The organism is Parendozoicomonas sp. 2304DJ65-17 (genome assembly GCF_058148445.1).
Genome location: NZ_JBYVJV010000010.1, coordinates 57,672 through 170,313, shown reverse-complemented (window position 1 = coordinate 170,313; position 112,642 = coordinate 57,672). Strand labels below are relative to the sequence as shown.

The following is a 112,642-nucleotide window of genomic DNA, read 5'->3' as shown; positions in this document are numbered from 1 at the left end:
GTGATGGGGAATCAGGGCTTTTTCAGTTGCCTGTTTTTAAACATTGCACAGTAATCCGGGCGGGGAACACCTTCTGTTTCCCAGACAAGATCATATTCTTTTTCCAGAGCCGGATAATCATCAACAGGGCGTTCAATCATGCCCAGAGACTGGATGCGGGCATCAGGCTTGGAGGCGCGAAGATATTTGGGCACTCCAATGTCTTTACGGGCATGCCAGCTACCAGCCAACAGCACAGAGCCACTTCTTACAGAAAGCATACTGGCAGCCATACGAGCATCTCTTGCGACTTGTACCCGCAACATGGATTCCTGTCGTGTTCTGTCTATATGGCCGCAGTGGGATTCTTTGAACTGATCTTTGTGGATTTTCAGGCCTTCTTTCCCAAGAATCTCCGTGCCCACACGCTGTGGTTGTTCACGAATAATTGCCAGCTCGCTCTTGTTGAGGTTCGCCGCTTTGATGGGAATACCTTCTGAGATAGCCCAGATTACAATGGGACCGTATAGGTTCCAGTCCCAGCCTTTCTCCCACTGCAATACCTGCTCAAGGCCGTAGTAATCGGTAATCTTTCGGCTAATGGCCATGTCCACATCAGCCTGCTGGGATGTGGTGAGCATTTCCATTGAGATTTGCTTTAGCCAACCGCGAGCATGGAGTTCTTTCAGAATATCAAGCTGAAGGTTGTGATGTTCTGGATTGTCGTGTTTTTCCCCAAGAATGATGTAATCACTTTGGGCGAGCTTTCCAGTCAGGTCTTCAAAAAAATCTTCATAAGCACCTGGCTGGTTAACGGTATTGTAAAAAGGCATTGGTGGCGGTGGTGGCTGAAGTGGTTCCAGCATCTGCTTTGAACAACCGGCTAACGTAAACAAAAAAAGTGCGCCAGCAATTGCACCGGACTTTCGAGTGATCATTAAATGGCTCCTGCCATGAAATTTTTCCCACTACATTAGTAGTCAGTGTAGGCAGCTCTCAGGCTGCCACCACAAGGGGATATCCGTTTACCGGGTGGGGAATAATGCAGACATCAATATCAAGGAGTTGCTTCAGCAACTCCGGTGTCAGAACTTCATGGGAAGTTCCTTCCGCACGAACCTTGCCCTCGCACAGCATTACCAGTCTGTCGGCGTATTGGCTGGCAAGATTCAGGTCATGAAGAATCACAACAACAGCAACATTATTACGGGCAAACTCTTTAGCGATACGAAGAGTCTGATGCTGGTGGGCAGGGTCGAGAGCGGATGTTGGCTCATCAAGTAACAGCAATCGTGGACCTGACTCAGGTTCATCCCAGATCTGGGTCAGAACACGTGCCAGATGAACCCTCTGTTTTTCACCACCAGATAAAGTGGTGTAATCACGCTCTTTTAAATGTGTGGCATCGACCAACTCAAGAGCTTTTTCTACAACTTGGGCGTTTTCTTCCCGGCTGGAACTGCAGGGAGATCGCCCCAGCAAAACAACTTCATTTACGGAAAAAGGAAAGTTAAGGGAAGACGACTGGGGAAGAATACCCAGCATCAAAGCCCGCTCGCCTAAATCCCAATTATTTACTGGCTTATCATTAAAGACTACCTGCCCGCTATCGGCTGGCATTTCATCGGTAACCACTTTGAACAGAGTCGATTTTCCAGCACCGTTCGGGCCAAGCAGAGCGACAACTTCACCGGGCTTTGCGGTAAAGGAAACATTATCCAGCAGCAGGCGTTCACCACGACGAACGGATACACCCTGCACATCAAGACTGATACTCACATTATGCTCCATGCTTAACCAATCCTGTTTCTTTGTTGCCAAAGCAGTGACATAAAGAACGGTGCTCCAAGAAGAGCTGTCACAATACCAATGGGCAGTTCTGCCGGGCTGATAACAACACGGGCAATTACATCGGCAAACAGAAGCAGGGAAGCTCCCAGTAGAGCAGATGCAGGCAGCAGGTAACGGTGGTCAGGACCGATGGTCATACGAACCAGGTGAGGAACAACCAGACCAACAAAACCAATCATGCCGGATACTGAAACAGAAACACCAACACCCAAAGCGGTAAGAATAATCAGCCGGATTTTCAGGTTCTGAATATTGTGACCAAGATGGCGAGCTTCGGATTCACCCAGCAGCAGGGCGTTCAGTCCTTTGGCCTGACTTACCAGAATAATCTGGATGCCCAGCAATACAGGAACGATAAACGTTAACTGTTCCCAGGTGGCTCCACCCAGACTGCCCATTTGCCAGAAGGTCAGGTTGCGGAGCATAGTGTCGTCGGCAACATAGTTCAGTATGCCCATGCCCGCGCCACTCAGTGCTCCAATCGCTATACCTGCGAGTAGCATGGTAGCAACAGAAGAACCGTGGGACGTGGTACCGATCTTATAAACCAGCAGAGTGGCACCAAAACCACCGAGGAAAGCCAGGAAAGGAACAGTGTAAACCTGTAACACAGAAGTCAGGGCAGCAGGCAGAAAGCCAATAAGAACAATGCCCACACCAGCACCAAGAGCTGCGCCACTGGAAACACCAATAATACTTGGGTCAGCCAGAGGGTTTCGGAACAAGCCCTGCATCGCGCCACCGCAAATAGCCAGGGTGCTACCTACAATGGCGCCAAGGATTGTTCGGGGCATACGAATGATTTCAACAACCATCCATGCCTGACTTTGTTCAGCTGTGTTGGGAACGTCCAATCCCAGCCAGCTTTTCAATAGCCCGATAAAGTTCTCAAGGGAAACTGGTACGGCACCAGTAATGATTGATAGTCCGATTATCAAAGGCAACAATACCGCTAACCCTGCGGTAAACAACCTTGCCCTGCTTTCTCTGTCCATTAGTTCTTCACTACTGCCTTAAGGTTTTCTGGTTTGTATAGCTGAGTGGCAAGTTTCAATGCAGCTTCGCCTACTCGAGGCCCAAGGCCGCCCATGAGGATACTATCATCAACAGTCAGAATCCTTGCGTTCTGACCTGCAGGAGTACCCTGAATGCCCGGAAGAAGTTTCAGTGCCGCTTCTGGCGAACCTTCTTTACGCAGAGTGCTCTGGCCAATCAAAATGACATCAGGAGCCATAATCAGCAGGGATTCAGCAGACACGGGTTTGTATCCGGAGAATTTCTCTTTAACCGGATTCACGCCACCGGAAAGCTCAATCAGTGTATTCACCGTAGAGTTGTTACCTGCAAGAACAGCAGTACCGGTGTGCGCCATCATGAAAATAACTTTCTTGGGCTTTTGATCCTGGGAAAGCTCTTTGGCAGAAGCGAGTTGCTGTTGGGTTTTATTCCAGAGATCTTTGCCTGCTTCTGGTGTACCGAGAATTTCTGCGAGTTCCTGGATACGGATCTGCAGAGTTTTAACTTTTGGCCCACCGGGAAGAACAGTAACACGCACACCTGCCTGTTTCATCTGATCAAGAACAATGGGGGGCCCCATTTCTTCTGTACCAATAATATGATTCAAGTTCAGGGAGAGCAGGCCTTCGGAAGAAAGGCTTCTGTGATAACCAAGCTTTGGCAGTGCATTGACCGGTGCAGGAACACGGCTGGCAGCATCTGTTGCGATAACCACATTGCCCTGTCCCAGTGCGTACACAATTTCTGTTACTCCAGGGCCAATGGTTACCAGACGATTCGCATCTGCTGTGGTTTCGGCAAAGCTGGCAGCAGGCGCCAGCAAAGAAGCAGCGAAGAATAGTTTAATTAGGTTTTTAATACGCATTTATTAATTCGTTCCATTCTCTTCCATCATGATGCTGGCCGCAGGCCACTGCTGCTTTTGTAAAAAGCTGAGCAGTTGCACCAGTTTTTCCATGGGTACATCTTTATCTCCGGCGATCACAACCTTCAGAGAAGGATCAGCCTCGTGGGCTGACAGTAGCGCGCCGGACAGTTGTTCCCAGTTACTAAACTCTTTGCCATCCAGAGCCCAGCCTCTGCCATCGCTGAACAGATTGATCCCCAGTGTTTTGGGCTCTTCCAGAATCTCTGCTTCTTCCGCGCCAAGGCTAGGCAGATCTACCGGTAATGCCAGTGGAGCTACGTTTACGCTTAGCATCAGAAACACCATCACAATGAATATGACATCAAGGAGAGGTGTAAGATCCGGAAGCAGGGATGGAGCGGCTTCAGTGTTACCTGTAACTCTGATCATGCTGCAACCCGGTCACGCATTGGGGTTACAATCTTCGAAGTCTTTTTCTGATTTGGCTCTGTTACGTCAATACCATCGATCATCAGATTGACATGGTTCAGCACAAACTCCAGACGCCCCAGATAATGGTTAGCCCAAAGAGTAAAGCCGTGGCTGGCTGCAAGGGCAGGAATGGCAATAACCAGACCATAAGCTGTTGTGTACATGGCAGCCCAGAGTCCATCAGCCAGTACAGCAGGAGTCACAGGGCCAGAACTTGCGGCCATGCCTTTAAACATGAAAATCATGCCGAGCACGGTTCCCAGCAAACCAACCATAGGACTGAGCATGCCAATAAGGCCTAAAAAGCGCAGGCCCGCATGCATTCTCTGGCGGTGTTTCAGCAGCCACAGGGAAGCAATTTCTTCCCGGGTGTCTTTGGGGCTGGAGGCGTGATTGAGGAGAACTCCCACACCCTGGTGCAGACAATGTTTTTGATTGCAGAATCGAGCAGCCTGTTCAGGGCACTGGCAGTTGCCGCAGCCCTGATCTTGAAGCTCTTTCATTAGCTTTCTGACTCGAGCTTTGCCCATACCAGGCTGAAGAGCATAAGTCACTAGACGTTCAATAATCAGCGCCAGTGCAACAACGGACAGCCCCAGCAACGGCATACCCATTACTCCTAGCTGATTGAATACCTGTGACAGCATCTGTCTCTCCTGATCTGTTTAGCTGTTAACTATTTCTTAGGGCGAAAAGCACAGGCACCTGCACTTTGGATATAACTGTTGAACTGCCTACGGTTTTGGGCTGGAACGCCCAACGGGAGACAGCTTTTATTGCAGCTCTGTCGAGCAGCGGATAACCGGAAGATTCGATGACATCAACTTCCAGTGTTTCTCCGTTTTCATCTACCAGAACCTCTACCAGTACAGTGCCTTCCTGATTTCTTCGGCGAGACTGTCTTGGGTAGTCCGGTGGAGAAGGAGGGCGACGGAAGGCTGGCTCGGTAACAACCGGTATTTCGCTCAGTCCCTGGTCGGTGCTTTCTACAATTGCTGAAGCGGTTTGGGCAGGCACTGGTTCGTTGGTCTGCTCAACAACTTTTTCGGGTTCTGGTTCAGGTTCTGTTTTTTCCTGAACTATTTTTTCTGGCTTGGGTTTAACCGGTTCGGGTTTAGGCTCTGGCTTGGGTTGCTTAGTAACCTTTGCAACCTTCACTTCGGATTTTTCGACAATAACCGGTTTGATCTCCGGTTCCTGTTTAACAATAGGCTTTGGCTCCGGTTCTTTGGGAGTAACCTTGGGTACTTCAGGAATTGCCTCGCGGGCTACAGAAAAACTCAGGCTGACCGGAGCGGAATATGAGCCGGAATTCATGGTGTGTTCGGGGGCAGGTTCATTATCCCAAAGCGTGAGAGCACCTGCGTGTGCGGCAATTGAAAGAAGCACAACCGTAAGCCCACGGTTCCACCCATGGTCAAAAAATCTTTTGAAAAGTCCCACTTGTATCACGGCAATTGTGCTCTTTAATTTCTGCAGCACTGAATAGAGTCAGTGTGATTTTTATGCACAGTAACACAAATGAGAATGATTTGCATTTGACCTTAATCAAATTTATATTGCGTCACCATCAGGTTCTCCGGTCAGGATGATCGGTAGTGCATGGAGCGGAACCTGCGTTGAGGTAAGAGCAGTAATCAATCAATAAATCCAACACGCGGGAATAACAATGAAATTCCGGGGATCCCCTTTGTCTGTCGCAATTGCGGCGGCGCTAAGCAGCACAGTTTTTGCGGCTGAACAGCAAGCGGTAAGCAATGAAGCGACTCTTTTAAATCAGGTGACTGTCACGGCTACTCGTACTGAGAAGCAGCTGAGAGATGTTGCAGGCAGTGTGACAGTGATTAACAGTGAACAGCTTGAAAATCAGCTGAGTCAGAGCATTAGAGATCTGGTTCGTTATGAGCCGGGGGTTTCTGTCAGCAACAATACCCGTACCGGGCTGGGAAACTTTAATATCCGCGGAATGGATGGCAACAGGGTAAAGCTGCTTGTTGATGGCGTTGACCAGGCCAGCGACTTTGCGATTTCTGCCACCTATTACCTGCAGGGCGGTAGAAACTTTATCGATGTAGAAACTCTGAAAAGCGTTGAAATTGTAAAAGGACCAGCTTCCAGTCTGTTTGGCAGTGATGCTATTGGTGGCCTTATTGCCTTCCAGACCAAAGATCCGGCCGATCTGCTGGAGTCTGAAGGTGATGAAAGCTCCTTCTCCCTGAAAGGTGCATACAGCAGCGCAAATAAAGGTTTTACAGAAACACTGTCTGCTGCGAATCGCAGTGGTGATCTGGAAAGCATGATTATCTATACCCGCCGGGATTCGGAAGAAACCCAAAGCCATGGTGGTGACAATATCGATGGCCGCCAGCGTGGTGAGGCTAACCCTTCTACCGATCGACTCGATAATGTTCTTGCTAAAGTGCAGTACCAGCTGAATGAGCAACATCGTATTGGGTTGACAGGCGAGTACCAGGACTCCAGAACTAACATTGATGTGCGCGACAGTCAGCTGACAACCGGAGTAACCGGTAAAGATGGCAAGAAACGTACACGTGTAGGTGTGTTCCATGAGTGGGAGGCTAACCTTGCTGCATTCGACAGCGTGAGATGGCAGCTGGATGGGCAGGACACTGAAACATCCATGGAAACCTTTGTTCCGCAGTATAGTGCTTTTATTCCTTACGACAGAAGGCAGGAATATTCCTACAAAGAAGAAGCCGTGCAGCTTGATACCCAGTTTGATAAAGCTTTTAAAACCGGAGCCATCAGTCATGGCCTGGTGTATGGCTTCAACTATGAGCAGGGTGAAGCTTCTAACAAAAGTACCGAATACAATCTGAACAGCTCCACTTCAAAAGCAAAAGATTACATCCCAGAGGTTGATACCAAAGTTTGGGGTGTGTTTGTTCAGGATGATATTGCGGTTACCGACCGCCTTACGATTACGCCGGGGCTGCGTTACGACAGTTATGAATACGAGCCGGGAGAAAACCGCGCAACCAATATTCAGGACAGGGACTCAAAAGACAGCAAGGCTACCGGGCGTTTGTCAGCTGTTTACGAGCTGACTCCCAACCTTTCTGCCTTTGCCCAGTTCAGTCAGGGCTTTAAGTCTCCTGACTTGATTGACCTTTACTGGAACTACGACAGTGGTCGAGGATACGAAGTTCGTGCAAATCCGAACCTAAAACCAGAAGAGAGTAATTCCTTTGAGGTGGGTCTGCGTGGTGGCTCTAACATCGGTAGCTTCGAAGTGACGACCTTCTATAACAAGTACAAAAACTTTATAGAAACAGCTACCACTCGTGAAGGCAGTGTGACAGTTTCTCAGGAGCAGAATATTGCTAAAGCCAAGATTCACGGTCTGGAACTGAAAGGTCAGCTCTGGCTGGATGAAGTTGCGTCTGCACCGCAGGGAACATCTCTGAAAGCTTCTCTGGCTTATGCCAAAGGTGAAGATACGGAAAACGATAACCCGCTGAACAGTATTGCTCCGTTGTCTGCTGTTGTAGGTCTGGCTTATGATGCGCCATCAAACCTGTGGGGTGGTGAACTGCTTTGGACTGTGACTGATGAGAAGAAGCGCTCAGATATCAATGATCCCGACAGTGTTTATGCAACGCCTGGTTTTGGAATTGTTGACCTGACAACTTATTACAAGCCAGTTGATAAGCTGACTCTTCGAGCAGGTCTGTTCAACATCACTGATAAGAAGTACTGGAGCTGGAATGACACCCGCAAGGTTGATCCGTCCACCAACAATATGGATCGTTACTCTCAGCCTGGACGTAACTTCTCAGTAAGTGCGCAATACACTTTCTAGCCAGCCCTGGTTAGTAAATCGCAAAGCTCTAACTGTTGTCGGCCCGGGCCGGCAACAGTTATCTCTCCGTCGTTTAACTCGTTATACTGCCCCCACAATAAGAGCGGGGACACTTACGTGCATAAACTCTGTGCTGTAGAAGATATAGCCGAACCGGGAAGTAAGGGTTTTAACAGTACTCCAAAGGGATCTGTTTTTGCTGTTCGTTTTGACGGACAGGTATTTGTGTATGCCAACTCCTGCCCTCATTTAGGTGTGAATCTTGAGTGGCAGCCGGACCAGTTCCTTGATCAGGAAGACCGCCTGATCCAGTGCTGTATGCATGGGGCGCTATTTAAAATAGAAGACGGTGAATGTTTGGCTGGCCCTTGCGTTGGCGATTCTTTAACCGCTATTCCTCATGTTGTGGAAAACGGTGAACTGTTTCTTGCTGACTAGTTTTAGAAGTCTCTGGAAGCTTTAAAGGCTGTACGACTGAAGTCAGGCCATTAATGTGAAGCTCTAATGTTATTTGCAATAAGCGGCCAAGATCACTTTTTGGCATGCCTTTTTTTGAAAACCACAACAGATACTCTTCTGGCAGATCAATTAAAACCCGCCCTTTGTATTTACCAAAGGGCATAGGCATGCGAGCCAGTTTTAACAAGTCTTCCTTCTCAAACATCGCTTACCTTTAATGTCAGTGGTCGATCCAGAACAATTTCTTCAGGGGTAATAGAACTTCCCCAGACCAGAACTTCTACTCCCGCAGCCATGGCTTTACGCAGCGCTTTGCCATATTCAGGGTCAATACTGTCTGCCGGGCTGACCACGTCTATCCCCGTATGCTGCACACAAAAGAGCAGTACTGCGCGGTGCCCTTCTGAAACCATTGCTTCCAGTTCCCGAAGGTGTTTTTGCCCACGTGTAGTAACAGCATCAGGGAATTCACCAAAGCCATTATTTGTAGCAAGAGTGACGCTTTTGACTTCTATATAGCAGTCTGGCTTTCCATTGCCCGTTAGCAAGAGATCAATACGACTGTTTTCGGCTCCGTATTTCACTTCTCTTTTGAGGGTTTCGTATCCCTGCAACTCAGGGATGACATTATTTTCAATCGCTTCCTGTACCAGTGCATTGGCTCGCCCTGTATTCACACAGGCCAGAGTCATAGATTTTTTTTCACCATAAAGAACGGGTATTTCTACCAGTTCCCATGTGCAGGGAAGTTTTCTTTTGGGATTTTTCGAATCAGAGAACCAGACTCGTGTATGTTCCGGCTGACAGTTTTTCATAGAACCGGTATTCGGGCAGTGAATGGTTGTTTTGGTACCGTCAGAAAGAGTGATATCGGTCAGGAAACGCTTGTACCGTCGTAGTAACTTACCCTGTTGTAGGGGAGGATCGAAGTGCATATATCTCTCTTACAGTATAAAAATATAATTTTTAATGCGAATTTACACTAAGCGTATTAAAGACTCTGCCAGAGGTGTAGCTAGATTCTATAGATGTGGTGGCTTTTTGAACCCATGGAATTTCAGGTGGCATCCTGAGTCGGGTTCTGGTAGCTTCTCGGCTCCTTGGCAGTTTGTATTATTGGGGGCGTACGGAATGTATTCGCCCCACAGCCAATCCCGGGAGCCATTAAGGCGATATTATCCCGTAGGACGAGACTTGGATAGCAACGGGGCTGTAAGCATGTCAGCACAAAACAAGCCAGAGAACGGCAACCTCCTCAAAACCTTCGAACCGTATAAGGAGAAGAAGGGTGAGGAATATATGAGCGATCGTCAGGTCGAGCACTTCGCTCAAATCCTGAACGACTGGAAAAGCCAGTTGATGGTAGAAGTGGATCGCACTGTAAACCATATGCAGGACGAAGCTGCAAACTTCCCTGACCCAGCGGATCGCGCCAGTCAGGAAGAAGAGTTCAGCCTGGAACTGCGCACCCGTGATCGTGAGCGCAAGCTGATCAAGAAAATTGAAAAAACCTTGGCTCGCCTGGAAGAAGGCGATTATGGTTTCTGTGATGGTTGTGGCGTAGAGATTGGCATTCGCCGTCTTGAAGCACGTCCAACAGCAACCCTGTGCATCGACTGCAAAACTCTTGCAGAGATCAAGGAAAAGCAGCTGGGTCACTAATACCCACACATGCCTGCAAATTCCAAGGATTGCTTGAAACCAGCCTCTGACCGCTATACGGGGCGCTTTGCCCCGTCTCCAACCGGTCCACTCCATTTCGGTTCTCTGACAGCAGCTCTGGCCAGTTATCTGGATGCCAGAGCCGCTTCAGGTGACTGGCTGGTACGCATCGAAGATATAGACCCTCCCCGAGAACAACCCGGTTCTTCAGAGCTTATTCTCAAAGCTTTGGAAGCTTATGGTTTGCACTGGGATGGTGAAGTGCTTTTTCAGCATTCCCGGCTTGATGCTTATCGGGAGGCACTGGAGCACCTGAAACAAAAGCAGCTTGCTTACCCCTGCACCTGCACCCGCAAAGAATTGGCGGAATTCCTGCCCTCTTATCCTGGCTTTTGCCGTGAAAAAACGGATACGCCTGAAGCGCCCCAAGCTATACGGTTTAATGGTGAAGATAAGACTATTACCTTTACTGACCGTATTCAGAGTACCCAAACTTTCAGTCTGAAAGATTTGGGGGATTTTGTTGTCTTCCGCAAAGATGGGCTATTTGCTTATCAGCTTGCAGTAACTGTGGATGATGAGCATCAGGGAATTACAGATATTGTTCGGGGCATAGACCTTATTGATTCCACCCCAAGGCAAATCGCTCTCCAGCAGGCTTTAGGTTTTCATCAACCGCGTTACGCTCACTTGCCAGTGATTACCAATGAACTTGGTGACAAGCTCAGTAAGCAAAACAAGGCAGAACCCTTACCACTGGAAAACCCTCAGCCAGTTCTTCTGAAAGCTATGAGAGCGATTGGTTTGCCGGTCGATGGTCACGTTGAAGATGCCACGCTTTCCGATATGTTGCTCTGGGCAACGGAACACTGGGATATCAGAACCCTTCACGATCAAAAAATAATTCCCGAGGCTTCGCTGGCATAACCTGCACCTGCTGACTAATCTCTCTCGGCGCCACCAAAAAGCCGGGAAATAAAAATTGAAAGGCAACGGATGGTCCCGGTTTTTCAGACTGAAAAGCACTGCAGCTTTTTGTCTGGTTGTAGTGCTCAGTAATCCTGCTTTTTCCGGAGGAAGGAGCGAACGCGCTCTGAAGATTCCTGTTACTCCTTCAATAGATAACTTTTTACCGAACCTTGAACAAGGCTACTACCTGCGTTCGTCTACAAAAGAAAAGAAGAGTGAACTGTGCATTTCGGCTACAGAAGTTCTTTTCGGCAAAACATTGATGCCTGACTATGCCGTAGCTATAAGGGATGGTGCTATCCAAAGTGTTTTTCCAAGGTCTTATTGGCTTTGGGAGCAATGTGAGAGAAAAGAAGAATATACGGGAATACTTGTCCCCGGATTTATTGATATTCATATCCATGGAGCCAATGGCCGGGATGTGATGGATCAGCTGAAACAGCCGGACTCTCTTTCCATCATCTCAACATATCTGCCTGAGGAAGGGGTGACCAGCTGGCTTCCTACAACGGCAAGTGCCCGCTCGAGAGAACTTTCTCATTTGCTCAGTTCTATCTCTTCATACGCCCGCAGTCAGCCTGATACAGAAGCGGCTATTATAGGAATTCACATGGAAGGGCCTTTTATCAGCAAGGAGAAGAAGGGCTGTCACCATGCGGAAAGTCTGCGTCCAATTTCGATCGGTGACCTGAATATCTGGAAGCAAAGCGCAAATAATCTTTTGAGGATTGTGACTTTTGCTCCAGAGCTTGAGCAAAGTGATGAACTGATTCGATGGTGTAAACAAAACCGGGTTATTGCTTCCATTGGTCATACAGCCGCAAAGCAAGAACAAATTCAGAAAGCCATAGAGCAGGGAGCTGAAATGGGAACCCACCTGTTCAACGCTATGTCTATGCCAACGAGTCGCAATGCTGCGGCAGCATTCGGCATTCTCAACCATAAGGAAACGGCATTTGAAATTATTGTGGATGGACATCACCTCAGTGACGTTATGGTGCAGATAGCCTGGAAACTTAGCCAGGAAAATCCGGAACGTTTTGTTCTTATTACCGATGCCATGAGTGCGAAAGGCATAAAAAGCACCAATGGAATTTATACATTGGGAAAAGATATTCAGGTTGTTATCCGGGATGGCAAAGCGCTACGTGCTGATACTGACCAAGAGGTTCTGGCTGGCAGTATTGCAACTATCCCAGGAGCTGTTCGAACGATGCGAAGAATTACAAAATGTTCGCTGGAGCAGGCACTGCTGGCAGGAAGTCATCATCCAGCAAAAGCACTTGGGCTCAGGGATCGAGGGTTACTTGCTCACAGTTATAGGGCCGACATGGTTCTTTTGTCTGATAGGGAGACATTGTCTGTTATGGTAACGTGGCGAGCCGGTCAAAAAATTTATACTTCACCATCACTCATGTCTCCCTGAATGTATTTCAATACCTAATGGATTGCGTTGCACACCTATAAGTCGGTAATATCCTCTGTGCCTGTTATTACTCGCAGGCATGTCGTGGAGAGCGTGCATGTACCTTCACCGGCTTGTCCTTCTACTGGTCATCGGTATTTATCTTTTTTCTCCTGCCATTCTTGAGTGGTGGATCGATTCTCCGGAAGGCTGGTATCGCCCCTGGTTACTCTGGCTGATTCTTATAATGGCTGGCTATCTGCTGCAGCCCGGAGGGAACCGTAATGACACTTGAGCTGAGCCAGCTGGCGACGTTTAGTGTCGTTTACCTTTCATTGCTTTTCGGTGCAGCCTGGTTAACGGATCAGGGCTGGATACCACGACGTATAACATCTCATCCACTGGTGTACACCTTGGCTCTTGGCGTATACACCAGTGCCTGGGCATTTTATGGCGCGGTGGGAATGGCTCACCAATATGGTTTTGTTTTTCTTGCCTACTACCTGGGGATTTGCGGTGCTTTCCTGCTTGCCCCTGTACTGCTTGCCCCCCTTCTGCGAATCACCAGAGATTATCAGCTGAGCTCACTGGCAGACTTGTTTGCCTTCCGTTTTCGCAGTTCGTTTGCAGGTACATTAACAACCACCATTATGCTGTTGGCCATGCTGCCTTTGGTCGCCATGCAGATTCAGGCGGTTGCAGATTCTGTTCATATCGTTGCTAGGGAAGGCTCCCAGGAGGAGCTGGCTTTTGCCTTCTGCATAATCATTATTCTTTTCACAATGGCGTTTGGCACACGCCGTATATCAAGCCGTGAAAAACATCACGGTTTGGTTTTTGCAATAGCGATAGAATCTGTGGTGAAGGTTGTCGCCATGCTGGCGATTGGTGGCTTCATCGTATTTCAGGTTTTCGATGGCCCACAGAATCTTCAGGATTGGTTAACTACCAATAAAGAAGCTTTGGCGACTCTGCGTATTTCTCTCGATGATGGCCCCTGGCGAACAATGTTGCTGATATTTTTTGCTGCAGCGGTTGTGATGCCGGATATGTTCCATATGACCTTTGCCGAGAATCAGGACCCCAAAAATCTGAACAGTGCCAGCTGGGGATTACCTTTGTATCTTCTGCTGATGAGTTTGCCTATTCCGTTGATTCTCTGGGGCGGGCTTGCATTGCAGGTGGGAACAACTCCTGAGTATTTTGCTCTCGGTATTGGGATGGAGCTTGATCAGTCCTGGCTATCTTTGCTGATTTATATTGGTGCCATGTCTGCGGCCAGCGGATTGATCATTGTGACCACCCTCGCTCTGTCTGCCATGGTTGTAAATCACCTGATTTTGCCGTTCTATCAGCCACCATCCAGCGTAAATATTTATCGGTGGTTGAGTTGGACCAAACGTGCGCTGATCGCCACCATGATTCTGGCGGCTTATGGCTTCTATCGCATGCTGGAAGCCGAACAGGATTTAGCCACTCTCGCCATTGTTTCGTTTGTTGCCAGTCTTCAGTTTCTTCCAGGTGTGTTGTCCACTATCTATTGGCCGCTTGCAAATCGGCGCGGGTTTAATGCCGGTCTGGTCTGCGGTTCTGTGGTGTGGTTCTTTACCATGCTGATGCCTTTGCTCGTCACTGCGGAATATGTAGAAGTCTGGGGTTGGGCAATCCCTATTCAGGAAAGTAACTGGCACGCATCTGCACTGGTTTCACTCTCTGTAAATATTCTGGTGTTGGTTATTGTCAGCCTTTTCTCTGAACGGGCTCCGGAAGAGCGACATGCTGCAGAGATATGCTCTATTCAGGCATTGGGTCGTCCGTCCCGCCGAAGCCTGAAAGCAACGTCACCAAAAGAGTTTCAGGAACGTTTGACCCGCCCATTGGGTTCTTACACTGCACAGCGAGAGGTCTTTCAGGCACTGAAAGATCTGGATATGCCTCTGGATGAAAAGCGGCCATACGCACTGCGCCGTTTACGGGACCGGATTGAAGCCAACCTCTCTGGCCTGATGGGGCCAAGTGTGGCGAGGGATATTATTAACCGCTATCTGCCTTATGAACACGACAGTGCAGGCGTAGCCGATATCAATTTTGTAGAAAATCAGGTCGAGGAGTATCAGCACAGATTAACAGGTCTGGCTGCTGAGCTAGACAGGTTGCGCCGCTATCATCGCCAAACGCTGCAGAATCTCCCCATGGCTATCTGCTCTTTGGGAGAAGATGGTGAGATTTTGATGTGGAACCAGTCCATGACCACTATAACCGGGATTGCAGGCAGTGCTATGGTTGGTTCCCGGTTGGCCAGCTTGCCTCATCCATGGCGTCAGTTATTGAGTGACTTTTCTGCCGACCCTGATAGCTCCAAAGAGCGTAAACAGTTAGTTGTTGGTGGTCTTAATCGCACACTTAACTTGCACAAGGCTCGCATTGAGTCTGACAGTGGTACTGTGATTATGCTCGAAGACCAGACAGAAGCACACTTGCTGGAACAGAAGCTGATTCATAGCGAACGTCTGGCATCGATTGGTCAGTTGGCGGCAGGTGTCGCACATAAAATCGGCAACCCTGTCACTGGCGTAGACTGCCTTGCTCAGGAACTAAGAAGCTTTTCGAAAGAAGAAGATACACAGGAAATCGCAGACCAGATTCTTGAGCAAACGAAACGCATTGCCAAAATACTGCACTCGCTTATAAATTTTGCTCATACAGGACAGTCCACTGAGCAGGTGGCAGCGGAACCTGTGAGCCTATATCGGTGCACCAATGAGGCGGCAAGTTTGCTAGCACTGAGCAAAAACGACCGTGGCATTCGCTTTATTAATAACTGCGAGCAAGATTATAACGTGATCGGCGACAGTCAGAAGCTCACCCAGGTTCTGATTAATCTGCTCAGTAACTCCAGAGATGCTTCACCTGATAATGCCGTTGTCACTATAAATACCACCCATTGGGAACACTCCATTACTTTGGAAGTCACCGATCAGGGAAGTGGTATTTCAGAAGAACATCAGAAACGTTTATTCGAGCCATTTTTTACCACCAAAGAAGCCGGTAAAGGTACCGGGCTTGGCATGGCTCTTGTTTACAGTATTGTTGAAGAACATTTTGGTACAATCACTGTGCGTTCTCCGGTTGATGAGGAGTACAACACAGGAACTTGCATCAGTATCAGCCTGCCACGGCATCTGGCTGAGATAGATTCACAAAAGGTACAGGTGGCTGAGGCTGAAGAAGTCGTCTAGTCACTGTCTAATTACGGGACACAGGGGGAGTTCCATGGGACTCGGGAAGATTCTTGTTGTAGAAGACGAACCGGTTATACGTTCATCTTTGCGTCGTCTGCTAACCCGTAACGATTACGAGGTCACGGAGGCGGAGTCTGTGGACGATGCCTGCCAGAACGATCTGGCATCGTTTGATTTGATCATTTCAGACCTACGCCTTCCAGGAGAGCCGGGAACGGCTTTGATTGAGAAGTCCGAGCATACGCCGGTTCTGATTATGACCAGCTACGCCAGTCTGCGGTCTGCCGTTGACTCCATGAAGATGGGAGCCGTGGACTATATTGCCAAGCCTTTTGATCATGACGATATGCTTAAGGCTGTGGCAGAAACCATAAGTCGTAAGGATGAGATTCTGGCCGAACCAGCGCCTTCTGCTGACATGCCTCCAGTTTCCAAAGATGGAAATCCTGCTGGCATTATTGGTCAATGTGCGCCAATGATGACGCTGTTCAGCCGTATTAATCGTGTAGCTCCTACAGAAGCGACTGTTCTGGTGCTTGGCGAATCTGGTACAGGTAAAGAGCTGGTTGCCAAGGCTTTGCATGAAGCTAGCCGTCGAAATACCAAGCCACTGGTTTCTGTTAACTGCGCAGCAATTCCTGAAACATTGATCGAGTCAGAACTGTTCGGTCATGAGAAAGGGGCTTTCACCGGCGCAACCACAACTCGCAATGGTCTGGTTGAAGCCGCAGATGGCGGTACCTTGTTCCTTGATGAAATTGGTGAACTGCCTTTGGAAGCACAGGCACGATTGCTTCGTGTTCTGCAGGAAGGCGAAATTCGCCGGGTTGGCTCTGTAGAGTCCCGAAAGGTTAACGTACGTCTGATTGCAGCAACCCACCGAAACCTGAAGCAGATGGCCAGCGAAGGAGCCTTTCGGGAAGATTTGTATTACCGCCTGAATGTTGTGGAGCTTAATCTCCCTCCACTGAGAGAACGTGGGCAGGATATTACTTTGCTTGCTGAAGCTTTACTGGAGAAAACAACGGAGAAAATGGGAACAGGCTCCATGCTGATTTCTCCTGAAGCTCTGGTTGCTATCAGCCGCCACCCCTGGCCGGGCAATGTTCGTGAGCTGGAAAATGCTATCGAACGAGCCGTGATTCTGAGCGAAGACGATATGATCACCCCAGATCTTCTCGGTCTTGAAAGCTCTTCTATTCCTGCTGCCAACGTACAAGCTCCTGCTAAGGCTGCTGAGCCACTGGATGAAAATGACAGTGAACTCTCCATGGAGGATTACTTCCTACGCTTCGTTCTGGAGCACCAGAACCAGATGAATGAAACCCAGCTGGCGCGAAAGTTGGGTATTAGCAGGAAGTGTTTATGGGAGCGTCGTAAGCGACTGGGAATACCTCGAAAGGAAGCAGTCTAAATACCTTTACGCTATATCCGGTCAGCTCTTCTACAATTAATTGAATTAGAAAGCATGACCGGAGATTTTGCCGTGTTGTTTCATAAGGATTTGAAACAAATCAGAGCGACAAGCCTGCTCAACATTTACTTGGCATTGTTATTTGTGCCTTCGTTACTCCATGCCGAAATGGAACAGATGGCGCAACCTTCTCAAATGCCGGCATCATCAGAAATGCAGATGTCGCAGACGCCTGCCCAGCAGCCTATGCAAGAGTCGCACATGCAAAGCAGTGGTGAGACGATCTGCCAGCGAATGCGCATGAATCGTCAGCAGGAAATTAACCGCAATCCTAACCTGAAACTTCTTGTTCCTCTGCGCAAGAGTAGTGATGCCAACTGCTTCAGCCCGGCAGAGAACCTCTATCTCACAAGTCTTGTGGTTGCTCAGATGGAATTGGGGCCAAATGCTCCCTGGTATCAAACCATGGGGGATCAAAACAAAGAGAAGGCACGCTTGGCCTGTGAGGTTATGGGTTATGGTTCATCCCCACAATCTCTCTCCATGGAAGAGTGCATTGCTGCTCGCTACGGGGAGATGATGCGCCCTTATAACGATGAGTACCGAACAGAGTCCACCACCTATATCGGCAAAAGAAACAGTCGTGGAGAAGAACTGGTGCAGCAGTGTGTAACAGCGTTCTATCAGAATCTTCCTCAGTTGCCCAAGCAGATACAGTTTCCTCTGGCCTATTATGATCGCAAGCTTCACTCCTATCCGGATTGGTATCTGGAAAGTCGCCTTGAAGATACCGAATGGTTGAGCAATATGCAGAAGACCATGGCCAGTCAGGTGATAAGTGAAGCGCTGGTTAAACAGTGTCCAGGAGATATGATCTGGTGGCTTTACCTATCAACCTGACAGAGGCATCTGTATAGCCAAACTGTCTCTATTCCGAGCCTGATGTTAATATGTCCGTTTCCTATGCATCGAACAGATGTCTTGTTCATGGCAGTAACCAGAGATCACAGCATATTATGACTGGCGGGCGCAAAGGACTCATCGGATTCCTGTCCAGGCTTTTCAGCACGGATGCATCATCCACACCGGAGCCGGTTCGACGGACGATTTCCCGGGATGAACACTCAATTTCCCGTAAAAACATCAGTGATAATGCCCTGAAGGTACTTTATCGTCTTCGCAGCCAGGGGCACGAAGCCTGGCTGGTGGGTGGTTGTATTCGGGATTTGTTGCTGGGTTTATCGCCAAAAGACTTCGATGTGGCGACCAGTGCCCCTCCGGAAGTTGTTCGCTCTCTGTTTCGAAACTCCCGCATTATCGGGCGCCGCTTCAAACTGATTCATGTTGTTTTTGGGCGGGAAGTTATTGAAGTTGCCACCTTCCGGGCGAACCATGACTCCGTGCCTGCAAAACAGCAGCATAAGGATGATTCCCATCACTCAGACTCCGGGCGGATTCTGAGGGATAACGTGTATGGCACTATTGAAGATGATGCCATTCGTCGTGACTTCACCATTAATGCCCTCTACTACACCACAGATGATTTCACTGTTCACGATTTCTGTGGTGGTATGAATGATATTGAGAACAGGCTGATTCGGCTGATTGGCGACCCGGTACGCCGTTACCATGAAGACCCTGTTCGTATGCTCAGAGCGGTTCGCTTTGCTGCCAAACTGGATTTTCAGATTGAAGAATCCACAGCGACCCCGATTCGTGAGCTTGGTAATCTTCTGCGGGATATTCCTTCTGCGAGACTCTTTGATGAAACGCTGAAGCTGTTTCTCTCTGGCTATGGACAGGAAGTTTTGGGACTTATGCGGGAATATGATCTGTTCGAGCCACTATTTCCGGCAACAGAATCTGCATTGTTCGACAACCCGCAAGGCGAACGACTGCTGGATGAAGCCCTGAAAAGTACTGACAGACGCATTCAGCAGGAAAAGCCTGTTACCCCGGCATTCTTCTATGCTGCGGCTCTCTGGCCTCCTGTGGTGGCTATGGCAGCTGATCTGGAAGCTCAGGGTTTGCCTCCTGTACCAGCGTTGCATCAGGCTGCTATGCAGGTTGTTTCCAATCAGTGTACTCACACAGCTATTCCCAAGCGGTTCTCAATTCCTATGCGGGAAATCTGGGATTTGCAGAGACGCTTGGAACGTCGTCAGCCTCGCCGGGTGAATGAGCTGCTAACTCATCCACGTTTCCGTGCTGCTTATGACTTCCTGTTGCTGCGTGAAGCTTCCGGTGAAGATTTAGGTGGTGCGGGTCAGTGGTGGACAGACTACCAGGCCGCACATCCTGAGTTGCGGGCAGATACTCGTCAATCTCACAGCCATCAGCACCGTGAGCAAACCCAAAGTCGTGGTGATGATAAGGCTCCGAACCGCAATCGTCGTCGCAGAACCCGCAGGCGCAAACCTACCAGCAATAATGCTTCTCGCAGCCGGCAAACCAACGAATAGTTTTTGAAGAAGGTAGAACCATGTCCTGCGTTACCGCTTACATCGGTTTGGGCAGCAACCTTGAAGCGCCAGATCAGCAAGTGTTATCTGCCATTGCGCAGATAGCTGAGATTGATCAAACTGAATTGATTGCAACCTCCCGCCTTTATCGCAGTGATCCTGTTGGGCCGGGAGATCAGCCGGATTACATCAATGCGGTAGTTGCAGTGAAAACCAGCCTTAAGCCTTTGCCATTGCTGGATGCTATGCAGGCGATTGAGCAGAATCATGGGCGGGTGCGCCATATCCGCTGGGGTGCTCGCACCCTTGATCTTGATATGTTGCTTTACGGGGAAGAGATTATTGAGAGCGTACGCTTAATCGTTCCTCATAAAGAAATGCACTGGCGTAATTTTGTTTTACGACCACTGGCAGATATTGCTCCTGAGCTTGTGCTCCCTACTGGACAAAGCCTGAAAAAGCTTTTACAAACTAGTGGAGAGGAAGGACTTTCTGCGATTGCGGAGATTCCACTGCCACAGCCTGCCTGATGGCACAATTCATAAGAATAAAAATAATAAACATATGACAGGGGAAAGTCGTACATGGAAGCAAGGTTGGCTTCGTATCCATTAAGGGAAGACTTTCCCCGGTTTATTGCTGTAGAAGGGCCTGTTGGTGTTGGTAAAACAACGCTGGCTCGGCGTTTGGCCAGCACGTTCAATTATGATGTTCTTCTTGAAGAGCCTCCCAGAGAAAATCCTTTTCTCGAACGTTTCTACCGTCATCCTCGTCAGGTCGCTCTAGCGACCCAACTGCACTTTCTGTTTCAGCGAGCAACACAGCTCCAGACTCTTCGTCAGAATGATATGTTTGAAGAAGTGCGGGTTTCTGATTTCTGCATGGAGAAAGATCGCCTGTTTGCGGAAATGTATCTGGATGCCCATGAGCTGGAACTCTATGACCGGGCCTGGAGTATGCAGACCCGAGACCTGCCAAAGCCAGAACTGGTCATTTATCTGCAGGCACCGGTAGATGTTCTGAAAGAAAGAATTCGTGAACGAGGGATTGAAGCGGAGCGACTGATAGGAAATGGTTACCTGAAACGTTTGAATGAAGCTTACGCTCGCTTCTTTCACTACTATCAGGATTCGCCATTACTGATAGTCAACGCCGCAGAAATCGATCTTGTGCACAATGAGCAGGATTACCACCAACTGGTAGAAGAGATTCTTACCTGTCGAAAAGGGCGACATTATTTCAACCCCAAACCATCGGACTTATAGATAAGAAGCTTATAACCTGCTGTTTTCCCAATGGTTCACCCACGCATCCCTCCTGTCTTGCAGCAGTTACGCAACGCAATACCAGAAAACAGGTAAATTCTGCACTGGAAAAGAGCCCGCATTTCCACCAATATAGCGCGTCATTGCATCATCGGATAAGCCTGACTCGAGAGAGGATGGCACCAAATACAAATCCAGGGTTCTATGGCCAAAACCACTCTCCATTCTCTACTGGAAATGAAGCAGACCGGTGAAAAATTCACCTGTCTCACATCCTATGACGCTACTCAGGCGCATATGGTCAGCAGTCAGGGAACAGATATTATTCTTGTGGGTGACTCTCTGGGCATGGTTGCCCAAGGCAGAGATTCCACCGTACCAGTTACTATGGAAGACATGATTTATCACACCCGCTGTGTGAGCCGTGGCAATACCGACGCCATGATCATGTCTGATATTCCTTTTATGGCCTGCTCTACCCCGGAACAGACTTATCAGAACTCCGCTGCGCTTATGCAGGTGGGCGCTGAAGTCGTCAAGCTCGAAGGTGGGCGCTGGTTATGCGATACCGTTCGCGGCTTGTCTGAACGTGGTGTGCCAACCTGCTTGCACTTGGGGCTGACTCCTCAGTCCGTAAGCATGCTGGGCGGTTACAAAGTTCAGGGGCGTGACGAAGAATCCGCCAACCGAATGATTGAGGATGCCCGCCTGCTGGCAGAAGCCGGTGCGAACATCCTGCTGCTGGAGTGCGTTCCTACACCTCTGGCCCGTGAAATTGCTCGTTCTGTAGACGTACCAGTTATCGGTATTGGTGCTGGCCCTGATACAGATGGTCAGGTTTTGGTGGTTTACGACATGCTGGGTATGACCCACGGCCGCAAGCCTCGTTTCGTAAAAGATTTCATGGCAGAAGCTAATACGCCAGCGGATGCCGTTGCCAGTTTTGTGGCAGACGTTAAGAGTGGTGCCTTCCCCGCTCCAGAGCATGGATTCGACGCATGAACACCATTTACAGCATTGAAGAGATTCGTGACTACGTTCAGACCGTAAAAGCTGCTGGCAAAACAGTTGCACTGGTTCCGACCATGGGTAACCTCCATGGCGGTCACCTGACTCTGGTAACCAAAGCACAGCAACTGGCGGATGTTGTGATTGTCAGCATCTATGTCAACCAGATGCAGTTTGGCCCTAACGAGGACTATCACAGCTATCCTCGCACCATGGCTCAGGACGAAGCCCTGCTGGAAGAACACAATGTGGATATGGTTTTCGCGCCAACTTCCCACATTATTTACCCGGAAGGCCTGGATCATCACACCGAAATCAAGGTTGAAGCTCTGGATGGTATGCATTGTGGCAAGAGCCGCCCGGACTTTTTTACTGGCATCGCTACGGTTGTGACCAAGCTGTTCAACATCGTTCAGCCAGATATGGCTGTTTTTGGTGAGAAGGACTTCCAACAACTTTGCATCATCAAGAAGATGGTGAAAGATCTGTGCCTACCTGTTGAAATTATTGGTGCCCCAATCGCTCGCTCTGAAACAGGGCTGGCCCTCAGTTCTCGCAATGGTTACCTCTCACCTGAAGAGCTGGAGCAAGCCTGCCTGCTGAGTAAAGAGCTGAACAAAGCCAAAGAAGCCATTGTTGCTGGCAATGTGAATTACGACATTCTTCAGCGTGATGCGATAGCTCATCTGGCAGAATCCGGCTTCCAGCCAGACTATTTCAATATTATCCGCCGCTCAGACCTGCGGCCTGCAGGACCAGATGATAAAGCGCTGATTATTCTTGCAGCTGCTGGTCTTGGCAAAGCCAGATTGATCGACAATCTGCAGATTGACTTGTAAAACAAGTCCCGAACAAGTATTTTGCGCTGCACTGCGGTAGATACTTACCACAACGCAGACCATAGAAGAAGGAATATCCCGATGCAGAATGTAATGCTGAAGGCGAAGCTGCATATGGCCAGCGTGACACATGCAGTACTGAACTACGAAGGCTCCTGTGCCATCGATAGTAATCTGCTGGACATGGCTGGTCTCCGCGAATTTGAGCAGATTCAAATCTACAACAAGGATAATGGTGAGCGCTTCACCACTTACATTATCCGTGGTGAAGCCGGTTCTGGAATCATTTCCATGAACGGTGCAGCCGCTCGTCTGGTTGAGCCAGGTGACCGCGTGATCATTTGTGCGTATGGCAATTACTCTGAAGCTGAGTGCGCCAATCACAAGCCTGCTCTGCTTTATATGAATCCAGACAACACTGTCAGCCACAGTGCCAACGCGATCCCTGTTCAGGTAGCGTAAAAAAACCTTCATACAGAAGGTGCTGATTCAAAGGAACTAAGCCGCTAGTCTGTTAATCAGACTGGCGGTTTTTTGATTTATCAGATGTTTGCAGCCCAGGAACAATGCTTGCATTGCATGTTCAGTTAAACTGTTTTCAATCTGGTTTTTCGGAGCATCAAGGAATGACCACACAATCTTCAGCCTTACCCGGTTTTTCTGCGTCTTCCGAGTTGGGAAAGCTATATCAGCAACTCCCTGCCGATTTTCTTCGTACCGCACTTGCAAAAGAAACTGACCGCTTTGATCGTTATTCCATTGATGCCTGTAGCTTGTTGCTGGATTACTCCCGGCATCTGATTGATGACAAAATTCTCGAGAAACTGTTATCCATAGCCACAGAAGCTGATATAGCGGGAGCTATTGAGAGCCAGTTTACTGGTGCTGTTATTAACAGCACGGAGAAGCGGGCTGTACTTCACAGCGCCCTTCGCAGCTTTGATGCTAAAGAAGTGTTGGTAGATGGCAAAGACGTAAAGCCAGACATTCATGCCGCACAGGAGCAGATGAAAACTATCTGCCAGAAAATTCATTCAAATAAGTGGTGCGGTTACACTGGTAAACCTATTCGTCATGTTGTGAATATTGGTATTGGTGGCTCTTATCTCGGGTTGAAGGTTGTTACAGATGCACTGAAACCTTTCTATAACGGGCAGATAACGCCTCACTATGTGGCAAATATTGATCCAGCAGAAATTTCCAATGTCCTGGCGTCACTGAACTCTGAAGAAACTCTTTTCATTATCGCTTCCAAAACATTTACGACACTGGAGACACTTTCTAACGGCAGAATTGCAAGAAAGTGGCTCCTGAATAACGGGCTTAAAGAGAGTGATTTAGAGAAACACCTGATTGCTGTTTCCAGCAATATTCAGGCTGCAAAAGAGTTTGGAGTTGCCAAGGAAAATATTCTTCCTCTGTGGGATTGGGTTGGTGGACGTTATTCTCTCTGGTCTTCTATCGGGCTGATCATTGCTCTCACTGTCGGCTATGAAAACTTTGCCGAATTGCTGGCTGGCGCAGGTGAAATGGATGAACATTTCAGACGCACTCCGTTTAACCAAAACATGCCAGTCATCATGGCGTTGCTTGGGCTTTGGTATCGCCATTGGGGAAATGCTCAAAGCCATGTTGTATTCAGTTATGATCATGGCCTTCGTTATCTACCAAAACATCTCCAGCAAGTTGATATGGAAAGCAACGGTAAACGGGTTCAGCACGATGGGGAGCCTGTTGCCAGTGTAACTGGCCCTATCGTTTGGGGTGGTGCAGGCACTAACGATCAGCATGCTTACATGCAGCTGTTACATCAGGGTACATGTACGATTCCTGCTGACTTTATTATGCCAGCTACCAGCCACACGCCTATTGATAGCCAGCATGCCTGGTTGTTCACCAATGGGTTGGCGCAGGTGAATGCATTGGCAAACGGGAAAACTCTGGAAGAAGTAAAGACAGAGCTGAAGGCTGCTGGTAATTCGGTGGAAGAGATCGAACAGCTTGCACCACACAAAGTCATTCCTGGAAATCGGCCTAGCACTATCCTGTTCTGCGATTCCCTGACGCCAAAAACGTTAGGAGCAATTCTCGCGCTCTATGAACAAAAGGTATTTGTGCAGGGTGTGATCTGGAATATTAATTCTTTTGATCAATGGGGCGTGGAGCTGGGTAAGCTGCTCGGCAAACAGCTTTACCCAATGATGGGAGGCGGAGACACCAGTGAGCTGGACAGCCCTACCCGCAATATTATTGAACGTTTCCGCAAAGCGAATACTTAACCACCAGCACGTTTTGCGTTGTGCCCAAGCTTGATCAATTCGGCGACCATGGTATCCACATGGTCGCCCTGTAATTCAATAGCGCCATCTTTTACTGCACCGCCACCACCGCAGCGTTTCTTTAGTTGTTTAGCAAAGGCTTTCAAATCGTTGCCTGCCATTGGTAAGCCTGTGATAACGGTCACGGTTTTACCGCCACGCCCCTTTTTCTCTGGACGAACACGAACAACACCGTCTGTCTCAGGGACTTCGTTCTTTGGTTTTTTATCTTCTTTTATGCGCCCTTGATCTGTGCTGTATACCAGACGAGTATCGACATTGCGGGAGTTGTATTTCGCCATGGCCTGATTTTCTCAAAAAAGAAACTGCTTAAAGAAAGCGGAAAGGAGAGAAGATTACTTGAAGAAAGGCATTTGATAAATCCATACCGGCGGTTGCCGGTATGGATTCAGAAAAGGATTAGCCTTGGGTCAGCAGAGTACGCAGGTCAATAATCGCAGCGTTCGCACGGGAGATGTAGTTGGCCATTACTAGGGAATGGTTAGCCAGAACACCGAAGCCGCTGCCATTCAGAATCACCGGACTCCACACAGTAGCCTGGGTTTCTTCCAGTTCACGAATGATCTGACGCAGGCTAACCAGTGCATTCTTTTTCTCAAGAACATCCTGGAAATCAACTTCAACAGCCTGCAGGAGTTCGATAAGAGCCCAGGATGTGCCACGAGCTTCGTAGAATACATCGTCAATCTGAGTCCAGGGTGTTTTCACCTGAAGTTCCGCAGCTGCAGGAGTAGATTGTTCAGCAGATGCATCGCCAGCCAGATCTGTATTCAGGCGGGTTTTGCCAACACTGGCACTCAAACGCTGAGACAGTGAACCCAGGCGGGTTTCAACATCGCGCAGCCACTGAGTCAGATTGTCTGCACGGGTGTAGAACTGTGCAGGGTTTTTATTGTCGGAGAGGCGCAGCAAGTAGCTGTCTAGCTTATCAATACCGCGCTGGTATTCACCTTCACTGGAGGGTAGCGCCCAGCTTTTAGAGTCAAAGTTAAACTGAGGCTCGGCAATAGCCAGATCAGGATCTTCTTTGGATTGGGATTGTGAACGACTGAAATCTTTTCGCATTGCACGGGTAAAGTCTCGCAGCTGTACCAGAACACCAAATTCCCAGTTGGGCATGTTGTCCATAAATACGCCGGGAGGTGCTATATCGTTACGGGTATAACCGCCGGGTTTGTTGAGGAGAGTTTCGCCAATGGTGATAGCTGTAGCGGTGGAGGTGAAACCTGCCACGACTGGGCGATTGAGTTTGGTCGCTATGGCGGTAGCATTTTCATTAACATCAAAAGCTTCTGGCTCCTGACTCCAGTACACACCGAGAATGATCATCGCAATCACATACAGTGCGATAATAATGCTGATGACTTTCCCCCAGCGATGACCATTAATGTCTGACATCGAGTCAAACAATCTTTCTTTCCAACTGCCCAGGCCCATAGTGTCCCCTTTTCTTCCAAAGCTGTTCGTTTTGATAACGAAGTGGAAAACTTTGGGGGCTATTATGGGCAATGCAAGCCTGAACTAATAGGCTTTGGTGGCAATAATCATTCGCTGGAAGGCCATATACCCGGATTTTGAGATTTTTCCTGAAGTGAAACCCAATGACTCAGTCGTGAGGCCTGGCCTATACGCTGTTCCTGATATTGCTGGTCCAGTAGCCAGAGGCCGGAACTATTGAAGGAATATACAGGCTCCAGATCACCTCGCCGTTGTGGTGATTGCATAGCACTGGTTAAGTTGTCCAGAACCACCTGTTCACCATTACCGGTATTAACGAGTAGGACCATATGGGCTTGTCTAAGAGTTAATGAGCGCACGTATGCCAGCCTTAATCGGCTGTCATCCATTCCCAAGCGCCGAAGACTGATGTATTTGGCAATGGCGTAATCTTCACAATCACCTGTGCCACGATTGAGGAATTCTGAAGGAGAGGCCCAATAATCTTCCTGCCCCCAGACAGTTTGATCGCTGCGGAAAAGGAGAGAATTGAAGAAGTTGTTCACTTCCTTGAGGCGCTCACTATCTGGTGCTGAGCGCAAACGGGCTACAAGCTGTTCCCAGGCGTCGAGACGCTGGTCTGTAATACCTGCTGATGGCGGGGGGAGATTGGCTGGCAGCGAACTGGCACTTACAGCAGCACTGCTCAGCCCAATGACCCCAGCGGCCAGGACTGCTGCTATAGACTTCACGGATCACACTCCCTGTGTACGACTTAACCACGAGATCCTTAGATAACTATAGACAGGGAGAGTGACTGTATTTCGCCTATGGCGGGGATGTTGCCCTATACATTCGTATTGCACGCGAATAATATTGGCGCCTTGCGCAAAGGTGCCTGAATTGACGCATGAAGAAGTTATTTTTTTCGTGCTGAGTAGGCTCAATAGGGAATCAGGTAGAAAGCCTGAACTGTGCCCGCAACTGTGACAGAGGAGTTTGCCTCCAACCGTGTTGTAAACGGTAAAACCACTGAAGTGATGTCGACTTTGGGAAGGTGGAGTCAGGCGATGATACTGGAGTCAGGAAACCTGCCTTTGTGAAAATGGAAAACTGGGCGGGAATACCCAAGTAGCCAGCGCGACCTGTTGTGGTCCTGTCTTAAGGAATTTTGCGGATGAGTAAAATTCTCGGACGGCTGTTCTCAATACTCCCTCCCTTTTCCGTTTTTATTTCTCAATGAAGGCTTCGGGCCAGAGCCTGAATAAAACTGGAATATAAAAAAGCATGCGCACACAGCTCTCACCCATAGCCTTGGCAGTTTGTTTGCTGCCAATAACTCAAAGCTCCGTGGTTTCAGCAAATGGCAATGATGTCTATCAGCTTGATGACGTTGTTGTAACTGCCACACGAACTGCCCAGACAGTTGATCAGACACTGGCACCTGTTTCAGTTATTACCCGTGAAGATATTGAAACCTCTCAAGCTGCCAGTGTTCCTGATTTACTGAATACACTTCCTGGTGTACAGATCAGAACATCTGGCGGCCCGGGTTCTGCAGCTTCAATCTCAATAAGAGGGACTAATAATAATGAGTCCTTAGTGCTGGTTGACGGACAGAGAATTGGCAGTGCAACTGTTGGCGGTGCCAGCCTGCAGTATTTTTCTCCAGAGCAGATCGAACGCATTGAAGTTGTCCGTGGCCCGGTTTCCAGTCTTTATGGCGCCGACGCTATTGGTGGAGTTGTTAACATTATTACGCGCAAAGGCAGTACAAAGCCCTCTGCGACCATCAAAGCTGGCTATGGCAGCAGAAACACAAGAGAGCTGAGTGTTTTCGCTTCTGGAGGAAACGATGCAACGCGTATAGCTGCCGGAGTGAATGCCTTTGATACTGATGGCTATGATCGTACCAAGCAGGAACACGGTACTGATACGGATAATGACGGCTATAAAAATGTCAGTGGTAACTTGAGCATCAGCCATAAACTTTCTGACAAAGACACGGTGTCAGTCAGCTTTCTGCAGAGTGAAGGTGAGTCAGAGTACGATACAACCTCATCTTCCACACCCTTCTCTACTCCAGTTAACAAACCGTACTATGAATTCAAACAGCAAGCGGTTTCTGGTAAGTACGAGCATATTTTCAACGACAGGTGGACGACATCTTTAACGGCTGGGTATAACCAGGATTATCAGAATGCCAAGGACTCTCCCTATGGTCGCTCCAAGTTTGACACTCGCCGCCATAGTTATAACTGGCAGAATACTATCGCCACATCAGAGAACAGTCTTCTGATTGCAGGAGTTGATTACTATAAGGACAGAGTCATCAGTTCTACCGACTTTGATGTAACCTCACGTGATAATAAAGCCATATTTGCGGAACAGCAGATCAACTTTAACACCTACGATCTGCGAGTTAACCTACGGCGGGATGACAATGAAGTGTATGGCAACGAAACGACCGGTGGCTTTGCTCTCGGCAAGAGCTTTGCGTCCGATATCCGTGTTGTAGCGTCGTGGGGCAAAGCCTTTAAGGCTCCAACATTTCAGGATCTCTACAATGTTTTTGCCCCTAATCCAGATGTGAAACCCGAGAAGTCTTACAATACCGAGTTATCTGTCAGTGGTAAAAGCATTGCGGGCTTACGTGCTGATTGGTCTGTTAATGCTTTTGAAAACCGTATTGATGATAAAATCTCCCTCAATCCTGCTCAAAACTACCGTGCTGAGAATATCAGCAAAGCGAAGATTAAAGGGCTGGAGTTCGCACTGGGAACCAAGCTGGCTGACTGGGATCTGCAGGCTAACCTGACTTTGCTTGACCCTATGAATGAAGATACAGACCAGCAGCTGCGTCGTATAGCCAAGCAACGCCTGATTGTGGACGTTAGCCGTCAGTTCGGTCGTTATACGTTTGGCGGCATCATGCGAGCGCAGAGCCATTCCTGGGACAAAGACGCTCCAAAAAACACAGACCGTGTTGATGGCTTTGCTACATTCGATCTGCGTGCGAGTACCCAACTTACGAAAGAGTGGAAAACTGATTTGAAGCTCGTTAATTTGTTGAATAAAGATTACCAGACCAGTTATGGATACAACGAAGAGCCCCGTGGTGTTTTTGTTTCCGTTTCCTGGTCTCCTGAAATTTAATCGAACTGTTTATATCAAGGGGCAGCAGTGCCCCTTTTTTTGGAGCCAAGTCTATGACCAGTTCTGACGACAAGTACAAACAGCGCATGCAGCGCAAAAAGGAACATATCGACAGCAAGATTGCTGAAGCGAATGAAGAACGCGGCATTATTATCCTGGTTACCGGTAACGGGAAAGGGAAAAGCACTTCTGGCTTTGGAACTGTTCTGCGCTGCGTTGGCCACGGCCTGAAAGCCGGTGTTGCCCAGTACATTAAGGGTAAATGGGATTGTGGTGAGCGAAATGTTCTGGAGAAGTTAGGTGTAGAGTTCCATGTTATGGGAACAGGTTTCACTTGGGATACCCAGAATAAAGAGCTTGATACCAAAGCCGCTCAGGAAGTTTGGGTTGAAACCAAAAAGATGCTGGCAGATCCGGAGATTACCCTGGTGCTTCTGGATGAGCTGACCTACATCGCTCGCTACGGTTATGTGGATACGGATGAAATTATCGAGGCGCTGAAGAATCGCCCGAAAATGCAATCTGTGATCATCACCGGCCGAGGGTGTCCGCAGGCTCTGGCAGATATTGCAGATACAATCAGCGAAGTCAAAGACGAACGTCACGCTTACAGAGCAGGGGTAAAAGCCCAGATTGGTATCGACTGGTAAGCCAGAGGAATTATTTTTCAGAAAAGCCCTAAAAATCATAATCATATAGAGGTTCAGGACTGGCACCAAAGAACCTCTATGCGTATAATCTGACGCCGCTGTGGGCCTATAGCTCAGTTGGTTAGAGCAGGGGACTCATAATCCCTTGGTCGCAGGTTCGAGTCCTGCTGGGCCCACCACGAATACCAAAGCCGAAGCGGTTAACAACTGCTTCGGCTTTTTTGTATCTGTCTTTTAATTGCTGCCCCATATTGAAAACAACCAATCTGCCACCTTCTTAACAGGGCCACTCTGTTCTAAAGGTTCAGCAGGTCGTTTACGTTTCCTTCGCTCATCTTCACTGGTGGGCGGCTTACTTGCTGCACTGACGAAGCTGTCAGCTGACTCGGAAGAGCGCCTGAGGTTGCTCATAACAATAGTTTCTCTCTGAGGTATTACTATCGCTACGGCGGACTCCCCTTCATCGTCACTCTGTCCGTGTTCCGAAGGTTCTTGTGTGACTTGAAAAATTGGGGGAGGGGTTTGGGAGGATTTATCACTTAGATGCTCTTCATCGGACACATGAACAACAGTTGGAGTACTTGAGCATCTGGAAGATGTTTCATCTTCTTCATTGCTACTCCGTTCGTGTTGTGAAGTAGAACGTTCTTCTGGATCAACTAAGGATTCTTGACCAGATGCACCATCGCTTTGATCTGTTTCATCAGGCACCGCAATAATCTCTGGACTATCCGAGTGTCTGGAAGCCGACTCGAAGTCTTTTAAGGAATAGTGTTCCCAGATTGATCCTGTTTCCTCATCAACATCAACATTGCGTGCAGAAGCTGAGTGCACGGAGGCAGATTCATATAGGTTTGAGTCGTAATCCTCCCAGACAGACTCTGTTTCCTCATTAACATCAACATCGCATAGAGAAGTTGAGTGCACAGATACAGGCTCAGCTATGCTCTCTTCATAGTATGTTTCCCACTCTGACTCTTCACCGTCGGAACTATGAACACTAGTAAGGGACGAGTGATGGGAGGATAGAACAGAGCCTTCTAAGCTAGAGCGGTCCCAATCAGACTGATCATCATCATCATCTTCCTCCTCACTGTCGCTCTCAGCTTCTGGAGATTGACCTCTAAAGCGATTGGACAAACTAGTCAATTCATCGAGGTCGAGAAACAAGTCTTTTGATGGTGTTTGTGATTCCCCTTGGCACTTATCATGGGTATCAATATCCAAAAGATTACTTTTATTTCCGCAACCCATACACACAACAGTTATCTCTGCCATTTCCTGCTTGGCATCACTCTGAAAGTCCCTCAATCTGCGAATGCTTGGCTTGTGATGCTTATTATCAAAAGGGCAGGGCTTCCTTTTCTTCAACACCTTTTCAGCGCATGTACTACAAACAGACTTGTCTCGTTGAGCAAGACAAACTCTGTTTACTGAAATGAAATCGTCAAAGCAAATTTGGCAACTCGGCAGAATTGTGTTTGAAGAAACCAAATAGACGGTATGTAAATAACCATGCTTGTTAACATGGGTGCCTTTAATGACTTTCGGCTGAATGTCTTTTGCCTTATCCGCTTGAGGACCTGTTTCACCAGTATTTGATTCTGGAGGAGTCACTCCGCTGGTACCAGAAGATGAGCTTCCAGCAATGGGAACAGATGTTGTATTCATAAGACTCCCTTCTATAGTGACGAAATATCCAATTGAGTATCTATGACATAAATTTTTCCTAGCCATTCATATTAAGTAAGCAAAGCAAACACATATACATAGGCTGGCTAACAAGCGTGACCAGCAAGTATTCATTTATGTATGTTGCCTGATGTTTCCCAGAGGGTTTTCTGGTATCCCTGAGAGACTTTTTCTAAGCACAACTTTTCCTAACCGAGGTGTAAAGGTACTATCAAATCCAGCCTGAATAATAAAAAGAAGACACGGCATGGATGGATTTACGTTTCACGCTCCCCAAAAAATCATTTGCCAATCTGGTGCAATTTCCAATCTGGGAGAAGTTTGCCTGCAAATAATTGGTAAGCGTGTTCTCGTGGTTACCGATCAGGGGATTGTGAAAGCCGGATTGCTGGATCCTGCGTTGTCAGCACTTGAAAATGCTGGAGTGAAAGCAGAGGTTTTCGATGGCGTGGAGGCAGATCCTGCTGAGCATTTGGTTTTAAGTGCCACTAAGCAAGCCATTGCGTCTGATATTGATGGCGTTATAGGTCTTGGCGGTGGTTCGTCTATGGATGTTGCCAAGCTGGTTGCTCTTCTGGCAAGAGGCGAAGAGTCTCTCGCAAGTATTTATGGTGTTAATCAAGTCAAAGGACAACGCCTGCCTTTAATTCAAATTCCTACAACTGCAGGCACTGGTTCTGAGGTAACAGCTGTTTCTATCATCACGGTGGGTGCAACTGAGAAGAGAGGTGTTGTTTCTCCGCGCCTGCTTCCAGACGTAGCTCTTCTTGATGCGGAATTAACACTTGGTTTGCCGCCAGTTGTCACAGCAACAACAGGTGTTGATGCCATGGTGCATGCTATTGAAGCATTTACATCTCGTAATCCAAACCATAACCCTGTTTCAGATACTCTTGCTCAACAGGCACTGACCCTTCTTGGGACAAATATTGAAGAGGCAGTACACAACGGCGCAAACCTAAAAGCCCGGGAAAATATGTTGCTGGGCTCTATGTTGGCAGGGCAGGCGTTTGCGAACTCTCCTGTGGCTGCGGTTCATGCTCTGGCTTATCCACTTGGTGGGATTTTTCACCTTTCCCATGGGTTAACCAATGCGCTGCTTCTTCCCCACGTTATGCGTTTTAACCAGAGTGAATGTGTTGAGCAATATGCTCATCTTGCCCCCTTTGTATTCCCAGAACTTTCAGTGATTCAAAACATTGAGAAACGCAGTCAGGCATTTATCAATTCACTGGAAGAACTGAATGGAACGCTTGGTTTAAAAACCAGATTGAGAAACTACGGCATTCCTGAACCTGCGCTGACAGGCTTGGCTGACAGTGCCATAAAGCAAACAAGGTTACTGGTTAATAATCCTCGCGAAGTTTCTGAGGCAGACGCATTAGCAATTTATCAGGCTGCCTGGTAAGGAAAGGATTCATGTCAGCATACAAAACACCTGAAGTTCGAGCAGATTATAAACATTTCATCACCATACCAACTCGCTGGATGGACAATGACGTTTATGGCCATGTCAACAATGTGCAGTACTACAGTTACTTTGATACTGCCGTAAATCGTTACCTGATTGATCAGGATGTTCTGGATATCCATAACAGTGAAGTGATTGGGCTGGTTGTAGAAACCCAATGTCGTTATTTTCGCAGTGTAGCTTTTCCAGAAGATATTTATGCAGGTATAGGCGTTGCTCATTTAGGGAACAGTTCTGTTCGTTATGAAGTTGGTCTGTTCAAAGCAGGTGAGGATACACCTGCGGCTCAGGGGCATTTTGTGCATGTGTATGTGGATAGAGAAACCCAAAAGCCGGTTTCTCTTCCTTCTGGGTTGAGAAGGGTTCTTGAAGCTATCTCAGTTTAGAACTGTTTAGTCGCAGAGTTTTTGCCGGATGAGAAGTTCCAGGCCATCGAATCTTTGTTCAAGCCTTTCGAATCGTCTATCTATTGCCTGAAACCTCATCCCAACTTCCTGCCGAAATTCTCTCTGCTCTCTCAGAGTCAGTAGGCAGATAGACTCCATCTGACCATAAAGCTTCTCATAGTTGGTGAGTTGCTCTTTCAGATGTTCGATATGCTCTTCAGGCTTCATAAGGCACCTCGTGTTGAGAGGGCTGAAGTATAGGAAGAAATCATATCTTCAACAGAAAAAGAGGCGGGCTGGTTAAGGGTGAAGAGGATTGCTTCTCGGAACGTTTAAACGTTAGTTTGCATGAGTGCTGCCATAGTCATCAAAGATGTTCACGTGTATAACTTATTGCATTGGGTACTTCATGATCCCAGATCATCTGATTATCTTTCCATCGACCAATACGGCTGAATAATCTGTCTGAATCAACTACAACCAGCTTTTGGTCGTTATTATCCAGTGCAGGATGACAGCTCAGTTCTACAGCCAGAGATATAGCCTGTTCAAATTCTTCACGGTCAAACAGCTCACGATTCATAGATGGAGCTGCACGCTGAATAAACAAGGCATATTGATCTGTTAGCAGGTAATAATGCGCTGCCTGAGAGTTTGTTCCATGACCAGCCAACCCAAAAAAGAAAAAAGGTAATGGCCAGCATTTTTGGAGATCATCAAGAAGTGATTCCAGCTGATAGAGGGAGTGCGGGATAAGTTCTGAACCGTAAGACGTGTCTGACAATGGCTGTATACGCGTCATCAACTTTTCAGGTAGTGGAGGTGTTGGAACATTCAGCTCTTCCAGATTATCCAATACCTTAGCCAGAGAGAGAGGTGAGGGTATTCTGATATCCATAGGTGTTCTGTCCCTAATAAGCAGCTGTTGATAGGTAGCTTCTGGTTATCGCATGCTTTTTGTTTGTTTCGTCATTTCGTACTAACTGACAGTGCATGAAATAGTGTTTCACTTGCTGATCTTCGTACGCCGAAAGAGGTTCATACCGTTTATAGCGTTCAAGAATGGGTCGAATTCTTCCTTCCTCTTCTTCCAAGGCAAGTCTTTCCCGAAATTCCACACTATCAAAAGTATTGTCCAGAAACGTTATTGCATCCCGACCTGTTGTAGGGTGGCGCCATGTATCCCAGTTATCCACGATTCGACCTGCACTCTCTAAAGCCTCGCCATGGCGCTTCATTAGATTAATACGCTCTTTAAGACTATCCCTGATTCTTTGGTCAAAGCACTTTGGCAAAGAATTACATAGCTTTTCTGCATCTAATGCCATAAGTCGATCGTAGGAAGAACGATTTATCAATCGTGGATATCCAGCCCGACACCCTTTGCGCCATGCGCCAAACTGTTTCTGGTCAGCAGAAGGGGCAATTATGTCGCTGAAAGGATAAAGCGAAGTATCATTATCAATACCAGTCACTTTGCCTGTCTCATAATCAATAAAGTAATTGGCTGGATGGCGATCTGGTTGAGCACAGATTGCGTCTAAAAGCTCCAGGTCAGCTAGCCCTGCCAATATTTTCGCACGTACTTCGGGTTTGCATTTCCCTTCTACCAGCATCTGATAACCCAGTTTCCGTTTGGAGCCTTGTCCGGTAATTGAATGTTCAGAAGCGCAGGCAGGTTGGCCATCTGCCAGTTCCATCTCCAGTCCGATCATATGGTCATGCTCGCAGAAAGACATGCCCGGCATAATATCCATACCAAGCAGTTGTGCTATCTGCCCTGTGGCAAGATTTCTTGCTGTAAGATTAGGGTGTAGTTGGTCGTGATAGAGCTCTGGCGTAACGATATCGACCCAGGCTGATGTATCTACTGCCGGCTCAGGTTTAAATACCCGTTTTGCGCCGTTTTTAAAGGTTAAGAGAAAGACCTCGTTTTCAGCGCCTTTACCTAACAATTTTGGTGGATGATTCGGATCAAGGTCTTCATCTCTCCAGGGACCGGGCAGAGTCAGCTCATCATCAAGCATGTAGCCCACCCGCTTAAACTCCATTGCGCCCTGCCAGCTCATTTTGCCAGCAATGGATGAAAGGGCCGGAGAATCCAGAACCTGAAAGAGCAGTAATTTGTCGTTACCAAGCTCCTGAAGGCGTTGATTTAAGATTTTCTCTTCATCATCGGTAATTCCATTGTGGGGATTGGCGAGAACCTCCTTGAGCTTTAGCTGGATACGCTCAAGCATTGAAGCTGCTTCTTTCACGGTATCTTCAGCATCTGTCAGATTTTCTGGTATATGTTCCTCCAGCTTCCGCTCATATCTCATGATTGCTCGATCAAGCCCTGCCATTCTTGAGCTGGCAGGGGTGTATTGAGGAGCGCCAATTTTGGCAACTCTTACCGCCATATCTCTCAACTTCTTGCGAGTCTGTTCTGGTGAGAGAAAGCGCTCTGTTACCCGGCTGGAAATAGCTTTTTCCCGGGCAGATCGTTGGGAGGGAGGCAATGGTTCATAGAGGAGCGACTGGTTCTGTTCGGAGAGCTCTTTTCGTGCCTGAGCCAGCTCATATCTGGAGCTTTGAGGTGATATTGACTCCTGATCCTTTCTATCTTTCAGGTTTCTGATTTTGCTGCGTAAAAGAGCAATATGCTTTGGCACACCCTTTTGAATATCCTCACCAGCCTGCCTCCATTCCTTATGTAGCAAGGCCTCCAGACGCTCCGCTTTCTCCCTTGCATCTCTGCCCGGCCTGGCAACAACTGTATATATTCCTCCGCCAAAAGGGTCGGGGAACACTTTGAATCCCAATCCTTCAATTTTATCCAGCTGTTCCAGCTGCGGATCAAAACGTGAAGGAAAATGGATAATGCCAGCAGGCCTGTCGCCGCAGCAAATCGATGCCAGTTGGTAGGCCGGTGTTTTAATCTGGCTCTGATCCAGCACCTTATAGTTGTTCTGGAAATCCATCTTGGGAGCAGGACGTTTAGTGATAATCCCAAACATATTGTTGGGTTTAACGACTACTGCGTTTGGGGTTCTGAACTCCTCCGGTACAGGTTCACCAGGTCGGAATTGGTGAGCCTTTCCCTCTCGCATCAAGATGATTGAAACCCATTGCATATCGTCTTTGGATACAGGGCATTCCGGCCAATCACCAAAGCGCAGGTTTTCCGGGCTGATATTCAGCTCCGTAGGAAAGGGCCGGGTATAAGTACCTGCCAGCTCTCCATGCATGAGAAGTTTTGTTTGGTGAAGCATGGGGGAAGGCAGGCTCTCAGGAGAGCTTGGAATAGGGCTGACAGGCGAGCTGCCACAGCTGCTTCCTATACCTGAATCAGAAAATGTATCGGAACCAGTAGAATCCTGCCTTAAATACAGATTTTTAGGGCCTTGAACGGGCTTTACATCCCACTGATCAAGAGTCTTCCAGTTATCCTTACCACCCAGTGGAATATTGGTGTTTTCAGTAGCAATGCGGGTACTGTGAGTTTTTAGCGGTTCTGGGGGCGCGTTTGCTAAGCACCTACCCAGTGGCAGATGAGTAATTGGCGGTTTAGGATAGATGCCGCGCAGCATAACAATATTCTCAGATAGCTCTCATAGAGATATCGTCAGGCAGGGCTGTTTCAGCAGGGGGAGGCTGGTTGCCTGTAGAGCAACCTAACGGCTTCGATTACCAGAAATAATATCTTTAATCGCTTCCCACACAGTCATTTCATTTCTGGGGTTATGGGCACCGTCACAAATAGGCATTTCTTTCGATTTGGCGCAGCCGCAAACCCATTGCAGGGTTTTTTGCTGATAGCAAAGGACATGCGGCTCGCAGCGGCAGTTGTCCGGGTCGTGATAGGGTGGGTTATGAGTCTGCCCACATCGACAGATCTTGTACTCGGTATTGGCTTCGCAGGTAATGACGTAAGGGTCCTGCTTTTGAAACATCTTCATTATTATTTTTCTCACAGGGTGCTGAAACCAGCACCCTTTATCTGAGGAACCGGTGTCGCTTAAAGCCCCTTCAAAACTTTTTGTACGCTGTCTTTGGCATCACCAAACAACATACGGGTGTTCTCTTTAAAGAACAGTGGGTTTTCAACGCCAGCATAACCGGAAGCCAGTGAACGTTTAAGCACAATCACTTGCTTGGATTCCCACACCTTAAGCACAGGCATACCGGCAATCGGTGAATCCGGGCGTTCCAGTGCATCCGGGTTAACAGTGTCGTTTGCTCCAATCACCAGCACCACGTCTGTTTCCGGGAAATCATCATTGATTTCATCCATCTCCAGAACAATGTCGTAAGGAACATCCGCTTCGGCCAGCAGAACGTTCATATGTCCTGGCAAACGACCGGCTACCGGGTGAATACCAAAACGAACAGTGCAACCTTTCTTCTGCAGAGTTTCGGTCAGCTCCTTAACAACCTGCTGAGCTTTGGCAACGGCCATACCAAAACCGGGAACGATGATAACGCTCTTGGCATTCTGCAAATCGTCGGCAACATCTGCGGCTGAAGCTTCTACTGCATCACCCTGTTCACCAGTGGAGACTGGAGCTGCTGCGCTATCCGTACCAAAGCCGCCCATAATCACAGAGATAAAGGAGCGGTTCATTCCCTGACACATGATGTAGCTGAGAATGGCACCGGAAGAGCCCACTAAAGCACCCACAACAATCAGCAGGTCATTGCCCAACATAAAGCCGGTAGCCGCTGCAGCCCAGCCGGAATAGCTGTTCAGCATGGAAACAACTACAGGCATATCCGCCCCACCAATGGCTGCAACAAGATGCAAGCCAAGGGCAAGAGCGATGATTGTCATCAACATCAGCATAAATGTTGAAAGAGCGGTGTGTGGATTCGATGCGAAGTAGGTCATCATCCAAAGGCAGATGAGGATGGCTATACCATTCAGCCCGTGACGAAAGGGAAGAATGAGAGGATTACCAGAGATCTGCCCGTTCAGTTTTCCCCATGCAACCAGCGAGCCGGTAAACGTCACCGCACCAATAAAGATACCCAGATAGATTTCAACCAGATGTATGGTGAGCTCTGCACCAATTAACTCACTGGCAGCAGGATCAATGTATCCAGACCAGCTGATGAGAATCGCAGCCATACCGACAAAGCTATGAAGCAAGGCAACCAGCTGAGGCATTTCTGTCATTTCAACAGATTTGGCTTTCTGCATCCCGATAAAGCCTCCAACGCCAACAGCAACTATCAGCATGAAGTATCCCGTTACCGCATCACTGGCAATGGTTGCCAGTACAGCAATCGCCATACCGGCGATACCGTAATAGTTACCCTGCTGTGCAGATTCGTGGGCACTTAGGCCTTTAAGACTGAGAACAAAGAAAACTGCGGCCAGCAGATAGGCCATATAAACAATACCGTCCATATCTGCTCTCCCTTAGCGACGGAACATGGCCAACATACGACGGGTGACAAGAAAGCCCCCGACAATATTGATGCTGGCAAGAAGGATGGAAATAAACGCGAGCAAAGAAATCAGCCACGAACCACTGCTGATCTGTAATAGCGCCCCAACAATAATGATACCCGATATGGCATTGGTCACACTCATTAACGGTGTATGCAGGGAGTGGGAAACATTCCAGATAACCTGCCAGCCTACAAAAATGGAAAGTACAAACACCATAAAGTGAGAGAGGAAGGCCGGTGGGGAGTATTTGCCAAGGCCAAACAAAATAATGCCTGCAACAACCCAGAACCCAATAATCGCACCAGCGCTGGTTGGTTTTTTCTCTTCTACAGGTGGAGGGGGAGGAGGTGTAGCTTCTTTCTTCACCTCTTTAGGCGTTTCGCTTAATTTGGGAGGCGGTGGTGGCCAGGTAATATTCCCTTCTTTAACAACAGTGGCTCCGCGAATAGCCTCGTTGTCCATATCAATTTCTGGCTGACCGTTTTTCTCCGGTGTCATTTCTGCCAGAAGGTGCACAAGGTTCTGGGCATACAGAGCTGAAGCCTGACCGGGCAAGCGAGCTGCCAGATTGGTGTAACCAATAATGGTGACACCTTCTTTCACCGCCACTTCACCAGGAACGGTAAGGTCACAGTTACCGCCTTGCTCTGCTGCCATATCTACAACAACAGAACCTTCTTTCATCGCCTGAACAGCATCGGTCTGCCATAGCTTGGGCGCTGGCTTGCCAGGGATCAGTGCGGTGGTGATAACAATATCCACTTCTTTGGCCTGCTCCCGGAACAGTGCCATTTCCGCTTCAATAAATTCTTTGGACATTTCCTTGGCGTAGCCGCCCGTGCCCGCGCCATCTTCTTCGATATCTACGGTGAGGAACTCGCCACCCATAGATTCAACTTGCTCACGCACTTCCATCCGGGTGTCGAAGGCGCGAACAATAGCTCCCATACTTTTGGCTGTACCAATGGCAGCAAGGCCAGCGACACCGGCACCAATAACAAGAACCTTGGCTGGTGGGACTTTACCAGCTGCAGTGATCTGACCTGTAAGAAAACGGCCAAAGTGGTGGGCAGCTTCAACAACGGCTCGATAGCCGCCGATGTTTGCCATGGTGCTGAGAGCATCCATCTTCTGTGCGCGGGAGATTCGGGGCACAGAATCCATAGCCAGAACATTCAGTTTTTTCGCTGCCAGCTTTTCGAGGAGTTCCGGGTTTTGGGCTGGCCACAGAAAGCTTATGAGGGTTGTGCCTTCTTTGAGAAGCTGGACTTCGTCGCCTGCCGGCCCATTCACCTTCAGAACATAATCTGCGCTGGTATAGAGTTCAGTTTTATCTGCTACAACCTCTGCGCCTGCGTCTTGGTAATGCTGATCTGTGAAACTGGCTTTCTGCCCGGCTCCAGCCTGTACGCAGACATCAAACCCCAGCTCTATCAGTTTGCCGACGCTGGCAGGGCTTGCGGCTACCCGTAGTTCCTGAGGTGATTCCTCAGGGATCACTATTTTCATGGTTGTCCTCGCAGCAGTCTGAGCCCGTTGCAGCTAGAACTTACCGAGTCCGTAACGGAAAGCGGGCTGATCATTCAGGTTAGTGTTATAGCCGGAAATAACCGGTTGTGACTGTTATATCTGCAGAGCTGTGCCCGATGAGCACACAGGAGCTGTGTACCCAATGGTTGTTGCACATTCAGCTAGACTTTCGATGGTAAGAGGTCTGCCCAGTGACAGGAAGGTCATTTTCGGAAAGAAATCGGTTAGGGATTATGCAAAGCAGATATCTGGAAAAGGGATTTACTCTGATTGAGCTGATGATTGTGGTAGCAATCATTGGCATTCTCGCCGCTGTAGCTATCCCTGCTTATCAGGAGTACACCGTAAGAGCCAAAGTGATGGAAGCGTTTAGCCTGTTGGCAGGACAGAAAAGTAATATTGTTGAGTACTTCGGCACCCATGGCGTTCTTCCTTCCACTTGGGAACAAATCAATGGAACTGTAACCACTTTAGATGGTGGTGCTCAGATTCTTTACAGCGATTTAGCGGGAGAATCTTCGGACCTGTTCTGGGGAATGGGGATATCAGAACATCCTCGCTGTGCAGGCATTGGTTGCATGGCAAATTCCATGTACATAGGAATGATGGCTATTGAAGACGATAGTCAGCTCAAGCAGCTCAATAATGATGAAAATATTTATATTGGCTTGCAGGCGCGTGTGCATGAGGATGGAAATATCCATTTCCGCTGTGCCGCTGCAGGGCATGGAACTCAAGATTATAAAACCAGCCTTCTCCCCTCAGTTTGCAATAACAGTCTCTACGACTGGGACTTTTAACGGAATTTTTATATTAGAGGCAAAGGATTATGCATAGTAGAAAGGTGAAGGGTTTCACCCTCATTGAGCTGATGATTGTGGTCGCGATCATTGGCATTCTGGCAGCTGTCGCCATTCCTGCTTATCAGGATTACACCGCCCGAGCCAAAGTGATTGAGGACTTTAATCTCTTGGCTGCTCATAAAACCGGTATAACAGAATACTACGGTACGTTTGGTGAGTTGCCTTCAACGCTCGGCCAAGTAAATGGCACCTCCCTTGGTACATTGGCTACATTCCAGGAGTTTTTTGGACACGAATCTGATCTGTTCAGTGGTGTCCATATCAAAACTCACCCTGACTGTGCCGTTATAGGTTGTGGTGCCAACTCGATGTATATCGAGTTGCAGGCCATTGCAGCTGGGGACCAGCTTATGGAAATGAACAACGGGGATAGAATTTATGTGGCTCTGCAGGTGAGAGCTGATGATGCTGGTGAAATCCGTTTCCGTTGTGCGGCAGCAGGCCATGGCATAGCAGAGTATGATGAAAGCCTGATGCCTACTCCCTGCCGCAACAGTATCTGGGATTGGAATTTTTAATCCTTGCGATAGTGCAACACTTTTAAAGCTCTATCCGCATCCACATCCTGAAAAACACTTGGGTTGGGAATTTGCTTTACGTAGCTCAACCCAGGGCATTCTACTTCCACTTGCGCCATCAGAAATTTCCGTGAAAGCTGGGGAGCGTTCAGGCATAGCAGTACATCTCCACCGTCGTTCACCAGCTCAGGAATTTTTCGGAGCAGGCGAGCATAATCCTTTGTCGCAACAAAGCTGCCCTTCTGGTTGCTGGGCGGGTCTGCAATAATCAGGTCGTAAGGTCCAAGCTTTCGCAGCTTGCCCCAGGATTTGAAAATATCATGGCCCAGCAAGCGCACACCATTATGAATATCATTCAGCTGGTGGTTCTCCCGCCCGGTAGCCAGCGCGCCTTTGCTCATATCAATATTCACAACTTCTGTTGCGCCTCCCTTCATAGCGGCAACAGAGAAAGCACAGGTGTAGGAAAACAGGTTTAATACCTTTCGCCCTTCTGAATGTTCTTGAACCCACTGTCGCCCATTGCGCATATCCAGAAACAGCCCATGATTCTGCCCGCGTAAAAGATGCACAACAGTTTTTCGGCCGTCTTCTTCCACAACATGGTGAGAAGGAGTTTCCCCGGAAACCAGCTCTACGGAAGACATTCCCTGCCCCCGCTGCTGGAAAACCAGGTTCATGTTTCCGGCTTGCTGCCAGCACCTGCTCCAAAGCTCTGCAAGAAGAGTTTCTATCTGTTGGCGGAAGTCTGAGTCTATCTCTTTAAACGCAGTAAAAAGTAGAACTGGCGGATACCAGTCAACGGTGATCTGCTCACACCCATCCACCAAGCCCCCACGACCATGAAAGAGACGTTTTACATCACTGCCCAGAGCTGTTTGTTGCAGGTGCTCAGTAAGGTGTTGAATGGGTGAAAGGTTTGCAGACATCAGAGAATTGGCCGGATGGAATAAAGGCGCAGTATTGTATGAAAATACTGCGCCTTTATCTTGGTATTACGAGCAGAAATTAAATGTGCCTGGGGATTCTTGTGGCCTCTTGGTGGGCGTCATGCTGATGCTGGGCAACAATTCCTGCTCCTTCGCTGATTTCATCAACAAGTTTGTTATAGCGATTTTCTTCTCTTGCACTGGTTGCGTAGCCACCATTGGGCATACGGTGCGCTGAGTCGTCGTAATCAGTACGGAATGCATCAATAATCTTTCCGGCAAAGTCCTGAATATCAATCGCGGCATCAACATCCATAGCGCCAAGGAAAATCTCAAGCGCCCCCTCTATAAACTCTCGTTGTTGCCTCTCTGCTTTTCCGCCGCCATCAATGCCGTCGCCGTCTATTTTATTGACCAGCTGATTAAACTGATCCAGTTCTGCCGGACTTAGCTGAAGATCGATTCCGTAAGACTCCAGCAGCTTATTAATATTGTCTCCTTTCCACTCCTTACCCATGTAACCATTGCTGGCATCATCAACCATGTGATTTAAAAGCGGTGCCAGTTTTCTCAGGATCTCAAGCTTTTCATGGACTTCTCTCTGGTAGCTACCTTTTAACTTCAGGCTGCTGCTTGAGAAGTCGGATTCCAGAGCCATCATCACACTGTCCATCTCTGAGATATCTGTGGCCCCGGCAGCCATTTGTTGGAGAGAGCCCATATTGGCTTCAATTCTCTGCAGAGTCTCAGGAGGGATGTCTTCAGCGACAACAAGCTGCATGGCGTAGTTACCCAGCTGCCTCTGAACTTCTGGAGGGAAGTTGCCCTGATCACCGGCCAGAAGTAAGTTGCCCGCCACAACATCCTGTCTGCTGGCGGCCGCTATAGATTCAAACTCTGATACCGGAGTTTTTCCCACTGGTTGAGCATTAGGGCGATCCAGAATTGGAGTGACCTGCCCGGTCGAACCAACCACGTCTCCATCACCGGTGACGTAACCAACAGTATTTTCTCCACCAAAGCCTGCGGTCAGAACATTTCGGTTCTGCAGTTTCTCAGCGGCTTCTGTTGATTGTTCTGATACCTCTTCAGAGCGTCGTTTGGCTTCGGCTCTTAAACGTTCAAGAGCCAGCTGGTTTTGTGAAATTCCTTCCGCCATAACTTTATTTCTCGCAATAGTTTCCCTTCTCTACCTGACAGAGTAGAAAACCGATAACCATTCTTTTCCCTGCAAATTGCACAATCTGAAATATGTACTAATTTTTTAATAAGGATTTCTAATAAAAAGGCGGCATTCAGGATGAACAGCTGTCTAACTCCAAGAAAGGGACTTCCCATGGGTAATGAGCGTCGTCAGGGTTTCAGGGTACTTCTGCTGACTGCCTGCATTCTTTCAGCCAACTTTATTGCCACTCGTCCGGCTCCGGATGCCTTAATCGAAAAGCACGAAAAAAGCCCGCAGATCATTTTGGCTTTGCGTTAATAACCCGACACCAAAGCCTTATCTGATACTCCAAGTCTTTCCGTCAGCCACATTTGTGGCTGACTGTCTGCACTAGACTCTTTCGTAATTACGACCCCAGAACTCACAGGGATGTGATGTTTAGTTTTTCGAAGCTCTCAATTGAGCGCAAACTGCGCTATGCCATGATGATTACCGCTGAGGTGGGTCTTCTGGTGAGCCTGATTGTGTATAGCGTGTCCGACTATACCAAGTCGAAAGACGCGATGATGGAGCGTATCCAGACTCTGGTTGAAGTTTTCGCAACCAACTCACAGGTCGCCGTTCATTTCCAGGATGCGGCTGCGGGCAATGAGCTTTTGTATGGTCTGGAAGTTGTCTCTCATATAGAAGAAGCTTACCTACTTCTTCCAGATGGTCAGAAACTTGCCAGTTATAACCGCTCAGAATCCCATACTTACAACAAAACCCTTCTACCTCCGGAAAAGCGCACTGTTGAAATTTCTGATGACTGGATGGATGTTGCACGGGCCGTAGAGTTTGAAGGCAAGCCTATCGGCACAATTGTTATCCGAGCCAGCCTTGAGCCGCTGTACCAGCAGATAACCCTGAACCTTATGGCTGCCTTAATGATCACCATTTTGGCCATCATTGTGTCTTATCTTGCTGCCTATCGAATGCAGAGGCTGATCTCCAACCCGATCACAACCCTTGCAGAAGCCATGAGGCAGGTTTCGTCCTATCAGATTTTCTCCCACAGATTGGAGAAAACCAGTGATGATGAAATAGGCCAGCTTTACGAACGCTTTAACGAAATGATGGATCTTGTTCACCATCGTGATCAAAAGCTGAATAAGAATAAGCAGGAGCTGGAAAATACCGTTGAGCTTCGTACAGAAGCACTCAATATGGCTAACGAAAACCTCCGTGAGGCCATTGAAGAAGCAACCGTAGCAAAAGAAGCTGCTCTTGACGCTGCAAAAGCCAAAAGCTCATTTTTAGCCAACATGAGCCATGAGATTCGTACGCCCATGAATGGCGTGCTCGGCATGCTCGAACTTCTGCGTGATACCCATCTGGAGAAGAGTCAGAAAGATTATCTCGAAACAGCGTATGGTTCTGCTGATGCTCTTTTACAGATCATTAATGATATTCTCGATTTCTCCAAGATAGAAGCGGGCAAACTGGAGCTTGAGCAGATTGATATGAGCCCTAGCAGCCTAGCGGATGATGTTTCAGCCTTGCTGGCCAGTCGGGCACGGGAAAAGAAAATCGAACTTGGCTGCTATACCGATGTAAATATGCCAGCTGCTGTAAAAGGCGACCCTGTACGTTTACGGCAAGTGCTCACCAATCTGCTTGGTAATGCGGTGAAGTTTACCGAAACAGGCGAAGTGGTTGTTCGTGCTCTCTACAAAGGTACAGAGAACAATCAGCACACCATTCGCTTTGAAGTAGAAGACACTGGTATTGGTATTCCTGAAGAAGTTGTTCCAACGCTGTTCCAGCCATTCACTCAGGCTGATGGTTCTACAACCCGTAAATTTGGTGGTACAGGCCTTGGTCTGACCATATCCCGACAGCTGGTTGAAATCATGGGTGGAGATTTACAGGTTACCAGTACCTTTGGTAAAGGTTCGAGTTTCTTTTTCGAAGTGAAAATGGGTGTGAGTGATGGTGCTGACCTGCCCAAGCATTACGAAAAAATGGATCTGTCCAACACCTATGCGCTTATCGTGGATGACAATCCAACCAACCGGGAAATACTTCACAAGTACCTGGAAGCATGGGGTATTGATCATGCTATGGCTGAAAATGGCCCCATTGCACTTGAGAAAATGCATGATGCTGTCACAGCTGGCAGACCTTTCCAGTTGGCTTATCTCGACATGCAGATGCCTGAAATGGACGGTATTACTCTTTCAAAAGCCATTGCCAATGATAAGGATTTGGGTGACTGTCGAAGAATCATGCTCACCAGTGCCGGGCACCTGTGTGCCAAAGAGCAGAAAGAAGCGTTGCTCCATGGCAGTCTGGCAAAACCATTCAGGCAGTCTCAGCTGCTTGATCTGACCATGGAAGTGATGAATCGTCAGTCAGCGAAAGATATTGCGCCAGACAAGCCCAAAGAAACCAAAACCAAGTTTGAAGATAAATACTCTCTGTTGCTGGTAGAAGACAACCCGGTTAACCAGAAAGTTGCCAAAGCCATGCTGAAAAAACTTGGCATCACCAACGTCGACCTTGCAGTGAATGGCCGTGAAGGTTTGGAGATGACAGGCCAGAAGCAGTACGACTTGGTGTTAATGGATTGCCAGATGCCGGAAATGAGTGGTTATGAATCCACTGAAGCCATCAGAAAGAGGGAAAGTGAGACGGGCGATGAAGCCCATAAAATCATCGCCATGACGGCTAATGCCATGGAAGGTGACAGAGAAAAATGTATTGAAGCCGGTATGGATGATTACATCAGTAAGCCGGTTAAGAGCGATGCCCTAGCAGAAATGCTTTCGCGTTGGCTGAACGATTAAAAGAACACATATTATCCCCCATTAATAACGATCTTGTTACAAGCTTTACCAACGAAAGCCTTTATTCCTTACGGGGAAATCCCTAGACTGGAACTGTGATCCAGTTTGCGTATTACAGACCATGAAAAAAATAATAAAATCGTGGATGGCTGTGGTGGCATTGGCATTGCCTTTCGCTCCTGTCCAGGCAGATAACACAGATGAATTGCTCCTGTCGCTATACCCAGAAGGTGGGCAATCTTTCTTCTGCAAAAGCAAATTCACCAAGATTAACAGCCGTATCCGAAGCACCCCGCTTTATCCCCTGAGCCATGTCCGGAAAGAACTCGGCTGTGGTACTGATTCTCAATGCCAGAGCAACAGCCGTTATCGTTTGATTGCTGCTGACCTTCATAACCTGTATCCCATGCAGTCCAGTGTGAACCTGAAGAGGCGTAATGCTGAATTTGGGAATATTGTTGAACCTGAAGTGCCTGTAGCAATCAAGAGAGGGTGTGAGCTTTATAAATCGTTTCAGGATCTGGAACCGTCAGATGAGCTGAAAGGTGATGTTGCGCGGGTTTATCTCTATATGGCGACAACTTACAAGATGCCTCTGCAGGTGGAGTTTAATACTATGCTTGAGTGGCATCAGCTCGATCCCCCTGACGATGGAGAGCTGAACAGAAATAACCGGATAGAGGCTATTCAGGGAACCCGGAACGTTTTTGTTGATTCTCCAGAGCAGGTGTCTGCCCTGAATCTGTAACTTCTGGGTTTAACGGTTTTCCTGCCGATAGATAAGCTGATCATCTGCTTCAGGATCAGCTTATGCATCTTCTCAAGAGCTTTGCTTTCTTCTCTCTAGCTCTGTTTCTGACTGGTGTCGCTATAGCGGCACCTGCGCAGTATCCACAAATTGTTAAAAGCCCCCACGATACCCGCTCATACCGATACCTTGAGCTTGAGAATGGAATAAAGGTCGCGCTGGTACATTCTCCAGGATCAGAAACAGCGGCTGCTGCGGTAGGCGTGCATGCCGGGCATCAGCAAACTCCCGATGAGTGGCCAGGGCTCGCACACCTTTTGGAGCACATGCTTTTTCTGGGGAGCGAGAAGTATCCTGAAGTTGACAGCTTTGATGGCTTTGTTTCAGAGCAGGGTGGTTTCAGTAATGCCTTCACCTCTGAAACCGATACGGTTTATTACGCTAACCTGCCTGATGCCAAGATTTTTCCTGCGTTGGAGCGGATGTCCTGGTTTTTCATTGCCCCCCTTATGAATCCTGAATATCTGGATAGAGAGCGCCATGCGGTAGATTCTGAATTCCAGATTTACCGGCAGAAAGATACCCGGCGTATTTACCAGATTGAAAAAGCAACACTAAACCCTAAGCACCCTATGCACAGGTTTGCAGTGGGCAACTTGCAGACTCTGCAGGATCACGATGGCTTAATCCTTAGGGACGCTTTGCTGAAGTTTCATAAGGATTGGTATGTGGGAGAAAACATATCCGTATCGATCGTGAGTGGTCACAGTCTCGATGATATGGAGCTGGCGGTTAAAACGCTTTTCTCAAACATTACAAACAGGGCTTCAGCTTCTCGCCCAACGCTCCCACCCAAATATACCGACAACGAATTAGGAATTCGTATTGATGTCCAGTCCCAGCAACAGCATAAGCAGATGGACCTTATCTTCCCGCTTCCTGTTAACAAAGAGTACTTAAAAGAGAAAAACACTCTCTACATTTCCCACCTTCTTGCCCATGAAGCTAGGGGTTCCCTGAATCAGGTATTGAAAGACAAGGGCTGGATACAGGGTATAGATGCGTGGGGTGAAGATGATGGCACTGATGCAGTGCTACGGGTTGCTTTGAAGTTGACGGAGGATGGCTATAAACATATTGAAGCAATTGCCGGACAGGTTTTCTCGTACATCAAACTTATCCAAGAAAAAGGCATTTCTAAAAAATACTTTGATGAACTCCAGCGTATGCAAGAGCTGAGATTCCGGTTTCTGGGGCAGGCTTCACCCGAGAACACGGCTGTTCGTCTGGTAACTGCCATGCCAGAGCTTCCTCCAGACCAACTCATACAGAGCAGGTTTCTTATCCACCGGTTTAACCCGGGAAAAATTAAGGAAATCTTATCCCAACTTACCCCTGAGAGCATGAGGCTTCGGATTATCAGTAACACCGTGCCACCAGTGCCAGATCAGGATGTTCTCTCAGAATCATGGACAGGAACGCTTTATAGCCTCAGAAAGTTAACACCGGAACAGAAAAGGTTAATGTTCTCCGCTGCTCCTGATCCAGGGCTTTCTCTACCACCATTAAATCCTTATATGCCGGAAGATTTGACGGTTCTCAAAGAAGAGAGCACTCCATTACCGGAACCGTTAAACAGCGACAAAGTTGATGTTTGGTTCAAGCATGACAATCAGTTCAACATGCCCCGCAGTGACATATATGTTCAGTTTGTTATGTCTCAGCTTTCGGAAGCTCCCCGGCAGAAAATGTTGTTTGCTCTGTTCAGCAATATTATGAATAGCAATCACAACGACTCGTTTTATCAGGCGGGTTTAGCCGATCTGGATTACGGTATTGATCTGGAAAACCAAGGTTTTGTGCTTTCTGTTTCTGGCTTCAACGACAGACTTCCCGTGTTCTTCCTCGCTCTGTTGGAGCGGTTGAAAAACTTCTCATTTGAAGACGAGGTGTTCGAACAAGAAAAGGCTGAAATCGTTGAAGGGTTGGGTAATACAGGTTTTCAGGATCCACTGTCTCACCTGATCAGGGCTTTTGCCAAAATGCGGTATCAGTATTCATCAACACCAGAAGAGGCACTGGCAGAGCTCAGTACCATAACGGCCAGTGAACTGCGCATCTGGCATGAAACACTCTTCACCAATTTTTCTATGAAAGTTCTTGTTCATGGGAACATAACCAGAAAAGTTGCAGAGAATCTGGCTAAATCTTTGTCAGAATTTGCAGGTAACTCTGTCAGCAAACCAAAAGATATGGTGAGAAAAATTCCTCTAAAACCTGCCAGTAATCTGTGTTATCGCAGTTACAGCAACAGTGACTCGTCATTTATTCAAATCACTTCCGCTAATAAAAAGGATATGAAGACTCGGGCAGCATTCCGTATCATCACCAACCTGCTTCATATGCCTTTCTATACCCAGCTTCGAACAAATGAACAGCTGGGTTACACAGTTACGGCCCAGTTCTGGGAAAACCTCAGTTATCCGTCTTTAGCATTCTTTGTGCAATCTCCTGATCGTGCCCCTGATTATCTGGATCAGCGGACCAACTCTTTTTTGACAACTTATCAGGAGGTTGTTCGCAGTATCGATCAGGAGCAGTTGGATAGCGTGAAGAAAGGAATTACAACCAACTTGCTGAAACCTAATACCAATCTCTCTGCACAATCAGCAGATTATTGGGATGACCTTTCTACTGGGTTTACAGATTTCAATCAGGCAAAACAGTTGGTGGCCGCGATAGAGAGCTTTACCGTGGCGGACCTTCAGCAAGTATATTCAGCCTTACTGGCCGGGCAGAGCCAACTCAAAATTTACGGCTACAGTAAGGGGCATGAACCAGATATGGCTCCACCGTCTTGTGATGATCCAGTGTTCCTAAAGCAGTTCTCAGAAATAATCAGGCATTAAAAAAGCCAGCAGGGTGCTGGCTTTTATGTTTTAAAAACTATTGATCAGAATTGATCCGCAGTCAGTTCAAACAGAGGTTCTGCGCCGGAACGTACAGCCTTGCCTAGGCTGTCGATACGAGGCAGCAGTCGTTTGAAGTAGTAACGTGCTGTAGTCAGCTTGCCCTGATAGTAGCTTTCTTCACCAGAAGCCTGTTGTGCAACAGCCGCCATGCGCGCCCACATGTAAGCGTAAGAAACGTAGCCAAAGGCGTGCAGGTATTCTACGGAAGCTGCGCCAACTTCGTTTGGATTACTCTTTGCACCTTCAATCACAAACTTGGTCAAATCTTCCAATTGCGTCAGAGCTTCAGCCAGAGGCTTGGTGAACTCTTCCAGTTCAGCACCTGCAGAATCTACGAAAGTGCGAATTTCATCAGCGTATAGACCGAACAGCTTGCCACCATTAGCAACTGTCTTACGGCCCATCAGGTCGAGAGCCTGAATGCCGTTAGTACCTTCGTAAATCTGGGCGATACGTACGTCACGAACTAACTGCTCCTGACCCCACTCACGGATATAGCCGTGGCCACCAAACACTTGCTGACCCTGAACACAGTTTTCCAGGCCAACATCAGTGAAGAAGGCTTTTGCTACAGGAGTCAGCAGCGCAACCAGACCCTCAGCCTTAGCTTTGGCAGTTTCATCTTCAGCGTGCTTGGCAAGGTCGAGCTGCATACCAACATAAGTGGAGAAAGCACGACCAGCTTCAGTGGTTGCCTTAATGTTCATCAGCATACGGCGAACATCAGGGTGAACGATAATTGGGTCAGCAGCCTTGTCTGGCTCAGCTGGGCCGGTTGCCGCACGGCTCTGCAGACGATCCTTGGCGTATTCAACAGCGCTCTGATAGCTCATCTCGGAGCAACCCAGACCCTGAATACCAATGGACAGACGCTCGTAGTTCATCATGGTGAACATGGCCGCCAGACCTTTGTTCAGCTCACCAACCAGATAACCTTTGGCACCGTCGAAGTTCATCACACAGGTGGCAGAAGCCTTGATGCCCATCTTGTGTTCGATGGAGCCACAGGAGACAGCATTCTTCTCACCCAGAGATCCATCTTCGTTCACCATCAGTTTAGGAACCAGGAACAGGGAGATACCACGAGGGCCAGCAGGTGCGTCCGGCAGCTTGGCCAATACCAGGTGAATGATGTTTTCGTTCAGATCGTGCTCACCACCGGTGATAAAGATCTTGGTACCGGTGACAGCGTAAGAACCATCAGCCTGAGGCTCGGCCTTGGTGCGGATAATGCCAAGGTCCGTACCGGAGTGAGGCTCGGTCAGACACATGGAGCCGGACCATACGCCAGCGTACATGTTAGGCAGGTATTGTTCTTTCAATTCCTGACTGGCGTGAGCATTAATGGCAAGGCAGGCACCGGCAGTCAGAGTTGGGTACAGGGTGAAAGAGTTGTTTGCACTGTACATCATCTCTTCGAATTGTACAGACAGCATTTTAGGCATGCCCATGCCACCAAATTCAGGGTTGCCACCCAGACCTACCCAGCCGCCTTCAGCATAAGTAGCGAAAGCTTCTTTGAAGCCCTTGGGAGTCGTTACAACACCGTCATTCCAAACTGCGCCTTCTTCATCTCCGGAACGGTTCAGTGGAGCCAGTTCACGGCTGGTCAGCTTGGCACCTTCTTCGAGAATGGCTTCCGCAGTTTCGGAGTCAACCACTTCAGCCAGTCCAGGCAGGGAAGCCCACAGCTCGCCAGCGCCAAAGACTTCATTGAGCACGAACTGCATATCCCGCAACGGAGCCTTGTATTCAGCCATGTTCTACCTCTGTGTGATTTTGTCTTTATTGGTGTTGAAACAGAGCGCACCCTGCCTCTTGTAAGGGTTGGTACGTATCATACTCGCTATTGGCTCACCTTCAAACGAGCGTTTGACTGAATTTTTCAATCTTTCCTACCTGAGAAGCCAATGACTCAATTTACTGACTCTGACTGGTCATTTTCTAAGCGGATGTTTACATTAAAAGTTCTGCTTTATCGTTTATGGCCATTGCCGAAGGAGTGGCGTATGAAGGTTTCATGGCTGATATTGAGGGTCTGGCTGGATCAGCACCTGCTTCCCGGATGGATGCATGATCGTAGCCCTGAGGGAAGCCATCCTTACAGACGTCAGTTCACCCGCCGTTATCAGCTAAAACGTGGCATCGTAAAAGGTGTTTGGATTTGTGCTGGCCTGCTGGTTCTGATTAACCCTGTTCTTCATATACTGCTGGCAATTGCGTTGCCCGCTACACTGCTGAGTTTTGCTATTCTCGACGAAACTCGTTAATTCCTATCGATCCAACATCTCAACCCAAAAAGCTTGTAGCCGATAACGTTCCAGACACTTTTGGAATGGATGCCGGCCGTCATGTTTACTCGCTTAAAACTGCAACTGACTCTTCTTATAGTTTTATTTGGCTGCACTACTGCCAGCCATGCCGAATGGTTTGATGGTGTAATTATCTCAGGTGGTAAGGATTTCAGTAGCAACGCTGACTTAAACAACTACAGAGTGTCAGCCTTTAAAAACTGGGATTCGCGCTGGTTTAATGAAGGGGACTGGTACATTGGTGGTTACTTTGATCTTTCCGTAAACCACTGGAAAAGCAAACTCTCCAGTGGCCCGGGTGTGAGCGCCAAAGGTCGTGACCATATCAATGCGATCGCGTTTTCACCGGTATTTCGAGTTACCAGAAAATCACCCTGGTTTGGATCATTTACACCTTTTGCAGAAGCCGGCATAGGTTTGTCTTACCTGTCTGCCAGCACTCTGAAGGCCAAAAACAATGATCCTGTCGATCTCGGTATTCGTCTTCAGTTTGAAGATCGTATTGGCTTTGGCTTTCAGTTTGGTGATCGTCAGCAATACCAGGTTATTTTCAGAGCTTTCCATTACTCCAATGCCAACCTGCATAACGATAATGATGGTTTTAACCTGAATGAAATTGCCTTTGGCTGGTCGTTCTAACCAGCCTTGTTGTTACGCCTTGGGTTCTTCCTGAACGAGAACCCAGGGTGCTGCGGCAACAGCCCAGACAGATGCATCCTGCTCGTGCCAGGTTCTGGCGTCATCATCTGTAGATTTTCTTATATCCCCACTTTCCAGCCAAACCTTTACCTGTTCAGCGAGATCATCAACAAAAGCTGATGCCACGGTGACAAGGTCGAGCTTTGGAGAAATAACTAAAACAACGCCCTGAGCATATAAACGCTGCAGTTCACTCCATGGGATTCTGGCCGTTTCCAGATTCAGTTTTTCTGCTGTTGTCAGAACAGTATCAACATCAGTCATCTTTATTATCACTTATACAGCAACCACTCTGGGGAGGCAGTCTGGCATAATCAGTGTGTTGAATGAATAGAAATAGCAGAAATCAAAGGCAGAAAGTTATGTCTGAGCCCGGCCGACAGATAAGAAGCATCATTCCAGAAGATATTTCCTCCATCACCCGTATCTACAATCACTATATTCAACACTCCACCAGTACTTTTGAAGAAGATCTGGTGTCTGAACAACAGATAAAAGAACGGGTTCGCAAAGTTACAGAAGGTTCTACACCTTTTCCCTGGCTGGTGGCGACCGAAAACGGGGTAGTGACCGGTTATGCCTATGCCAGTTCCTGGAAAGAACGTTCTGCCTATCGCTTTACCTGTGAGACCAGCATATACACTAACCCTGAATACCAAAGCCGTGGCACTGGCAGCACTCTGTATTCTGCTCTTCTGGAACGGCTCACCGAGCAGGGTATACGCTCAGCCATTGGTATTGTCACCATGCCAAACCCAGCCAGTGTCGGGCTGCATGAACGATTCGGATTTGCCAAAGTCGGGCATTTCAAAGAAGTGGGATTCAAATTTGGCGAATGGCTCGATACCAGCTACTGGCAGAAAGAGCTTAACAAATAGCTATAGAACTACTGAGATAAGCCGAAACTTTCAGCAAAAGGACTTTGTTGAGGTAGGCATCATGAATACCGACTTTTCACCAATTGTACCGTCACCATCAGGTATTCAATTGTTGCCCGGTCATCGTGCCCCTAAGGCAGCTACTCAGCCAATGCTGGCTCAGGCAGATATCGATGCTCAGTCGAAGGCCTCGAAACCATTGCACTCTATGACTGTTAGGGCTCTGGATCTTTCTGATACTGTTGGAAGAGAGCGCATCAAAACCCTTCTGGTTACAGTCTGCGAACGGCTGGAGTTTATGCCTGAAATGGGGGAGCTAAAGAAAGCTTATGGCGCAGCCATCTTTGATGAAGCTCAGGAGCAACGTGTGCTTGCTGGGGCAAGAGTTCAAGCAGAGACACATGGTCTCCCTGTGGAACTTGTCCTTCATTTAACACAGGTACAAATGGATGCCGCCAAAGTGCTTCAGGAAGGTGTGAAAAAACCTGAAAAAGCAATAACAGCAGAAGAATTTAAGGCTGGGCAGGAGGCTCTGAGAGCAAAAATAAGAGAAAAGACTGCAGAGGTCTACACAGCTCTTAAACCTTTAGTGAACTATCTGGAATTCAAAAGCGTTCAGAATGAAATAGCTCGTCAGCTAGAGAACTCCCCCCCTACTGATGCCTGCAAAAACAAGCATGTGGCCGATCTTTTAAAAACTGCTTTCCAGCTACAGCCAACTCTTCATTAAAAAACGGGCTCAATTGAGCCCGTTTTGGTGTTTCAGGAAAATCCCAAATAACTGCTTCTAATTATTAGAAGTTAGCAGCATCCATAGCCATAACGCTGTCAGCGCCGGCTTCGATGCAGGCTTTGTGCATCTGAACACGTGGCAGCAGCTTCTGGAAGTAGAAGTCAGCAGTCTGAACCTTGGCAGTGTAGAAGGCTTCTTCAGTAGTACCTTCGGCCAGCTTGGTCTTCGCCAGACGAGCCATATCTGCCCACATAAAGGCCAGAACTACGTAGCCGGAGTACATCAGGTAATCGACAGATGCGGAACCAACTTCTTCACGGTTCTGCATGGCCTTCATACCAACCTTCATGGTGATATCGCCCCACTCTTTGTTCAGAGCAGCCAGCTGTGGGATGTAAGCCTTCAGGTCTTCGTTGTCAGCGTGTTCCTTGCAGAACTTATGAACAACCTTGGTAAAGCCCTTCAGAGCTTCGCCCTGACTCATCAGAATCTTACGACCCAGCAGATCAAGAGCCTGAATACCGGTGGTGCCTTCATACAGCAGGGAGATACGTGCATCACGTACGTTCTGCTCCATGCCCCACTCACTGATAAAGCCGTGACCACCGTAGCACTGCACACCGTGGTTGGCAGCTTCAAAACCAGTCTCGGTGATGAAGGCTTTGATGATAGGTGTCAGGAAGCCCAGCATCGCGTCAGCAGCTTTACGCTCTTCTTCGTCAGCAGCGTGCTGCATAACGTCTACCTGCTTGGCAGCGTAGTAAACCAGCGCACGGTTACCTTCAGCGAAAGCCTTGATGGTCAGCAGCATACGGCGAACATCAGGGTGAACGATGATTGGATCAGCTGGGCCATCTGGGTTCTTAGGACCAGTCAAAGAACGCATCTGCAGACGGTCACGGGCGTAAGTCAGAGCACCCTGGTAAGCCACTTCTGCGTGAGCCAGACCTTGCAGACCAGTACCCAGACGAGCAGTGTTCATAAAGGTGAACATGCAGTTCAGACCTTTGTTTGGAGGTCCGATCAGGAAGCCTTTGGCGCCATCGAAGTTCATTACGCAGGTCGCGTTGCCGTGGATACCCATCTTGTGCTCGATAGAACCACAGGAAACAGCGTTACGCTCACCGGCAGAACCGTCTTCATTTGGCATCTGCTTTGGAACGATAAACAGGGAGATACCCTTGGTGCCCTGAGGAGCATCTGGCAGACGAGCCAGTACGATATGAACGATGTTATCGGCCATGTCGTGCTCACCAGCGGAGATAAAGATCTTGGTACCGGAGATGCTGTAGGAACCGTCAGCGTTAGGTTCAGCCTTAGTGCGCAGCATACCCAGGTCAGTACCACAGTGAGGCTCGGTCAGACACATTGTGCCAGTCCATTCACCGGTAACCAGCTTGGTCAGGTAAGTCTGCTGCTGCTCAGAAGTACCGTGAGCGTGTAGAGTGTTCATGGCGCCGTGGCTCAGGCCAGGGTACATGCCCCAGGACCAGTTGGCTTCACCAATCAGCTCGCTCATTACCAGATTCAGTGACTCAGGCAGGCCCTGACCACCAAACTCGGTGTCGTGGGAAAGGGAAGGCCAGCCGCCTTCAACAAACTGCTCATAAGCAGCTTTGAAGCCAGTTGGGGTTTTCACACCATCTTCAGACCAGGTACAACCTTCCTGGTCGCCAACCTGGTTCAAAGGAGCCAGAACCTGCTCACAGAATTTGGCACCCTCTTCGATGATGGCGTCCACCATGTCCGGAGTGGCGTCTTCTGCACCAGGCAGGGAAGCATAGTGCTCTGGGTAGTTCAGAAGTTCATCGCGTACAAAGCGAATGTCACGCAAAGGGGCCTTATATTCTGGCATAGCTTGTGACCTCGGTATTTATGATTCTGGTTGGTCGGCTGGAGCCGCTTCTTGTCACCCGTTATTCAAGTATAACAGGTGGATTAAAACAGGTGTTTGAAACTTACGTATGGATACGTACTCTGTCAAGGGCTTTCCGTAATTCTTTGAGTGCCTCTCAACTGCTCTATTTGTGGCGCGGCTCATGGTTTGCGATTTGCCGGTCTATGGTTTGCGACTTTTCTTACGGGGCGCGGAGTGGTGCGGATCAGTGGCGGGTTGTCTTAAACCTTTGGCCTGCTTGTGTCTCAGACCATTGGCCGAGTTTTGGAGGGATTAAAGCCGGGTTTATGCCCGGCTTTTTTGTGTCTTAATGCCTTGTTAAGAGGTGGGTTTTATTGCGTCTAGTTGATCACTCCAGTTGCTGAAATGATCTTTGAACTGCTGCTCCGTGGTTTCTTCTTTCAGTGCCTTTATGGCCTCTTTTCCTTTTAGCCTTGCCCTTCTGATTGCGTGTAATGCGTCGTTCATTTGGGTGGCCATGGTAAGGATCATGTCGGCTGCCTGTTGGGCTGTGCCTCCGTAGGCTTCTACGTGGCTTTGTATGCCGCCTGGGATCTCGCCCTGGTAGCCTGCTGCTTTGTAGGCTTCGGCTTCTTTTTCGGCCAGTTGGTATTCGGCGATTCTGGCTTCACCTCCGTTACTCAGGAAACGATGGCCGACCTGCTCGGCCATGGCGTCTATCTGGTTGCAGTAGTGCTGGATGAGATCCTGCTGACGTTTCCTGGTGTTGGTTTGCCAGTCGTTCTGCTCTTCCTTCCATTCATCCCACTGGGTTGTGGGTTTCTTTAGGGTGAGGTGTTCTGGTAGTTCGCCCAGCTCTTCGTGCTCTACCTTCTGACCATTGTTCTTCTGGTAAACCGTGCCGGCGTAGTCGGCTACGAATTCCCAGTCATCAAAGGTTTTATTGACCAGAATCACTTCTTGATCTTCAGCTTCACGCTCAGGGCCGAATGGCAAGGTATTGCAAGCCACAGCTTTTTTATTCACTGGATCAAGGATCGCAGCACTTAACGGGTAGGGCCCAGTGTAACGACGGGTTTGTCGGTCATAGCCGTGTAATTGCTCCATTACCTTCTCCTTATTTGTAGGTATACACCGGCAGTACGGCGACGTTGTATGGACGGTTATAGCTCCCTGTCGGTACAGAGCGACTGGCATCAAAGCTGGGGTCAAAGGGAGTCTCTCCCGAATCCACCACTAAACTTCCTCGGCCTGCCTGAGCGCTTTTTCCTGCCCAGTAAAGTGCCCCAATACCCCCCGATGAATCCCGGTTACTAGAGAAGTGACTCAGCTGTCCGGTAATATTCCGAATAGCGTCAGCCTGCCAGCTACCTGGTTTATTGCCACCCACCCGGCCATCTCGGTCAGGATCATAAAGGTTTGCCAGGTCAACAAATTTAGGGAAAACGCCCGTTACCAAGTTGCCCGCACGGAAAGTGGTAGAACCATCCCCAGAACTGAAAAACGCTTCCATATTGGGTTGCTGCCACTGGGTATCGGTCACCATACAACCACTGGCGTTTATATAGTTCCAGAACTTGAGGTAATCTGCGCGGTTCAGAATTTGACCTGCTGGCACCAGCTCGTTTGAGGCCAGCGTGGGCAGGTTGGCAGGGTCGCAAATACGAAAACCCAAACGCCCAACTTCACGACCGGCCTGCAGATCGTTGATAGCCTCAAAAACACGGTTGTAGGTTTCCGGGTTGTTGGCATCAAACTTTACTGCCTCGGCCACACCAGCCTTTTCCAACAGATGCACCAGGGAGTAAATCATCTGGTTGATCAGATTCTCCGGGACATAGTCCGGCTGTTGCAGAAATGGCTTTTCCGGTGTTCCTCCGGTGGCCTCGTTGCTTGGGCCATATTCTGGTTTTCTCATCCCTTCCCCCTTATGCCGCGCTGGCCTGCACGGCCAGATCGAGCTGATAAATAAACTGGTAGCGGCCTGGGCCTGCTTTATCGAGCAGGCATTCCAGCTGGTCTATGCCGCAGTTGGCGAACCGGTCACCGAACTGGGCAGTGCCAAAACGCACCCGCTCACAGGCCGCGCCGTTGTTAAAGCTGTGAACGCTAACCATCATCGTGCCGGGCTTTTCAAACTTCGCTGATCCGAACCTTGCCCGGCCAAACCGTGGCGGGTAAGTCACCCGGATACTGATATCAAAACCGGCACTGGCGGCCAGTTGTTCCAGGTAACCGGGTGCGGCACTGGAACCGTTCTTGCCGTCTACTCTTCCCGCTGTCTGGCTGAGATGGCCGACAACTGCTGCCCGCCTGCCTTCTGGTGTACTGATCCGGTGAGCGTCGCAGTCTGGTAATCCGCAGCTTTGTTCCCACTCGTTGAGGCGATCGACAGTGTTGATCGGTATCCAGTCGAAGGCCGTGTCTTCCGCATACTGATGTAATACCGCGAAATCTTCAGACCATGCCCCTAAAACCCTTTGAAACTGGCTGTCCGGGCTTTGGGGAATCACCTTGCCAGGCGCTCCGAAACTGTTGAGGGTTTGCCGGTATTGCTCGGCTAAACCTTCGCGGGGTTTGGTGGCTGCACTCATGGGAGTGAAACCTCCCCAAGTACCGGCACTTCTCGGGCGGTGAAGGTGATGTCTTCATCGATACCCAGTTCGTGGTTGTCTTCCCCAGCGGCAATACTCACCGCTTCCCGAATCTTGCTGAGTGGTAAGGTGCTGTTCGGGATCTGGTCACCCGGCAGGCGAAAGCGGAGGAACAGATCCGCCAGTTCTGCCTTTACCGCATCTCTCACCGCCAGAGTATTGGGAGTGAGTTTGGTAATGGGAATATTGATCACCTTGGGGGTGAGTTCGAAAACAAACAGTTCGTCGGGCGGGCCGACATCAGGGTGGCGGATATAGTTATAAACGGCATCACGGTCTGCCTGGTTGGGGATGCCGTTGTTGTCGTTGCGATCCATCAGGAAAGCGACACCGGCCGTGCAAGGCCCGTGAGGTGTGCGGTAGCCCCAGGCGCGGGTCACACCTGCCACTTCCATGGCCCACTGGGCGTAATCGTGGGGGTTGCCACCGTGGGGCGGGTTCTGGATACGGGCAAGCAATCGTACCAGGCGATCTCCGTCTTCTTCTTTATTGGCTCCACCATTGAAGCCTTCGGGGCTGATGGTGAACTCATTATCAATACCCGGCACCGGGCTGGTTAAACGCAGTTTTACCCCGCCCAGGGCGTTGCCTTCCTGCCCGCCTTCTACCGCTTCAAAGTCACCCACCAGAGTGCCATCACTGGCCACGGTTATGGATGTTTTCGGGCGATAGGTGCGGCCATCGGCCCGCTGCAGTTTCTGATCTACCGGCAGCACAGAACCGGCTGTACCTGTGCCCGCTGCCTGACCAGTTGCCCGCTCCATGGCCTTGGTTTTGATCTTGTAGGTTTCGCACCAGTCATCCAGCCAGGCACCTTTGGCGTTAATAGGAACAGCCTGCCGGGCGATATGGTCGCGCAGATACTGGAGAATGCCTTCCACTGCTCCGGCGTGCATAAACGACAATTGCTGATTAGTGCCTCGGCGCAGACCCGCTTCAATGGCGTTGATCTGTATCGGTGCAGCCTGCTGGCCTGCTGCCAGGTGTTTCTGGAGCAGTAACAGGCTACGGTTGCGCAGTTGTTCCTGGGTAGGTATTGGAGTCATAAGCGTGATCCCTGCTCGCCCTGTTCCAGTGTCAGAGCCCATTTGCTTTCGAAAATCAGTGAAGTGTTTCCGCCGTATATGCGGATATGCAATCCCAATCTGCCGTCCTGGTTAATCCACCAGGCGTCTGCCTCAACAGATGCGGCCACGCCATCAGCGATCATCCACTGCAGTGCTTCTTTGGCGTAACGCTCGGCCAACTGGCGGCGGTTCTCGGTGGCCTTGCCGGGAATGTCGGTAATCAACCAGAGTTTGCTGCCCCATGGCTGGCCGTCGGGTTCCAGATCATCACCCACCCAGCCCCGGCGATCTGTCCAGCCTTCTGGCAGTTCTTCCGGCTCTACCCGTGCATCAGAAAACAGGCTCCAGAGCACAGCACTGGTGAGAGTGTCTTCCAGCTGCAGACCGGTTTCGGGTTGCTGTTCTTGTGTCGTGTACACCGGGGAGCCGATGCCATACTGCACATCGTTGTGGCTGGCAGAGCGGTCGAGATCTTCCAGGGCCAGATCGAACAGATCCCGACCGCTCTTTTGTGAAGCTGGGGCAAAGGTGATTTTTAAATCGCTCATTTGATTGGTGCCCCTGTTGTGCCACCACCATTTCCATCACCTGGGTGTTCGTGGTTCACCTGGCTTACACCATCGGCCACCTGGTCACCGGTGGAGGTGTGTTTACCTTTCTGACTTATGTCACCGTTCCATTTGGTTAAAGGGCAGTTAACTGTTAATTCAGATGCGGTTAAAACAATCTTTCCGCCCTGTTTCAGGTGGAAACTGTGCCCTTCCCGGTGGTAGACCATGACATCACCAGGCGCTTTATCCGTTGGGCGGGTGCCGGGCTCTTCCAGCCCCAGCACAAACCGATGACCGAGTGCGTCTATCACCACACCGGCCACACCTTTCTCTACATCAGGGACAGAGGTGAAGCCGTAATTTTGGTAACGCTCCACCTGGTCGCGCACTTCCCCTTCACGCACAAACACCTGCAGGGTCTGGATCGGTTTGCTGTCGTCGATCTTGGTGGCCTTGAACCGGCGCACTCGGGTTAGCTTGCGGCGCATATCACCCATTAATACAGCCCCCCGACACCGGTCTCAGGCACTGGCAGCTGCTCAAAGGCGGCCGGGCTTTTGAGGGTGAGTTCTGCGGTTTCGCTTTCGTCCTTATCAAAACCCAGGCTGACATTGGTGATCAGCAGGTCGTCACCGTCCACACCCATGTATTCGTCCTGGTAAGGCACCAGGGTGTTCGGCAGCCAGAGGCCGTCGGCATGCTTCCAGCTATCCACCTTCACGGTGTAGGTTTCCGCTGCTGCAGCCCGCACACGGGCGGTGTGCTCAGCGATCTCCTGAAAGCTGGGGCCGGTGTCCTGTTCGTCGGCTTCAATAATCAGCGGGCGGTAACGCTTTACGCCGGGATCGGTGGCCCGACCTTCAGCACTGACCAGGCCGGGGATATCACCCATATCGTTGAAGCTGCCCTGGCCCACGACGATGTATTCACTGTGGCGGTTGCTGTCGTCGGAATCACAGCTGGCGGTGAGAATGTTCTGCCCCCTCACCAGTGCGGTGCCGATACGGGTTCGCTGGGTGCGGGTAATCACCAGGCTTTTGCCTTTCCTGCCTGGCTGGCTCATGCACAGAAGGCCCCGCAGGCGCAGCAAACGGGCCAGTGCTGCGGAGACCTTTTCAGCAGGATCTAAACGAAAAACCTCGATGGGCTTGCCCGTATTGGTTTGAACCTCCACCCCAATGCCAAACGGTTTGAGCAGGTCGCGGGCGATCGCTTCGGCCTTAACATTGCGCCACTCGCCACTGGTATGAATGGCGGAACAGTCCACCAGATCCGCCGCTGCATCACGACCGGACACACTGAGGCCGCAGTCTGTTTTGCTGTACTGAGGACGGTTAGCGTCGGTGTAACCGACAATGACCGGGTAACCGTAGGCGGTGAGAGTGCAGGCAGCACCCTTGGGAACAGGCCATGGGTTTTGGTCGTCGGAATCAAAACTGATAGCGAGATCAAAACTGCCAGACAGGTTCTCCATAGAGAGATTGACATTCACACTGCTCCAGTAGTCCCACTTGCTGCTTTCCACCTCCAGGGTGATGGCGCGAGTGGCTTCGGGTTGGTTGATATCAGCCATGACGGATCACCTCCAGTTGTTCACCACCGGGCACAAACAGCGGATTTTCTACTCCGTTGCGGGCCACCAGTTCGTCGGCGTATTTCCCTGTGCCATACAGCTGATAACTGAGTACTTTGGCGGGCAGGGTCTGGGTTGGGGTTACCGTGTCCAGCTGGGCAGCGGCCGGTTTCTGCTGCTGCAGTACGGCCAGGGTTGCGGTATAGCTGTCGGTTGTCGCCTGGTAGGCTGTGGCGTTGTTGGTATTGGCCAGCAGGTTTTCGTAACCGGTGGCGAGGGTGAGTTCCTGGGTGTTGATCTGTTCCCTGGTAACAACGGTTCCGCCAGTTTCTGTGGCAGCAGGCTGGTTGATAACGGCCTCACTGGCACTAGCCAGAGCTGCCGACTGCACCAGCGTTTCCACAGCCTGGGTATTGTTCTGCTGCTGCAGACGACTGGGAGTTGGTGTTCCGGCTATATAGGTGCTGCCGCTGTTCACGTTGGGTTTTACCGCGAATTTAGCGACGTTAGAAAAGCCATTAAACAGTCCCTTAAAACCGTTTAAAGCACCAGAGCCGCTATTGAATAAACCCATCAACCGGTTGCCCAGCGTGGTGGGTGTCTGCATCAGGGTGGAGACGCTGCCCTTGATGTCGTTGGCGGTGTCGAGAAAGTCGAGGACTGACGATTCGGGCCCGTTCAGGCTACCCAGCCCACCGGTGACATAATCGACAGCCTGGTCGATGGCTTCGGCGGCGCTATCCAGCACCCAACCGGGCTGGTTATCAATAGAAAAGGTTTCGGCAAAGGCTTCAACCGAGGCGGAGCGGGTGGTGTTGATCGCTTCGGCCGCTGCGGCTCTGCGGTTAATGGTGACCTTTGGATAGCGGCGTTCTTCTGCCCGCACAAAGGTACAGGCAAACCGTGCCCGGCCCAGCTGATCGACGCGGAGTTCTTTACTCCATCCGGTTTCGAGTACGACTTCAACAGTACCCCATGGGTGAACCAGTGTACCGGGGCCTGGCTTGTTCAGGGCCTTCTCCAGCTTGTCTGCCTGAGCCAGATAATCAACACCGTACACATACAGGTTCAGCTGGAAGCGTTCACCTTTCAGGCCGGTATTGTGAAAGGTGGGCAGATCGGAAAACGGATATTCCCGCACCACCACCTGGGGGCCACCGGTGACACTGATGCTGTCGATCTGTACCGGGATTCCTCGCCAGCTGGCGTCCTGTAGTTGCTTGAGCCACTCTTCAAAAACACTCATCAGAGCACCTCCGTCATGTTACCGGTATTGCCTTGCTTAATCGTGGTTCGGGCTCTTGGGCTGGCCTGCACTTTGGAGACGGCCACTCTGTCGTCTTTCACTGTCAGCTCTACGGCCAGGCTGTCTTCGGTTGGGCCAACAGGTGCCAGACCTTCCAATTCTCTTTTCTGGTTAAGGGGCAACTGCCGTGCCTTTTCCCGCTGCTGGGCGATTAGCTGACGGCGTTGAAGGTTGCGGGAAAGTTGAGGGGAAACCGCTGGGGCAGGTTCATCGCCACCAGTAAACAGGCCAGCAATTTCACCACCGGCATACTCACCAGCCAGGTAACCACCCAGACCACCGACAGCTGTGCCGATGGCCGTGCCGATACCGGGCAGGATCATGGTGCCGATCATGGCTCCGAGTTTGGCTCCACCGGCTGCGCCAGCCATGCCACCCGCCAGCCCGCCACCGGCTTCTATCTTTTCGTCTGTAGTGGCGGTTTCATCGGTGGCGATGTCGTAAGCGCTATAAGCTCCATAAGCCAGTGCCAGTGGCACCGCTGCCTTACTGGCGAGACCGCCCGCTTTACCCGCAAACCGGCCAACCTTGCCAAAGCGGCCAGCCTTACCGGCCCGGCCTGCTTTGCCACCTTTACCGCCTGCCATGGCATCACCCTGGAATGGGCCACTGACCATGGCGACAAACAGCGGGTTCATTGGCGTATCTCCACGACCACCCAGCAGGCCACCGGCCTGACCAGGCTTCCCCCCGGCACCCAGTACACTGCGCACACCCCGGAATACTTTGGCCCCTGCGCTGTAAGCAATCAGCCCACCTACGCCCAGGGCAATGCCCTTGAATATGCGGTTGACGGTTTCCGGATCCATGCTGTTGATGATGTCTGCCAGCTCGGCGATGCCTTCGGCCATGTTCTCGTCGGCAAACTTTTCGATGGCGGTGCGCAGGTAGGTAAGAGCAGCAGCAGAACTGGCAGCGGCACGGGCCGAGTCGTTGACCGTTGTCGTACCATCTGCGGTCATGTTCATAAACTTGTCGATGATGTCGACTTCGCCGGTTTTCTTGAAGTCGGCCATCATCTTGTTAAAGGCGCGGATACCTTCGGCACCAAACACCGGCTGCAGGATCATGGCGCTGGCGTTGGAGTTGGTAACGATCTCTTTCATCAGCTCGTTAATAGGCCGCAGCTGCTTTTTGCCCTTGGCCAGCTGCTCGGGATCGTAGAGGTTTACGCCGATGCGCTGCAGCTGTTTGAGTTTGGCTTTGTCGTTCAGTGCGGCCAGTGTGGCTTCGAAAGCAGTGGCGGCCTGTTCGGATGAACCGACACCCATGCGCACCACCTGCAGGGCTGCGCCCATTTCCTTGAGTGCACCGACACCGGTGCGGCCAGTGGCGGTATAAGCGTTGATCACCCGAGGGCCGAGGGCGGCGAGATCCTGCAGGGTGAAGGCACCCTCTTTACCCTGAACGTTAAGGGTGTCCAGTGCCTTCATCACTTCCTGGGGCTTGTCGATGCCCATCTTCTGAAACTCGGCAAGGATGCCACCGATCGCGGCCCCATCTGCACCGGTGGCCTGAATGGCCATGCCGATGTTGCGGATATTGTTTTCTGCCCATTCGAGATCGCCGGTCATGGTGACGATTTCATTGATAGCAGCGTGGATCTGGCTGGTTTCTACCCGGATCTCTTTTTCCTGGGCGACTTCAAAAATCTTGTTCTTGAGGCGATCCATATCCTCTTCGGTCTTCCCGGCCTGAATACCGAGGCGGGTCATTTTCAGCTCAAGGTCGACCACACCTTTAGCCGCTGCGCCGGTGGCCAGTGCAGCCACTGCGCTGGTATAGCGGTTGCCTGCCTGCTCCATAGCGTGACCAGTGCGGGCAATGCTTTTTTCCAGCAAAGCCATGGAACGCCGACCACGTTTGCCCATTTTCTCCAGATCACGGCCCTGCCTGGCAGCCTGCCGGGACAGGTTACCGCCGAGATTGAGAAGGAAACGGGCTTTAAGGTCAGCCATGGGTTAAACGTCCGCTGCTTGTTATGAATGGTTGTTATTGCTGCGACTCCACCAGATGCTTCTGGTGGCTGTACAAGCGGGAGCGCGGCATCTGCCGCAACTCCTGCTCACTCCAGGGGAGCGATTGCGCCAGCCTGCCGATCAGTTTGTGATCCTCCTGCAGGCTGGCTATCGGATCGCGGGAGGCTGGGGCCTCTTTCTGCCTTTTCCTGCTCTGGCTGGCTGCGGGCTTCGCCCATCACTTCGGCCACTGCCTCATCCATGGTGTCCTGGGTGATTAGCCCGTGACGTACCTGGGCCGCCATTTCGATCAGCAGAATGCGCTTTTCGATAGCGTCCCAGTCCAGGGTGGAGAACTTACCCGCTTCAAGGTTTCTACCTCTTACCGGCTCATGCTCCGGATGGCGGATCGCCGCGATTGCCCGCAGCGTGAGCTGGCGACGATAGAGATCCTCATTCAGCAGCAGCTTCCAGCCTTCGCGGGTTTTCACCGAGCGGGTGGCTTTCTCAATGGCGACATCCTCATCGGCGACAGAGGTCTCCTGCAGCTCTACGCTGTGATAGTTGACCTCTGAGCCGTTGACTTTGATGGGGTAGCCATCGACCAGATCCAGGCGGGTAAAGTCAGCCATTACAGCTCCTGAATCTCGCCGCAGACATCGAACTCGATATCTACTGCACCGCTGCCCAGCTCTCCCAGGGAAACCACATGGGCGTTATTGCACACCAGGCGGCGGCTTGTGCCCCAGCTTTTTCCCAGGGTGAGCTGTACATCGTTCCAGCCCCTGATCTTTTCCAGAGTAAGGTTCTCGTTATAGAGCGCCTTAGCTTTGACTTTGGGCACCACTCGCTTACCGGTGCGGTTGTGCGGGCCCTTGGTAGCGGCGACGGTTTCGCCTTCCCACCCCAGGGCGTTTTCAATAGTGACGCCTTTGGTTTCGGTCTGGATGTCTTCACTACCCACACTGATTTCCAATTCGTCGTACAGTTCCGGGCCTGCCATGTTCTCTTCCTCTTATGGCCTAAATGCGGTGAAAGACTACTGCGAGGCACCGGCCAGGAACTGGCTGGTCATCTCTGTCTGGTAGTGCTGGGTGATCAGCGTGGGCACATCCTGGATCTTCAGGCGGCCGTGAGTGTCGTCCACTTCCACCTGCAAGGTTTCGATGTAGCCGTCCATGTCCTGCATCAGGCCCGCATCGATAAAGGTCTGGTAATGACCGATCTGGAACTCCTGGCCTTTCTCGGCGGTCATGATCTTCTGACCTGGCACCGCTTTGGCCTTGGCTCCCATCTTCCAGCCCTTACCCTTGAGCAGGTATTCGGTGACGTTGAACCAGCGCCAGTACTCCAGGGTTTTCACCCAGCAGAGGTTGCGGTAGCTCATGTCATCGACGCCGATAGCGTTCTCGGTGTAGTTGGTGACCATACGATCGATATACACCCGGCCGTTGTTGGCGGTGGTAGTGCTAATGCCTTGAGCCAGCAGGACATTACGCTGGGTGTCTTCAAATACCTGGTCGGAGGTTGGAGCCAGTACGTTCACCAGTTCCATACGGCTGTGGGGGATGGCGGGATCGATCGCCGAACCTGTTTCCACCACGGCAGCAGCTGCGGCAGCAATACACCAGGCTGGAGTCGGGCTGCCATTAATGCCAATGGTGTGACCGCACTGGTGGCTGACGGTATCCGCCAGTGTGCCCAGCTGGCCGACTGTGCCGGTGAAGCAGGTGGCCATGCCAAACGACTGCATATTGTCGTGTTCCCAACGGCGGGCCATGTCGTCTTCCATCAGCCGGATGTTTGCGGCATCGGTGAACGGGTTGGCGATTTCGGTATAACGCTCGTTGACGATGGCGGCGATGGCATCAGTCAGATCGGGGGAACCGGAACCGTTGGCCATGGCTTCGATAGTGACCGCCAGACCGAGGGGCAGAGTTTCGCCCTGGTGATAGTTCACCCGGATATCGATACCGTTGCCTATTTCGCCTTTATGCCTGCAGGTGACCGTGACAGCGCCAGCGGTGGCTGCGGCTGTGACCGGCAGGCTCTTTTCGGCGGTGATTGCGGCAACGATGGCGGTGGCGATCTGTTCCACGGTGTCACCCGGCGCGACGCCGATCTGTAGCCTGATCCCGGCGATATACAGATAAATGGATCCTGCCTTGCTGGCTGCACTGGTGACGGTGATCTTACCGGTGGCTGCCTGACCGGATGAGGGTTCGGGCACCGACATGATATAGAGTGGGATATCCTTGCCAGCATTGGCGCGGGCAAACTGCCACATCAGGAAACCCATAGAGCCCTCGCCCAGTGCGGCGCGGGCTTCGGCTTCGGTCAGTACCAGCAGTGGCCGCAGTGAAGGTGCAGTGGCACCGGCCAGCGCATGACAGAGAAGCAGCAGCTGGCGGGGCATACCACGCAGGCCACGAACTGCACGACTGATGGCGATTTTCATCGCCACGCCTGGCACCAGCCAGTTAAGCGACATCAGATTGGTAATAGCCATGTTATTTTGCTTCCTTCTTAGCCGCTGGCTTTACTTCCTGAACCGGTGCTGTGAGGGATACATCGCCATCACGCACCAGGCGGTGCCAGTAGTGGTTGTAAGTAACTCGGGTGCCATCGAGAGTGACCGGCTTGCCGGATTCATCGTGCACCTTGCGACCGGTTACGGCGTAGACCGTGACCCTTTGGCCAAACCGTGGCTTGGCTGCCTGTTTGCTCATCAGTTCTCCCCCTGATCATTGCTTTTTTGAGAAACATCTATGGTGGCCTCGGCATAGGGGCCTTCATGTTCTTCCGTTGGGCGCAGCCAGACTTCGACCATATCCACCAGGTTGCCGGTGTAGGCGGGCTTGAGGCTGTATTTTTGTTTCCAGGTAATGCCCCAGAGCGCTGCGCCCTGCTTGTCGATGCCACCGGAGTACAGGTTCTGGGCGCGGAAGTTTTCCGGGTTGCTGAGACTGTGGGGCAGCTGCTCGGTGAGGGCTTTGTCCATCACGGCCAGTGCCAGCGCCTGGGCCAGATCGCCCCGACTGATCCTTTCTCGTTTGCCATCTACGACGACTGTCTGGTCTTTGCCCAAAGTGAACGCAGCAAAGGAGATGGTCTGGTAAGCCTCATCCCAGCCATCAACATTCATTACGGTGACCAGAATGCCGGGGGCTTTGGTGGAGAACCTGGCCAGCTCTTGAGGCGTGAACCGGCCATTGCACAGATCACAGTGCCAGGCTTTTTTATCTGCTGGGGTTAATGCGGCTTTCAGGGCGTCTTTAACTTCGGTTAAAGCCATGTTGAAAACGGGTTCGGTGCTCATGCGGCGCCTCCAGACTCTTGTTTTAAGAACGCAATGACTACACCTTCGAGGTCTTCCATGTTCTCGGGGCTCAGGCCGAGGTATTCCCGTGCAGAGTGGCCGGGCCTGCCGACACCTTCACCGCCATGATGCTGGATGGCGGCATAGATCAGTTCGGAGCCAACCTCTACGGCTTCGCCCTGAAGCTGGTAGGCAATGGAGTCCAGCAGGTCGCCTTTGTATTCGAGAATGCCGCCGGAGCTTTTCTTCCTTTTGCGGGCTGCCCACTCTTCTGTGAGTTCCTGCCAGGCTTCACCATCGGGGCTTTCTTTCTCTTCACTGATACGACGGCGGGTTTGTGTTTCCAGCTCTGCGCCGATCAGATCCAGCAGCTCGTCCTTTTCCAGGTGCTCCAGCTTCTCCAGCTTCTCCAGAAATTCCAAAGGAATGTTCAGCTCGCTGGCGTCGTATTCGAGAGTGGTGCCCGCCATTACAGAACACCCCCAAGAGAGTCGCGGGAAAGGCGACGGGGTTGCCCTTTGATCAGCACGGCACCCTGGTTGTTGGTGGTTGCCTTCTCGGCATCGGGCAGGCCGAGATCGGCTTTGCCCTGGGCGATGCTTTCCAGCAGGTTGATACCCTGCTTGTATCGCTCTTTGATGGAATCCGAGAGGGTGGTGTCGCTGGCCAGATGGTAAGCGGCCAGATTGACGGCCACACGGTTGAGCAGTTTCGGCACGGACGACAGCGGCAGTGCATAACGTTTGGTAAGCCGGGAATTGATTTCGGCGGTGGCATCCTCCAGGGCACGATCAACTGCAGCGCTGTCTATGACACCGTTGTCGTTGTCCCATGCCAGGCTTTCCACGGTGTCCTGGGTAAGACGGTTGATCATGTCCTGTTGGGTGGCGTACATGCTTTTACTCCGTCCTTACTCGACGTTCAGCTCTACGACCAGGTTGCGGTCGTCTTCCATGCGCTCGTACTGTTCCTGGGTGAGGTTGAACGTTGCGCCCTGGTGAGGGATATGGAAGCCGCACCGGTAAAAGCCGCTTTTGGGAACGGCTTTGACGAATACGGGGATGGTGTTGTCTTCCTGGTCGTCTTCCTGAGAAGAGGAAGGCACTTCTTCTTTTTCGCCCTCATTTGAGGGAGTAAAACCAGAAGCTTGATCTTCACCGGAGCCTTGCTCCTCTTCCTGAGAAGCATTAGGAGCAAGTACAGCTTCAGCCTTCAAAATATTGGCAACCAGCTCAGGCTTGTTACCGGATGTCGGGAACGGAGCGTCCAGACCAGCGTTTAAAGTTTTCAACAGATTTTTCAACTTTGGAGCTGTAAGACTTTCCAGTTCTTCTTTTCTGCTCATGGCCTTTGTCCTGGTTGATTTTGATTCTGGTCAGTTGGTTGTGCTGTCACTGACAAATCCCCAGTTAAGGGGCATATATAAAGGAGGGCTTTAAAAGGCCCCGATCTGGGTTCAGCCATCCAGATCGGGGGCGCTCAGTTGAGCAGGGCCTGCTGTCCTTAGCGGGCGAAAGAACATCAATCAAGGTAAGGGGAGACAACCACCTCACTCTTGTTGTAGTTAATGTTTCCGCCGCCTTCTGGAAGGGTGGAAACCTTTACAATTTTTTCAGCGGCCGATTCGTCTCGGTTTCCAACTACCAGAGTCACACCACGGCAATTCAGCTTTTTATTGCCGTCAGTTTTCATGCTCTGCAGCATTGTGCGAGCCTTCTCGTAATTCTCTGGAGTCAGAGGTACACGGGCCGCAACAGCTAGTTGTGGGAATGAGAAACCAACATTGAAACGACAGTCCGCACCATACAGAAACTCTTTTTTCATAAAGACATGATCTGAATTGTTTGGATCTACCTTGGTAACAAACTGCAGTTTTTCCCGTTCCTGGAAAATCACCGGTTTGATGACTTTAGATGTATCCATCAGGAACCAAGGCGGTACACGATCTTCAGGGTTAGCCGGATCGAGAATATTGGAGTAGGTAGTTGCTGCGCCAGTTCCGTCGACATTAGGGAATATCGGGTGGTCTGTATCAAAGTAATACTGGCCGTCATGACATTCAGAGTTAAAACCAGCAGGAAGCAACCCAAAAGAATGCTCATCACGAACCATCATCCCTTCTTCGCCCATCGCTTCAAAGATGGTTCCGTAAACACCATATTCATCATCAGTTATTTCATTACGACCAATACCCACGGTGGACTCGAAATCTTCATTCTCAATTTCGTAACCATGCGCAACCATTTTCTTGATCAATCGATCTCCCACCCACTTACGAAACCCTGGGAACTTACTTAACCAGCCGTAAGTATTACTGCGAGTCGAACTCGGAATCACAGTTGCGATTTTTTTGTATTGGGGCTTTGCCCGTTCCAGACCTTTCTGGAAGTTCGCTTTGTACCCAGTGAACATGGCACTGAGTACTGATGGTGTAATGTTTGGCATGTGGGTTCTCCGTTGCCTTAAAAGTGTTTGATCTGGTTAATCTTTGGCAGCGAGGAACTGCTCTTCAGTCAACCCGGTGGCATGACAGATAGCCAGCTCATCCTCATTGAGCTTTGTCTGATTGTTGTCGCCTTCTGGCTTCTTACCACCTACACCATCATCAGTGCTGACCACCTGAGGCGCGGTCTTTACCAGATCCCGGAAGTTCGCCATGCCACCTTCCTGCTGACACATGGCCAGGTAGTGCTTCTTGTTGGCTGGCGCGATCTTGCCGTCTGCAATGGCTGTATCCACTTCGGCTTCGATCTCTTTGCCTTGGTACTCCTTCAGCTTTGTTTCTGCTGAGGTGGCACGGTTGAGCGCGAGTTCGTGAGTGGCCATAGGTACGAACTCTTTACCGTCTGGATTTTCAGCACGGTTGAGTGCGACCTGGTGTTCGTTCTTGAGGGTGCCAATGGCCTGCACTGCTTCGGCTTCGTTGGCGTCTTCTTTCAGACCGAGGGCCTGACGGATTGCGGCTGGCAGACTCATGTCGTCAGCACCTCCTGGTTGTGGTTGGTTCTGGTGATTGAGCGCCGGAAGTTCCGGCAGGTTCTGGGTGTTGGTGAGGCCAACGGATTTGATAGAACGCACATTGCCTTGCTTGTCCCAGTAAAAAGCCGGGCTGTAGTAGCGATAGGCTTTGCCTTCGATTAACTGACGACCGCTGTCGTTCCAGTCCACTTGCCCCCAGATCTCGCCGTTGATCACTTCCAGCGCTGACAACTTGATCCAGCCCTGGGCGGGTGCTGCTTCTCCCTTGGGGCCTTTGAGTTCGGTGGCGTGTTCGATGTCGATGGGAATATCCCGGCCAATGCTGCGGGTCAGTTCGATGACCGCTTCAGGGCTTGGGTTATTCCAGGAACGGCCATCGAGGCCACCAAACTGACCGGCGGGGATCAGCTGGAGTTTTTCCGGCAGGGTGTTGGTTTCGGTGATCTGGAAATTCAATGCCAGGAAAGCCGGTTCCTGTTGGGAGCCAGCTTCGTGGTTGAGTGCGACCTCCAAGGATGGAGGAAGTGCTGAAATCGTCGGGAACGATTTCAGTGCGAGGGCCGTTGGTGTCTGTACGTTTTTATCCATACCGCCAGATTACGGCGGTATGGGGAGGGGTTGGGTTTAAAGGGTTTTAGTGGTGTTGAGCCCTTACGGGGTAAGGTTCTTGCGCACCTGGGCAAGGTAGCCGGGCACGGGTTCGCAGCTGCTGGAAGATCCGCCGCACTGTACACAGGCAAAGGTGGCATCGGCAGCTTGGGCCAGTGGGGTGCGGTAGTAGTGTTCGTTCAGCTCACTGATCCACTGTTGCAGCTGTTTAATATCGTTCCTGATTTCACCGTACTGGGTGGTGCATTCCTTTATCTGTTCATTGCTGGCAGTGGGGCCGTAGTGCTGCTGGATCTTCTGGCCGGTGGTGTAGAAGAGTTCGATCTGGTTGGTGATGTCGGTGACATAGGCCGGATCATCTGCCGTAGTGTTTGCGGCTTCTTTTGCCTGGTCGGTGCAGCCAGTGAGCAGCAGGGCTCCTATAAGAAGGTATAACGGGCGGGTGAGTGGTTTCATTGTGTTTATTCACCTCCTTTGTCATTTGTTGGCAGTCTGATACACCGCAAAGGGTTTTAAAAGCGTTTTAAAAAGCTCTGTGGGCGTTTTTTGTGGTGTGGGTAGTATCGTCGGAGGGGTGAAAGCCCTCAGAGGGGCTTAGAGGGCGTTATGGGGAGCTTTCCCGAATCTGCCTTAAAAGTCTTTGAAAGTGATCATTTGAGTTCACCAGGTTAAATACGTGTTGTTTTAAAGCTTCCTCATCCTCAAACAGTGCTGGCTCTATTTCTGCACTGATATTTGATACGGCTGGTTTCTTGCCCCAGTCCAGCTTCATACTTACATTTATCAGGCGATCCTGGCGCTGTACTGGTTCTTCAATTTGATAAAGGCGGATGGTTCCTTTGATTCGTTTTCCCTCGACTGAGATTTTGTAATCAGTCCATTCATATTCCCAGCCGTTTACTGCTTGATCCATATAAGCCTCCCAAAGAAAACCCCGACCGAAGCCGGGGTCTGTAACACCCTGTTTACTACATGGAGCGTTCCGTGCTCACAGTTTTCAGGTTAGTCGGTGTATAGAAGGGGGAAGAATTAAATGGTCGTAGTGGGCTACGGGAGAGCCGGTTACTCACCGCCATCGGCGATATAGGCTTCCCAGACATCGCCGAAGCGCTGCCGGTCTTCCCCTTTGGTTTTGCGTTCAAGGGCTTCCAGCTGGTCGTTGATGTCTTCCGGCCAGGGCTGGGCTGCCACCAGGTTGATAGCCTGTTGCAGTGGGCTGAGTTCGGTTCCTGGTTCCGCTATATAAACAGGTGCTGTCATTGCTTTTGTCTCTAACGGGCTTTGGCGCGGCGGCCGGTGACTTCCGTCGCTCTTTTCAGTGTAGTTTCTATGAACTCGGCGGCGGCCGGGTTCCACTTTCTCACACCTTCAGGATCAATATACCAAGCGGTGAAGTGTTCGGCGAACCACTCTTTATGGTTGGTGCGGCTGTACTCGGTGAGATCACTGGTGCGGTTAATACCTGGGAACCTTGGCGCTCCACCCCAGAAGTGAACCTGGTGGCCGACTTCATGTATCCAGGTGGTAACGATCTGCTCTTGGCCTGCTGCCCCTACAGCATCGGACACTGACCAGTGGCGGTAGATGTAGTTGTCTTCACTGCGGGGAACATAACCGCTGGCCGGTGGTGAGTAGATCTTCCTGGGGCCGTTGTTATTGGTTGCGGAGTCCAGCACCTTGGCGGTCGCCTGCCGGATCTTGTCGGTTTCCGCCTTCACCAGGTTACTGCTGGCTTTGGCCTTTACCATTACCAGGTCGTTATTGGCACGGGTGAAGCCGTTGGTTCTGGTCATGCCTTTACGCCTGCCAAACTGTCGCCAGGCTTCATCGGCAGATACGCCCAGATAATCAGCCACCTGGTTGTGCAGGCTGACATTGCGCATAGCTTTGGAGCCGCCGAGTTCTGTGGCCTTGGCGAATACAGTTTTAATCGGGTGAACTTTCAAGAACTCATCGAAGGCCCGGCGGGTTTGCTCGGTGCCCAGTTCGTTGATGATGCGGTTGATCTGCTCACCGTTGACATTCTTGACCGTGGAGAATGGTTCTGGCGCGGTGACTTCCTTTTTAGGTAGAGGTTGTTTTAAGGCTTTTTTAACGGCCTTTTGTTTGGCGTTTGTAGTGTTTGAAAGCTGCTTTAAACGCATTTTACCAGGGTTGTAATCCCAGCCCGGATCGATGCCCACTGGCACCTGTTCAACGACACCGGTGCGCTTATTGATAAATTCCCGGCGCTTGATGCGGGGTGGTTTGGTGCTGATCCTGCCCTGGGCTTTGAGGCGTTCGTATTCCCGTTTGCTGACCTGGCGCACGCGACACTTGCAACCCCAGCCATTGCTGGGCATGTGGGTTTGCCAGAACGGATGATCCACCGGCAGGCAGATCCCCTGCCACTTGAGGTGATCGGCACGGTGTTCTTTGCTGGGCCCGATCTCGTAAAGCAAATAAGGGTGGCTCTTCTGGTTGCGCTCGATGCGCTGCCACTGACCGTGGGCGCGGGCTGTTCTGAGGTTGGTGTCGTAGATCACCTGTAACCGGCGGGGGCTGCCCAGCTGCACCAGCTTGTTCTTGCCGGTGACCGGATCACGCATTTCCTTTATACCCCACCACCCTTTATCAACCAGCTTGGGCTTGAGCTGATTTTTAAAGGTCTGGAAGGTTTGGCCACTGTCGAGGGCGTCCAGCAGTTCGGAGTGGATATCTTGCAGGATATCCAGCTGGGTGGCTTTGGCGACGGTGAAAGCGACCTGGTGTTCGTGCTTCCAGACTTCCCGGTGATCAAACGACGGCTTTAGTTTTTTGTTGATCAGAAAGTCGGTGACTTCCTTGGGGGGCTGGCTGGGGAACTTGAAGCCGGGCATCAGTTGCCCGCCTCTTCACTCTTTTCGGTGCTGCTTTCATCACTGGCACCCATACCCCGCGCAAGGAATGTGCCTCGGGCCAGAGACTGGAACAGTTTGTCGGCGGGCAGATCGCCGCTCTCCACCATCTTGACCAGTTCGGCCAGGAACTCTTCGTAAGAGTCGCTTTCCTCTAAAACCTTTTGAATCGGGTCGATGATCTCTTCCATGACCGGCTGCCATTCGTCCAGCATGGTGTCGCGGATCTCGATCAGGCTTTGATCGTCGTCTGGTTCACTGAAATCGTTCCCGACGACTCCTGCACTTCCACCATCCCTGGCGGTCGGTTGAGCGTTCAAAGCCAGTGCCAGGGAATGGTTGAGGGCGGGTGTGTCCTGGTTGTCTGGGCTTTGTTGTTGTGGAGCCTGACCGAGAGGGTGCAAGAGCTTCGCGCCTTTGGCAGGTTCAGCTATGCCGAACTTGTCCTGCACATGGCTCATAGGAACTTCTACGCCACGATCAATAAGAGGAGCCAAGGCATCGGCATAAGATTTGAGATCTTCCGGTTCCACTATCTTCAGGCAGATGCGTGGGTAGTTTTTCTGCTGGCCGAAATTGAAATCGATAAACCAGCGCACCAAGGTTTCGTTGAGGGTGTTGGCCAGTTGCCGGGCGTCGTCGGTCTGGATATCCCGGCGCACTTCGTTATGCACTTCGGCCTGACTGCGGCTGGAGCCATTGTCGGCGGTCATGGTCTGGCCGAGTACGGCTTTGCTGATCTGGCTGTCGGCAAAGTCGGCCATGGTTTTGAACAGGTTATCGCCGCCGGTTGCCTTGCCGGTTTCGATCAGCTCCAGTTTCATGCTGTCGGGAATGGCGGCCCCAGCATCGCTGGCAATATTGGCGATGGCATTGACCAGAGTTTCGATCTCTGGATCTGTAGCGTTGGGGCCGTACTTGCCCACCCGGATCGGCATGCCAAACAGTTCGGCAAAGGCCCACCAGTCTTTGAGGGTGTAACCCTTGAGCATGTACATGGTGGCTGCCAGACGGGCGAGGCCGTTGCGGATTGGCAGGCCGCTTTTGAGTTTGGGTTTGTGGATGATGTACTTGTAGGGCTCCAGCTCACGGCCTTCTACGGTGTGATCATCGTGCCGCAGTTCCTGCCCGGTTTCCCGGTCAAACTTGAAGAAGCGCGGATCGGCCCATTTGTAGGCTTTGGGTTTCCAGGTGCTGGAGGTATCCCACTGGAGTTCGACCACACTGACGCCTTTGCCAAGGCCATCCAGCAGATCGAACAGGCAGTCGGAGAACTGGGGTGCGCGGATCAGATCCCGCACGGCTTCGGCCAGTTTCTGGTCTTTCTCATCTTCGCTGGCCGCTTCTACGGTTGGCTCAATGCCACTGACCGCCAGCTTACGGGTGCGGATCTGGGCACCATAGTGGGGATCTCGCTCCTCCATCTCTTCTGCGAGGATCAGATAATCTTCGGCATCCCCTTCAATGGCATTGCGCAACAGGGCCGACATGCGCTCAGGAGTGAGGGCCGAGGCCACGGAGTAACCCGGTGACGCCTGCCGGATACCGGTTAAGGTGGCGCGGGTGATGTGCTCGGCCAGCTGGGTTTTGTTGGGCTTCTGGTAGCCTTTGCCGGTGTTCGGATCGAGGATAACTGATTCGTTGGTGTCCATTTACCAGATGCCTCCTTCTCGGTTTCTAGTTCCCCGACTGGTTCTTATGGTGCGTTTGTAGGGGTCGGTGTTGGCGCTTGGTTTTTTGACTGGGGTGTAGGCGTATTCGGTGGTGTCCATGTTGCTGGCAGACCAGGCCATGCACAGAGAGATTGCAGAGTCACCATGGCGCTGGGCGGCCTTGGTGCTGCCGGTGTTGCCTTCGGGTACTCGCGGAATGCCCTTGATCACCTGAATGGCCCGCAGATCGGCGAGCACATCTTTGTCTTTGGGGATGCAGATTGAGCCATCTTCGAAAGCGGCCTTGAGGGGTGGCATGTTTTCCAGATACCACGCTTGGCTGATCATCACTTCTTCGATCAGGCCGGAGCCGTAACGGTAGCGGGCCTGTTCTGCCAGATACTGGCCATTACCTCTGGCGTCCAGCTTGCCGCCAGAGAGACGGGGCAACCGATCGCCTATATAAAAGAGGGCCTGTTCCTGCTGCTTGAATGGCACATTGCGCAGCTCCAGCTGGAAGGGACAGCGCCTGACCAGATCCTGCCCTTCTGCCAGAGGGGTGATCACAGTCAAGTCACCAGTTCGGCCAAAGTCTTCCCCGAAAAAGTGTTTTAAATCCGGGTTAAGGTTTTCTAAAAGTGGTTTTACATGCTCTTCTAACCACTCCTGCATCTCGGCATGGCGCTGGTGTTCTGGCCAGCTGTTGAACTCGCTGGAACCTTCAAAGTGCAGCACCGGATATTCGGCAGACATGCAGCTCTCGATCAGTACCCGGCTCATATAGGAACCGCCGGATGCTTTCGGCACACAGAAGTACTCTTCCAGTGCGTCGTCTTCTGTGGCGGTATTTTTGAGCAGTTCCTCTTTCCACTCGGCCTGCTTCTGTGGGCTCCACTCCTGACCGCTAACCATACAGATGCGCTTATAAAGGCCATCGGCCAGTGCATCGTCCAGGGTGATGCGATGGATGCTGTAGTCTTTCTTTCCGGCCCTGCTGTCTTCAATCAGTTCATTGAAGAGGTTGTCCACGCCGTTGTGGGTGGAGATCAGGCGTACCTTTGCGCCCCACATGGTTAAGGCCAGCGCGGCCTTGAGTACTTCGGCCAGCCGATCGTGGAAGGCTGCTTCGTCTATGGTGACGTTGCCCTGCATGCCCCGCAGGTTTTTGGGTGAGCTGGAGAGCGCCTGAACCTTGAAACCGGAGGCAGGGAAATAAACGACAAACGTTAGGATTTCGTTGTCGCCGTTGTCGTCCAGGAAGATCTCTTCCTGCACTTCGGCTGCGGCTTTGTCGAATGCTTGGGCCCACATGGCCACGGCTTCGATAAACTCCCGCGCCATCTCTTTGTTAGAGCCCACATAAAAGTGGTTACGACCGCCAGCCTCTTTGGCCGCTGCGGCCGTTAATGTTGCGTCTGCCGCTTCTGCCCAGGTGATACCGGTTCGCCGTGACTTCTCCGCAATCTTGAGCGGGGATTCGTCGGCTATCCAGTGTTGCTGGTAGGGAAGGAGGACGGAATCAGGCGTTTGCATACTGAATTCTGTATGCCTCGCGCTGATAGAGTTGTGCTGTCGCATCCTGACGGGAGAACTCGATACCGGCCTCTTTGGAGTACTTCTCCTCGTTCAGGCAGTGAGCCTCGCCGATGATCTTGTGGCCAGTCTTTAACGACATGACACAGATCGTGCTCATGTCCCGAAAGATGAACTCTTCATCTTCGATCAGGTTCTCAATGTGGGCGTGGTCAAAGTCCAGGGCCATGATGATCTCCTTATGCAATGCCAAGAATTTCTTTCTTGATGCTGGTAATGGTTGAGGCTGTCATGCCGCGATTGGCAAGGGCTTGTTCAGCTGCTGTTGCTGCTTCCTCGGCAACGGCCTGGCGGATCTCCTTTTCGCGCTTGTGGCGAACACTGTCTGCTTGTTCGATGCGGTTGATTGCCAGAGCAACCTGGTTCAGGTGCTTGGGGTCGATCGGCTTGCCTGACTCTGCAGCTGTAAGGGTGAGATCGAATGCCAGGGTGCGGACGGTTTCGATAATGACTTTGCTGACATCCCCGCCGGGGGCTTCACCCAGTTGCGCCACTACGGCGTCGGCCGCTTCACGGCTCTGGCGGATATGCTGGGCGTGTTGCTCCAACCTGACAGCGTAACGGCTGAGGCCGCTTTTGCTGATTGTCTCTGCACCCGCTCCCTGGCAGAGGGCGTTAACCTCTTCCAGAATCTCCTGCTGGCTGATGCCACCATCGCGCAGCATCAGGTGCAGGCGGTCTTTTATGTCCTGGGGGAGCTTATCGACCTTGGAAGGTTTACCCCGGCGTTTAGTCTCGGTCATGGATTACCCCTTGGGGCTTGGACGTTTTACACCTGGGGCAGTGGCGTTGCCTTGGGCAACATCGGCACCACGTTGGGAAAGGGTGGCCACCAGAATGCCAGAGACATTCTCGATGGTGACCAACTCCTGCTCTTCCAGCCAGCTCAGACGGGTACGCACGGCATCGCGGCTTATGTTGTGCCCAAAGACGCCAAGAATGCTGTGCAAAATAGAATCGTTAGCCTGATAGCCGGGCTGGCTGTGCAGCTCCCGCAGGATCACCAGACGCTGGTCTTCTGTTAGCAGACTCTGGTAGCTCACATTATTTCCCTTTGTTTAACAGGTGTTGATGGATGGTTTGCAGGAGGTTGTTCTGGGCTGAAATTTTGCTCTCCAAACCACTGACTGTTTCCTTAACAGATGACAGATCCTCATGGGTTAGCAGGTTTTCATGCTTGGTTTCGAGATCTTGCACCCGCTTGTCCAGATCACTGATCGCTTGGGTGTTGTCCTGTTTGCCTCGTGTTAAAAACAGCCAGGCAGCCACCAGAATGGTGATGGCCCACTGGATCACATCCAGCCAAAAACGCAGGGCGGAATAATCCACGCCATTAACTTCCTCTGGCACTGCGGCCTCCTTTCTTATTTTCCTTTGCCCTTTTTCCAGGCGTAAATGCCACTGGGAGCCATGGCGGCAATTACCGCCTGGAAGTCGTAACCTTCGTACACCATATAAAAGGCCAAACCAAAGCTGAGATAGTTGGTGATCTGCCGTCCCATCTTGTGCAGGGCATCTACCCAGGGGAGAGTCTTTGTGTCCAACTCCTTGCGGTAGGTTTCCTCTGCCATCTTCTCCAGCTCGTTGCCTGCCATCTCGGCTTCGTGCTTGAACTGGTTGCGTTTGTCTGGGTCTTCGATGTACTCCGAAGCCAGGTCAACAACCTTGTTGAATGGGTTGATCCATTTGATAAGGCTCATACCAGGCACTCCTGATAAAGAAACGCCTGCAGCCTGTAGGTGCGCAGCAGCCAGCCTCGGGCGTATTTCAGCTGTTCGGGGTTGGTTTGGCAGTCCTGCAGGTGGTGGCGGGCGCGGTGGCTGAAAAATTCGGCAAGGGTGGCTGGCTGGTTAGAGTCCCAGGCAGCGGCAAGGGTTTTGGGGCCAATGATGCCATCGTCCAGCACTCCCAGTGCGGCCTGCATATAAGGCACTGCGTCGTCTGCTCCCATAAGCACGGCGGTATCAAACAGGGGAAGGGCAAAGGCGGCGGGCCATTCATCACAGCGCATGGCCATCCAGAAGTCGTGGTGGTAAATGGCAATGGTGTCTGACCGACTCAGCTCGGCAATATCCAACTCTGGATATTGCGCAGCGCTGATACCGTGGTTGGTTTCCCCGCCACGGTCTTCCTCATCGTTGGCATAGCCGCCTTCACTTTTGTGGGTGAAGCGCAGCGCCACCTGGAAGGCTGCCGAGTAGGCGTTGGTGTCGTGCTGAGTGGGATTGGCTGTGTTCATACTGCCAGACTACGGCAGTATATTGGGCGGGCGGCTTTAAAGAGTTTTGGGGGCTGCGATAAACATATCAGGTTGGCGGCGAGCGCGTTCTATCGCCTTATGTTCTCTGATGGCCTGATAGATTTTCATTTCCGAGAGTTTGTATTTAACCACCAGATCCCGATGGTTGTGGCCGGTGAAGTCCCGGTAGATGCGGCGATCCCGAATAAACCTTTGCACCCGGTCAGCCTTGGGCAGGTAGAAACCTCGGCCACCGGAGTGGATTGCCAGAGCGGTGAGCAGCTTGTCGGCCAGTGTGCGGTTGGTGTCGGTATCGATTCCGGCCTGACGTAACTGGCTGTGGAGGAAGTCCGAGATCTCGCACAGGTCTTTCGGCCAGTTGCGGCGCTCTTCTACCAGGTCGTCGTCGATATGACCGAGCAGATCGGCGACATCAGGTTCGGCGAACAGTTCGTGGTTGTCTTCTTTGGGGGGCTTCGGCTGCTGTGCTTCTGGCATGGCTGGCTCCGGTTCAGTCCATTTGCAGATTGCACGTTTGTACTTTAACCGATATTGACATTAAGGCAACGGGCAGTTGATAGCTCTGTTCAGGGCATTACTATGTCCCACTCGAAACACTAAAAAGAAGCAAGGAGCATAAAATGAAGTGTTTTATCAAAGAGTGTGAAAGCGAAGTAGCCGTCAAGCCCAGCACTGGAGATTATGTTTACTGCGACTGTCCCGAATGTGGTGAATATAAAGTCACAGGAACAGCTGCTGCTTTAAGCCCAGAGAAAGGTATTTACGCAGCTCGACTGAAGCAAAAGCAAGATGAAGGTCAAGGGGTTCCCATGTTCAGCACAATGGATATGAGGTAGACCATGGCCACGTACAAGGATATTCAGGCTCTTGTTCGAAACAAACATAATAGATTGGTTAAAACTTGCTGGATTGCCCACGTTAAAGAGTTAAACAACCTTCCCTCTCGTGGCCCGTCACCAAATCGAATCAGCAACAGTAAGCGCACTAACCCATGCCCTGACTATGCCAGGCCATGGATTGAGGCGGCAATGAAAGAGTTAAATATTATTCACTCATAAAAAAAACGGGCTTTACGCCCGTTTAATCCCACCCTTAAAACTCTTTAAATTACCTCATACGTTCCGTGCCACCGGCTTTCTGGCTCTGAGTCGCTTGTCCATCTTCTTCAGTGACTCAATGACCTGGTTGCAGAGTGAGGTATCACGCTCCAGCCATTCCAGCTTTGCGATACCTTCGCCGCCGTTCTCTGTGGCTGTCATCCGTTGCACCCAGGCTTCGAGGGCGTTTTCGGAACCATCACGGAGCAGGCCGTCACGGTGCAGACAGATCCAGATGGCTCGCAATACATCAATCTGCTTGCCGGTTGAACGTGGGCTGACCCGCTTCTTTTTCTTGCCCTTGGCTTTTGCCGGTTTCCAGCCCAGTACGGTTTTGAGGTGGTTCTCTACCTTGAACAGCTCGGAGAAACTCAGGGCGCTGCAGCTAGTTTTGCCGGTAACCTGGTTAAGCATTTCGCGGTAGGTTTCCTCATCCATGCCCAGATCGGTTTTGGCGATATGGATACGGGCGATGGCGCGTTTGCGGTTGTTGGAGCTCATTGGGTTTCCTCCGTGATGCGCCCGATCTGTACAACCTGTAGCCCTTCCAGCTTGGCAAACTGGCGGGTGAGGGAAAGTGCAGTGTTGAAGGTTGGGTCGTAGTACTCAGAGACCTTATGAAGGTTTGGGAAAAGCTGCTTTACTCTTCGCTTCCCGAAGTCCTTCTCCATCTTTTTGACTTCTGATGGTTTGTGAAGCCTGCGGGTTCGTTTCCGCCAAACTTTGGTAACGATAGCGGGAGAGTCGTTCTTCAAGATACCCATGTGTTTGTATTCGATCTTGCCATCAATATACACGGCCAGTGCTGTTTGGTTTTCGCTAACATTAACTTTCTCCACTGCAATGTTGTGGCCATCGATTCGAAATTCGGCACGGGGAAAAAAACCCTTTAATTCTTCTATCAGCTGCTGCTGTTGTTCTTTATTCAGAGACATTTGCCATCTCCTTTTTCGCATTGTCCCAGTCAGCGATAAGCCCTTCAGTGGCAGGCGGGCCGCCGTTCTCGTCGCTGAGTTCCTGAAGCTCCTGAGCCATGGCATCAGCCACGGTCAGGAGTGCGTTTAAGCGATCGTCCATTACAGGCTCGCCAGATCGAGGCTGATGTGTTTCCACTGATCGGTCTCGCCTACACGTTCATAAAGGTTGATGTACGTGGTGGAGCTGGCCACGGTGATGGAATCCATCAGGGCGGCCATAGCCTGCTGCCACTCTGCGTCGTCAATCTTCAGGTTCTTCAGACCCAGCACTTCAGCGGTGCGCAGCTGTCCTTTGGAGTTAGTGCGAAAAGCTCGCTCGACTATGGCCTTGATCTCTGGACGACTGCCTTCTGTCCAACGATTGAGACAACGGTCGATCAGTTCCTTGGCTGCCTCAATACGCTCATCGAAGATGATGTGTTCCTGGTGCTTGAGCTGCACTTTGAACTTACCATCGAACGACAACAGGCCAACGTTGCCTTTCTTCCCTCCCACCTTGACGTTGTATTGCTCGGCCGACAGTTCAACAAAGGCCCGCACATCGCCGATCGCTTTGGCTTTGAACTGGGCCAATGCCTTCTGCAAAGGCTGGGCATGTTTGATGATTTCCATCACCAGCTCATCACGGTATTGGTCGATAGGTTCGATCAGGCTTTCATGTACCAGGCGACCTTGCTGATCTTTGCGAAAACCGGCTGGCACCACTATTTCTTCTGCAGCAGCTGCTGCTTGTTCTGCGATTGCTTCGGACATGGTTTCACTCCCATAAGGGTTTATTGATTTGTGCTTTGATGGCTGAACGGGTTTGGTGTTCAGGCGGGGTTACCCCCGCCCTCCTTTCCAGTTCTCATGCTGGGAATAGCCAACCGGCTGGATGATCTGGGGCGGGATTTCTTCGATCTTTCCCCCTTTGGCCAGGAACTCTTTGGTTTGGGCCGCGATCTTTTGCGAGATCCGCGCCTTAATGCCGGGGTCTAACTCCTCCGGCTGAAAGTTCCCATTCTCCTGATCTCTCCAGGGGGTTGGCTTGTCGACACTCATGGGCTGATCTCCCTTTGCCAGAACACCTTGCAACCTTTGTAGATCGCAGTTGCCTTCTGGTATTTGGTGCCGTCAAAACCTTTCACATCAGATTTAACGTATCTATCCAACTTGCGGCAGGCGCTGGAGTACTCCACTTCGATTTCTGGCATAGGCGTAGAACCACCAGAAAACGAAAGGACTGTGATGCCTTCATTGATCAGGGCAATGGTGGCGGTATCCAGAGCAATAGCGGACTGCTTGAGATGCTGCGCTAGAGCGTTGAGCCGGTTCTGCCGGGCCTGATTGATGTGGATCGGGGCGGTTGCGGTACTCATTACGCCACCTCCACAACAGCAATGCGGGAGTGAGGGCAGTTGCCGTGACGGCAGTGGCGATGAACCGTGGCTCTTTGAGGGTTGGTGGCCGCGAATGGCGCGTCCTGGTATGCGTGGCATTTATTTCGGCTTATCTCCATGCCCAGTGCGGGGCAGGCCACGCAGGAGTTCATAAACTCCCCTTCAAACTTCTCTTTGAACAGGTCTACCCTGCCCGGATAGGTGCCTTTGAGAATCTGCGAAATAATGCTTCCGGTGCTGTAGCCGAGGCGCTTGGCCACGATCTTTTGTCCTAGCGTTTCGCTGATTCGCTTCAACTCGGCAACCCAGGGTTCCCCGGCGTTACCAGCTGCGATCTGCTGCTGGTGAATGGTCATGTTTCCTTACCTGTTTTTCTTGGTTGGTTTTGCGATCTCGTAGACCGCTTTGTCGTTGTAATCCCAGACCAGGCCCCAACCGTTATGCACGGCCGGTGCGCGTGGGCCAGAGTTACGAATCAGCATGAAGCGCGGGTGCCCCGTGTCTTCATCTTTTCCTACGTCCCGCAGGTATTGGGCTCTGTGCAGAGCGCTGATATAGCGGCCGGTGGGTTCGGCCTTTAACTCGGTAACCTCCTGTAGTGATCCACGGGTGAATGTTGATAGCATGCGCATGGACTGCCACATCATGCCGCTTGGACTGCTGCGCTCTGGTGCGGGGCCGGGCCATGGACGCTTGAGTGGTTGAACGATCTTGTCCAGGTTGGGATCGATCAGTGGTTCGTTGCGGTTTTTGCGCTCCGGTGCCAGTGCCCCGGTATCCTTCACCAGCCGATAAACGCCATGGCGCACGGGTTCCCGCCAGATGTACCCGCACTGCTCCAGCAGGTTCAGATACGGGCGGCAACTGTCGTGCTGCAGGTCGGTGGCTCTGCATAGCTCGGTGATATTGAACCGGCGCAGATGACGCATGGCGGCCCAGAGGCGCACAAAACCCTGCGGTGTTTTTGGTTTGGCCAGTTTTATGCTGGCACGTAGTCTTTGAGCAGCCTGGTCGGGCTCCCTCTGTATTTGCATGATGGGTTCTCCCCATTCGTTTTGTTGTTAGCAAAGCAACCTCCTTCTGCTTTCCCCTTTCTGCACAGGCGCTCAGGCTTTGGGTGCGCGGCCTATGTAGAACTCGTTGCCGTCGGCGTTCCATTCCGCCAGGCAGATGCGATCCTGATTTTTGGCTTTGGCGTAGTTCTCAATCTGAAGCAGACCAGACTTGAGCAGGCGGATAGATCCGCCAGATTGACCGTGCAGGACATCCAGGAGGTCGTCGGCGACTTCCACTTCACAGATACTTTCCGCAACCAGGCGTGCATCAGAGAAGTTTGCGGGCAGAAAGGTCATGCGCTGGATGATGCGGCCGTCCAGCTGATCCATGCGGCGCACTTTGGTTTCGATATCCTTCATGCCGATGATGAAGATGGGCGCACGACTGAGGTCGTGGATGTCCCGCAGAATGTTTAGCATTTCGTCGCTGTAACGTGGTGAGTCGAACAGGTAGTCGGCTTCATCGATAAACAGCGGGCGGTTGGTTTCCATCAATCGCTTGATGCACTCGTCCATGAGTTTGTCCCGGTTGCCTCTTGGCTCGATCAGCAGCTCTGTGGCTATCTGCTGCAGCATGGTGGTTGGACTCCAGGTACTGCGGGCCCGCAGGTAGTAGCTGTCGATCCGGTTGCCCAGCCAGCAGATGGCAGTGGTTTTTCCGTAACCGGTTGGGCCACATATCAGACCCATGCCGTCCATTTCTGGGGGGCGGTTAATGACCGTTTGCGCCAACGAACTGAGGTTGACGATATTTGTGACAAGGGCGATAGCGTGTTTCATGGTTTAGTTTTCTCCGTGCTTTTTATTGGTGCCGATCCGTGGCGAGTTTGCGGGCAGCTTCCTTGTCCTTCTGGCGCTGCTCTATGAAAAATGGTTTGCGGCCTTCTTCCTGATAGATCATGTGCATGCCGCTAAATTCGTGAGTGGTTTGGAAATTGGCTTTCCACTTCTGGTCTGTTTCACTGAGCGACCGCCCGGCCTGCACACCTTCTTCCAGCAGAATCCAGCGACGCATGCGATCGATAGGGGTTTCTGCCAGTGGCTTGGCTTTCTCTTCAACCAGCTGTTTGATGTGGTTCTGGTCTGCCATGTAGGCGGGCATCTTTTGTTCTGGATGCACAGGCCGTTCTGCACTGGCATCAGCAGCTGCGGCCGCTGCGCCTGACAGGTGGCTGGTGTCGTGAGATACAGAAGGTTTGGGGAACTCGGCCACGTTGGCGGTTTTGGCCTTGTTGACCATATCCAGCCCAACCTGGCGGATACCAACCCGGTGCTTTTTGATGATCTTATTGGTGACTTCCTTAGCCTCGATGATGGCTTCCTGGCTGCGCTTCTTGGCAATGCCTGCCACTTCCTGCCGGTTGATGCCGGTGATGGCTGGATCGGATGCCTGGCCGAGGTATTCACCGGAGTCCCGATCGAATACATAAAGGATGCCGATGTCCTTCTCGTCTTCCCGCACCTTGACTCTGCCGGTGGGGTGGGCGTGAAGATCGGGGCAAACAAACCAGTGGCCGTCGTGCTGAATGCCTTTCTTCTGGACAACCTTGTCGATCGCTGGGGTGAGCAGCATGTCGAGGGCACGGACGTTTTCTACCCGGCGGATATTGCCGCGCCAGTCGCGGGCTTTCTCTACCGGAGTGCAGCCGATCGAACCGTGCGTTCTGTTGTGGTAGTGGTTCTTGAGGTAGTTATCTGTCCACTCCTGAAATTGCGAGGAAGTCATGGTGCTTTCAATGACTTCGCCCTTGTGCTTTTTCAGGGTCAGACGTTGGGCAAAGCTCTTGCGGGCTTCGATGCTGTTGCGCTCTGCGACGTTGTGACCAATGAAGCCGGGCAGCAGTTCCATCAGGTCGTGGCTGATGGTGTGGAAGAAACGCTCGATGTGTGGCTTCTGATCACCGGAGTACGGATCGGATAGCACTTGCTCAATTTTAAGAGCCCTTAATACCGTTTTAATGTGATTGGAAACGTAGTCGGAGCCGTTATCGGTTTTGGCAACTTCAGGGATGCCCCAGTCGATGATCGCCCGGCGCAGGACTCCGGCCACTCCCTGGCTATTGGATGTTTTGCGCACTTCCAGATGCACACGGCGGCTGTAGATGTCGATAATGCCGATGATGCTGAACCGGCCGTCTGTGAACATGACATCGGCGGGGGTGGAGTCGAACTCCCAGCGTTGATTCAGACGGGTTACATCTTCCGAGTAACTGCCCAAAGCAGGCATGTATTTGTTCTTGTAGGCATCGGGGTCGATCAGGTTCAGGAACAGGCGAGGGTTGCGAGCCTTCCAGTTCTTGATCCAATCGGCTGTGGCGTATTCACCAGGAAGGGGCAGGCCCTTCTCTTCCAACATATAACCCAGCGCTTTGTGCAGGGTTTTCAGTTTGGCGTGTGGGTGTTCGATCAACAGGCCCAGCAGGATCTCGGCTGCAGTTGGGTTGAGATCGAAAAAGCCTTTGCCTTCCTTGCCGCTCTTGTAGCAACCGCTCAGAGCTGACCACCCCTTCTCGGTTACGATCTTCTGCCACCGAAGCAGGCTGGCACGATTCACCTTTTTAATGCGGCCATGAATGCCGGGCAGTGGTTCGATGGTTTGCTGCTGGTAGTCGTTGACCAGGGCTTCGATCGCTGCGCCTTTGGTAGGGTGCTGCTGGCAGTACTCATCCAGGGCAGAAAGAAGGGCTGCCCGATCTTCCTGGCGTTGCTTGGCTTTGCCGGTGAGCTTGGCCAGCTGCTCCAGATCCTGCTCTGGGTTGACCTCGGCAGGTGCAACGGTGGCAACGGCTTGGGCGGCTTGCTCTGTGCTGCATGCCTTTTTGGCGGTGCTGATTTTCAGGGCTGTTTGTGTGGCTGCGGGCAATGACTCGATATGGTATTCACGACCACCACCACGGCCCTGACGGGGGCGGGACTGCCAATCTTCTCGGTTGGCTTTGTCCTGAACTGCGCGTTTGGTGCTGGGCATGCCAGCGCAACCGGCCAGATCTCTGGCTGAAAACCACTCGGCCATGTTACGCCTCCGGGGCGGTGAAACCTGCCGCCTCGATGATGCGCTGCCTGACTTCCCTGGCAGCCTTCCCGTTCCATAAACCGTGGAGAGCCTGGCGGGTGTTTTCCCGGTTGAGGTTCAAGTCTCGACAGGCTTCTGAGAAGGTTTTGCCCTGGGCTGCAAAACCGGCTTTCACCTGGTTGTACAGACTTGGGCCTGGCTCTTTACTCAGCTTGATTCGTAATTCCATAGCTGGCTCCCGATTACAGGGAAGTCGTTTCCCTGTAATATCCGTTTTACTTATTCGTTTGTGTTTATATGTTCGGATACCCGACACGGATATAATCTATGTCGTTATTCCGAATCTTTCAAGAGAAAAATTCGAAATGCCGACGCTGGTCGAGAGGATTGAAGCCGTTCGATCCTATAAGAAGTTGAATCTCAAAGACTTTTCGGAAAGTGTAAATATTGCTAGATCTACCTATTCCGAGGTGAAAAGTCTGAAAAATAAGCCAAGCTCTGACCTGTTGGTCGGTATTGCGACTGCTTTTCGCGATGTCGACATGAACTGGGTTCTAACAGGTGAGGGTTCTATGCTTCGAGATGGAAGCCAGGAAGAGATCGAGCCGAAACAGTTGGCTGAGGTTGTGGAGGTTGTGGAGACGGCACTGCAGGAGGCCGGTTCTAGCCCGACACCTGCACAGCGTGGTGAGTTAATTGCTGCGGCTTATGATTTCTATTCACAAGACGAGGAAGACACTAAGCAGGGAGTTCTGCTCCGGCTGGTAAAAAGTGCTGCGCAAGGCTGATAGGGATGCCCCATAGAAGAAGTAAAAAGGAAAAGCTGGAATCTCTGTTCCAAAAAGCTCTGGATGGCCGGTCGGCAAATGATGAGCCAGACGACACGGAACCGAGAAGTGCAACCGTACTGAAGCAGGTGTTTATAGTGGGAAGTAACCAGGTGATTTTTACGGGTGATATTAACAAGGATGATGAGACCTGACTTCCCAGTTACGCTTGCAGTGCTTCCAGGTTGTCCTTTGCGCGGAAGGCTGTAGTTCTGGGGGATTCTTAAAACTGGGAAGCGGTATCTTAAACCCTGCCAATGCTTCCCAGTTCTCACTTCTCGAAAACAATCTTTAACCGACAGTTAAACGCTCTGTACACCTTTGTTTAAAGGGCTTTACGGCTTTTTGCGGGTATCGATGTGGTGGGTGCTACCTGGTAGCGATCGGGCGGGTGGTTCTTCTCGGTTGTCTCATTTCAAGGATCGGCGTCGCGGGCTACTCGTTCAGGCTTAAACCCTTGGCGTTACTGGGTTTTCCGGGTGTTTTGTCCCACACAGTCCCGTGACTTCCCGGATTCTCCCGGTATCTCAGACCATTACCCCCCTCACACTATTCTGGGCGTTTCCAACTTCAAACAAGTGTTTTAATTACAGATTTTACGTACAGGAAATGGATTTAGATCATTAGAAAATTTGTTGGAATACTATGGGAAACGGTTGGCAATATTCCGGAAAGAGTCCCATTCGAGTACTTTGAGGAGCTGATCCATTTTTTTGCTGAATGCTTCTTTGCTGGAATTCAATGCCCTTATTTCCTTTTCGGTTAGGTAGGCACTGAACTCATAAAATGGTGCATCACCAAATTCATGTTCCTGTATGTAGTTACGGGTTTTTCTTTTCTGTGCGATCAGCTCGTCAGCATAACCAAAGGCAATCACCTGCATATCCGTGAACTGTTCATAAGCCCGAACCCATTTCGCCCAGTTACTCTTTGAGGATTTCTTTTCGTAAGAGGAATAACGTAACCCGAGGTTCAGGAGATCAAGGGTTGGCAACAGTTTGTAGTGTTGAGCGTGTGCAAGCTCATGAGCGACCAGGCCGGTTATTGCATCCTTATCAATTTCGTCGTCACGGCTGAACTTCAAGAGTGTGTAGTTAAGGTTTACCTGAGCCCCACTGACACTTAGCCCTGAAAACATTGGCGTAGTGTTCCCTAATCGGTTGGTGAGTTTGAGAACATATTTCTGAGTGTCGTTATTAATTTTGTATTTGCGGGTGATGTTGTCCTGCACTTCCATCAGAAGAGCGTAGTGGCTACTGATTTCTTCATGCTGCTCCGGTGTTAGCCTCACCTGCTGGGCCATAATCACCATGCTCTGATTAGAATCTGCACATCCTAAAAGCCAGAATGTTGTCAGTATCAAAGCATTCCATCTGATCAATTCCATTCGATCGTTCCTGATTATTGTCTAGCGGTTCACTATTTTCACAACCTGCTTAACATTCTGGCAGATGAGCCATTCAGCCTTCATAAAAGCATCATTAAACTGCAAAAACCGTAGTAAGTGATGGTCTTGTAAACCGTTTGCTATTGCAGGCCTTATTTCTCACGGTAGACAAAAACAATAATAAGAAGGATATCTTTTATGGCGCGTCTGCGTTCTTTCCTCTCTGGGCTTGCTCTTATGGCATCCGCCTCAGGTCTGGCAAGCACCACTTATGCAGAAGACAAAGTCTGCTTCTACGAACACCCAGAATATGAAGGAGCCGAATGGTGTTACGGTACGGGAGATAATGGCTGGATAGGCTCTTCCCGTAACGACAAAATCTCTTCCATAAAACTCTATGGAGATGCTTACGTCACGATTTATGAACATGGCAGCTACGGCGGTAAAAAAACCGTTGTGATGGGCAACACCTACAAAATGGATGATCTGAACGATGGCATCAGTTCATTCAAGGTACGTACCCGTAATACCGATAACTTTGCCTGCCTGTTTGAACACCCGGGTTTTCGCGGTACACCATTTTGCCTGGAAGAAGGGCAGTTCAGCTCTGACCTTAACTACTACACATTGGGCAGAAATAAAGCCTCTTCTTTGATGGTTGTAGGCAAGGCTGATGTGTATGTGTACGAATATCCAAATCACCGGACAGATAAAAACTGGCGCATTCTGACTCGCAGCACCTCCAATCTGGAGGTACGCCCAGGTAGCTGGGTGGAAGATAATATTGACTCTGTTCGTGTTCTTGCCCGTTCTGCCAGCGCTGGCGAAAAAGCGTTGGACATCAATGAAGCTCTGACAGCAAAGGCACCTATTCGCCAGACGACTGTACTTGGTTCACACAATGCTTTTAACAGTACCGCTTACTTCAGTGGGCAGCTGATTCCTGGCCCTAACCACCGCCGAGCCATGATTGAACAGCTGCAACTTGGCGCACGATTCTTTGAGCTGGATGTTCGTAAAGGCAACCGCCAGACCAAAGTTTGTCACTCAACGGATTGCGGGCAGAAAGATACAACCCTGCGTCGTATGTTGGGTGAAGTGGATAGCTGGTTAAAAGGTGCAGACGACAACGACGTTGTGTTCTTCTTCCTGCAGGATGACTTTGGTGGCGACAATTCTGGCTATCAGCAATTGAAGAACGATGTAGCCTGGATGGGCGATCTGGTTTACACAATTGACTCCTGCCAGACCGTACCAAACAGTTTGACCTTTGATCAGATTCGGGAAAGTGGCAAACGTGCATTCTTCTACAAGAGTGGCGGCAGCACAGGTTGCAGCACAGCGACTAACGTGATGTTGGGCAGCAACTTTGAGCGAAATATTGGTGTGGCATCCATTAACGTAAATGATAACCACGTTAAGACGGATCGTTTCACCCGCTCTCAGGAGTGTCATAACAATTTCTGCCACGATGTTGTGAGTGCTGATGAAGCTCGCACTGGCATTGAGAATGGTGTGAACTCTTTCGGTCTGGATATGCTGGAAGAGAGCGATCTTGATAGCAGCAGTGGTCGTTTGAATAAGCAGCTCTGGGGTATTGGCCCAGAAGATACCTATAACGCGTATGCCAATGGTCGAACTGTTTCCTTCTGGGAATATGGTGACCGCTTTATGCGTTTGGACTGGGCTGGAAACAGCAAGGCATACGCTTGTCGGTTGGCGAATGGTAACTGGGTAAGAACCAATGCCGGAGGTGAGGCCTGGAATGGTGCCAGTGCCTGTGCCAATGAATTCCCGGGTTCAACCTACGATGTTCCTCTGAATGCTGCAGAAGCCAAGAAGTTCCGGGAGGCTCTGGACCCTGGTGCGGCTGTTCATGTGAACTTTGGTGTGACTGGCGGGCAGTGGGAATCAGGTCTCTGGGGAGCATTGGGCAGTCGTTAATTCACCCGCTGATGATTTCCTTATCTAACCTTAAAGGGTTCAGATAGGGAAATCGCTATGCCAGTAGGGAAAAGTGGTTCATCACAGGCTGGTCAACGTGTCAGCCTGTTTAAGAAATTTAAAACTCGAACCCAAAAGAAAGGGCGCGCCAGAAAGCTTCCTCCTGAAGCAAATCTCAATATTCCTGCCAGTGCTTTTCCATTATCAGAAGAACATGCAAAACGGGTTTCACAGAGAAACACCAGACGGCATTACGCTCAGAGTTTTGTGCAATTTATTATCAATGTGGCAGGGAAGCTGCGCCCGGGCACGATTATTAATCTGATCAAAGAAGTTGTGGTGACAGTGGAAACTCATACCTACGGTACCCGCTATACCAAAGGTATCCCCCCGGAAGAACTGAAGAATTACGTCAATCCTAAAATCCTGTTGGTCAGAGGCCCAAGGGTAAATCCTTTTCTCCATTGTCTTGTGGCGTTTTCAGATAAAGACAATAAGAACCATAGGTTCTGTCAGATCAATGATGCGGACAACTACCCGGAGTTTATGACTGAAGAGCAGTTTTACACCTACCTAAATGATCTGGGTGAGGGCGGCCATGTCAGCTATGTGTACCAGCCTCCGGGCGCAAACAAGCTTCCGCAACCCTTTGAGAACGGTGGTGGTGTTCCGGACTTAAAAGGAATGCATGAATATCTCAATAAAGCAGCGAAAAAGAGATGGATATGGGGAGGCTTTGTTCATAACTGCTTCACCTTTGCGCTGAATGTCGTTAAAGCTTCGGGGTGTGATGTGAGTGGCATGAAACATATTGTTGATCTGCCTAAGCCTGTTGTTGAGCGACAGCTGAAGAAGAAAAAGAAACTTCAGGCGCACAAACATCTCCAGAAAAAAGACATCGGACCACCTCAACCTTAACTCTTTCCAAGGCGTCAGAAATCAGGGTACTCTGCTATAAAAAAACAAGAAGCACGGAACGACCATGCCTGATTCAGCCCTGCCGGAACAAACCCATTATCGTACCTGTAATCTTTGTGAAGCCATGTGTGGGATCAAAGTCACCTATACAGGGACAGAGATTCATTCTATTAAGGGCGATAAAGAAGACCCATTCAGCCGTGGTCATATCTGCCCCAAAGCCATTGCCCTGAAAGACCTTTACGAAGACCCGGATCGTATTCGCAAACCTTTAGAGAGAACGCCCGACGGATGGAAAGAAACCAGTTGGGATGAGGCTTTAGATAAGGCTGCTGAAGGTATACGGAGAGTGCAGAAAGCTTATGGCAATAATGCTATGGCAACCTATCTCGGCAATCCCAATGTACACAACACTGGTAGCTTATTAATGGGGCGGCATTTCTTTAATGCTGTACGTACCCGTAATCGTTTTTCGGCGACTTCTGTAGATCAGCTGCCTCATCATATTGTTGCCTGGAAGCTCTTTGGGCATCAGTTGAAGATTCCTGTGCCAGATATTGATCGCACAGAACATATGCTGATTATTGGTGGTAATCCTCTGGCTTCCAACGGCAGTATCATGACCGTGCCCGATGTGAAAAAACGCCTTCAGGATATTCAAAAGCGCAGCGGTAAAGTTATTGTTATAGATCCGCGCAAAACAGAAACAGCCCGGATTGCAGATGAACACCACTTTATAAAACCGGGTACTGATGCGTTTTTACTATTGGCTATCCTCAATACTTTGTTTGCTGAACAGCTGATTGATACAGCTCATCTCACCAGGTATCTCAAAGACTTTCAGGAAATTAAAAACTATGTCGCTGACTGGACGCCGGAACGAGCGGCAGGCATTACCGGTATCAGTGCTGAAGCTATCAAGCAGCTGGCTGTAGAGTTTGGACAAACCGAAAAGTCTGTTTGCTATGGGCGTATGGGAGTTTCTGTTCAGGAGTTTGGCCTGCTTTGCCAATACCTGATTATGGTTATAAATATAGCCACTGGCAGACTGGATGTAGAAGGCGGGTTGATGTTTACAAAACCTGCGGCAGACTTGCTAAAACAAACCGGGAGAGGCCACCTTGGCAAAGGGCATTCCCGTGTTAGAAAGCTGCCTGAGTTTAACGGTGAGTTCCCGGTTTCTGCATTAGCAGAAGAAATGCTGGTGGAAGGTGATGGTCAGATAAAAGGTCTGGTGACTGTCGCTGGCAATCCTGCGCTGTCTACACCAAACGGCACACAACTGGAGAAAGGTCTGGAAGGTTTGGAGTTTATGGTATCCATAGACTTTTACCTCAACGAAACCACCAAACATGCCAATATTATTCTGCCGCCAGTGAGTCCACTCGAGCGGGAACACTACGATGTCATCTTCAATATGTTGGCAATAAGAAACACAGCCCGCTATTCACCAGCCTTGTTTGAAAAGGCACCTGATGAAAAGCATGACTGGCAAATCTATCAGGAACTGGAAAAACGTTTGCACCCACCTAAAAACCTGCAAGGCAAAGTAGCAAACAAACTTTCCAAGAGCCTTGGTCCTGATGGTGTGTTGGATATGCTTTTGAAAACCGGCCCTTACGGAGCTTTGCGTCATCCCTTAAAAGGTTTGTCACGCAAACGCTTACAGAAAAAGATGCATGGCGTTGACCTCGGGCCTTTAACACCGTGTCTGCCAGAAACACTGTTTACCAAAGACAAACTCATAAATTTGGAGCCAGAATTCTTCTTTAAGGATTTAGAGCGGCTTGAAAAATCGGCTAATTCGCAGCCAGATGAATTACTGTTAATTGGGCGCAGAGATGTACGCACCAACAACTCCTGGCTTCATAACAGCCAGCGTTTAGTGAAAGGCAAGAACCGCTGTACGGCACATATTCATCCTGATGATGCTCAGCGACTTGGTGTCAGCAATGGTCAACAGGTAGAAGTAAGTTCCAGAACCGGAACTGTTGCCATTGAAGCCGAGGTGACAGACACAATTATGCAGGGTGTTGTCAGTATTCCTCATGGCTGGGGCCATAATCGCAAAGGTATGAAAATGGCTATTGCCAGTGATTATGCCGGGCAGAGTGTGAATGACCTGACTGATGATTTGGCTATTGATGAACTGTCTGGAAACGCAGCTCTTAATGGCGTGCCTGTGACTTTGACTCCCGTGAACAAACAACAGGAGTCGGAACTGGCTAAAGCTGCTTCAGCGTAAAATTCATCGCGGGTAGTGCATGCTACCCGCAAACTTTTAATTCGAAGTATCAAAAGAACAAACCGGCACACACATCTGAATACACATCATGGCATCTTCGTTATGACGACAAGCTGACGTGCAACTATTGAACTCTCCCCCCAGTGCTTTACAACTCTGCTCAGGCATAAACTCACATTCCTGATGTTCTTCCAGCCACTTGCCAGAACTTTCAAGGCAGGCAAGTACATTAGCTGGGCCTGTGGCAGATAGCTGTTCGGGGTCTGATTCCATGATCTGAAGATCCTTTATCACACCTTGAGCTTCCAGGGCTTGAGCCTGCTGAATTTGTTGATGGCTGTCAGAGACTGTCCAGTGAGTGGAAACTTCTGGTTTTTGCGAATGTGTGCAGGCTGCAAGAAAAGTTAGAGTTAAAAGAGTCAGAAATTTAAGAGTTTTCATTATTTACAGCCCTGGGCCGTGTTCATTTGGTTGAAAAATAGATTAGTCGAATTGGCAAACTGGAACACATACTGCCGCACAAATTTCTGCATTGGTGTTACGGCAGGGGGAAGCGCAACTGTGAAAATCACCATCGAGTTCAAGGCAGGTTTTTTCTTTCATATATTCGCACTCTTGGTAAGGCTCCAACCAAAGGCCATTGTCTTTTAAACAATGTATAACCTGAGCTGGCCCAGATACCGATACTTCGATTGGTGTGGAATCAGAAAGATCCAGATCCTGGATAACCCCTTGTTTTTCAAGATGCCTCAACTCATTTGAGCTAACTCGTGAAAACTCTGGCAACACCCAGGAGCTTCGAATGTCTTCAGCCTCAAAGTCACTAGCAAAACACCATGAAGCGGTGCCCAGAAATGAAAACAGTAATAGTGCTTTAAGGAAATGCATTGTTTACCTGTTTATTCATTACCCGGGCAGTATGATTGCTTTGGATTTATGAAGTTCCAATCACATGCTGGGCAGAGTGAGATGTTCTGCCACATTCTCAGGAGAAGGATCGTCCAAATGTGGAATGACACCTAAGCACGGAACAGGCAGCAGCCCCTTGAGAGTCGTCAAATTTTCCTCAAACCGGCTCATTTCTGGTTCAGCACGGTTGGCCACCCAGCCAACTGGTTTCAAACCGTCTTTGAAGATAGCTTCCAGTGTCAGCACTGCATGATTAATGCAACCCAGTTTCATACCGACTACTAAAACAACGGGAATATTCAGTTTTTTAGGAACGCTTGAATACATTTCCCGGGGAGAAAGCGGGACTCGCCAGCCACCGGCACCTTCTATCAAAGTCAGGCTGGCACCTTTCATCATAACGCCACGGCAGTAACCGGCCAGTTGGTCAGCTGTTACCCGGCGCTGCGTTTCCTGCAACCCAATATGTGGCGCAATGGCAGGTTCAAGAGCAATGGGGTTGATCTGGTCATAAGGCAATTCCATAGTGATGGATTGCTGAAGAGCCAGTGCATCACTGTTACGCAAACCATCAACAGTCTGCTTGCAACCGGAGGCTATGGGTTTAACCGCCGCAGTGGTTAAACCATCAAGTTTTGCCCTCGCCAAAAGGCCGCAGGAAACAACAGTTTTACCTGCATCGGTATCGGTTCCGGTTATGAACAGAGTCTGTTTCATGGGAGTAACTTCATTGCCATAAAATTTCACGCACCAGATTAACAGTAACTCTGTGAATCAGCACTTCACTTTGCTGATGACTTTCCCTGTAACTACCCCATACAATCTCAAACGAAATAAATATAAGAGATTTAACGACTATGGCTCACGGTGGAGCAACACATCAGGGGATTCAATGCAGCTGGCATATCGAAGCTCCTGCGCAATGGAATTGCACCCAGTGTCACAAACTTTTCTGCAAAACCTGTTCGCCTAAACCACCGGCAAGCCTTGGTGAACCAAGGTGCCCGCTTTGTCATAGAGAACTGAAATTCCTTGGCACTGCACAATCGGCAGAACCTTTCTGGAGATGTTTAAACGATTTCTTTATTTACCCGTTTAAAACCCAGACCATGATTTTTCTGCTGGTTACTTCACTGCTGGGTGTCACGCTATCTTCACCATCAATATTCGCGGGGCTGATGAGCCTTGTTCTTACAGCTTGTATCACCAAGTACACCTATAAAATTATTGAGTACATGAGTGATGGGCGCTGGGAGCCGCCCAGTGTTGCCGAAGCCTTTACCGGAGAAGGTTTTCACCTGTTCTTCAAGCAGCTGGCTGTCTTTCTGGTGATAGGTATTTCTATCGGCGCAGCAGGTTTCTTCGGAGGGATTATTGCTGCTGCAGGTGTTGGTGTTTTTGCCGCTCTCGCTCTTCCTGCATCAGTTATGGTGCTGGCTCGTGAAGACTCTCTGCCTGATGCCGTTCACCCCGGAAAGTTGTTTGGCATTATGACGGCCATTGGCTGGCCTTATCTGTTGCTGTTTTTCTTTATCATGCTTCTCTATGGTGGTTCAGGGGCATTTCTTGCTTTGTTGGGCACCAAAATCAGCAGCAGTCTTCTTTACCCGATTTCACTGTTTTCCGGCAGTTACTTCACCTGTGTTATGTGTGCGCTGATGGGCTATTGCCTGTTTCAGTATCAGGATGTGTTGGGTTATACGACAGAGGATACACAGCAATCAGAAGTGATGGATGAAGAATCCTGGAAGTATAAGAAAGCACTGTCTGACAGCTCGATTTACTTTCAGGAAGGGCGAATAGAAGATTGCGCAGAATCACTCCGCAATGCATTAAAAAGCCGTAAAAACGATGCAGAGTTAAATCGCCGCTTATTTGAAATGCGCGCTATTGGGAGTTCGATAGAAAAAATGGAGAAGCAGGCTGAACATTATCTGCAGTTGTTAGCAGATTCCAGCCAATACACACTGGCTGCAGATGCTTTGACAGCGGTTAGGAATCGTCACGCAGAGTGGAAGCCGGAAAGCCCTGAGAGTTGCTATAACGCAGCCAGAGGACTGGTGGCCAGAAGGCAGTTTCGGGATGCGGTTCTGATTCTCAAGGATATGCATATACATTCCCCTGAATACCGAAAGATTCCCCAGGCTTATCTGCTTATGGCACAGGCGCTCAGCGACGGTTTGCAGCGGGACGCCCATGCCCTGAAAGTTCTGATATTTATCCAGAAAAAATACCCGGAAAATGCCGTGAGCAAAGAGATAGATGAACTGGCTTCCGCGCTTAACAATCAAAGTGCCAAATTTCCTCAGGCTGTTTCAGCCTGAGGAAAAGTTTGTAAGCCATAAGCTTTGAGTTGTTTGCTCTTATCTATATCTTTGTTGCGTAATCGCCGTGCCATAGTTTCTACAATCGACTGAAATCGTTTGTCTGTGCAGTGTTGGGAGACAAGGTGTTCAGTCAGTTCCACACAATATTCTTTCCACTGGGAATCCAAGAAACGTTCCAGAAGAGCAAGACTGACTTCATCATCTGCTGGCATCTTGCCAGTTGTTTTACGATAGCTGCCGTACACTTGTGCAACAGTTGCCTTATCTCCTTCATTTGGTGGAAGCTGAAGGATACTGGTGACGACCTGCTCGTACATTGCGTGATCCGGCAGTCCTTCAAACAGATTCCAGGAAACATTTAACAAGTAATTATCTCCGGGGTATTTTTTCATCAGCCGCTGACACAGCTCAATAGCTTTAAACAGCTGGAGCTCACTCATATAGCCTTCAAGAATGCGTCGCTCTCGCTGGTAAGGCGTTTCTTCAACCACCTGTTCTTCATCTGTTAAGGCTGTTTCTTCAATCTTGAGACCTCGGGATTTCAGCCACCAGACAATCGCAAAACCACCTGCAAGCCCACCGGCATGAGCCCAGTAGTTAATACCTTCGGTACCAAACAAACCATTCAGAATTTCTTTGCCCAGCCAGAATGGGAAAACAACCACGGCTGGAGCAGTAATGGTGTTGAAGTAAAAGCCCAGCGTCATAAAAAAGCGGATGCGCTTAAATCCATAAACGGCAAGGTAAGCTCCCATCAAACCAGCAATTGCGCCTGATGCGCCGACGCCAAAAGAAAAACTGTTCCATTCAACCAGCTGATAAAGACCAACAGCGGTATAGCCGGTTGCCAGATAAACCCCGAGATAAACCTTTCTACCTAACGAAGCTTCCAGCCCAAAACCAAAGATAAACAGGAACAGCATATTGCCGAACAGATGCCCGAAGTCGCCATGAAGGAAGGTAGAAACAAAGGCGTCAATAATGGAAGGATCACTGGGTTTATAGCCAAACCGGATATAACTGATCTGGTTTCTTAATTCTTCAATTTCTAGCCGTTTGGTTTCCCACTCACTACCAGCAAAACCTTCCCGTTCCCGAAGTGCTTCATCAAAGGAAAGGTCGTGCAGCAGATGCACCATAACGGTTTCATTATTGCCGTCGTCCCTTGCTTCCATAAGCGCGGCTCGCTTCCAGGGATCGAAGCGAATATGACGGAGGTAAATATCCTGCTCCTGAGCGTACAGGCCACTGTCTTTATAAGCCTGCAAAGCTTTTTCGATACGGCCATCGTCAGGAAGCTGATAGAAAATAAAGATCAGGCAGTTAGCGAGAATAAGAAAGAGAGTGACCAGAGGTGGACGACGCCAGTCTGGTTTTTGTTCTACAGGAAAAATAAGCATGCTGTCCGTGCCTGCCTGTTATTACAGTTATTTTGAAAGGTCAGATTCGGACAGACTATATCATTAAAGTGTGACGGGTTTTCGCAAAACGCCGTAGATGACCTGGTAGCTGGCAGGCAAACCTTTTTCTGTGACAAACGGCTCATAGCCTTCTGTCAGTTTGCGGATCGTACTTCTACCAGTCAGGCCCTTCTGCTGATTCTCAACAACAGTATTTGCTCCCAGAGCTTTCATTTCTCTTAGCAGGTGAGTGACAGATGGGTAGTAGAGAGTTTCTGTCTGCTGACGTAAAGATGAAATGCTCAAATCAGAAGAAGCCGCTCGCTGTTTCTGACGAGACAGGCTTTCGTAGCTGTTCACGTGAGGTTTGTCATCTACAGCTTTCCACGCTGCATTGAGTTCATGAAGGCTACCCGCAGCCAGTGTTGAGAAAACAAACCATCCGCCAGGTTTCAAAACCCGGTGTACCTGAGCCATAACTTCTGAAAGACATTCACACCATTGAATCGCCAGGCTGGAAAACACCAGATCAAACTGTTCTTCGTTGAAAGGCAGTTCTTCAATATCGCCAATGGCCCAGTGACAATTGGCGAGGAAAGGGTTTTGGCTGGCGAAGTCCAGCATGCCCTGGGAAAGATCAAGGCCGGTAATATCAGCTTCAGGATAGCGTTCTACCAAAGCTCTGGTTTCGTTACCTGTTCCGCATCCCATATCGAGAATCGATGCCTGTAAATCAATCTCGGGAAGGCCGAGCCGTGCTCTTGCGGCAACAAGTTGTTGCAGGCTGGCGGCAGAGTCATAAGTGCTGGCAGCTTTACCAAAGGTTTCTGCAATACGGCGTTTATCCTGCCGTACGGGTGTTTCGTTCATATCCAGCGCAGCGGGCATCGGGGTCATATCACACATCCTTTCCCGTACCATTCGTTATTGTTTTCACAGCTTCGACAACACTATCCGTGTTATCTAAAAAAATTGCGTGACTGCCGGGTAAAACCTGAACACTGTGAGCAGGTAAAAGCTTTTGCAGATCATCTGCAATTCCCGGCTTTGCCAAAGGGTCATTCTCGGCAAGTAAATGAACACCCGGGCAGGTTATCTTCTGCCACTCAGGGCGGGCATCTTCAGCCAAGCGATCGAGTAAAGCTCGCCAATCCGTTTGCTGTGCAAGAGCCCATTTGGCAGATGCTCTCAGCGTACGAATAGCGGATTTCAAATCAGTGCTGCCACGGGCGCAGATTGGAGCAAAACCTTTCATAGCCAGTTGAATATCTGCAGCCACGCCATCGGCAAATTCTTGATAAGCGTCAGGATGTTTACCAGCAGGCCAATCTTCAGCAGCAACAAAGCTGGGTGTACTGCCCATGGTAGCCACGCCGAGAACATTCTCTGGGTGTTTAGTCGCGTAACGAGCGCAAAGGTTTCCGCCGAGAGACCAGCCAACTAAAACGGCTGGTTTGTTATCAACGAGGGTATCCAGTGAAGTCAGCAGTTCTTCCCAGCTTTCGCCTGTAGCATCCGCTAAAGACATGCTGTTAACGCTAAAACCTTGGGCAGACAGTGCTTCCGCAAGAGGCTCCATAACCTCTGCAGACATGCACCAGCCTGAAACCAGAATTACACGATTCATCCCTGATTCTCCTGAACTGTTTTTTCCAGAGCTGACAGAAGACGATCCACGTCTTCCTCTGTATGGCTGGCGCTCAATGTAACTCGCAAACGAGAGGAATCTTTCGGAACAGTTGGTGGGCGTATCGCTGTAACCAGAATTCCCTGTTCTTCAAGAGCTTTGCTCATAGCCAGAGATTTCTCTGCACTGCCCACCATAATTGGCTGGATTGGCGTATTGGAATCCATTAATTCCAGACCCAATTGTTCGCAACCGGAACGAAAACGCTGAATCAATGTTTGCAGCTTTTCACGGCGCCAGTCTTCTGTTTTCAACAGCTTAAGGCTGGTTCGGGTTGCTTCGGCAACAGCGGGCGGCATAGATGTTGTGTAGATATAGGAACGGGCAAACTGCACCAGTGTTTCGATCAGAGCTTCGCTACCAGCGACAAATGCGCCAGCGGTTCCAAAGCCTTTTCCCAGCGTTCCCATAAGAATTGTCAGTTCACGAATGCCCATATCAAACATATCCGCTACACCACGACCCCCCTGACCGACAGCGCCAAAACCGTGGGCATCGTCCACCATTAACCAGGCATCATGTTTTGTAGCAACTGAGGTCAGCTCTTTCAGCGGAGCGATATTGCCATCCATGCTGAATACGCCATCAGTTACCACAAGCTTTCGGCGAGCTTCACTGCGTTGCAGTTTTTGCTCAAGGCTGGCTGGGTCACAATGGAGGTAGCGTTGAAAGCGTGCGCCCGATAATTGGCCGGCATCCAGCAAAGACGCATGGTTCAGACGATCCTGAAACACAGCATCTCCCCGGCCAAGCAGTGCACTGATAACACCAAGGTTTGCCATATACCCGGTGGAGAACAGTAAGGCACGAGGGCGGCCGGTAAATTCTGCCAGCTCTTCTTCAAGCTGATGATGGGCGCGGCTGTGGCCAATAATCAGATGAGAGGCACCACCGCCAACACCATATTTGTTGGCGGCCTGCTGAAAGCTTTTAATCACTTCAGGGTGGTTGGCGAGTCCCAGGTAATCATTGCTGCAAAAAGCCAACTGCTCTTTGCCATCTACAATAACTTTGGGTTGTTGGGGGCCATCTACTGTTCTGCGACTGCGGTACAGGCTTTCGGCCCTGCGTTCCTGCAGGGCGCTTTCAAGATCAAAAGCCATGGTTTACACCGCAGCGGCATCTACGAACAGAGCTTCGTCCTGCTTTTTCTGAACCTGATCCAGCAATTCCGCTTCCTGCTGGTCATCATCGTTTTTCACAACCCGGCGTTCAGGACGAATGCCAAGCTTTTCAAACAACATCTTGTCTTTATGAGCCGCTGGGTTTGGCGTAGTCAGCAGACATTCGCCATAGAAGATGGAGTTGGCACCGGCAAGAAATGCCATGGACTGCATCTGCTCGTTCATCTCCTCACGACCGGCGGAAAGGCGGACGTGGGATTTCGGCATCATGATTCGTGCAACAGCAATACAGCGGATGAAATCAAACGGTTCCATATCATCAAGATCGCCCAGCGGAGTACCATCAACTTTTACCAGCATATTGATGGGAACACTTTCCGGATGAACAGGCAGGTTGGCCAGATTCACCAGCAGTCCGGCGCGATCCCGAACGCTTTCACCCATTCCCAGAATGCCGCCACTGCAGATCTTCATGCCGGAATCACGTACGTAAGAAAGAGTTTCCATGCGATCTGAGTAGGTACGGGTTGTGATGATGCTGTCGTAGAATTCTTTGGAGGTGTCCAGGTTGTGGTTGTAATAATCCAGCCCGGCCTCTTTCAGCTGTTCTGTTTGCTCACGGCTCAGTTTGCCCAGAGTCATACAGGTTTCCAGGCCAAGTTCCTTAACGCCTTTCACCATTTCCAGAACATAGGGGAAATCTTTGGCTGGTGGGTTTTTCCACGCAGCACCCATGCAGAAACGGGAAGTTCCGGATTCTTTTGCCTGTTTGGCTTTGTCCAGAACTCGCTGAACTTCCATCAGCTTTTCTTTTTTCAAACCGGTGTTGTAACGACCAGCCTGTGGGCAGTACTTGCAGTCTTCCGGGCAGGCACCGGTTTTGATAGAGAGCAGGGTGCTTACCTGAACTTCGTTTGGATCAAAGTGCTGGCGGTGTACTGTTTGCGCCTGAAACATCAGGTCGTTAAAAGGCATAGCGAACAGAGCTTCAACTTCTGCAACGCTCCAATCGTGACGGGTCACAGATTCTTGTCCATCGGGCTGTGTATTCATGGCAGTTGCGGTCGTTGTGGGTGCAGGCATAGGAATGGTCTTTAAACTATGTTTGACCCCGGCTCTCTGGCCGAGTGTTTCGGGAACTCTAGCTTTGGCGATAATACCGTATGCGCATATTCAGTCAACCGATGTTTTTGGTGGTGGTTGACTTGTGGTTATTTTTTAATCAAGTGAGGATTGCTACATGTTTCTTGTGTTATGCGCGTTGTTCCCCAGTTCTGGGCGTGTGCGAACAATGTTTGCTGGCATTGCCGTATCCGCAGTGGAGTTGTGAAAAGTGCAAAGAGCCTTTGACGGTAAATGACAACATTCTATGTGGTACATGCCAAAAGCATTCGCGTAAGTTTGATAACTGTGTTGCGCCTCTTGAATATGCGTTCCCGGTTTCAACAATGCTGCAGAGAGTGAAATACAACCGCCAGATTATCTATGCGCGCCCACTGGTAAAGCATCTGATCAACAATCTTCAAAAAGACTATTGCGATAAACCATGGCCAGAAGCTCTTATCCCTGTTCCTTTGCACTGGTGGAAGTTAAGAAAGCGGGGTTTTAACCAGGCCGGTGTTATTGCAGAGCAACTTTCGAAAGCAACGGATATTCCGGTACATCATCGTTTGGTAAGACGCAGAAATAACGACCAATCCCAGCAGGGGCTATCAGCCAGCAAACGAAAGCAAAACATGCGAAATGCTTTTGTGCTCAGAAAACCTCTGCCTTACAAGCATGTTGCTGTGGTGGATGATGTGATGACTACCGGAGCGACAACGGAAGAACTCTGCAAACTGTTGAAGAAACACGGCGCAGAAACCGTAGATGTCTGGTGTGTGGCTCGTACTCCTCCTGTGTAAAGAGCGATAACTCCTCTTTTAGTTAGCCTGCCTAACTATTATCATAAGCCTCATGAAGCTCGAACAATCTTTTGCAAAAATGGATCGCCAGATCAGTAAACTCTGGCGCACCATGGATACACCAGCTGAGTGCGACTCTCTCAGCTTCAATGAATATGACTATCTGAAAAGTATTCAGATTCTCAAGCATCCCCGATTATCTGAAATTGCACAGGACCTTGGCGTTCAAAAGCCTTCAGCCACGAATATGATTATGCGGCTTGAAAAGAAAGGACTGGTCAAGCGTTCACCCTGTTTGGAAGACGGCAGGGCAACACGTATAAGCCTTACTGAGAAAAGTCATGAACTCCTTCAACATGATGATGTTCTCTACTCCAGTCTTGCTGAACAGGTTCGTACAAAGCTTGGTGACAAAGATTGTAGGGAATTAGAAAGGCTGCTGGCTCTAATCACGAAATAAAAACCGATAAGGAAATGATGGGCGCATTTTTCGCCTTAATAATTAGCAAGGCTAACTAAGTAAGAATGTCTGAATCTGTATCAAACTCTGGTGCCATCAGTAGCCAGCCAATTGGCAAGCTGTTCTGGCGCTACACACTGCCGGCGGTTATGGGCATGGTTGTAAACGGCCTTTACGCCGTTATTGATGGAATATTTATTGGCCGGGCTGTTGGTGCCGAAGGCCTCGCCGCCATCAATCTGGCCTGGCCCATTATGGGCGGCATGATTGGTATTGGTCTTATGGTTGGTACTGGCGCTTCGGCTCTTTACTCCATTGAGCGAGGTGCCGGTAATCATCGCCGGGCACAATTAATTCTTGGCAACGCTTTTGTACTTCTGCCTCTGCTGAGTATTGTGCTGGGAACGGTTATGTATCACTTCACCGTGGCTGGCTTGCAAATGCAGAATGCCTCCGGTGAGGTTTTAAGCCTTGGTGCTGATTATCTGCACCTTATGAGTCTTGGTGCATTGCCTGCCATGGCAGGTGCAGCTCTACCAATGCTGGTGCGGAATGATGAACAGCCCAAACTCGCTACAATACTTATGTGTTTTGGTGCCGGGCTGAATATCCTTCTGGACTGGGTCTTTGTTGTTCTGCTGGATCAGAAGGTTGCAGGTGCTGCAATTGCCACGGTAATCGCACAGTTAGCTGTGGCTATCTGGGGTGCTGGTTACTTCTTCAGTGACAAGGCTCTGGAGAAACTCAATTTCAGCAAATTGAAACTTGACCTCAAATTGTCCGGGCAAACCATGGCTGCCGGTTTCTCCAGTTTGGTTATGTTCCTGTATTTCAGCTTTGTACTGATTATTCACAATCGACTGTTTCTGGAACATGGCGGCGTAGTCACCGTTGCTGCTTTCACCATCGTGGGTTACGTGCAGGCGTTCTATTACATGTTTGCTGAAGGTATCGGCCATGGTATCCAGCCGCTGGTAAGTTTTAACAAAGGGGCAGGGAATAACAGAAATATTCGCGAAGCATTGATGCTGGCGCTTAAGGTTGCAGTCGGTATTGGTGTGGGAACGTTACTGTTTATCAACCTGTTACCCGAGCTTATTGCCGGTATCTTTGCTAAAAATGATCAGGCCTTGATTGAAGCCACCTCAATCGGATTCCGACTGCATTTGTTCACGATGTTTCTGGATGGCTTTATTGTTGTCTGCGCAGCGTATTTTCAGGCATTGGCTCTTGCCCGTTTGGCAACGTTCATATCTATGGGCAATATGTTGGTTCAGCTTCCACTGCTGGCGTTTTTGCCAGACTGGCTGGGAGTGACCGGTGTTTGGATATCCATGCCGTTATCCAATATTTTCCTAGCATTTGTTGTTGCTGGTTTGGTTATTCGAGATCTGAAGAACCGTCAGAGTGTGCAGGAACATCCAGGCGTTTCTCTCAAGCAGGCCGCCTGATAACGCTGTATGTAAGAGGTGATAAGTGTCATTATTGCATGGCACTTATAACTTTATGTTTCTATTGAAAAAAACGATCTTAAGCCTGCTCCATCTCCCCCTGTGAAGCTAAGCTGCTAGGCTTATTCGGTGAACTTATCGAATTGAGCTTCGGGGTCAGGTCATGGTTGACATAAGGTTTAAGCCAAGCAAAGGTTTCACATTAATTGAGTTAATGATTGTGGTTGCAATCATTGGCATTCTGGCTGCCGTGGCCATTCCCGCCTATCAGGATTACACCAAGCGTTCTTACGTGGCAGAAGGCCTGAGCATGGCTTCATCTCTGAAAGCCAGTGTTACTGAATATTATGCTTCTAATGGTACCTGGCCAGCCGACAACGCAGCGGCAGGTTTGCCTGCGGATATTTCCGGTAACGCAGTGAAAAGCATTGTCATTAATAGCTACGTCATCCGCATAAACTTCAATGATAAGGTGAAAGACGATTCCCAACTGGTACTAATAGCTTCTGATCAGGATGGAAGCATTGAATGGGAGTGTCGATCTACAACTGGTGCAGGCGCAATCATTCCTGATGAATACCTGCCTCCCATATGTCGCTGAACAAGAATCCAATGCATAAGGATATGACTATGGAAAACAAGCCCGGAAAAAGTAATGGGTTCACGTTAATTGAACTGATGATAGTTACGCTGATTATTGGGATTCTTGCCGTTATTGCCCTTTATGCCTACCAGATTTATACCAAAAGAACCCATATGTCTGAAGGGTTGAGCATGGCTTCTGCCCTCAAGGCCACAGTTGCAGATTACTACGCCACTTATGGCTCCTGGCCTGTGAATAATATGGCGGCAGGTTCCCCTGAGATAATTTCTGGTAACTCAGTAAAAAGTATTATTGTTGACGGGGACACTCTCAGGATTACTTACAATGCAAAAGTTGTCGATGATGCTCAGTTGTTACTTATAGCGTCAGATCAGAACGGCAGTATTGAGTGGACATGTCGCTCTTCTACTAACGCCGGTGCAGTTGTTCCCCCCCAATACCTGCCAGAGAGATGCCGGTAGCCGACAGGCGCTTTTCAAAACAATCTAAAAAATCAGTGAACACTACTGGCAGGCTCCCTACAATAAGGGACTTTTTCCGCTCCGGAGCCTGCAATGACCACTCAGCATCCTTATGAATCCCTGACTCCGGACACTGTGATAGATGCCGTTGAGTCGCTGGGGTATTTCAGCGATGCCCGCATTCTTGCTCTGAACAGTTATGAGAACCGCGTTTATCAGGTTGGTATTGAGGATGAACAGCCGGTTATTGTGAAGTTCTATCGCCCGAACCGTTGGAGTCGGGAACAGATTCTGGAAGAACACGCATTTGCCAGAGAGCTTGTTGATCTGGATATTTCTGTCGTTCCTCCCATTGCAGATAAAGATGGTAAAACCCTTCACGATTTTGCCGGTTTTATGTTCAGTATTTACATCCGCAAAGGCGGTCACGCTCCAGAGCTGGATAATATGGATCACCTGTTTAGCCTTGGTCAGCTAATGGGGCGTATTCATAATGCTGGCTCGACACGAACTTTCAGTTATCGTACGGAAATCAGTCTTCAGCGTTATGCCAAAGACAGTGCTTCCTACCTGCTGGAAAGTGATGCTATTCCCCAAAGCCTAATCCCTGCCTATGAAACGCTGGCCAGAGATCTTATTGATAAGCTCGAAGTGATTGATGCGGCCAATAAACCGGAAATTATCAGGCTTCACGGTGACTGCCATGTTGGCAATATTCTCTGCAGGGATGATGTTTTCCACTTTGTAGATTTCGATGACTGCATTAACGGTCCGGCAATCCAGGATTTATGGATGTTCCTGAACGGTGATCGTCAGCACAAGATGGCCCAGCTTTCAGAACTCATCGATGGTTACAACGAATTTCACGATTTCAATCCCGCCGAGCTGAATCTGGTGGAATATCTCCGAACTCTGCGTTTGATGAACTACAGCGCCTGGCTGGCTAAACGCTGGGAAGATCCAGCATTTCCTATCGCTTTCCCATGGTTTAACAGTGAGCGTTACTGGGCTGATCACATTCTGGAGTTGAGAGAGCAGATGTCTGCTCTGGATGAAGAACCACTGAAACTGTTCTGATTCAAAGCTGTCTGCCAGCACTGTATTAACGGTGTTGGCAGCATCACCTCGTACAGCCTGCTTGTTTTTTGATTTTCATAATGCCTCTCTGTATTTGAATGACTTCAAACGACGAAGTCATGACGCAATATAACTTTCGCAGATTCAGGAACCTTTAAAGGTAGCCAGTCCCGCTACACTTTATATGTTCGGCCAACTTTTAATAAAACCACTGAGACTGGGACGTCCTTCTGGCATGCGCAAGCTGGCATTCATCATCTTTTCTGTACTGTTTTCCTGTCAGTTGTTGGCCGAATCCTCTACAGCTCGCCTACCCAGTCAGGAGGCTATCTCCAAAGCTCTTGAACAGATGAAGCCAGCGGAAAAAACGCTGAGTGAGAAGGAGTCCGAGCTTTCTGATATTTATCGTAAAACTCTGACTTTTCTCCGCTTGGCCACATCTGAACAGGAGCAGCTGAAGAATTTAAAGAAGCAGATTGATAATGCTCCTGATGAGTTGGCGAAACAGCAGAAGGAGATGGATAGCCTTCCGCTACCTTCAGACACAACGTTGCTGGAAAAGTATCGTCATCAACCCGTTGATGAATTGCGTAAGCTGTTGGACAGCAGACTCGAAGAAATCACAGAACTTCAGAATCAACTCACGCGTATTTCCAGCCAGATAACTCATGGTCGTGCCCGCCCGGAAAGAAACCAGGCCATCATTAGCAAAAACCAGGATCGCCTGAAAGAGATTACAACCCAGATCAATCTGCTGGATGTTGATAGTGAAACAACAGCGGATCTCAAAGAGAAAAAAAGAATTCTTCTGCAAGCTGAAGCTAATGCTTTGCAACATCAGGACTCCCGCCTGAATGTGGAAATACGTTCCAGCAGTACGCTGCTTGACCTTGAAACAATGCAACAACGGCTTCTTACCCGGCGAGTACAACTGCTGGAGCAGGAAGTCCTGTCGATGCAGACCATTATTAATTTCAAACGCCGAGCGGCCAGTGAAAAGGCGGTGGCAACAGCTTCGCGGTTGAATCGTTCTACCGCAGGGAAAAGTGTTCTTCAGGCTCAGGCTGCACAGAATATGGAAATGAGTCAGCAGCTGTTGTCTATTTCCGATCGTCTGAGTCAGCTGACTGCCAAAAGTTCCAAGGTCAGAAATCAGCTAAACAAGTTAAGCAATATCAGTCAGACGGTTCGTCAGCAGTCAGTTCTTCTTGGAGAAAACCGGGTGCTTGCCCGTATGCTCCGGGAAAATTTGATGACCCTCCCACACTTCAGCATTGATCCGGGAATCTCGGATATTGTTGCGCAGGCTCGTTTGCAGAAGTTTCAGTACGACCAGCAGCGGCAAGAATTGGCCAGCCCGGAAGCCCGTGTTGATGCAGTGATTGAACAGCATAAGTCAGAACATGTGTTCAGCCCTCAGGACACTAAAGAACTCTTACGCCTGATGAAAAACCGGCAAGTGTTGCTGGAAGACCTGTCTGGTGAAGTTGGAACTCTGCTGAGTACTGCAACCAGTCTCGATCTGGATCAAAAGAACCTTGATACCCAAAGCCAGGAGCTTTCGAAAACTCTTGAAGAGAGACTTTTCTGGATTGCTAGTAATCAGGCTATAGGCCTCGACTGGATACAACAGTTGCCGAAAATGCTCTGGCATCAGTTCACCACCATTCCCTGGGACGGAATCCTGTTTGCCCTCACAGATTACGGCCAGGATAACTGGCTGTTGGTTTCCATCGTTATTGCATTGGTATTGTTGCTTCACACCCGGCGCAGAACATTTATGGCCCTACAGCGAACATTGACCCGCAAGATGGGTAATGTTCGACACGATACCCTGACTTTAACTCCTGCGGCTCTTGGTTTGAGCCTTCTGCAGGTTATGCCTCTACCTGTGATAATGGGTTTCACCGGTTTGGCTCTTCTGTCGGGAGATGGACATTCCGTTGGTGTGACTAATCTGGGTTCTGCGTTTATTGTCACAGCTGTTGCCTGGTTGCTGTTATCCATGGCGATACAAATTCACAGGCCTCACAACATTGCAGTGACTCATTTCCGCTGGCCGCCAGCCCAGTGTCGTAAAGTCCAAAAGCTGCTTATCCGTTTGCGGGCAGTAATGGTTCCTTTGTTGTTAACTGTGAGTCTGGCGAAAAACCAGCCTACAGATTTGAATCAGGATATTTTAGGAATGACTCTGCTGATGGCAGGTTCCCTGCTTCAGGGCTGGATGTTGTTCCGGTTGATGCAAGCAAGCAGCTACCTGTTTGGTTCTAAATTCCTTCATATTATTCTGACTTTGGCGTTGGTGGTGATTGCCTTTGCCCAGCTTATTCTTACCGCTGCCGGTTATTACTATTCCACGCTGATATTGCAGTTCCAGCTCGCCGGAACCCTTTACATGGTTGGCGCTGCGGTTCTTCTTCAGGCTTTAGTGATTCGTAGTTTGAATGTGGCTGAGCGCAGGCTGGCCTTCACTCGTGCTTTGAAAAAACGTGCTGCCAGCAAGGATGGGGAAAATGTTGAAGAACCCAATCTCGACCTTGCCACTATTAATCAGCAGTCACTTCGTTTGCTGAATGCCCTGATGATTGTTGGTCTGTTTATCGGCCTGTACTGGTTCTGGAAAGAGTTGTTCGCTCTGTTGAATGTTCTGGATAACGTGACTCT

General features: G+C 50.1%; 120 protein-coding genes, 1 tRNA gene, 1 pseudogene and 1 riboswitch (1 of these 123 running past the window's edge). Of the genes and pseudogenes, 46 read left to right on the top strand and 76 right to left on the bottom strand.

Going from position 1 to position 112,642, the window contains the following annotated elements:
• Positions 1–11: 11 nt before the first annotated feature.
• From ACY2RR_RS20820 to ACY2RR_RS20790, 7 genes are read right to left on the bottom strand one after another with little or no spacing between them, the layout of a single operon-like run.
• Complete coding sequence (locus ACY2RR_RS20820) at positions 12–917, bottom strand: ChaN family lipoprotein (protein WP_490110114.1); 906 nt, start codon at positions 915–917, stop codon at positions 12–14.
• A 58-nt stretch (positions 918–975) separates the two neighbouring features.
• Positions 976–1,758, bottom strand: coding sequence for a heme ABC transporter ATP-binding protein (locus ACY2RR_RS20815; protein WP_490110113.1), 783 nt, complete (start codon positions 1,756–1,758; stop codon positions 976–978).
• Between the two features lie 14 nt (positions 1,759–1,772).
• A complete protein-coding gene (locus tag ACY2RR_RS20810) occupies positions 1,773–2,825 on the bottom strand; it encodes a FecCD family ABC transporter permease (protein ID WP_490110112.1) in 1,053 nt (350 codons plus the stop codon).
• Entirely contained in the window at positions 2,825–3,712 is an 888-nt protein-coding gene (locus tag ACY2RR_RS20805; protein ID WP_490110111.1) for a heme/hemin ABC transporter substrate-binding protein, read from the bottom strand. The genes ACY2RR_RS20810 and ACY2RR_RS20805 overlap by 1 nt, the downstream gene beginning before the upstream one ends.
• Before the next feature lie 3 nt (positions 3,713–3,715).
• Entirely contained in the window at positions 3,716–4,144 is a 429-nt protein-coding gene (locus tag ACY2RR_RS20800) for an ExbD/TolR family protein (protein WP_490110110.1), read from the bottom strand.
• Positions 4,141–4,833 carry a MotA/TolQ/ExbB proton channel family protein gene (locus tag ACY2RR_RS20795; protein ID WP_490110109.1) on the bottom strand — a complete coding sequence of 231 codons (693 nt, stop codon included), beginning with the start codon at positions 4,831–4,833 and terminating at the stop codon, positions 4,141–4,143. Before ACY2RR_RS20795 ends, ACY2RR_RS20800 begins: the two co-directional genes overlap by 4 nt.
• A gap of 25 nt (positions 4,834–4,858) precedes the next feature.
• Complete coding sequence (locus ACY2RR_RS20790) at positions 4,859–5,503, bottom strand: energy transducer TonB (RefSeq protein WP_490110108.1); 645 nt, start codon at positions 5,501–5,503, stop codon at positions 4,859–4,861.
• Between the two features lie 352 nt (positions 5,504–5,855).
• Here ACY2RR_RS20790 and ACY2RR_RS20785 point away from each other — a divergent pair, with 352 nt between their 5' ends.
• Together ACY2RR_RS20785 and ACY2RR_RS20780 are read left to right on the top strand one after the other, a co-directional pair.
• Positions 5,856–8,009: a TonB-dependent hemoglobin/transferrin/lactoferrin family receptor gene (locus ACY2RR_RS20785; protein ID WP_490110107.1), complete on the top strand. Its 2,154-nt coding sequence runs from the start codon at positions 5,856–5,858 to the stop codon at positions 8,007–8,009.
• Positions 8,010–8,126: 117 nt separating this feature from the next.
• On the top strand, positions 8,127–8,447 hold the full coding sequence (locus ACY2RR_RS20780) for a Rieske (2Fe-2S) protein (RefSeq protein WP_490110106.1): 321 nt from the start codon (positions 8,127–8,129) through the stop codon (positions 8,445–8,447).
• Here the strand turns inward: ACY2RR_RS20780 and ACY2RR_RS20775 are convergent.
• Together ACY2RR_RS20775 and sfsA are read right to left on the bottom strand one after the other, a co-directional pair.
• Positions 8,401–8,673, bottom strand: coding sequence for a DUF3820 family protein (locus ACY2RR_RS20775; RefSeq protein ID WP_490110105.1), 273 nt, complete (start codon positions 8,671–8,673; stop codon positions 8,401–8,403). The genes ACY2RR_RS20780 and ACY2RR_RS20775 overlap by 47 nt on opposite strands.
• Positions 8,666–9,403 (bottom strand): DNA/RNA nuclease SfsA, encoded by a 738-nt coding sequence (gene sfsA, locus ACY2RR_RS20770; protein WP_490110104.1) that lies wholly within the window; start codon positions 9,401–9,403, stop codon positions 8,666–8,668. The genes ACY2RR_RS20775 and sfsA overlap by 8 nt, the downstream gene beginning before the upstream one ends.
• Positions 9,404–9,686: 283 nt before the next feature.
• On the opposite strand from sfsA, the gene dksA reads away from it, so the two are divergent.
• The 14 genes from dksA to pgi all read left to right on the top strand — a co-directional run bounded on the left by dksA (position 9,687) and on the right by pgi (position 25,013).
• A complete protein-coding gene (dksA, locus tag ACY2RR_RS20765) occupies positions 9,687–10,130 on the top strand; it encodes an RNA polymerase-binding protein DksA (protein WP_490110103.1) in 444 nt (147 codons plus the stop codon).
• A 33-nt stretch (positions 10,131–10,163) separates the two neighbouring features.
• Entirely contained in the window at positions 10,164–11,057 is an 894-nt protein-coding gene (gene gluQRS, locus ACY2RR_RS20760) for a tRNA glutamyl-Q(34) synthetase GluQRS (RefSeq protein ID WP_490110102.1), read from the top strand.
• A gap of 55 nt (positions 11,058–11,112) precedes the next feature.
• On the top strand, positions 11,113–12,525 hold the full coding sequence (gene nagA / locus ACY2RR_RS20755) for an N-acetylglucosamine-6-phosphate deacetylase (protein ID WP_490110101.1): 1,413 nt from the start codon (positions 11,113–11,115) through the stop codon (positions 12,523–12,525).
• A 97-nt stretch (positions 12,526–12,622) separates the two neighbouring features.
• Entirely contained in the window at positions 12,623–12,799 is a 177-nt protein-coding gene (locus ACY2RR_RS20750; RefSeq protein WP_490110100.1) for a hypothetical protein, read from the top strand.
• Positions 12,789–15,743 (top strand): sensor histidine kinase, encoded by a 2,955-nt coding sequence (locus ACY2RR_RS20745; RefSeq protein WP_490110099.1) that lies wholly within the window; start codon positions 12,789–12,791, stop codon positions 15,741–15,743. Before ACY2RR_RS20750 ends, ACY2RR_RS20745 begins: the two co-directional genes overlap by 11 nt.
• A 34-nt stretch (positions 15,744–15,777) precedes the next feature.
• Entirely contained in the window at positions 15,778–17,160 is a 1,383-nt protein-coding gene (locus tag ACY2RR_RS20740; RefSeq protein WP_490110098.1) for a sigma-54-dependent transcriptional regulator, read from the top strand.
• Between the two features lie 72 nt (positions 17,161–17,232).
• On the top strand, positions 17,233–18,060 hold the full coding sequence (locus ACY2RR_RS20735; protein ID WP_490110097.1) for a hypothetical protein: 828 nt from the start codon (positions 17,233–17,235) through the stop codon (positions 18,058–18,060).
• Positions 18,061–18,176: 116 nt separating this feature from the next.
• The gene (pcnB, locus tag ACY2RR_RS20730) at positions 18,177–19,622 is read left to right on the top strand and encodes a polynucleotide adenylyltransferase PcnB (RefSeq protein WP_490110096.1); all 1,446 of its coding nucleotides are present in this window, start codon (positions 18,177–18,179) and stop codon (positions 19,620–19,622) included.
• A gap of 20 nt (positions 19,623–19,642) precedes the next feature.
• Entirely contained in the window at positions 19,643–20,152 is a 510-nt protein-coding gene (gene folK, locus ACY2RR_RS20725; RefSeq protein ID WP_490110095.1) for a 2-amino-4-hydroxy-6-hydroxymethyldihydropteridine diphosphokinase, read from the top strand.
• Positions 20,153–20,206: 54 nt separating this feature from the next.
• Positions 20,207–20,887, top strand: a complete 681-nt coding sequence (locus ACY2RR_RS20720) for a deoxynucleoside kinase (protein ID WP_490110094.1) — start codon at positions 20,207–20,209, stop codon at positions 20,885–20,887.
• A gap of 204 nt (positions 20,888–21,091) precedes the next feature.
• Complete coding sequence (gene panB, locus ACY2RR_RS20715; protein ID WP_490110093.1) at positions 21,092–21,889, top strand: 3-methyl-2-oxobutanoate hydroxymethyltransferase; 798 nt, start codon at positions 21,092–21,094, stop codon at positions 21,887–21,889.
• Positions 21,886–22,734 carry a pantoate--beta-alanine ligase gene (gene panC / locus ACY2RR_RS20710; protein WP_490110092.1) on the top strand — a complete coding sequence of 283 codons (849 nt, stop codon included), beginning with the start codon at positions 21,886–21,888 and terminating at the stop codon, positions 22,732–22,734. The genes panB and panC overlap by 4 nt, the downstream gene beginning before the upstream one ends.
• A gap of 81 nt (positions 22,735–22,815) precedes the next feature.
• On the top strand, positions 22,816–23,196 hold the full coding sequence (gene panD / locus ACY2RR_RS20705; RefSeq protein WP_490110091.1) for an aspartate 1-decarboxylase: 381 nt from the start codon (positions 22,816–22,818) through the stop codon (positions 23,194–23,196).
• 164 nt (positions 23,197–23,360) lie between these two features.
• Positions 23,361–25,013, top strand: coding sequence for a glucose-6-phosphate isomerase (gene pgi, locus ACY2RR_RS20700; RefSeq protein WP_490110090.1), 1,653 nt, complete (start codon positions 23,361–23,363; stop codon positions 25,011–25,013).
• On the opposite strand, the gene yciH is transcribed toward pgi, so the two are convergent.
• From yciH to ACY2RR_RS20685, 3 genes are all read right to left on the bottom strand, one after another.
• The gene (gene yciH / locus ACY2RR_RS20695; protein WP_490110089.1) at positions 25,010–25,354 is read right to left on the bottom strand and encodes a stress response translation initiation inhibitor YciH; all 345 of its coding nucleotides are present in this window, start codon (positions 25,352–25,354) and stop codon (positions 25,010–25,012) included. The two genes, pgi and yciH, sit on opposite strands and share 4 nt — an antisense overlap.
• 118 nt (positions 25,355–25,472) lie before the next feature.
• Positions 25,473–26,510, bottom strand: coding sequence for a DUF2333 family protein (locus tag ACY2RR_RS20690; RefSeq protein WP_490110088.1), 1,038 nt, complete (start codon positions 26,508–26,510; stop codon positions 25,473–25,475).
• A gap of 107 nt (positions 26,511–26,617) precedes the next feature.
• The gene (locus tag ACY2RR_RS20685; protein ID WP_490110087.1) at positions 26,618–27,262 is read right to left on the bottom strand and encodes a transglutaminase-like cysteine peptidase; all 645 of its coding nucleotides are present in this window, start codon (positions 27,260–27,262) and stop codon (positions 26,618–26,620) included.
• A gap of 165 nt (positions 27,263–27,427) precedes the next feature.
• Positions 27,428–27,623: riboswitch (cobalamin riboswitch) on the top strand.
• A gap of 174 nt (positions 27,624–27,797) precedes the next feature.
• Between ACY2RR_RS20685 and ACY2RR_RS20680 the strand changes: the two genes are divergently transcribed.
• The 3 genes from ACY2RR_RS20680 to ACY2RR_RS20670 all read left to right on the top strand — a co-directional run bounded on the left by ACY2RR_RS20680 (position 27,798) and on the right by ACY2RR_RS20670 (position 30,495).
• Positions 27,798–29,666: a TonB-dependent receptor domain-containing protein gene (locus ACY2RR_RS20680; protein WP_490110086.1), complete on the top strand. Its 1,869-nt coding sequence runs from the start codon at positions 27,798–27,800 to the stop codon at positions 29,664–29,666.
• 53 nt (positions 29,667–29,719) lie between these two features.
• Complete coding sequence (cobO, locus tag ACY2RR_RS20675; RefSeq protein WP_490110085.1) at positions 29,720–30,316, top strand: cob(I)yrinic acid a,c-diamide adenosyltransferase; 597 nt, start codon at positions 29,720–29,722, stop codon at positions 30,314–30,316.
• 102 nt (positions 30,317–30,418) lie between these two features.
• Positions 30,419–30,495: transfer RNA gene (locus ACY2RR_RS20670), tRNA-Ile, on the top strand.
• Positions 30,496–30,550: 55 nt separating this feature from the next.
• Here ACY2RR_RS20670 and ACY2RR_RS20665 read toward each other — a convergent pair.
• Positions 30,551–31,987, bottom strand: a complete 1,437-nt coding sequence (locus ACY2RR_RS20665) for a hypothetical protein (protein ID WP_490110084.1) — start codon at positions 31,985–31,987, stop codon at positions 30,551–30,553.
• Between the two features lie 268 nt (positions 31,988–32,255).
• On the opposite strand from ACY2RR_RS20665, the gene ACY2RR_RS20660 reads away from it, so the two are divergent.
• Together ACY2RR_RS20660 and ACY2RR_RS20655 are read left to right on the top strand one after the other, a co-directional pair.
• Positions 32,256–33,416 (top strand): iron-containing alcohol dehydrogenase, encoded by a 1,161-nt coding sequence (locus tag ACY2RR_RS20660; RefSeq protein ID WP_490110083.1) that lies wholly within the window; start codon positions 32,256–32,258, stop codon positions 33,414–33,416.
• Between the two features lie 11 nt (positions 33,417–33,427).
• Complete coding sequence (locus ACY2RR_RS20655; RefSeq protein WP_490110082.1) at positions 33,428–33,865, top strand: acyl-CoA thioesterase; 438 nt, start codon at positions 33,428–33,430, stop codon at positions 33,863–33,865.
• A 6-nt stretch (positions 33,866–33,871) separates the two neighbouring features.
• Here the strand turns inward: ACY2RR_RS20655 and ACY2RR_RS20650 are convergent, their stop codons facing one another.
• From ACY2RR_RS20650 to ACY2RR_RS20625, 6 genes are all read right to left on the bottom strand, one after another.
• Positions 33,872–34,093 carry a hypothetical protein gene (locus ACY2RR_RS20650; RefSeq protein ID WP_490110081.1) on the bottom strand — a complete coding sequence of 74 codons (222 nt, stop codon included), beginning with the start codon at positions 34,091–34,093 and terminating at the stop codon, positions 33,872–33,874.
• A gap of 139 nt (positions 34,094–34,232) precedes the next feature.
• Positions 34,233–34,763, bottom strand: coding sequence for a hypothetical protein (locus ACY2RR_RS20645; RefSeq protein ID WP_490110080.1), 531 nt, complete (start codon positions 34,761–34,763; stop codon positions 34,233–34,235).
• Between the two features lie 13 nt (positions 34,764–34,776).
• Entirely contained in the window at positions 34,777–37,437 is a 2,661-nt protein-coding gene (locus tag ACY2RR_RS20640) for a hypothetical protein (RefSeq protein ID WP_490110079.1), read from the bottom strand.
• 84 nt (positions 37,438–37,521) lie between these two features.
• Complete coding sequence (locus ACY2RR_RS20635) at positions 37,522–37,806, bottom strand: hypothetical protein (protein WP_490110078.1); 285 nt, start codon at positions 37,804–37,806, stop codon at positions 37,522–37,524.
• Positions 37,807–37,865: 59 nt separating this feature from the next.
• Positions 37,866–39,257 (bottom strand): Re/Si-specific NAD(P)(+) transhydrogenase subunit beta, encoded by a 1,392-nt coding sequence (gene pntB, locus ACY2RR_RS20630; RefSeq protein ID WP_490110077.1) that lies wholly within the window; start codon positions 39,255–39,257, stop codon positions 37,866–37,868.
• 12 nt (positions 39,258–39,269) lie between these two features.
• On the bottom strand, positions 39,270–40,811 hold the full coding sequence (locus ACY2RR_RS20625; protein ID WP_490110076.1) for a Re/Si-specific NAD(P)(+) transhydrogenase subunit alpha: 1,542 nt from the start codon (positions 40,809–40,811) through the stop codon (positions 39,270–39,272).
• Positions 40,812–41,065: 254 nt separating this feature from the next.
• On the opposite strand from ACY2RR_RS20625, the gene ACY2RR_RS20620 reads away from it, so the two are divergent.
• Positions 41,066–41,632: a pilin gene (locus ACY2RR_RS20620; RefSeq protein ID WP_490110075.1), complete on the top strand. Its 567-nt coding sequence runs from the start codon at positions 41,066–41,068 to the stop codon at positions 41,630–41,632.
• Positions 41,633–41,661: 29 nt separating this feature from the next.
• A pseudogene (locus ACY2RR_RS20615) lies at positions 41,662–41,776 on the top strand (pilin); the annotation flags it as partial.
• 433 nt (positions 41,777–42,209) lie between these two features.
• Here the strand turns inward: ACY2RR_RS20615 and ACY2RR_RS20610 are convergent.
• Positions 42,210–43,142 carry a class I SAM-dependent methyltransferase gene (locus tag ACY2RR_RS20610; RefSeq protein ID WP_490110074.1) on the bottom strand — a complete coding sequence of 311 codons (933 nt, stop codon included), beginning with the start codon at positions 43,140–43,142 and terminating at the stop codon, positions 42,210–42,212.
• Positions 43,143–43,221: 79 nt separating this feature from the next.
• Positions 43,222–44,301 carry a hypothetical protein gene (locus ACY2RR_RS20605; protein ID WP_490110073.1) on the bottom strand — a complete coding sequence of 360 codons (1,080 nt, stop codon included), beginning with the start codon at positions 44,299–44,301 and terminating at the stop codon, positions 43,222–43,224.
• Between the two features lie 141 nt (positions 44,302–44,442).
• On the opposite strand from ACY2RR_RS20605, the gene ACY2RR_RS20600 reads away from it, so the two are divergent.
• The 4 genes from ACY2RR_RS20600 to ACY2RR_RS20585 all read left to right on the top strand — a co-directional run bounded on the left by ACY2RR_RS20600 (position 44,443) and on the right by ACY2RR_RS20585 (position 50,792).
• Positions 44,443–44,625 (top strand): hypothetical protein, encoded by a 183-nt coding sequence (locus ACY2RR_RS20600; protein ID WP_490110072.1) that lies wholly within the window; start codon positions 44,443–44,445, stop codon positions 44,623–44,625.
• A 116-nt stretch (positions 44,626–44,741) separates the two neighbouring features.
• Positions 44,742–47,135: a response regulator gene (locus ACY2RR_RS20595; protein WP_490110071.1), complete on the top strand. Its 2,394-nt coding sequence runs from the start codon at positions 44,742–44,744 to the stop codon at positions 47,133–47,135.
• Positions 47,136–47,256: 121 nt separating this feature from the next.
• Complete coding sequence (locus ACY2RR_RS20590) at positions 47,257–47,883, top strand: endonuclease (protein ID WP_490110070.1); 627 nt, start codon at positions 47,257–47,259, stop codon at positions 47,881–47,883.
• A gap of 62 nt (positions 47,884–47,945) precedes the next feature.
• A complete protein-coding gene (locus tag ACY2RR_RS20585; RefSeq protein WP_490110069.1) occupies positions 47,946–50,792 on the top strand; it encodes an insulinase family protein in 2,847 nt (948 codons plus the stop codon).
• A gap of 44 nt (positions 50,793–50,836) precedes the next feature.
• Here the strand turns inward: ACY2RR_RS20585 and ACY2RR_RS20580 are convergent, their stop codons facing one another.
• Positions 50,837–52,615, bottom strand: a complete 1,779-nt coding sequence (locus tag ACY2RR_RS20580; RefSeq protein ID WP_490110068.1) for an acyl-CoA dehydrogenase C-terminal domain-containing protein — start codon at positions 52,613–52,615, stop codon at positions 50,837–50,839.
• Positions 52,616–52,765: 150 nt separating this feature from the next.
• Between ACY2RR_RS20580 and ACY2RR_RS20575 the strand changes: the two genes are divergently transcribed.
• The gene (locus ACY2RR_RS20575) at positions 52,766–53,125 is read left to right on the top strand and encodes a hypothetical protein (protein ID WP_490110067.1); all 360 of its coding nucleotides are present in this window, start codon (positions 52,766–52,768) and stop codon (positions 53,123–53,125) included.
• Positions 53,126–53,206: 81 nt separating this feature from the next.
• Complete coding sequence (locus ACY2RR_RS20570) at positions 53,207–53,806, top strand: acyloxyacyl hydrolase (RefSeq protein WP_490110066.1); 600 nt, start codon at positions 53,207–53,209, stop codon at positions 53,804–53,806.
• 12 nt (positions 53,807–53,818) lie between these two features.
• Here ACY2RR_RS20570 and ACY2RR_RS20565 read toward each other — a convergent pair whose 3' ends face one another.
• Positions 53,819–54,130 (bottom strand): DUF2288 domain-containing protein, encoded by a 312-nt coding sequence (locus ACY2RR_RS20565; protein WP_490110065.1) that lies wholly within the window; start codon positions 54,128–54,130, stop codon positions 53,819–53,821.
• Positions 54,131–54,228: 98 nt separating this feature from the next.
• Here ACY2RR_RS20565 and ACY2RR_RS20560 point away from each other — a divergent pair, with 98 nt between their 5' ends.
• Both ACY2RR_RS20560 and ACY2RR_RS20555 read left to right on the top strand, forming a co-directional pair.
• On the top strand, positions 54,229–54,744 hold the full coding sequence (locus tag ACY2RR_RS20560; protein ID WP_490110064.1) for a GNAT family N-acetyltransferase: 516 nt from the start codon (positions 54,229–54,231) through the stop codon (positions 54,742–54,744).
• A 61-nt stretch (positions 54,745–54,805) separates the two neighbouring features.
• Positions 54,806–55,474, top strand: a complete 669-nt coding sequence (locus ACY2RR_RS20555) for a chorismate mutase (RefSeq protein WP_490110063.1) — start codon at positions 54,806–54,808, stop codon at positions 55,472–55,474.
• 64 nt (positions 55,475–55,538) lie between these two features.
• Here the strand turns inward: ACY2RR_RS20555 and ACY2RR_RS20550 are convergent, their stop codons facing one another.
• From ACY2RR_RS20550 to ACY2RR_RS20390, 33 genes are all read right to left on the bottom strand, one after another.
• Positions 55,539–57,332, bottom strand: a complete 1,794-nt coding sequence (locus ACY2RR_RS20550) for an acyl-CoA dehydrogenase C-terminal domain-containing protein (protein WP_490110062.1) — start codon at positions 57,330–57,332, stop codon at positions 55,539–55,541.
• A 360-nt stretch (positions 57,333–57,692) separates the two neighbouring features.
• Positions 57,693–58,442 (bottom strand): hypothetical protein, encoded by a 750-nt coding sequence (locus ACY2RR_RS20545; RefSeq protein ID WP_490110061.1) that lies wholly within the window; start codon positions 58,440–58,442, stop codon positions 57,693–57,695.
• A gap of 10 nt (positions 58,443–58,452) precedes the next feature.
• A complete protein-coding gene (locus ACY2RR_RS20540) occupies positions 58,453–59,253 on the bottom strand; it encodes a hypothetical protein (RefSeq protein WP_490110060.1) in 801 nt (266 codons plus the stop codon).
• A gap of 10 nt (positions 59,254–59,263) precedes the next feature.
• Entirely contained in the window at positions 59,264–59,929 is a 666-nt protein-coding gene (locus ACY2RR_RS20535; RefSeq protein ID WP_490110059.1) for a hypothetical protein, read from the bottom strand.
• Positions 59,926–61,035, bottom strand: coding sequence for a baseplate J/gp47 family protein (locus tag ACY2RR_RS20530; RefSeq protein ID WP_490110058.1), 1,110 nt, complete (start codon positions 61,033–61,035; stop codon positions 59,926–59,928). The genes ACY2RR_RS20535 and ACY2RR_RS20530 overlap by 4 nt, the downstream gene beginning before the upstream one ends.
• On the bottom strand, positions 61,032–61,604 hold the full coding sequence (locus ACY2RR_RS20525; protein ID WP_490110057.1) for a phage GP46 family protein: 573 nt from the start codon (positions 61,602–61,604) through the stop codon (positions 61,032–61,034). The genes ACY2RR_RS20530 and ACY2RR_RS20525 overlap by 4 nt, the downstream gene beginning before the upstream one ends.
• A complete protein-coding gene (locus tag ACY2RR_RS20520) occupies positions 61,601–62,104 on the bottom strand; it encodes a phage baseplate assembly protein V (protein WP_490110056.1) in 504 nt (167 codons plus the stop codon). The genes ACY2RR_RS20525 and ACY2RR_RS20520 overlap by 4 nt, the downstream gene beginning before the upstream one ends.
• Positions 62,104–63,180 carry a phage baseplate assembly protein gene (locus tag ACY2RR_RS20515; protein WP_490110055.1) on the bottom strand — a complete coding sequence of 359 codons (1,077 nt, stop codon included), beginning with the start codon at positions 63,178–63,180 and terminating at the stop codon, positions 62,104–62,106. Before ACY2RR_RS20515 ends, ACY2RR_RS20520 begins: the two co-directional genes overlap by 1 nt.
• Entirely contained in the window at positions 63,173–64,426 is a 1,254-nt protein-coding gene (locus tag ACY2RR_RS20510; protein ID WP_490110054.1) for a DNA circularization protein, read from the bottom strand. The genes ACY2RR_RS20515 and ACY2RR_RS20510 overlap by 8 nt, the downstream gene beginning before the upstream one ends.
• Positions 64,426–66,444: a phage tail tape measure protein gene (locus ACY2RR_RS20505; protein ID WP_490110053.1), complete on the bottom strand. Its 2,019-nt coding sequence runs from the start codon at positions 66,442–66,444 to the stop codon at positions 64,426–64,428. The genes ACY2RR_RS20510 and ACY2RR_RS20505 overlap by 1 nt, the downstream gene beginning before the upstream one ends.
• A gap of 107 nt (positions 66,445–66,551) precedes the next feature.
• Entirely contained in the window at positions 66,552–67,076 is a 525-nt protein-coding gene (locus ACY2RR_RS20500; protein ID WP_490110052.1) for a hypothetical protein, read from the bottom strand.
• Complete coding sequence (locus tag ACY2RR_RS20495) at positions 67,076–67,447, bottom strand: hypothetical protein (RefSeq protein WP_490110051.1); 372 nt, start codon at positions 67,445–67,447, stop codon at positions 67,076–67,078. The genes ACY2RR_RS20500 and ACY2RR_RS20495 overlap by 1 nt, the downstream gene beginning before the upstream one ends.
• Before the next feature lie 36 nt (positions 67,448–67,483).
• Positions 67,484–68,953, bottom strand: coding sequence for a phage tail sheath subtilisin-like domain-containing protein (locus ACY2RR_RS20490; RefSeq protein ID WP_490110050.1), 1,470 nt, complete (start codon positions 68,951–68,953; stop codon positions 67,484–67,486).
• Between the two features lies 1 nt (position 68,954).
• A complete protein-coding gene (locus ACY2RR_RS20485) occupies positions 68,955–69,173 on the bottom strand; it encodes a hypothetical protein (protein ID WP_490110049.1) in 219 nt (72 codons plus the stop codon).
• Positions 69,173–69,763, bottom strand: a complete 591-nt coding sequence (locus tag ACY2RR_RS20480; protein WP_490110048.1) for a hypothetical protein — start codon at positions 69,761–69,763, stop codon at positions 69,173–69,175. Before ACY2RR_RS20480 ends, ACY2RR_RS20485 begins: the two co-directional genes overlap by 1 nt.
• Positions 69,760–70,233, bottom strand: a complete 474-nt coding sequence (locus ACY2RR_RS20475; RefSeq protein WP_490110047.1) for a phage virion morphogenesis protein — start codon at positions 70,231–70,233, stop codon at positions 69,760–69,762. Before ACY2RR_RS20475 ends, ACY2RR_RS20480 begins: the two co-directional genes overlap by 4 nt.
• A complete protein-coding gene (locus ACY2RR_RS20470; protein WP_490110046.1) occupies positions 70,233–70,658 on the bottom strand; it encodes a gp436 family protein in 426 nt (141 codons plus the stop codon). Before ACY2RR_RS20470 ends, ACY2RR_RS20475 begins: the two co-directional genes overlap by 1 nt.
• Before the next feature lie 15 nt (positions 70,659–70,673).
• Positions 70,674–71,108, bottom strand: a complete 435-nt coding sequence (locus ACY2RR_RS20465; protein ID WP_490110045.1) for an SAP domain-containing protein — start codon at positions 71,106–71,108, stop codon at positions 70,674–70,676.
• Between the two features lie 176 nt (positions 71,109–71,284).
• The gene (locus ACY2RR_RS20460; RefSeq protein ID WP_490110044.1) at positions 71,285–72,208 is read right to left on the bottom strand and encodes a Mu-like prophage major head subunit gpT family protein; all 924 of its coding nucleotides are present in this window, start codon (positions 72,206–72,208) and stop codon (positions 71,285–71,287) included.
• Positions 72,209–72,244: 36 nt separating this feature from the next.
• Complete coding sequence (locus ACY2RR_RS20455) at positions 72,245–73,255, bottom strand: phage protease (RefSeq protein ID WP_490110043.1); 1,011 nt, start codon at positions 73,253–73,255, stop codon at positions 72,245–72,247.
• A 138-nt stretch (positions 73,256–73,393) separates the two neighbouring features.
• Entirely contained in the window at positions 73,394–73,807 is a 414-nt protein-coding gene (locus ACY2RR_RS20450; protein WP_490110042.1) for a hypothetical protein, read from the bottom strand.
• 148 nt (positions 73,808–73,955) lie between these two features.
• Complete coding sequence (locus tag ACY2RR_RS20445; RefSeq protein WP_490110041.1) at positions 73,956–74,264, bottom strand: hypothetical protein; 309 nt, start codon at positions 74,262–74,264, stop codon at positions 73,956–73,958.
• 149 nt (positions 74,265–74,413) lie between these two features.
• Positions 74,414–74,611, bottom strand: coding sequence for a hypothetical protein (locus ACY2RR_RS20440; protein WP_490110040.1), 198 nt, complete (start codon positions 74,609–74,611; stop codon positions 74,414–74,416).
• Positions 74,612–74,622: 11 nt separating this feature from the next.
• Complete coding sequence (locus ACY2RR_RS20435; RefSeq protein WP_490110039.1) at positions 74,623–76,209, bottom strand: phage minor head protein; 1,587 nt, start codon at positions 76,207–76,209, stop codon at positions 74,623–74,625.
• Entirely contained in the window at positions 76,209–77,879 is a 1,671-nt protein-coding gene (locus ACY2RR_RS20430; protein ID WP_490110038.1) for a DUF935 domain-containing protein, read from the bottom strand. The genes ACY2RR_RS20435 and ACY2RR_RS20430 overlap by 1 nt, the downstream gene beginning before the upstream one ends.
• Positions 77,880–79,457, bottom strand: a complete 1,578-nt coding sequence (locus ACY2RR_RS20425; RefSeq protein WP_490110037.1) for a hypothetical protein — start codon at positions 79,455–79,457, stop codon at positions 77,880–77,882.
• Complete coding sequence (locus ACY2RR_RS20420) at positions 79,399–79,641, bottom strand: Gp49 family protein (RefSeq protein ID WP_490110036.1); 243 nt, start codon at positions 79,639–79,641, stop codon at positions 79,399–79,401. Before ACY2RR_RS20420 ends, ACY2RR_RS20425 begins: the two co-directional genes overlap by 59 nt.
• A gap of 10 nt (positions 79,642–79,651) precedes the next feature.
• Positions 79,652–80,215, bottom strand: coding sequence for a DUF3486 family protein (locus ACY2RR_RS20415; protein ID WP_490110035.1), 564 nt, complete (start codon positions 80,213–80,215; stop codon positions 79,652–79,654).
• 3 nt (positions 80,216–80,218) lie between these two features.
• On the bottom strand, positions 80,219–80,515 hold the full coding sequence (locus tag ACY2RR_RS20410) for a VpaChn25_0724 family phage protein (RefSeq protein ID WP_490110034.1): 297 nt from the start codon (positions 80,513–80,515) through the stop codon (positions 80,219–80,221).
• Between the two features lies 1 nt (position 80,516).
• A complete protein-coding gene (locus tag ACY2RR_RS20405; protein ID WP_490110033.1) occupies positions 80,517–80,822 on the bottom strand; it encodes a DUF2730 family protein in 306 nt (101 codons plus the stop codon).
• Positions 80,823–80,836: 14 nt separating this feature from the next.
• Complete coding sequence (locus tag ACY2RR_RS20400; RefSeq protein WP_490110032.1) at positions 80,837–81,172, bottom strand: hypothetical protein; 336 nt, start codon at positions 81,170–81,172, stop codon at positions 80,837–80,839.
• On the bottom strand, positions 81,169–81,711 hold the full coding sequence (locus tag ACY2RR_RS20395) for a glycoside hydrolase family 108 protein (RefSeq protein ID WP_490110031.1): 543 nt from the start codon (positions 81,709–81,711) through the stop codon (positions 81,169–81,171). The genes ACY2RR_RS20400 and ACY2RR_RS20395 overlap by 4 nt, the downstream gene beginning before the upstream one ends.
• 36 nt (positions 81,712–81,747) lie before the next feature.
• Positions 81,748–82,209 carry a Mor transcription activator family protein gene (locus ACY2RR_RS20390; RefSeq protein WP_490110030.1) on the bottom strand — a complete coding sequence of 154 codons (462 nt, stop codon included), beginning with the start codon at positions 82,207–82,209 and terminating at the stop codon, positions 81,748–81,750.
• A 143-nt stretch (positions 82,210–82,352) separates the two neighbouring features.
• Here ACY2RR_RS20390 and ACY2RR_RS20385 point away from each other — a divergent pair, with 143 nt between their 5' ends.
• Together ACY2RR_RS20385 and ACY2RR_RS20380 are read left to right on the top strand one after the other, a co-directional pair.
• Entirely contained in the window at positions 82,353–82,568 is a 216-nt protein-coding gene (locus ACY2RR_RS20385; protein ID WP_490110029.1) for a hypothetical protein, read from the top strand.
• A 3-nt stretch (positions 82,569–82,571) separates the two neighbouring features.
• Entirely contained in the window at positions 82,572–82,790 is a 219-nt protein-coding gene (locus ACY2RR_RS20380) for a hypothetical protein (RefSeq protein WP_490110028.1), read from the top strand.
• Positions 82,791–82,844: 54 nt separating this feature from the next.
• Here ACY2RR_RS20380 and ACY2RR_RS20375 read toward each other — a convergent pair whose 3' ends face one another.
• The 11 genes from ACY2RR_RS20375 to ACY2RR_RS20325 all read right to left on the bottom strand — a co-directional run bounded on the left by ACY2RR_RS20375 (position 82,845) and on the right by ACY2RR_RS20325 (position 89,482).
• A complete protein-coding gene (locus tag ACY2RR_RS20375) occupies positions 82,845–83,330 on the bottom strand; it encodes a gp16 family protein (RefSeq protein ID WP_490110027.1) in 486 nt (161 codons plus the stop codon).
• Positions 83,327–83,764 carry a hypothetical protein gene (locus ACY2RR_RS20370; RefSeq protein ID WP_490110026.1) on the bottom strand — a complete coding sequence of 146 codons (438 nt, stop codon included), beginning with the start codon at positions 83,762–83,764 and terminating at the stop codon, positions 83,327–83,329. The genes ACY2RR_RS20375 and ACY2RR_RS20370 overlap by 4 nt, the downstream gene beginning before the upstream one ends.
• Positions 83,751–83,906 carry a hypothetical protein gene (locus ACY2RR_RS20365; RefSeq protein WP_490110025.1) on the bottom strand — a complete coding sequence of 52 codons (156 nt, stop codon included), beginning with the start codon at positions 83,904–83,906 and terminating at the stop codon, positions 83,751–83,753. Before ACY2RR_RS20365 ends, ACY2RR_RS20370 begins: the two co-directional genes overlap by 14 nt.
• Positions 83,906–84,559, bottom strand: a complete 654-nt coding sequence (locus tag ACY2RR_RS20360) for a DUF3164 family protein (protein WP_490110024.1) — start codon at positions 84,557–84,559, stop codon at positions 83,906–83,908. Before ACY2RR_RS20360 ends, ACY2RR_RS20365 begins: the two co-directional genes overlap by 1 nt.
• Positions 84,560–84,628: 69 nt before the next feature.
• Positions 84,629–84,847 carry a hypothetical protein gene (locus tag ACY2RR_RS20355; RefSeq protein ID WP_490110023.1) on the bottom strand — a complete coding sequence of 73 codons (219 nt, stop codon included), beginning with the start codon at positions 84,845–84,847 and terminating at the stop codon, positions 84,629–84,631.
• A complete protein-coding gene (locus ACY2RR_RS20350; RefSeq protein ID WP_490110022.1) occupies positions 84,844–85,164 on the bottom strand; it encodes a hypothetical protein in 321 nt (106 codons plus the stop codon). Before ACY2RR_RS20350 ends, ACY2RR_RS20355 begins: the two co-directional genes overlap by 4 nt.
• Entirely contained in the window at positions 85,164–85,541 is a 378-nt protein-coding gene (locus ACY2RR_RS20345) for a hypothetical protein (protein WP_490110021.1), read from the bottom strand. Before ACY2RR_RS20345 ends, ACY2RR_RS20350 begins: the two co-directional genes overlap by 1 nt.
• 6 nt (positions 85,542–85,547) lie before the next feature.
• Positions 85,548–86,219: a hypothetical protein gene (locus tag ACY2RR_RS20340; protein ID WP_490110020.1), complete on the bottom strand. Its 672-nt coding sequence runs from the start codon at positions 86,217–86,219 to the stop codon at positions 85,548–85,550.
• A 72-nt stretch (positions 86,220–86,291) separates the two neighbouring features.
• Entirely contained in the window at positions 86,292–87,020 is a 729-nt protein-coding gene (locus ACY2RR_RS20335; RefSeq protein WP_490110019.1) for an AAA family ATPase, read from the bottom strand.
• 22 nt (positions 87,021–87,042) lie between these two features.
• Positions 87,043–89,253 (bottom strand): transposase, encoded by a 2,211-nt coding sequence (locus tag ACY2RR_RS20330; RefSeq protein WP_490110018.1) that lies wholly within the window; start codon positions 89,251–89,253, stop codon positions 87,043–87,045.
• A 1-nt stretch (position 89,254) separates the two neighbouring features.
• Complete coding sequence (locus ACY2RR_RS20325; protein WP_490110017.1) at positions 89,255–89,482, bottom strand: hypothetical protein; 228 nt, start codon at positions 89,480–89,482, stop codon at positions 89,255–89,257.
• A 136-nt stretch (positions 89,483–89,618) separates the two neighbouring features.
• Between ACY2RR_RS20325 and ACY2RR_RS20320 the strand changes: the two genes are divergently transcribed.
• The gene (locus tag ACY2RR_RS20320) at positions 89,619–90,041 is read left to right on the top strand and encodes a helix-turn-helix domain-containing protein (protein WP_490110016.1); all 423 of its coding nucleotides are present in this window, start codon (positions 89,619–89,621) and stop codon (positions 90,039–90,041) included.
• 5 nt (positions 90,042–90,046) lie between these two features.
• Positions 90,047–90,235 (top strand): hypothetical protein, encoded by a 189-nt coding sequence (locus tag ACY2RR_RS20315; RefSeq protein WP_490110015.1) that lies wholly within the window; start codon positions 90,047–90,049, stop codon positions 90,233–90,235.
• Between the two features lie 488 nt (positions 90,236–90,723).
• Here the strand turns inward: ACY2RR_RS20315 and ACY2RR_RS20310 are convergent, their stop codons facing one another.
• Positions 90,724–91,467 carry a hypothetical protein gene (locus ACY2RR_RS20310; RefSeq protein ID WP_490110014.1) on the bottom strand — a complete coding sequence of 248 codons (744 nt, stop codon included), beginning with the start codon at positions 91,465–91,467 and terminating at the stop codon, positions 90,724–90,726.
• 198 nt (positions 91,468–91,665) lie between these two features.
• On the opposite strand from ACY2RR_RS20310, the gene ACY2RR_RS20305 reads away from it, so the two are divergent.
• From ACY2RR_RS20305 to ACY2RR_RS20295, 3 genes are all read left to right on the top strand, one after another.
• Positions 91,666–93,411, top strand: a complete 1,746-nt coding sequence (locus ACY2RR_RS20305; protein ID WP_490110013.1) for a peptidase inhibitor family I36 protein — start codon at positions 91,666–91,668, stop codon at positions 93,409–93,411.
• Positions 93,412–93,468: 57 nt separating this feature from the next.
• Positions 93,469–94,329, top strand: a complete 861-nt coding sequence (locus tag ACY2RR_RS20300; protein WP_490110012.1) for a hypothetical protein — start codon at positions 93,469–93,471, stop codon at positions 94,327–94,329.
• Positions 94,330–94,393: 64 nt separating this feature from the next.
• A complete protein-coding gene (locus ACY2RR_RS20295) occupies positions 94,394–96,574 on the top strand; it encodes a molybdopterin oxidoreductase family protein (RefSeq protein WP_490110011.1) in 2,181 nt (726 codons plus the stop codon).
• A gap of 36 nt (positions 96,575–96,610) precedes the next feature.
• On the opposite strand, the gene ACY2RR_RS20290 is transcribed toward ACY2RR_RS20295, so the two are convergent.
• The 3 genes from ACY2RR_RS20290 to bioD are packed head-to-tail and all read right to left on the bottom strand — an operon-like array spanning position 96,611 to position 98,200.
• Positions 96,611–97,015 (bottom strand): hypothetical protein, encoded by a 405-nt coding sequence (locus tag ACY2RR_RS20290; protein ID WP_490110010.1) that lies wholly within the window; start codon positions 97,013–97,015, stop codon positions 96,611–96,613.
• Positions 97,016–97,057: 42 nt separating this feature from the next.
• Positions 97,058–97,462, bottom strand: a complete 405-nt coding sequence (locus ACY2RR_RS20285; RefSeq protein WP_490110009.1) for a hypothetical protein — start codon at positions 97,460–97,462, stop codon at positions 97,058–97,060.
• 60 nt (positions 97,463–97,522) lie between these two features.
• Complete coding sequence (gene bioD / locus ACY2RR_RS20280) at positions 97,523–98,200, bottom strand: dethiobiotin synthase (RefSeq protein WP_490110008.1); 678 nt, start codon at positions 98,198–98,200, stop codon at positions 97,523–97,525.
• 140 nt (positions 98,201–98,340) lie between these two features.
• Between bioD and ACY2RR_RS20275 the strand changes: the two genes are divergently transcribed.
• Positions 98,341–99,807 carry a hypothetical protein gene (locus tag ACY2RR_RS20275; RefSeq protein WP_490110007.1) on the top strand — a complete coding sequence of 489 codons (1,467 nt, stop codon included), beginning with the start codon at positions 98,341–98,343 and terminating at the stop codon, positions 99,805–99,807.
• On the opposite strand, the gene ACY2RR_RS20270 is transcribed toward ACY2RR_RS20275, so the two are convergent.
• The 5 genes from ACY2RR_RS20270 to bioB form a co-directional block, all read right to left on the bottom strand.
• The gene (locus ACY2RR_RS20270; RefSeq protein ID WP_490110006.1) at positions 99,789–101,210 is read right to left on the bottom strand and encodes a rhomboid family intramembrane serine protease; all 1,422 of its coding nucleotides are present in this window, start codon (positions 101,208–101,210) and stop codon (positions 99,789–99,791) included. The two genes, ACY2RR_RS20275 and ACY2RR_RS20270, sit on opposite strands and share 19 nt — an antisense overlap.
• A 63-nt stretch (positions 101,211–101,273) precedes the next feature.
• Complete coding sequence (gene bioC, locus ACY2RR_RS20265; protein WP_490110005.1) at positions 101,274–102,107, bottom strand: malonyl-ACP O-methyltransferase BioC; 834 nt, start codon at positions 102,105–102,107, stop codon at positions 101,274–101,276.
• A gap of 1 nt (position 102,108) precedes the next feature.
• Positions 102,109–102,837, bottom strand: a complete 729-nt coding sequence (locus tag ACY2RR_RS20260; RefSeq protein ID WP_490110004.1) for an alpha/beta fold hydrolase — start codon at positions 102,835–102,837, stop codon at positions 102,109–102,111.
• Positions 102,834–104,000: an 8-amino-7-oxononanoate synthase gene (gene bioF / locus ACY2RR_RS20255; RefSeq protein ID WP_490110003.1), complete on the bottom strand. Its 1,167-nt coding sequence runs from the start codon at positions 103,998–104,000 to the stop codon at positions 102,834–102,836. Before bioF ends, ACY2RR_RS20260 begins: the two co-directional genes overlap by 4 nt.
• Positions 104,001–104,003: 3 nt before the next feature.
• A complete protein-coding gene (gene bioB / locus ACY2RR_RS20250; RefSeq protein ID WP_490110002.1) occupies positions 104,004–105,104 on the bottom strand; it encodes a biotin synthase BioB in 1,101 nt (366 codons plus the stop codon).
• 365 nt (positions 105,105–105,469) lie between these two features.
• Here bioB and ACY2RR_RS20245 point away from each other — a divergent pair, with 365 nt between their 5' ends.
• From ACY2RR_RS20245 to ACY2RR_RS20215, 7 genes are all read left to right on the top strand, one after another.
• Positions 105,470–105,925 carry a ComF family protein gene (locus ACY2RR_RS20245; RefSeq protein ID WP_490110001.1) on the top strand — a complete coding sequence of 152 codons (456 nt, stop codon included), beginning with the start codon at positions 105,470–105,472 and terminating at the stop codon, positions 105,923–105,925.
• 52 nt (positions 105,926–105,977) lie between these two features.
• The gene (locus ACY2RR_RS20240; RefSeq protein ID WP_490110000.1) at positions 105,978–106,385 is read left to right on the top strand and encodes a MarR family winged helix-turn-helix transcriptional regulator; all 408 of its coding nucleotides are present in this window, start codon (positions 105,978–105,980) and stop codon (positions 106,383–106,385) included.
• Positions 106,386–106,450: 65 nt separating this feature from the next.
• Positions 106,451–107,836 carry an MATE family efflux transporter gene (locus ACY2RR_RS20235; RefSeq protein WP_490109999.1) on the top strand — a complete coding sequence of 462 codons (1,386 nt, stop codon included), beginning with the start codon at positions 106,451–106,453 and terminating at the stop codon, positions 107,834–107,836.
• Positions 107,837–107,999: 163 nt separating this feature from the next.
• A complete protein-coding gene (locus ACY2RR_RS20230; protein ID WP_490109998.1) occupies positions 108,000–108,437 on the top strand; it encodes a pilin in 438 nt (145 codons plus the stop codon).
• A 29-nt stretch (positions 108,438–108,466) separates the two neighbouring features.
• On the top strand, positions 108,467–108,901 hold the full coding sequence (locus tag ACY2RR_RS20225; RefSeq protein WP_490109997.1) for a pilin: 435 nt from the start codon (positions 108,467–108,469) through the stop codon (positions 108,899–108,901).
• 93 nt (positions 108,902–108,994) lie between these two features.
• The gene (locus ACY2RR_RS20220) at positions 108,995–109,978 is read left to right on the top strand and encodes a serine/threonine protein kinase (RefSeq protein WP_490109996.1); all 984 of its coding nucleotides are present in this window, start codon (positions 108,995–108,997) and stop codon (positions 109,976–109,978) included.
• 235 nt (positions 109,979–110,213) lie between these two features.
• A protein-coding gene (locus ACY2RR_RS20215) for a mechanosensitive ion channel domain-containing protein (protein ID WP_490109995.1) crosses the window boundary here: on the top strand, positions 110,214–112,642 show its 5' portion. The gene runs 835 nt beyond the window's last position; 2,429 of the gene's 3,264 nt are visible here — the first part of the coding sequence; it begins with the start codon at positions 110,214–110,216; the stop codon falls past the right edge of the window.

Coding starts and splice junctions, on each gene's coding strand:
- ACY2RR_RS20820 (WP_490110114.1), bottom strand. CDS start 917: ATGATCACTCGAAAGTCCGGTGCAATTGCTGGCGCACTTTTTTTGTTT.
- ACY2RR_RS20810 (WP_490110112.1), bottom strand. CDS start 2,825: ATGGACAGAGAAAGCAGGGCAAGGTTGTTTACCGCAGGGTTAGCGGTA.
- ACY2RR_RS20805 (WP_490110111.1), bottom strand. CDS start 3,712: ATGCGTATTAAAAACCTAATTAAACTATTCTTCGCTGCTTCTTTGCTG.
- ACY2RR_RS20800 (WP_490110110.1), bottom strand. CDS start 4,144: ATGATCAGAGTTACAGGTAACACTGAAGCCGCTCCATCCCTGCTTCCG.
- ACY2RR_RS20795 (WP_490110109.1), bottom strand. CDS start 4,833: ATGCTGTCACAGGTATTCAATCAGCTAGGAGTAATGGGTATGCCGTTG.
- ACY2RR_RS20790 (WP_490110108.1), bottom strand. CDS start 5,503: ATGAATTCCGGCTCATATTCCGCTCCGGTCAGCCTGAGTTTTTCTGTA.
- ACY2RR_RS20785 (WP_490110107.1), top strand. CDS start 5,856: ATGAAATTCCGGGGATCCCCTTTGTCTGTCGCAATTGCGGCGGCGCTA.
- ACY2RR_RS20775 (WP_490110105.1), bottom strand. CDS start 8,673: ATGTTTGAGAAGGAAGACTTGTTAAAACTGGCTCGCATGCCTATGCCC.
- sfsA (WP_490110104.1), bottom strand. CDS start 9,403: ATGCACTTCGATCCTCCCCTACAACAGGGTAAGTTACTACGACGGTAC.
- dksA (WP_490110103.1), top strand. CDS start 9,687: ATGTCAGCACAAAACAAGCCAGAGAACGGCAACCTCCTCAAAACCTTC.
- ACY2RR_RS20750 (WP_490110100.1), top strand. CDS start 12,623: ATGTACCTTCACCGGCTTGTCCTTCTACTGGTCATCGGTATTTATCTT.
- ACY2RR_RS20745 (WP_490110099.1), top strand. CDS start 12,789: ATGACACTTGAGCTGAGCCAGCTGGCGACGTTTAGTGTCGTTTACCTT.
- ACY2RR_RS20740 (WP_490110098.1), top strand. CDS start 15,778: ATGGGACTCGGGAAGATTCTTGTTGTAGAAGACGAACCGGTTATACGT.
- pcnB (WP_490110096.1), top strand. CDS start 18,177: ATGACTGGCGGGCGCAAAGGACTCATCGGATTCCTGTCCAGGCTTTTC.
- folK (WP_490110095.1), top strand. CDS start 19,643: ATGTCCTGCGTTACCGCTTACATCGGTTTGGGCAGCAACCTTGAAGCG.
- ACY2RR_RS20720 (WP_490110094.1), top strand. CDS start 20,207: ATGGAAGCAAGGTTGGCTTCGTATCCATTAAGGGAAGACTTTCCCCGG.
- panB (WP_490110093.1), top strand. CDS start 21,092: ATGGCCAAAACCACTCTCCATTCTCTACTGGAAATGAAGCAGACCGGT.
- panC (WP_490110092.1), top strand. CDS start 21,886: ATGAACACCATTTACAGCATTGAAGAGATTCGTGACTACGTTCAGACC.
- panD (WP_490110091.1), top strand. CDS start 22,816: ATGCAGAATGTAATGCTGAAGGCGAAGCTGCATATGGCCAGCGTGACA.
- pgi (WP_490110090.1), top strand. CDS start 23,361: ATGACCACACAATCTTCAGCCTTACCCGGTTTTTCTGCGTCTTCCGAG.
- yciH (WP_490110089.1), bottom strand. CDS start 25,354: ATGGCGAAATACAACTCCCGCAATGTCGATACTCGTCTGGTATACAGC.
- ACY2RR_RS20690 (WP_490110088.1), bottom strand. CDS start 26,510: ATGGGCCTGGGCAGTTGGAAAGAAAGATTGTTTGACTCGATGTCAGAC.
- ACY2RR_RS20680 (WP_490110086.1), top strand. CDS start 27,798: ATGCGCACACAGCTCTCACCCATAGCCTTGGCAGTTTGTTTGCTGCCA.
- cobO (WP_490110085.1), top strand. CDS start 29,720: ATGACCAGTTCTGACGACAAGTACAAACAGCGCATGCAGCGCAAAAAG.
- ACY2RR_RS20665 (WP_490110084.1), bottom strand. CDS start 31,987: ATGAATACAACATCTGTTCCCATTGCTGGAAGCTCATCTTCTGGTACC.
- ACY2RR_RS20660 (WP_490110083.1), top strand. CDS start 32,256: ATGGATGGATTTACGTTTCACGCTCCCCAAAAAATCATTTGCCAATCT.
- ACY2RR_RS20655 (WP_490110082.1), top strand. CDS start 33,428: ATGTCAGCATACAAAACACCTGAAGTTCGAGCAGATTATAAACATTTC.
- ACY2RR_RS20650 (WP_490110081.1), bottom strand. CDS start 34,093: ATGAAGCCTGAAGAGCATATCGAACATCTGAAAGAGCAACTCACCAAC.
- ACY2RR_RS20645 (WP_490110080.1), bottom strand. CDS start 34,763: ATGGATATCAGAATACCCTCACCTCTCTCTCTGGCTAAGGTATTGGAT.
- ACY2RR_RS20640 (WP_490110079.1), bottom strand. CDS start 37,437: ATGCTGCGCGGCATCTATCCTAAACCGCCAATTACTCATCTGCCACTG.
- ACY2RR_RS20635 (WP_490110078.1), bottom strand. CDS start 37,806: ATGAAGATGTTTCAAAAGCAGGACCCTTACGTCATTACCTGCGAAGCC.
- pntB (WP_490110077.1), bottom strand. CDS start 39,257: ATGGACGGTATTGTTTATATGGCCTATCTGCTGGCCGCAGTTTTCTTT.
- ACY2RR_RS20625 (WP_490110076.1), bottom strand. CDS start 40,811: ATGAAAATAGTGATCCCTGAGGAATCACCTCAGGAACTACGGGTAGCC.
- ACY2RR_RS20620 (WP_490110075.1), top strand. CDS start 41,066: ATGCAAAGCAGATATCTGGAAAAGGGATTTACTCTGATTGAGCTGATG.
- ACY2RR_RS20610 (WP_490110074.1), bottom strand. CDS start 43,142: ATGTCTGCAAACCTTTCACCCATTCAACACCTTACTGAGCACCTGCAA.
- ACY2RR_RS20605 (WP_490110073.1), bottom strand. CDS start 44,301: ATGGCGGAAGGAATTTCACAAAACCAGCTGGCTCTTGAACGTTTAAGA.
- ACY2RR_RS20600 (WP_490110072.1), top strand. CDS start 44,443: ATGAACAGCTGTCTAACTCCAAGAAAGGGACTTCCCATGGGTAATGAG.
- ACY2RR_RS20595 (WP_490110071.1), top strand. CDS start 44,742: ATGTTTAGTTTTTCGAAGCTCTCAATTGAGCGCAAACTGCGCTATGCC.
- ACY2RR_RS20590 (WP_490110070.1), top strand. CDS start 47,257: ATGAAAAAAATAATAAAATCGTGGATGGCTGTGGTGGCATTGGCATTG.
- ACY2RR_RS20585 (WP_490110069.1), top strand. CDS start 47,946: ATGCATCTTCTCAAGAGCTTTGCTTTCTTCTCTCTAGCTCTGTTTCTG.
- ACY2RR_RS20580 (WP_490110068.1), bottom strand. CDS start 52,615: ATGGCTGAATACAAGGCTCCGTTGCGGGATATGCAGTTCGTGCTCAAT.
- ACY2RR_RS20575 (WP_490110067.1), top strand. CDS start 52,766: ATGACTCAATTTACTGACTCTGACTGGTCATTTTCTAAGCGGATGTTT.
- ACY2RR_RS20570 (WP_490110066.1), top strand. CDS start 53,207: ATGTTTACTCGCTTAAAACTGCAACTGACTCTTCTTATAGTTTTATTT.
- ACY2RR_RS20565 (WP_490110065.1), bottom strand. CDS start 54,130: ATGACTGATGTTGATACTGTTCTGACAACAGCAGAAAAACTGAATCTG.
- ACY2RR_RS20560 (WP_490110064.1), top strand. CDS start 54,229: ATGTCTGAGCCCGGCCGACAGATAAGAAGCATCATTCCAGAAGATATT.
- ACY2RR_RS20555 (WP_490110063.1), top strand. CDS start 54,806: ATGAATACCGACTTTTCACCAATTGTACCGTCACCATCAGGTATTCAA.
- ACY2RR_RS20550 (WP_490110062.1), bottom strand. CDS start 57,332: ATGCCAGAATATAAGGCCCCTTTGCGTGACATTCGCTTTGTACGCGAT.
- ACY2RR_RS20545 (WP_490110061.1), bottom strand. CDS start 58,442: ATGGAGCAATTACACGGCTATGACCGACAAACCCGTCGTTACACTGGG.
- ACY2RR_RS20540 (WP_490110060.1), bottom strand. CDS start 59,253: ATGAGAAAACCAGAATATGGCCCAAGCAACGAGGCCACCGGAGGAACA.
- ACY2RR_RS20535 (WP_490110059.1), bottom strand. CDS start 59,929: ATGAGTGCAGCCACCAAACCCCGCGAAGGTTTAGCCGAGCAATACCGG.
- ACY2RR_RS20530 (WP_490110058.1), bottom strand. CDS start 61,035: ATGACTCCAATACCTACCCAGGAACAACTGCGCAACCGTAGCCTGTTA.
- ACY2RR_RS20525 (WP_490110057.1), bottom strand. CDS start 61,604: ATGAGCGATTTAAAAATCACCTTTGCCCCAGCTTCACAAAAGAGCGGT.
- ACY2RR_RS20520 (WP_490110056.1), bottom strand. CDS start 62,104: ATGGGTGATATGCGCCGCAAGCTAACCCGAGTGCGCCGGTTCAAGGCC.
- ACY2RR_RS20515 (WP_490110055.1), bottom strand. CDS start 63,180: ATGGCTGATATCAACCAACCCGAAGCCACTCGCGCCATCACCCTGGAG.
- ACY2RR_RS20510 (WP_490110054.1), bottom strand. CDS start 64,426: ATGAGTGTTTTTGAAGAGTGGCTCAAGCAACTACAGGACGCCAGCTGG.
- ACY2RR_RS20505 (WP_490110053.1), bottom strand. CDS start 66,444: ATGGCTGACCTTAAAGCCCGTTTCCTTCTCAATCTCGGCGGTAACCTG.
- ACY2RR_RS20500 (WP_490110052.1), bottom strand. CDS start 67,076: ATGGCTGACTTTACCCGCCTGGATCTGGTCGATGGCTACCCCATCAAA.
- ACY2RR_RS20495 (WP_490110051.1), bottom strand. CDS start 67,447: ATGGCAGGCCCGGAACTGTACGACGAATTGGAAATCAGTGTGGGTAGT.
- ACY2RR_RS20490 (WP_490110050.1), bottom strand. CDS start 68,953: ATGGCTATTACCAATCTGATGTCGCTTAACTGGCTGGTGCCAGGCGTG.
- ACY2RR_RS20485 (WP_490110049.1), bottom strand. CDS start 69,173: ATGAGCAAACAGGCAGCCAAGCCACGGTTTGGCCAAAGGGTCACGGTC.
- ACY2RR_RS20480 (WP_490110048.1), bottom strand. CDS start 69,763: ATGAGCACCGAACCCGTTTTCAACATGGCTTTAACCGAAGTTAAAGAC.
- ACY2RR_RS20475 (WP_490110047.1), bottom strand. CDS start 70,233: ATGGCGGGCACCACTCTCGAATACGACGCCAGCGAGCTGAACATTCCT.
- ACY2RR_RS20470 (WP_490110046.1), bottom strand. CDS start 70,658: ATGTACGCCACCCAACAGGACATGATCAACCGTCTTACCCAGGACACC.
- ACY2RR_RS20465 (WP_490110045.1), bottom strand. CDS start 71,108: ATGAGCAGAAAAGAAGAACTGGAAAGTCTTACAGCTCCAAAGTTGAAA.
- ACY2RR_RS20460 (WP_490110044.1), bottom strand. CDS start 72,208: ATGCCAAACATTACACCATCAGTACTCAGTGCCATGTTCACTGGGTAC.
- ACY2RR_RS20450 (WP_490110042.1), bottom strand. CDS start 73,807: ATGAAACCACTCACCCGCCCGTTATACCTTCTTATAGGAGCCCTGCTG.
- ACY2RR_RS20445 (WP_490110041.1), bottom strand. CDS start 74,264: ATGGATCAAGCAGTAAACGGCTGGGAATATGAATGGACTGATTACAAA.
- ACY2RR_RS20440 (WP_490110040.1), bottom strand. CDS start 74,611: ATGACAGCACCTGTTTATATAGCGGAACCAGGAACCGAACTCAGCCCA.
- ACY2RR_RS20435 (WP_490110039.1), bottom strand. CDS start 76,209: ATGCCCGGCTTCAAGTTCCCCAGCCAGCCCCCCAAGGAAGTCACCGAC.
- ACY2RR_RS20430 (WP_490110038.1), bottom strand. CDS start 77,879: ATGGACACCAACGAATCAGTTATCCTCGATCCGAACACCGGCAAAGGC.
- ACY2RR_RS20425 (WP_490110037.1), bottom strand. CDS start 79,457: ATGCGACAGCACAACTCTATCAGCGCGAGGCATACAGAATTCAGTATG.
- ACY2RR_RS20420 (WP_490110036.1), bottom strand. CDS start 79,641: ATGGCCCTGGACTTTGACCACGCCCACATTGAGAACCTGATCGAAGAT.
- ACY2RR_RS20415 (WP_490110035.1), bottom strand. CDS start 80,215: ATGACCGAGACTAAACGCCGGGGTAAACCTTCCAAGGTCGATAAGCTC.
- ACY2RR_RS20400 (WP_490110032.1), bottom strand. CDS start 81,172: ATGAGCCTTATCAAATGGATCAACCCATTCAACAAGGTTGTTGACCTG.
- ACY2RR_RS20395 (WP_490110031.1), bottom strand. CDS start 81,711: ATGAACACAGCCAATCCCACTCAGCACGACACCAACGCCTACTCGGCA.
- ACY2RR_RS20390 (WP_490110030.1), bottom strand. CDS start 82,209: ATGCCAGAAGCACAGCAGCCGAAGCCCCCCAAAGAAGACAACCACGAA.
- ACY2RR_RS20385 (WP_490110029.1), top strand. CDS start 82,353: ATGAAGTGTTTTATCAAAGAGTGTGAAAGCGAAGTAGCCGTCAAGCCC.
- ACY2RR_RS20380 (WP_490110028.1), top strand. CDS start 82,572: ATGGCCACGTACAAGGATATTCAGGCTCTTGTTCGAAACAAACATAAT.
- ACY2RR_RS20375 (WP_490110027.1), bottom strand. CDS start 83,330: ATGAGCTCCAACAACCGCAAACGCGCCATCGCCCGTATCCATATCGCC.
- ACY2RR_RS20370 (WP_490110026.1), bottom strand. CDS start 83,764: ATGTCTCTGAATAAAGAACAACAGCAGCAGCTGATAGAAGAATTAAAG.
- ACY2RR_RS20365 (WP_490110025.1), bottom strand. CDS start 83,906: ATGGACGATCGCTTAAACGCACTCCTGACCGTGGCTGATGCCATGGCT.
- ACY2RR_RS20360 (WP_490110024.1), bottom strand. CDS start 84,559: ATGTCCGAAGCAATCGCAGAACAAGCAGCAGCTGCTGCAGAAGAAATA.
- ACY2RR_RS20355 (WP_490110023.1), bottom strand. CDS start 84,847: ATGAGTGTCGACAAGCCAACCCCCTGGAGAGATCAGGAGAATGGGAAC.
- ACY2RR_RS20350 (WP_490110022.1), bottom strand. CDS start 85,164: ATGAGTACCGCAACCGCCCCGATCCACATCAATCAGGCCCGGCAGAAC.
- ACY2RR_RS20345 (WP_490110021.1), bottom strand. CDS start 85,541: ATGACCATTCACCAGCAGCAGATCGCAGCTGGTAACGCCGGGGAACCC.
- ACY2RR_RS20340 (WP_490110020.1), bottom strand. CDS start 86,219: ATGCAAATACAGAGGGAGCCCGACCAGGCTGCTCAAAGACTACGTGCC.
- ACY2RR_RS20335 (WP_490110019.1), bottom strand. CDS start 87,020: ATGAAACACGCTATCGCCCTTGTCACAAATATCGTCAACCTCAGTTCG.
- ACY2RR_RS20330 (WP_490110018.1), bottom strand. CDS start 89,253: ATGGCCGAGTGGTTTTCAGCCAGAGATCTGGCCGGTTGCGCTGGCATG.
- ACY2RR_RS20325 (WP_490110017.1), bottom strand. CDS start 89,482: ATGGAATTACGAATCAAGCTGAGTAAAGAGCCAGGCCCAAGTCTGTAC.
- ACY2RR_RS20320 (WP_490110016.1), top strand. CDS start 89,619: ATGCCGACGCTGGTCGAGAGGATTGAAGCCGTTCGATCCTATAAGAAG.
- ACY2RR_RS20315 (WP_490110015.1), top strand. CDS start 90,047: ATGCCCCATAGAAGAAGTAAAAAGGAAAAGCTGGAATCTCTGTTCCAA.
- ACY2RR_RS20310 (WP_490110014.1), bottom strand. CDS start 91,467: ATGGAATTGATCAGATGGAATGCTTTGATACTGACAACATTCTGGCTT.
- ACY2RR_RS20305 (WP_490110013.1), top strand. CDS start 91,666: ATGGCGCGTCTGCGTTCTTTCCTCTCTGGGCTTGCTCTTATGGCATCC.
- ACY2RR_RS20300 (WP_490110012.1), top strand. CDS start 93,469: ATGCCAGTAGGGAAAAGTGGTTCATCACAGGCTGGTCAACGTGTCAGC.
- ACY2RR_RS20295 (WP_490110011.1), top strand. CDS start 94,394: ATGCCTGATTCAGCCCTGCCGGAACAAACCCATTATCGTACCTGTAAT.
- ACY2RR_RS20290 (WP_490110010.1), bottom strand. CDS start 97,015: ATGAAAACTCTTAAATTTCTGACTCTTTTAACTCTAACTTTTCTTGCA.
- ACY2RR_RS20285 (WP_490110009.1), bottom strand. CDS start 97,462: ATGCATTTCCTTAAAGCACTATTACTGTTTTCATTTCTGGGCACCGCT.
- bioD (WP_490110008.1), bottom strand. CDS start 98,200: ATGAAACAGACTCTGTTCATAACCGGAACCGATACCGATGCAGGTAAA.
- ACY2RR_RS20275 (WP_490110007.1), top strand. CDS start 98,341: ATGGCTCACGGTGGAGCAACACATCAGGGGATTCAATGCAGCTGGCAT.
- ACY2RR_RS20270 (WP_490110006.1), bottom strand. CDS start 101,210: ATGCTTATTTTTCCTGTAGAACAAAAACCAGACTGGCGTCGTCCACCT.
- bioC (WP_490110005.1), bottom strand. CDS start 102,107: ATGACCCCGATGCCCGCTGCGCTGGATATGAACGAAACACCCGTACGG.
- ACY2RR_RS20260 (WP_490110004.1), bottom strand. CDS start 102,837: ATGAATCGTGTAATTCTGGTTTCAGGCTGGTGCATGTCTGCAGAGGTT.
- bioF (WP_490110003.1), bottom strand. CDS start 104,000: ATGGCTTTTGATCTTGAAAGCGCCCTGCAGGAACGCAGGGCCGAAAGC.
- bioB (WP_490110002.1), bottom strand. CDS start 105,104: ATGCCTGCACCCACAACGACCGCAACTGCCATGAATACACAGCCCGAT.
- ACY2RR_RS20245 (WP_490110001.1), top strand. CDS start 105,470: ATGCTGCAGAGAGTGAAATACAACCGCCAGATTATCTATGCGCGCCCA.
- ACY2RR_RS20240 (WP_490110000.1), top strand. CDS start 105,978: ATGAAGCTCGAACAATCTTTTGCAAAAATGGATCGCCAGATCAGTAAA.
- ACY2RR_RS20235 (WP_490109999.1), top strand. CDS start 106,451: ATGTCTGAATCTGTATCAAACTCTGGTGCCATCAGTAGCCAGCCAATT.
- ACY2RR_RS20230 (WP_490109998.1), top strand. CDS start 108,000: ATGGTTGACATAAGGTTTAAGCCAAGCAAAGGTTTCACATTAATTGAG.
- ACY2RR_RS20225 (WP_490109997.1), top strand. CDS start 108,467: ATGGAAAACAAGCCCGGAAAAAGTAATGGGTTCACGTTAATTGAACTG.
- ACY2RR_RS20220 (WP_490109996.1), top strand. CDS start 108,995: ATGACCACTCAGCATCCTTATGAATCCCTGACTCCGGACACTGTGATA.